A 115,343-nucleotide genomic window follows, 5' to 3' on the forward strand; every position below is an offset into this window, starting at 1 on the left:
TAATTAAGTGAAAACTTTGAAAAACGAAGCCGACGGTGTGACTGCGATAATTATCTAAGGCTTTGTCGGATCCCTTTTTTAGAGATTTTCCATCGACAAAAATATCTCCTTCAAATTGAGAGTCTAAACCACCGATGGTGTTTAGGAGGGTAGTTTTACCACCTCCGGATTCACCTAGGATAGAGACAAATTCACCACGATCAAGTGATAAGTTTATACCTTTAAGAACGGGAAATTTCTTTTTTCCCAGCATAAAAGATTTTTTGACGTCTTTTAGTTCTAGTAAGCTCATTGGCTAACCCCGATTCATAACTATATATTTAGTAAATTGATTATAATAGTAATCCTACTCTAAGTAAATTCTTTTTAATTTTTTGAGTTTTTTTGAATTTATACCTAGTGCTGAATCAAGATAATTCTCAAAACTACCATAATAATGATCGATTGCGCTAAAGACAGAGGTAATACTAGCTAAATCAGCTTTGGTCATATTCATTTTGTTGATATTTTCATTACCCTTTTTGTCGTTTAAAGTACGTGCAATTGTTGCTGTATCGGCGTACATCAAGTTAGTTAATAGATAATCCTTAGTGATTGTCGTATCGTCAACACCAAGTGCTTTGAGAATCAAAATTGCACCCATACCGGTTCGATCCTTTCCGGCGGCACAGTGGAAAAGTAAAGATTCATCGGGTTGATCATTTTCTAGCATCAAATCAAAGAACAATTTATAAGCTCTTTGTCCGTATTCATCCAATAGTACGGATTGATAGATCATTCCTAGATACGACTCTTGTTTGCCAAAAGCGTTCATGAGTTTTTCACCATTACCCTTGAGTGGATAAACGGGATCTGAATAAATTTTATAGAAATTCGTATTTTGATCGGACCATGTATCTTGTTCTCGACCGGATCTAAAATCAACGACATACTTTAGTCCATATTTTTTAAGGTAATTTAAAGCTTGCGGAGTTAAGTTACTTATATCTCCTGAACGAAGGAGTTTATTATATTTAATTTGTTGGCCGCTGGCGGTTTTATATCCCCCCAGCTCACGTAAGTTTATGGCACCTTCGAGATTTAAAATGCGTTTCATAATTTTCCTCCCCGTTAATTCGTTGCGTCTATTAGGTCTTTAGAAGTAAAATGCTATTAAGGTGATTTTATTAATGGCAGAAAATAAACTTTCAATTATTGTATCAGCGTATAATGTCGCTGACTATATTTCAAAAACTATCGATTCAATCGTTGCTCAGACTAATAAGAATTTTAAACTTATTATCGTTGATGATTGTTCGACTGATAACACATTAGATGTTATCAGAAAATATGAAGAAAAGTATAACTGGATCAAAGTTATCTGTCATGCTCAAAATGCAGGTGTTTCGGCAGCTAGAAACTCTGGATTAGAAGCAGTGGATACTGATCTGGTTACTTTTGTTGATGGAGACGACTATGTTGAAACAGACTATGTCGACTTTTTTCTTGGACTTTTTAATAAGTATGATATCGATCTTGCCACTTGTGGATTCTACAATGAAAATGGAAAATTGAAGAATAAAAAGCTAGATCGTCAAAATGGTTTTGTGGATCGTGACGAAGCCATCAAACAAATCATTAAAATTAATGGAACGGTCATGGGTTATACATGGAATAAAGCATATAAAACTTCAATTATCAAAGAAAACAATTTGAGCTTTCAAACTGATCTGGATTTAATGGAAGATGAAGTTTTTAACGTAGAATATGCAACACTAGCTCGTAAATTTTATTTGGATAATTTACCGCTTTATCATTATGTTTCTCGAAAAGATAGTGCTAGTAGAAAAGTAACGATCGAAAATGTCCGAGATGTGGGACTTGCTAATTTGCGAGTGTACAGAACTATCCACGGCTTTAATGATCGACAAGAAATGGATTAAATAATAGGCAGGTTATTAACGTTCTATGCGGAACGATAATGACCTGCCTATTAAATATTATATATAAAATTTATCTCCTTTATAACGAATATGAATTGAGTTAAAATAAGATTGGTATAAATATATTTGTAAATAAAGAATGTTGAAAATGGTGATTGAGGAATCTCTATTTTAAAGGAGGGGGACTCATCGTTATGAAATTTCGTAAAATAATTGTGATCGGTGCGGTCATACTTGGATTAGCGGGAGCTAGTTCATTTGCAGAACCGCTTGTAACTGATGCCGCTAGTACGGATTCAGTTACGATCGATGGTCAATTCTCAGATTGGAAAGATGCCAATTTAGTTGAGGGTTATAACGGCTATACAAGTCTTGTCAGCGACGGACAATATGTTAATGTCTACGTTAAGATGAAATATGCAGCAATTCCAGGACATGGTGATTATATTTTCAAAATTGGTGATAAGAGTTATCATGCTTGGTTCCCAGATGTAAATAATGGTGATACTAAACAGATCACTATTACTGGTGGAGATAATTATGATGGGCATAGTTATGGTACTGTCGGTAGTGGATATATCGGAGAAGAAGATGGAAAGAGCGTCGCAGAATTTAAAATAGATTTAAGCAAATTCGATCTTCCTGATTCAGATGTTGGTAAAAGTATTTCGATGACAAATTCTAATATTGGTAGTGATGCTGCTACTACCACTATCCAATCAGTTGGTGGAAAGGATGCCGTCGGAACTGCAACCGGTAAAGCCGATACGAATGAAAAAGGTACTACACCGACTGATGCTAACGCCAATAATACAAATGATAATTTAAATATCGTTATTGATGGTAAATATCTAGATTGGAAGAACATTCAATTAACTGAAGGATACAATGGATATACAGCAATGGTCAGTGATGGTCATTATGTCTATGTTTATGTCAAAATGAAATATGGAATGGTTCCAGGACAAGGTGATTATCACTTTGATTTTGGCGGTAAGAAGATCTCCGTTTGGACTAAAGAAATGCCGGACAGCTTAGATAAAGATCAAACTAAAGCAGTTAACTTCAAAGCTGGCGATTATGACGGAGGAGACCAATATGGTGTAGTCGGTAATGGTTACGTTACAAATAACGGCGAACATAATGTTGGTGAATTCAGGATCGATATTAGTAAATTGAATATCTCAACTATGGTTGGTCAAACTATAACTATGAATAATCCAAGTATCGGTAATGAAAAAGTTACAACTTCAGGTGGATCAACAGGTCCTATCTTAATTTCTGGTATTGGTGTTTTAATTGCTGGATTTGGATATGTCAAACTTAAAAAAGCCGGATATTTGAAGAATAAGATACATATCTCTGGTAAATAATTTGATTAATTTAGATAAATTTAATAATAGGACTGATGTTAAATGAACGTATACATCCTGCTAGGTATTGTAGTATGGCTGTACATGTTGTCGGTACTAAAGCGAGCCCAGCTATCTGCTTTCTTCTTTATTGTTGGTAGTGCTGGACTTTTCTTTATTCTAATGGCAATAAGTCGACCTTATTGGGTTTGGTTTTTTACGCATGCAGTCATCCACGGAGTGGATATTTTTAATAAGTTGACTGGTTGGACGACTGTAATGTTAAAGACCGGTTTAGTATATATTACTAACGGTCATAATCCAGTTATCATGTCGATTGATTATGAGTGTTCAGGAATTATTGAAACATGTGCGTTTGTTTCATTGGTCGTATTTTTTCCAATGTACGAACGTAGAGAAAAAGTTTTCTATGCTGTCTTTGGATTAGTATTTATATATTTGATCAATGTTTTAAGACTGATCGTAGTTATAACAATCGTGCATTTTATGGGTGGACAATCATTCTTTTTAGCCCATTCTGTTATTGGACGATTAGTATTCTATGTTTTAGTTATTGCATTGTATTACAATGTTTTCACGTACTCTGAACTAGCACGTGGAATTTATCGGCAGTTTTTAGATTGGAGGGGCCATAAGGAGTGATGTATTGGATCAATTTAGCGCTTACTAGAATGGGATTTTGGATCACCTGGGCGCTTATTCCAATTGTGGTAGAAATAATCCCCGCAATTGTTTCGACAATTAAGCTGATGTATATGCACATGCATCAGAAGAAATTACTACCACCCGGCAAATGGCCTTATGTATCGATCATTGTTCCGGTATATAATTCAGAAGATACTTTGTTTGCTTGTATTGAATCGATTAATAATCAAACTTATCCAAAAGATGCAATGCAGATTATTTTAGCTAATAATCAAAGTACTGATGACAGTTTTGGTGCGTATGCTAAAGCTCAAAATACCTTTCCCGAATTGATTCTACGTTACGTTAATACAGATAATGGTAAGGCAAAAGCTTTAAATACGGCTATTTATGAAAGTATTGGTACGTATGTTATTAATATTGATAGTGATGGTCTGCTTGAATCGCATGCCGTAGAAAATATGGTTCTAAGATTTGAAAATGACTTGAGTATCGCCGCTATGACAGGGGCTATTTTACCAAAAGAAGAACTAGTTCAAAATGTAAAAGGATTCTGGCATCGTATTTTAGCCAAAAATGAATATTATGAGTATGCGCAGGCCTTTATGTCAGGTCGGACGATCGAATCCTCAAAAGATCAATTATTTACTATGTCGGGTGCTTTTTCGGCTTTTAGAAGAGAAGTCTTAATGGAGACTTTTTTATACGATATTGATACAGTCGGTGAAGATACCAATATGACTTTTCAAATAAGGACCCGTTTAGGTAAAAAAGTTGTTATTTGTGCGGATGCCATTTTTTATGTTGAACCAATTTCTGGGTTTAAAGAATTGTATACACAGCGTCAACGATGGCAACGTGGTGAAATGGAAGTTACCCATAACTATATGGCGCAATCAGCAGGGTTAAAGAGATTTTTTAATAACTTCTTAGTACGAAGAATGATGATCGACCATACTTTTAGTTTCCCTAGAATGATTTGGACCTTTGCTAGTTTTGTCTTGATAGCTTTTGGCTTTTCAGCCTGGATACTTTTACTATCGTATTTATTGATCTATTCGTTATACGTTCTTGTAGCGGTAGTAAATTATATTAGTGTAAGTATTTTGTTGCGTAAATACCCGAAGGAACAACATTATTATGTTCGTTTATGGTGGGTAACTTTGACTTTGCCGATTTATGTCTTTGTCTGTTCTTGGATCCGTTTGATTGGAATAATTAATGCCATGACTACTAAAGCTTCATGGGGTATGCGTGGGATCAACACTGAAATGGATAGAATAAAATATGTTTTAAAAGATGATATTAAAACGGTTAAAGAAGAACGCCGCAAAAGAAAAGAGGATTAATTCATGGTAAAACAACGATCATATAAAATTAAATCGTATGTTAATGCCAGCCATGCTGTTCGTTGGGAATCAGGTACCGGTAAAAAACATAACCATACTTGGGAAATAACTTGTGAACTGCATGTATTTGAAGGAATGGTTTCTTTTTTTGATATTGAAAAATCGCTACATCGTGCTATTGACGCATTGTCAGGTAAATTTTTAAATGATCTGCCTGAATTTAAAGTTGTCAATCCGACTGTTGAAAATGTAACAGAATACCTTTTTAACGAAATTGATGCAATTTTACGTGCTAATGGTGCTATGCTGATGCGAATTGAAGTTAGTGATTCACCAACACGTGCGTATTGTATTGATGTTACTGAAAGAACTTTACCGACAGAAGAACAGATCGATTCGGAAAATAAATTAAAACAACAGGAAAAACCAGATGCGTAGATTTTATAACTTTAGTAATTCAGTGATAAATATATTTTGGAGAGTCTTATTCTTTTTGACTCTCTTTTTTGCATTGACATCGGTCAATATTATTATTGGTGATAATGCCACTTTTGGAACTAGTACGACTATGGTAACAACCGGACTAGTTATATTTATCGTTGCAATTGTTGTTATGATCTATGCCTATCCTAGTATTAGAAATTGGTTTTACAGTGTTTTTATAACACATCAACTGCGGACCAGTAGTCTGATTTTGTTAGCAGTTATAGCAGGTCAAATATTTTTTGTTTATTTTTGCCACCCCACTAGTGGTTTTGATTCTGGAATGCTGTTACATGCCGCTAGTAACGCTAAAAATGCGGCAGAAGCTGATGTTACGAGTTATTTTAGTCTTAATCAGAATAATTTACCGATCATGTTATTTATGCATTGGTTAGTGACTTTAAGTGGACAAAGTACGTGGCTGTTTTTTGATTATGTGACATTATTTTCAGTGGATTTGTCAATGGCAATTAATTTGCTGAGTATTTGGCTGGTCAAAAAGAAGTTCTTAGGTACAGCCATCTATATGCATTGTGCTTGGCTGATGGTTTTTCCAACGATTATTATGCCCTATACTGACGCATGGTCGCTTCCTTTAGTGTCATTGTATTTGTTTTGCTATCTTGTAATGTATAAAACAGCAAATTGGAAGACGGTCATGGAGCAAGTATCGTTTGTTATAGCAGGATTAGTATTTGGCTTTAGTATGGTTATAGTATATTTTGTTAAACCGTCTGCAATCATTCCGGTCGTTGCGATCGTGATTATTGGATCATTGAATTGGTTGATCAAGAAAAAACATTTTACCATGAAGGGTGTTGTATTAACTTTAGCAACACTGTCACTTATTGGTATTAGTGCGGCGGGTACTTATAAAGTAACGAATGATAAAATTCAAAATCAGACATACATTCAAATTGATAAATCTCGTTCTATCCCAGCCATTCATTTTATGGCGATGGGTGTTTATGGACAAGGTGGTTATGATTGGCATCAAGCCGTTGCAATGACTTTTATCCCAACCGAAAAGCAGAAATCAGATTATTCGATTATGATGCTTAAAAAACGTTTAAAAAAATTGGGAGCTTGGGGTTATTTCAAATTTTTAATTTTGAAGCAACGTAATAACACCGCTGATGGAACTTTTGGCTGGCTAAAGGAAGGTCATTTCTTCCTTGAAAATCAAAAGCCAAGTAATAAAGGTATTACTAATAAATTGAAGAATTATATCTATCTTTATGGAAGACACATTGCAGATTTTCGCTTTGCAGCCCAACTTTGGTGGATAACGTTGTTAGTTATCATTGCTTTAGGATTTGGACCTAGAAATGATTTGATTCAAATCTTGCGGTTGTCTTTAGTAGGTGGATTCTTATTCCTATTGCTATTTGAAGGTGGAAGAAGTCGTTATCTAATTCAGTATTTACCTTGTATTTTATTGTTAGGAGTACTTTCTTTTGATCGTGCAATATCAAATATTAAACGATTATTTGGATGGTATGAAGTTAAAGTTGATGATGCCAAAAAAGCCGATGAATTGAGTAGAGAATAGAAAAATTTAGAGTGTCTGCTTAAAAAAACGATCTCAGTAATCCAAAATTGGATTATTGAGATCGTTTTATGTTACTCGTACGGTAAAATCTTATCTTCAAATACTGGCGCATTCTCGATCGTATCGTGTACGGGACAATGTTTTGTAATAAATTCGACATATTTTTCGATTTCTTCTTTGGTATTATCAGCATCGATGTAAAAAATAGAAGTCAATTTAGAAAAACCTACTTTAGCTTCTGGATTTTTTCCCAAGTACCCGTCTGAATCAAATACGCCCTCTACTTCTACTTTGACATTCTTTAAAAGGATTCCTTGTGACTTAGCAAAGGATTTTGCTACCATGGTTTCGCATGCACCAAGAGCTGACAAAAGTGCTTCGATGGGATTCATTCCTTTATTTGTTCCACCAGATGACAGTGGTTCGTCTAAAGTAAAGTCGAAATCTCTAACGTGACTAGTAACTTCCAGTCCCTCAACTGGTTTTACTGTAGCTTTGTAAATTTTGTTTGCCATAATTATTCCTCCTTTTAGTTCTATAATATAGCTTAAATGATTTAAAGCGCTTACACAACCTAAAACAAAAAACGAACTATATTTGGGTTCAACAAAACATCTTTAATAAAAATCGTTTTGTCATACTCGTTTATAGTTCGTTTTTCTAGGGAGGTATTAAAGTTGGTTTTGAATCTTGATCGTAGAACCTGATAACCAATTCATGACTTTATCATTAACATGAACATTCATTTCCTCGTGACCGTATTCAGGGAGAGTGAACATTTCTTTATCACAAGTTAGCCGATTAAACATGGCGAATTGAGTAGAAGGGAAGCAAATATTGTCATCTAATCCAGTTATGAGTTTGACAGGATTTTGAATTCTGTGAGCCATGTTTTTAACATCAATGTATGATAAAGTATTTAGAATTTCTTTTTCAGTGGTGTGGAAAGGATCTGAGAATTTGAAGTATCTAAATAATTCGTTATAAGGTTCATTTTGATCGCCTAATTCAAGGATACGTTTAAAGTCGGATAAGAAGGGATAGATCACGACTGTTAAACTGATTTTTTTGTTCAATGCGGCGGCGACAAGAGACAACGCACCGCCTTGCGAGGCACCGTAACTATACAGTTTATTTTCATCTACAAATGATTGTTTGGAGATGATTTCAACTATTTGATAAACGTCTAAATAGACATCTTTGAAGAATAAATGGTCGGGTCCATCGATAGCACCACGGATTATTTGTCCTTTGATCGTATTACCGCGGAATTTTGTATTATCTTGTGACTGACCTGATTGACCTCTGACATCCATCATCACAACACCAAGCCCCGCAGCAGGGTATTGTAACAGAACGGACCAATCTAGTGATTGCCCCATGTATCCATGAAAAGTGAATACTACTGGGCAATCTTTTTTATTTTTTGGAAAAATGCATTTGGCATAAATAGTCGAATTATTTGTTCCTTTAAATGTAAGTTCATAACAATCGACATTCGGCAGATTGAAATCTTGAGGAGTTAGTTTATATTCTGGTGAGGAATTTAAATTATTAATTTGATCATCCCAAAATTTATCGAAATTATTTGGAACTTCTTGTCTTCCACGATAGGTTTTCATATCTTCCAATGGCATTGTATCTTGCAAAGTTATTGACTTCCTTTATTAAATATTATTTTTTAACATATTGTTGATTGATAGTACCAACTGTTAAACCAGTAACATCTTTGTTTGATTTTGGAATAAATAAACTGAAGACATAACCAAGAACAAATGATGAAATAAAGGCAACACAAGCAACTAATAGTGATGAGATGTCAAGTGATTGTGCATAGAATGATAGAGCAACACTGGCAATTAGTCCTAATAGTACACCGGTAGAATTTGCACGTTTTGTAAAGATACCAACAGCAAATACACCAGCAATAGGAACACCGAAGATACCAGTAACGGTTAGGAATAGATTCCATGTTTCAGATGCGTTACCTAATAGTAGATAAATGGCAACACTTAGACCTAGCAATCCAGCAATGATGATAATTATACGAGCAAGAGTAACATCGCTCATATTTTTCAGTTTATCACCAAAGAATCTTTGCTTAAAGTCAGTAACGGCACAAGATGATATAGCGTTTAAACTTGAAGCAATTGTTGATTGAGCTGCGGCAAAGATACCAGCAATAACTAATCCGGCAACACCGGCTGGCATTTGTGTAATAACAAAGTAAGGAACAATAGCACTAGTATTGAATCCCTTTGGAAGAGTTCCTGTATGTTGATAGAAACTATAAAGAATTGTACCCATACCAAAGAATAAAGGAATAGTGATCAAAGCGAGGATACCGTTAGTCCAAAGAGATTTGTTAGTTTCCTTAACTGAACCAGTAGTTTGATAACGTTGAACAACATCTTGACTACCAGTGTATTGATATAAACTATTGAAAATTTGTCCGGCAAGAATTAAAGGAATGAATTTAGATAAATCACCGACATTCCAGTCTGCACCAGAGAAGAATTTATGATCAACTGATACATCATTTAAGACTGTACCAAAGCCGCCTTTAACGTAAGCAATACCTAAAATACAAACAAGTAAAGCTCCGCCAAGTAGTAGGAATCCTTGAATAACATCACTCCAGATAACACCTTCGATACCACCTAGGAAGGTATAAATAATACATAAGCCACCAACAAAGACGGCGATTAAAATCGGATTGATATTAGAAACAGAAGTTATAGCAATAATTGGCAAGTAAATAACGATAGCAACACGTCCAATATGATAAAGCATGAAAAGTGCACTACTGATAGCTCTCATAATAGGACTAAAACGTTCTTCAAGATATTCATAAGCAGTAGTAACTTTTAGTTTTCTAAAGAATGGAACATAGTATTTAATTAAAATAGGAATAAGAATCAGAATTGATAGATTACCTACAGCGTAACCCCAATCATTCAAAAATGACTGTTCAGGAGTAGACATAAAAGTGATAGCACTTAGAGTTGTTGCATAAATACTAAATCCAGCTGCCCAAGCAGGGATCTTACCTTCAGCAGTAAAGAAAGCATCAGAGTTTTTACTGGCTTTCTTTGTAAAATAAGCACCAACACCAAGCATAGCAAGTAAGTAAACAACTAAAACGATCCAGTTTATGGCACCAAAACCGGTCTTTGTCATATTTTCACCTCATTTATATTATTTGTTGCAATTTCATTTTCTTTTGTAGCTCGTTGAATAAATATTTTTAAAATTAACGGAGCAATAATAGTTGTAACAACGGTTACTACGATCATTGCTGTGTAATGATTTTGATCTATCAGTTTGGCACCTAGTGCAACATTAGCGACTACTAAAGCCATTTCCCCACGAGAGACCATACCAGCGCCAACAATATTGGATTCGTTCCATGATAGATGGAATAGTTTTGCACCAAGAGCTCCACCGATTTGTTTTCCAATAATAGCGATAATAATTAAAGAAATAATAAAGATAATATCGTTTTGTAATCCCTTGAAACTGATATTTAAACCAATACTTACAAAGAATACCGGGATAAAAATTGCATATCCGATGGGTTCAATTTTTAAGGCCAAAGATTCTTTGAATTTTGTTTCGGATAAAGCTATACCAGCAAAATAAGCACCTAATACATCACTCATACCAAGAGCAACGGCAATAGCCGCAAAACCAAAGCAGAGAATAACGGCACCAGTCGCTTCGTTTTCGCTGGTATTTAATTTACTGAAAAAGGACATGAATTTAGGGACAAACCATTTACCTAGAACTAGCATGACAACAAAGAATAACAATTTAGTGCTGATCATTAACCAAACTGGCTGATCACTGCTACCTGAGGAACCAAAGAAAGCTACACACAATCCCAATAAAATGACACACATAATATCATCAGCAACAGCGGCTCCTAAGATAATAGCTCCTTCACGAGTATTCATTCGTCCCATTTCTTTTAGGACTTGAACGGAAATACTTACCGAAGTTGCACTAAGCACAAGTCCGATAAAGATCGAAGTTGTCCAAGGAAAGTTGAAAACCAAAGCACATAATAAAGCTGCACTTAATGTTGGGAAAATAACTCCCAAGGTTGCCACCGTCATAGCGGGTTTCCAATATTTGATCAGTAGTGAAAGATCACCTTCTAGTCCAGCAATGAACATTAAGACGATGACACCGATTTCTGAAAAATATTGAACGAAGGTCGTACCAGTCAAAATGTTTAATACTGCAGGTCCAGCGATCACACCTACTAATAATTCTCCAATAACGCTAGGAAAACTTAAAATACTAGATAGATGTGCTCCTAATTTGGTCAGGATCAAAATAATAACTAATTGAAGAAGGATACTCATTATTTCTTATCTCGTTTATTTAAAGCATCGTTTACTAGTTTGATTTGTCCAGGTAGTTCTTGTTTTGATGTTTCATATTCAATAAAGACAGGTATGTTGGCTGATAAGTTATTAATAAGTGCTTTCCAATCAGTTGTTCCGTCATTTAACATGACAGTTTCTTTGTCTTTAATATCCTTTAAATGGAAAACAGTGATCGCGTCAGACAAATTCTTAAAAGCATCGATCGGGTCTTCATCGATCCAGTACCAATTTCCTGAATCAAAGGTATAGCCTAATGGAATGTCTAATTCACGTAATTTAATAATTTGTTGAACAACATTCTTTAAAGTTCCGTTATCGTTAGGTTCGTTTTCGATCGTAACTTTGACATTGTACTGACTGAGTAAGTCTTTTAGGTTATTCAATTGTTCAGCTGAAATATCACTTAAATCGCCAAGACTTATCTTTAGGTTGCCGATATGAAATTTCTCAGCCATTTTTAGATGATCTTCAATATTTGGATTAACTTGATCTGTTTTAAATAGTTGTTCAGGAATTGAATAAAAGAATCCCCAATCTTGTTTTTGGCATAACGAATAAATTGAATTTAATTCTTCATCCTTTGTTTCCTTATTGAATAATTCTCCACGCACTTCGATATTGTCGATAGGTGAGTCAGCTAATTCTTCTAAATAAGAAAGTTGGGATCTGCCTGCTTGAATTTCATTTGCGAATACAGCCGTATTGATAGACGCTTGCATTATTTTTCCACCTCTCAAATAAAAAAACCGTCACTAATATCCACCCATATAGGGCGGCATTAGTAGCGGTTATATTAATTGGATAACTATTACGTGAAAAATATAACATGGTTTAAATGGAATGTAAACGTTTTTTTAATAATAGTTATTGTAAAATACATAAGCGGTAATCATTAACGGTATCTCTACTACTTTATAGACAAAACAGTTTATTTTTTTGGTATTTTTGACTAAAAGTGTTTTTAAATTTATTTTATTGTCTAAGAAAGCCTTTACATCAGAATGAATCGGTTCTTATGGTAATGATTATCGTAAAACGTGGTTGAAATATTAATTATCGTATTGTACATTTATGTCAGCGGTTAACGATTGGAAAACTATTACAAACAAAATCTAAATTTAATCGAGGGTAATTATGAAAAAATTATATTCAGCATTGATGACAGCTTTTAATGACGATGGTTCAATTAATGAAGCCGGCACAAGAGAAATGATTCGTTACAATATCGACGTAAACAAAGTTGATGGATTATACGTTGGTGGTAGTACAGGTGAAAACTTCAATATGAGCCACGAACAAAAAGAACAAGTTTTCAAAATTGCGATCGATGAAGCCAAAAATGATGTTGATTTGATTGCACAAGTAGGTTCACTAGATTTAAACGAAGCAAAATATTTAGCTAAGTTTGTTACAGATTTAGGCTACCCACATATTTCTGCAGTTACACCTTTCTATTACAACTACACATTTGAACAAATCAAAGATTACTATAATGAAATTGTTAAAGATGTTGATAATGAACTTATTATTTATTCAATTCCTGCCTTAACAGGTGTTTCATTGTCACTTGACCAATTCGATGAATTATTTGAAAATCCAAAAATCATTGGTATCAAGTATACAAATGCTGACTTCTTCCTATTAGAAAGAGTACGTAACAGATTCCCTGACAAATTGATCCTTTCAGGATTTGATGAAATGTTACTACCAGCACTTGCACTTGGTGTTGACGGAGCTATTGGTTCAACATATAACTTGAATGCAAAACGTGCTAAAGCAGAAATGAATGCTTTTGATGCTGGAGATATTGATAAGGCTCGTCAATTGCAAAAAGACAGCAACGATTTGATTTCAGCACTTATTGCTAATGACATTTATCCATCAATCAAGCTTGTCTTCAAAGAATTGGGTGTTAATGCTGGTGTTACAAAGAAACCTATGGCACAACCAACACCTGAAATGATTGCTGGAGCAAAGAAAATTTATAATGACTACCTAAAAGAAAATTAAGAAGTGATACTTTTATGAAAAATAATTTTTTAGAAACAGTTAAAGGAAAACTAGTAGTTTCTTGCCAAGCTTTATCCAACGAACCTTTGCATAGCTCATTCATTATGTCTAGAATGGCACGTGCAGCTAAACAAGCCGGTTCAGTAGCAATAAGATGCAACTCGGTGGTTGATATTCAAGCTATCCAAGATGAGACAAACTTGCCAATTATTGGTCTTAATAAAGTCGATTATGACGATTCTCCAGTTTATATAACACCAACAATGAAGGAAATGCGTGCTGTCGCCAGCACGGGTGCTGAAGTAGTTGCTTGTGATGTTACTGGACAAAAAAGACCTCATGGAGAGAAGTTGTCTGATATTGTTACTCAAATGCGTCAAGAATTTCCAGATACACTATTGATGGCTGATACGGCAACAATTGACAATGTACATGAAGCCATGGACCTTGGCTTTGATATAATCGGAACTACAATGCACGGTTATACCCCTGATACAGAGGGGATGAATATTGCTGATGATGACTTCAGTTATTTAAAAGAAGTGCTTGAAGTCGCTGATCGTCCAGTAATAGCTGAAGGAAAAGTTGATACACCTGAAAAAGCTCGTTACTGTATTGATTTAGGTTGTCATGCAGTAGTAGTCGGTGGAGCTATTACACGTCCATTAGAAATAGCTACAAAATTTATTAACGCTGTTAATGCATAAAAAAACGAGCCTGAGATTTTTTCCCGGGCTCGTTTTTTATTAATTATTACTGTGAAATTTATTTTCCATAACCAATTCTACAGTATGGCTAAGTCGTTTGCTAAAGGTTTCATTTTCTAGCAGCATAGTTGTAATGATGTCTAAAGCATATGTTATTGCAAATTGCGAATTGATAAAACGAGTATTATCAACGAAGTTGCTGTTTTTTACCAAAATAGGATAATCACTCAATTCATACAGCTTACTTTTTTCAAAACCGGTGATCCCAACCACTTTGGCACCATTCTTTTGTGCGATTACGGCGGCCTTATTTAGGTCAGTTGTGCTACCTGAAGATGAAAGTGCTAAAACTACATCATCTTTGCCGATGATACCAGATGTAATATACATAATATGGCTTTCAGTCATTGAGAAGGCGGCAATTCCCATACGAATAAGTCGCTGGGTCATTTCTTGGGCGGTGTATCCAGAACTTCCAATACCGAAAATATAAATACGATGACAGTTTGAAATAAGATCAACGACTTTTTTTAATTGATCAGTATCTAAACGTTCCCAAGTATCGCTCAAAACATTGCGATAGAAGCTATAAACTTCGTCAGCAATAGAATTTTTAGTAGAAGGCTTTGACTCTTTTTGACGTTCACTAGCCAGTTGCAATTTGAAATCATAAAAATCATGACAGTTCATTTTCTTAACAAAGCGAGTAATTGTCGCATTACTTACACCAACTTTTGAAGCTAGCGTAGTAATACTCATTTTTTGAACGTCACTAGGGTTTTGAATAACTTGAATAGCGACTTTTCGCTCTTGTCTAGAAAGCATTGGTAATTGTTCTTCAACTAGTTTTAAAATATTCATAAAAGTTCCTCCGTGGACTATAACTCAATAATAAATATCAAATTAATAAAAATCAATAATTGTTAACGAATAGAGAGGCATAATCATGGATGATAAACTATTTCTTGCGTTTGATATCGGTGGTACCACTATTAAATATGGAATTGTAGATAAAGAATTGAATGTCAGTGATTTTGGAAAAGTTGATACTAAACATAATAAAGATGGGTATATTTTGACAGCCCTTCAAGAAATCACTGCTGAATTTCAAAAGAAATATAGGTTGAATGGTATAGGTGTCAGCACTGCTGGAATAGTTAAAGATGGCAGTATTTTATTTGCTGGACCAACTATTCCGGGATATCAAGGTACCAAAATCCAAGAGACATTGGAAAAACAAACTGGTTTAGCAGTGTTTGTCGTTAATGACGTAGATGCAGCACTTTTGGGTGAACAACTAGCTGGAGTCGCTCAAAATAGCGATACAACATATTGTGTGGCATTAGGTACTGGTATCGGCGGAGCTTATCTTAAGAATAATCAGCTTTTGAGCGGAACTCATGCTTATGCTAATTCCATTGGTTATATATTATATGATGAAAAAACTAAAACTAATTATGAGCAACGAGCTTCGACTTTGACCTTGGAACATAATTTAGAAAAATACAATACTAGTGTTATCGATGCCTTTGAATTCGCTAAAAGAAAAGAAGGACCTTATTTACAAATAATTGAAGATTGGGCAGATGAAGTGGCACGCGGACTTGCCGAAATAGTCTTATTATATGATCCAGAGATCTTAATTATCGGTGGAGCAGTTTCTAAACAGGGCCAATATCTAATTGATTTATTGCATCGTCATATGGATAGTAAAATTCCAGATGGCTTGTTTAAAACAGAATTAAGAATTGCCAGATTGACCGACAAAGCTCAAATATACGGAGCTATTTCACCATTCATGAATTAAAAATAGCGTGTCATAAGGGGAGACTGATCATAGCTTAGAAAGATATTTGGTTCGTCCTTCTAGCTAAACGGTCTCTGCCTTGTGACACGCATTTTAAAAACGTGAATCTAAATTCTCTTTTTAACGTTATATTGAACAACACCTGTATCGTCTTTGGCATCGGTTTTAGCGTCTTTAGCAAAGTAAACATAGAACTTCTTATTATCTGCCACATCTTCAGCCACTACCAAGGATGATTCATAAGGATCTTTAGCTTTATAAATTTGTGCCCCTCGAACTGCTTCGCCAAAATCTCTTGAATTGGCAATTGCATCACCAGGGTTAAAAAATACCATTTCGTCCATGATCGACACATCCTTTCATTGCTTCTATTATACAATTATGATATTAATTAAGCGAAGAGAAAGAGGGATGTTATGACTAACGTTGAAGATTATATTAAAAAAAATATCTTTGGCAAGCCACAATTAAAGCCAGACGAAAAAAATAAATTTTTAGGTAATTTTGCTGAAAGAGTTGCGATCGCATTAACGGTTGCACAATTAAAAAATGCTAGTAATATCAAGGTAGTAGAGGGTATTATGAAAAAATATCCTGATTATCATCTTTATTTGAATGGAAAAATTGATTCGTACATACTGGATAATTACATTCAATTAAGTGTAAAATTAGGATATAAGTTTACTATTGTTACGCAGGCACCCATGAGAAAGGGTAAACGAATTTTAAACGATTCTGATATGGCCCTGGTAGTTGCGAACGAGAATAAACCCATCGGACGACCCGTACTTTTATAATTTTGGAGGACAAAAATGTCTCAGTCATTAGATAAACTTGCTTTACTTTCTTTGAATGGAAATAAACCTTTAGCAAAGAGAATTTCAGAATATATGGGAATCCCCTTGTTAGATGCGTCAGTTTCTCATTTTAGTGACGGGGAAATCAACATTCAGATCAACGAGAGTATTCGTGGTAAGGATGTTTATATCATCCACTCTGTATCTGATCCCGTTAATGATAACTTTATGGAATTGATGATTGCGGTTGATGCTTTAAGACGTGCCAGCACACATATGATCACTTGTGTTTTGCCATACTTTGCATATACACGTTCTGACAGGAAGTCACGTTCAAGAGAACCTATTTCCGCAAAACTTTTTGCGAACATGCTTGAAATGGGCAAGGTTGATCGTGTAATTGCTCTTGATATGCATGCTGATCAAATTCAAGGATTCTTTGATATTCCTGTTGATCACTTACGTGCTATGCCGATCTTTGCTCGTTATTTTATGGACACAATGGATAATATGGAAAATGTTGTTTTTGTTGCTCCTGACCATAATTCTACTAAACGTGCCCGTGCTTTGGCAGAGGTATTTGGATCACAAATTGCAATTGTTGATCAGAGATCAACTGAAGATGATGATGTTATTTCTGATGTTATTGGAGATGTTGAGGGCAAGGATTGTGTTATTGTTGATGATTTAGTCGATACAGGTACAAGAATGATCAATAGTGCTAAATCATTGATCAATGCAGGTGCATCTGAAGTTTCTGCAGCTGCAACACATCCAATCTTCTCAAAAAATGCTGCTCAAAAATTACAAGATTCTGAATTGAAACAAATTGTGGTTACAGATTCAATCACTATTCCTGATGAATGTAATTTTGATAAGCTAAAAGTATTGTCAGTTACTGGTTTAGTCGGTGATGCAATTCGTATTATTGAATCTGATGATTCAACAGCGTCATTGTTTACCGTTAGAGATAACTATCGAGAAATTAAATAAGGACTCATCTGGGGGTGTCCCAGAAGAATCCTTTTTTGTAACTAATTAAAAAAACAAAAGGTGGTATATATGAAAAAGAAAGGTCCCATATTTTCCTTAACGATTTTAATTATAACTTTATTGGTTGTAAGTGTGATCCTTTACATCGCTGATCAACAAAGAGCAATTTTAACCCTAATGGAAGTCATTGTGATTTCGGCTGTCTATTTAATGGGCATGGAGAAGAATCACAGGGGACACAACAAGAAACGTAAAACAGTTAAGTTTTAGGTTTCAAGCGTTAAAGAAATTAAGTCAGTAATCCGATTTTGGATTGCTGGCTTATTTTTTTTGATTAAAAATTATAGGCAAATTTTAAATAAATTTCCCATTAATGAATGATTAATCCGTTGTAAGGGATTATCATATAGGTGGGAAAATATAATTATTTTTATTATAAATATGAGAGGAAGACAATAAAATGTCAGGGAGAGCAAAGTTATTGTTGAGGATCAATTTTCAAGTTTGCTTATTTTTGCTTGTCTTTTTTAGTTGTAGTATCAAAGCTTCAGCAGATGTAGTAGGTGAGGAGGCTCCTAAGGGATTGGATTATCCATCAATTCAGAATCTATTTAACAATCCAGTTACAATTTGGGGTACAAATAGTGATACTAATAGATATCGGAATGCATTTGTAATGGCCAATAATGGATTTAGCCCAGTAGATCCTTATTCGGCAATCGGTGGAGTTAGTCAGCCTTTGGATTCTTCAGATAGTACAGGATATATGTGGAGCAAGAGCACAAATATGCTGGATATTACTAAAGCTCAAACTTTTGGATTTTGGGTGGCATTATCACCAGGGAGCTCCGGTAAATCCGATGCTAGTTTGGCATTTGTTTTGCAAAATGATCCTAATACGGATAACGCCAGAGCAACCTTAGGAAATGAAGCTTCAGGTAAACCTATCATGACACCTGCCGAGGGTTTAGGAGTTTGGGCTCCTGATACATCTAATCCAGATGGTGCCATCAAAAATAGTTGGGCGTTAGAATTGGACTCTGGTATTAATAATACTAATGTAAGTAACAATGCCTTTGATATTGGTTTACAAACTGCTAAACCACATATCGCAAGTAATTATCCAGATGAGTCCAGTTCGTATCTCAATACAGGGACTAACACCTATCAGCTTATTCATCAGGGAGTAATGTATCACTATCTTGGAGGTAACACTTCGGGATATTATTGGCATCATTTGAAGATTAAATATAGTCCTAATAGTGATGGTAAAACAGCTGACGTTACTTATACGGTTAATGATAAGAATCAAGATGGGACAAAAAATACTAATACAGGAACAGAGACTCTGACAAATCCCATTGAAGAATCAAAAACAGAAACGATTGATTTGAGTAAATTTCATCTTAACGGTGGGACTAAATTGTATTGGGGATTTACAGGATCGACGGGTTCACTTGGTGGTGCTATGGCGTTGGTTCTTGAATCAGTTCCTACGATTGTGGATGGATCAGTTACTTCTCAATTGATTGACAGTACACAGGATAATCGTGTTTTAGACGATCCCGATGGGAATAATTATATAAATTCAGGCGATAATCTGACATACAAATATCAAGTTAAATATAATAGTGGGACGGTGGATTTAAAGAATATTTTGGCAACGATCAATCTTCCATCATTTTCTATATTCAAAAGTGCTACGGTAACGTTTGCTAATGGGAATACCGAGACAATACCGGCAAGTGAAGTTTCAAAAAATGTACTAACCCATACCATCTCATCTTCATCTAATTATTTGAATGATAATAATAAAACCGCAACAGTAGAAATACATGTTGGAACTGTTAATACAATGCTAGGTGCAACAATGCCAAAAACCTACGCCTCATTTAAGGGTGATACGTATACTGGCGATACTTATTTGCCGGGATTTATAATCAGATATACTAGACCTAGTCATACCTTATCATTAACATCTAAGACAAATTCATCTCAAGAGATCCAACAAGATCAAGATGCAACGATCGATGGTAATTTGAAATATTCAGATGGAGCCAACTTCGATACTAATGGGGCTGATATTCACGTCAATATTGATGGCAAAGATCAAGATAGTGTCAACGTTCGCTCATCAAGTTCTTCACCAAGTCTTGATTTTAATCGAATTTTGTCAGGTACAGATTTAAAAGCCGGAACTCATACGATCACAATTTATGCTTCTGATTCTTACTATATAAAATCAAATTCGATGACATTCACCGTTGTGGTAGATGATAAATATTCTAAGATCAATGCTTCTGATGCTTATAGTTTTAGAACTCTAAATGGAGCTAGCGCTAAGATAATAAAACGTCAAGGAGATTGGCCTTTGAGTGTCACATCTAAAAATTCGTCGTGGGAATTAGATGCGCAGGCAACTCCTTTGATGGATGGCAATAAGCAATTTGCCGGTTATATTATTTATGATGATCAAAATACGACACAAGATATGCAAAATAATTTAGTAAAAATAGGCAATTCTAATGGTGTAGAGACCGGCACAATTTCTATTCCGGAATTATGTGGTTGGACTAATGATACTGGAGTTTTATTACAATCTACTTCTGATGTAACCAGTGGAAATTATGCAGGTCAAATTGCTTGGACTTTGGTTGATAGTGTTGAGTAGTTTACATGACAATTGTCGAATTCTATTTTAAAGGCATAAAAAAAGGTACCTTCGAGAGTGCTATATAAAAGTTTCTCGAGGGTACCTTTTATTTCCAATTAATTTTAGAAAATACTCTGCGGCCTAACACTTCACGCATAAACATGAACAAAGGCCAAATGATAACAAAAATTATTAGATAGATGAAAATGTAGCGCCAGTCTAAGATACTTTGAATGCCAAATAGTGACGTTCCAAAGATGAATAGAACTGCGAAGATGGCAAATGAAACACCGATCATGACTTTTTTACGATTGATCAATGGTTTACTGATGGATAATAGTGCACAGTAGCCGATAAGTCCGATAACAAAGACTGATTGGGTTGATGTGATCGTAAATGGGATGTTCATTTTACCGCCAAAGAAAGCAATTCCACAGATCAATAAAATGTTGCAGATAGCGGCCGGCAAAGCTATTTCCATAACGTTTCTCATGAATCTACCAGCTGGTGGAGTGTAGTTTGGTTCTAATGCCAAAATAAAGGTTGGGATACCAACGGTTAAGGCATTGATTGGTGTCAGTTGTGAAGGTTGGAAAGGATAGCCTGTTCCCAGAATTATGAAGATTATCGCCAAAACGACTGAATAAATTGTTTTGATCAAATATAATGACGCCACACGTTCAACGTTATTAATAACTCTTCGGCCTTCGTTGAGCATAAAAATCATTGAATCAAAATTACGATTTAATAATACAAAATCAGCACTAGCTTCAGCCGCATCACTTTCACCAGCAATCGCAATACTACAGTCAGATTGACGCATTGCCAAGACGTCATTGACCCCATCACCAGTCATACCGACAGTTAGTCCATTTTCTTGCATGGCTTTGATCAGAGAAGACTTTTGACTAGGACGAACTCGACCAAAAATTTTATATTTATCTACTAGATCGTTATAGTCGCACTTTTCAGAAACGGTACTCATATCGATGTAGTTATTACTTGAGTCAATACCTGCTTGTTTGGCAACGTTTGCGACTGTTACAGGATTATCTCCTGAAATGATTTTTAAGTCTATACCTTGATTATTTAAATACTTAAATGTTGCTGGAGCTTGTTTTCTAACTTCATCAGAAATTTTTATTAATCCCATCAAAGTATCCTGTTTTAAAACTGCAATGATACGAAATCCCTCTTTAGCCGCTGTTTGGATAGTATTATCAAGTTCATTAGAAGGATTGTTGATGATAAATTCTGGTGCGCCCATAAGGTATTTATTGCCATTTTGGTCAATGAATCCGGAATATTTAGTTTCAGATGAGAATGGGATGACTTTTTTGATTTCAGTTTCCAGTGGACTGCCGTCTAATTTTTTAATTGCTAGAGCGGTGGCGTTTGTTTCTTTTGTCGCTTCAACAATTTTAAGAGCGGCTTGAATGATCGCTTCTTTTGAAAAGTCATTATAACTCAAAATTTCTTTTACATTTAAATTCCCAGTGGTAATAGTTCCAGTTTTATCTAAACAAAGTGTATCAACTCTAGCCAGCGTTTCTATGGCGCTAAGTGAGCGGACTAAAATGTTCTTCTTGGAAAGATTGTAGGCGCCTGTCGCTAGGGCAACCGATGTTAGTAAAACTAGTCCTTCAGGGATCATACCGATAACGGAAGCCGATGTTCCTAGAATTGATGTCGAGATATTTCCATTTTGAAAATACGAACGGAAAAACAAAAGAAGTCCAATTGGAACGATAGTGTATGTTAAAATTTTAATGATGTTATTAATGATCTTCATTAAAACACTGACTGATCGTTTATCTTTACTAACTGCTGATGATAATTGCGAAACAAAACTGTTTAGTCCAACTTGTGTTAGCTGGACTTTAGCTTGACCGGCGACGACAAAACTTCCTGAGTAAACCGGTTCGCCTACTTCTTTTGTGATCGTATCTGATTCACCGGTAATGCTTGATTCGTTAGTCTGCAAACCATTTGTGGAACAAACAATACCGTCAGCTGGGATGGTATCGCCGCGTTTAAGAATGATTATGTCATCTTGAACTAGATCTTCAATCTTGACGTCATTTTTCACACCATTTCTAATAGCTGAAAAATTGTGAGTATTAACAAGACTTATTTTATCAATTGTTAATTTAGAACGAATTTCTTGAAAACTACCGATGATGATATTAGCAATCACTGGTCCTAAAAAGAAGAGATTGCGATATGATCCGGTCCAAAAAATTAAGATGGCGATCGCCAAATTTAAAAGATTAAACAGTGTAAAAAGATTACTTCCGATGATTTGGGGAATCGATCGAGATAGTTTTTTTATTTGGACATTTGTAAGTCCTTGATTTATTTTAGATTGTACAGCTTCACTTGAAAGACCAGAATCTATGTCAGTATATGAAGCAGGTTTCTTAATTTTTACCATAGATTACCTACGACCATTAGTTATTTTATAGCCAATGCTATATAATTTGCTTTACTACTTAAAATTTAACACAAAAGGATGAATATATTTTGAATAACTTATTTTTCGACTTGGATGGGACAATTATTGACTCGGAAAAGGGGATACTTAACGGCCTGAAGTACATGTATAAGGAAGTTTTAGGCTATGTTCCTCACGATGACGATATTTTGAGAACATACATTGGACCAACTATCAGTTATTCGTTTAAAAAATACGATGACTTGGACGGAAATGACCCTGAAGCTCAGCGTCGTGTAGCTATTTTCCATGATTACTATATGGATCAGGGCTGGAAAGAATTGAGTGTTTATGATGGAGTTTATGATATGCTCAAGGATTTAAATGATTCGGGCAAAGAAGTCTTTATTGCAACTTCTAAACCGGAAAGCATTGCTAAGAAGATAGTTGACCAATTAGATATGAAACCATATATTAGACATGTATTTGGAGCTACTGACGATGAAAAGACTCGTTCTCTAAAAGAAGATGTAATTTCATATGGTATAGCTAAAACTTCCGTAGAACTAGATCCAAAGAATTTAGTCATGGTAGGGGATAGAAGTAGTGATATTGTGGGGGCACATAAAAACAATTTAAAAGCAATCGGTGTTACTTACGGATTTGGAAAACGTCAAGAACTAGCTGACGCCAAATCTGAATGGATTGTAAATAAACCATCCGACATCACTAAAATAGCTATGGAGAAGTAATTATGAGTAAGTCATTATCATATAACAGGCACGGTTTTACCTTATTTTTATTATCAATTTGTCTTATGCTGATCGTATTTTTAGGGATAACTCTGACCACAATTTTAAATGGAGACTATGTAAAAAAAGTCATTTCCAGTGATGAAAATGTTTCGTTGATACGTAGCTACTCCAATCAAAAATTAAATAGACTGGTGAATAGTTATTCATCAGTTGCGAGTGTTTCAACTAGTTTAAGTCGAAATGATGTTAAAAAAATAATTGGAACTTCTGTCGATGAAGTTTATGATGATGATTCTAAATTGACTGTCGGTAGTAGTATTTTAGATACTATTGGTGGCAATTTGAAAAAAGCCTCTAAGAAACAAGGCTTGAATATTAATGCGGAAATAAATCAGACGATCAGTGTTAATAAGGATCTAATGAATCAGATGATCGATGATGATCTAGGACCGATAAACAACCTTTCGATAGGTATTACAAAAGTCCGTGGCATAGTAAAAATGGTTATTCTAGCCTTAGCAATTATTTTTGTATTATTAGCGGTCCGTTTACGTGCAAAAGTTGGTTCTAATATGCTATTTTTCCATCATTTGGGCACTGTGGGGATCTGTACTTCAATCCTATTAGCAATTTTATTGGCGTTTATTTACTTCCCGATACAAAATTTAATATCAAGTAATGTTGAATATAATCTTCATGATGTACTTTATAATGTTCTTAATGGCATATTTTTAAGTTATATATCAATAGTCTTTATGGTCTTTATTCTTAGTCTGATCGATTGGGGAAGTACCATGAAGTATAAGTATTGATCTAAAGTCTATTCTTGAGTGCTGGAAATTTTCCGGCACTCTTTTTTTATTGGTCCAATCTTGTATAATAAGGAATGACGTTTAAAATTTTAGAGGAGTTCAATACTATGCAAAGTAGTTCAAAGGATCATCAAAATAAATATCTTAAATATACTTTGTGGACTGTTGCAACGTTAATTGTTTTTGTAATTGCAAGTTTAGCGACAGTCTATTTTACTGAAATTTATCATGGTCAATTTTGGTCATATTTAGGTACTAGTGATAATCGTTTTCATGCGATGAGAATAGAGGGACTATATGAGTCGATCAAGCATCATCAATATTTCCCTTGGATCAATATGTCGTTTATGGGCGGTTTTGGATATATTGTAAATACTTTTTATTCAGATTTAATGATCTATCCAGCAGCCATTTTTAGACTAATGGGATTCTCGATATCTAAGACATTTATTGCCTTTTATTTCTTATTAAATGTTTTAACATTTTCAACATCATTTTTAAGTTATCTAAAAGTAAGCAAAAAATATTGGAATAGTTTAGTATTCAGCTTTGTTTATACTTTATCCACATATCGTTTACATGACTTGTTATTCCGTCATGACGTTGGTGAGTTGATTGTTTTCGTTTTTCTACCAATTGCCTTTTTGGGGATTTATGAAATTTTCTACGGCAAGCGTCAAAATTGGTGGTATTTAACAATTGGGATGACGGCAATCATCTACTCGCATGCTTTATCACCGATTTTGGTGGCAATAGTGATCGTACTGATAGCATTATGCCAATATAAAGAACTAAAGATACATCCTAAACGAATTTTATCTTTAGTATATGCTGCTATTACTTCGTTGTTACTTTCTCTAGCATACTTTTTACCAATGCTGGAACAGATGAAACATACTGATTTCAACTTGGCACATTCTGCAATCAGTCTTTCTGCTGGAGCACTAGAATTGCAGGATTTGATTGATGCCAGTCTTAATAACGTTGTTACACAGCCGGTAATTGGATTATTGATGATGACTTTGGCAGTTATTATTTTTGCCAGTTATAAGAAAATAGATAATCCAGCAGTTAAGCATTTTTCACTATTAGGTGCTGGACTATTAGTTATGAGTACGAGAATTTTTCCTTGGGGAATATTGGACAAAACGCCATTAAAAGCTTTGCAGTATCCTTGGCGTTTAGATATTGTTATTTCAATCATGATAGCTATTTTCATTGCCTATGATCCACTTCATATTCTTAAAGGCAGATTAGGCAAGATGGGGATGATATTGGTAGTTATGCTGCTGACAGTTTCTGCAAGTAGCAGACTTGGTCATACAGCTGACGCGATCAATACTTATGCTCAATATAATAAATTAGAAACATATAGTATCGGAGCTGGACAAGAGTATCTGCCTGTTGGAACTTCTCCGGCCGCATTGAAGGAAAGAGGCCATAAGCCTGAAGTGAGGTCTGGTAAGGTCAAAATAAGTGATTTCAAACAAGATTGGTCAACTTTGACACTTGATTATAAGAACGCTAAAAATGCTAAAGTGGACCTTCCAATAATTGGTTATTATGGTTATCAAGCAACGACTAAGGGAAATACATCTGCTGTAACAATGGACAAGAATAATCAAAACTTAGCTCAAGTTAATTTGAATGGCAGTGGTAAATTGACCGTTTCCTACGTTCAAACTAATGTTCAAAAGTATAGCCGAATCTTTTCGGTATTGAGTCTTATTGTAATGATAGTTTGGTTTGTTGCAGATAAGTTTGGCTTTAAATTCAAAAAAATAAGTCATAAATAAAAAAACTGTTACAAGCATTATCGCATTCATAAAGTGCTTCATAATTGTTAGACAAAAATCTAACAGTTATGGGGCACTTTTTATGTGTTTCAGTTCAAAGCAAAAAACAAAAGGCATGACTCCCTGTGGATACAGAGAACATGCCTTAGAGGTTTAACCTTTGTAGTTGCATTTTACTATTCCTTCAAATCATCAACATCGGTTAGGGATGCTAAATTATCTTGCTTAGTCACAGCTTTTTTATCAACTGTAACTTTAAACCAGTTTACGAACCCGTGATCAAATTCAGCAACCTTGAAATGGAAATTTAGCATATTGAATTCAAAGTCCTGGTCGATGTTTGGATATTGTTCGATCATAAAACCACCGACAGTAATGATATCTGACTCCTGAAATTCAGGAATATCGGTTTTGAAATAACGTTCAAAGTCATATAGAGTGGTTTTACCAGAAACGTTATAACTGCCATCATCATTTTTAACGATATATTCATCGGAAACATCATCAATTTCATCTTTAACAGTACCAAATAATTCTTCGTAAATATCTTTATCAGTTACGATACCACTTGTACCACCGTATTCGTCGACAACGACTACAATAGGAGTTTGCTTTTTGATCATCTTAGATAGGATATCTTGGATAGGCATAGTTTCAGGAACAGTGTTAACTGATCTTAAAACACGGCTGATCCCAATGTCACCATCAACTTGATTTTGGCGGACGATATCATAAGCATAAACGTAACCTAAAACTTTATCTTTATCATTATCAGCAACAACAGGGAATCTCGAGAATCCTTGTTGCAAGTAATCTTTTAGAACGTCTTTAACTTTATCAGTAATATCTACTACATAAAGGCTAGTCCTATCTACCATAATATCTTTAGCAACTTTATCATTAAGTTCAAAAGCTCTTTGCATAAAGACAACATCATTTTGATCCATATCACCACCATGGATCGATGATTTCGACAATCTTAAAATTTCGGACTGTGAGAAAATTTCGTTTTCAGAATCGGCGGGTTTAAGTCCCATCAACTTGATGATTCCAGTAGCAGAAATATTTAGTAGCCAAACGAATGGATAAACTGCTAAATGGAAGACCCTCATTGGTGTAACAACGATCATTAACATACGCATTGGCATATCAATAGAAACATTTTTTGGAACGATTTCGGTTAAAACAACTTCTAAGTATGTTAGTAATAAAACACCAACAACAGAACCGACAATGTGTAGACCACCATTGCTGCCAGAAAGATGAATTAATCCAAATAAATCGATCAACAAGTATTCGATCGTACTTTCACCGATCCAACCTAAGATGATACCGGCGATACTTGTACCAACTTGTGTTGTTGATAAGTATTCGTTAAGGTTATTGACCATCATTAAAGCACGTTTTAATTTTGTTTGATTACCTTCACCTTTAGAAATGGCATCTTCTAGTTGACTAGGTCTGGTTTGTACTAGGGCAAACTCGGCGGCAACGAAGAAGAAAGCGAAGATAAATGTTATTAGAATAATAATTAAGTTAGCTGTAATTGCAGAACTTGACAATATTTAATTTCCCCTTTTTTCCTATGTAAGATGGATTATAACACTATAACATCAATAAAAGCCGACATTGTCGGCTTTTATTGATTAGCGTAACCATATCCCAATCCATTAGCTGTTTCTGAGAAAGTCTTGAAAGTATAACTATAACTAGGAACGCTTTCAGAATTTAAATTATTAATGGTAACGCGATAAGTTGAATGATTGTTGATCGTAATACTTCTTGGAGGCATGTACGCAATAACATCACTCAAGTAGGCGTAGGATCTGTCCGTTAAAGGAGTAGTCGTCCCAACTGTTCCATCAGTCAAGTTTTCCACCGTGATCGATGTTTGATCAGTAACCATATTTTTATTTTGGTCAGCAAACGTTATTGACCAAGGGATCAGAGCTCCATATTTATTAGTCAATTCCTCAACTGGGAATAGATTATAAGGATATGTGACAACTGATTTTTCAGCTTGATTATAAATATCAGTTGGATTATTAACAAAAATAGTTTCATATTGACGTCCATTATTGGCAATAGAAATACCAACTCCGACCGTTGAAAGTTTAGGTGACAATAACCAAGCACGGTGTCCAGTATCGGAACCTTCAATATCAGTATCATCAAAGATCAATTCCCGAATAGGTTCACCGATCGTTTTAGGATATCCAAAATACAAATTACCGTATCCGGTACCATAAACTGCTTGATACCAATAACGATCAGGAATAAAACTAGATCTAGGCGTATTTACTAGGAAATGTTGATTAATATAAGGACTGGAATTTGAAACTGCCATTACTGAAGAAGCAATTTGAGATGTATTATTAGAAGCTTCTTTAGAAGAGATAGGACTCAAGCCTGACAGTGAACGATAATAATTTATCCAGCTAATCGTGCCATTAAGTGCGTTTCCACTAAGAACACCGGGATCAAATGTTCCATCTGTTGTTAGTTTTGGAGCCGTAGTAAATAAGTTGCTCTTATTGTAAAGATCGTTATCTAAACTTTGATAAGTTTGTTGAAATTGTTTTATTTGAGCGATTTCGCTCGGACTGTAATAAGTTCTATAAAAATCAGAAATGTTAGTCGTTACATTACTGGTTGCTTGTACCGTTGTAGGAGCCGCAACGGAAAAGAATAACAGTAAGGACGCGCAACTGATAAGTAACCGTGACCTCTTCATTTTCATAACCCCATTTGCAAAGTATTTACTACCCACATTATACCCAATTCTAATAATAAAATGTAGTTTGAAGGAAATGGATCTCCAATTAAGTTGATGTTATGTGATATTAGTGGTTGAACTCCGAAATGATTATTTTTATAATGAAAGAATGAATTAATCTGGGGGAAATACTTTTGAGTAATGTAAAGAATGAAAACTTTTTAACGCCTGCACAAGCTGCAAAAGAATTGGGGATCAGTGTTGCAACGCTACGCAAGTATTCTTTGATCGTAGAACATACCACTGATAATGCCAATTATTTTGAACGTAACAGTCAGAATAATCGTTTGTATACTTCTGAAAATTTGGAAGATTTCAAAAAAATGGTTGAGTTAGGTCATGAACCAAAAATGACTTTAGATTTAGCCGCACAAAAAATTTATCCAACAGAATCAACAAAAAAGGATAATAACAATGACTTAGAGAAAGTCGTTGCAGATTTAAAAGCTAAAAATAAGCTACAAGCACAAAAGATTGAAGAATTAGAAGTTAAAATATCTGATTTAACATCAGCTAATGAAGAACTAGCTAAAAAGGATGAAGCTCTTCAAACTGAAGTAGTAAAATCTGAAGAAAAATCAACTGAATTGAAAGAACGCGTCAATGAACAAGTAAAAGATGATAAGAAAGATCATTGGTGGAATAGATTTATGAAATAAGTAGGCTAGGCAAATTGTCATGCCTGCTTTTTTTGCGTATAATTATTGATTGGTAAAAACTTAGGAGGATTCGCTTTGAAACTAGCAATGATCGGACTCGGTAAGATGGGGATCAACTTAACCGAAAATTTAATCAGAAACAATAATGAAGTAGTAGCATTTGATTTAAATGAAGATGCTAAAAAAGATGCACAAAAATTAGGTGCTCAAGTCGCCAGTGATCTACAAGATGTTGTGGACAAATTGCCACAACCTAAAATTGTTTGGGTTATGTTGCCAGCGGGTAAACCTGCAAATATGACAATTGATACTTTGAGTAATATTTTGTCTAAGGATGATATCGTTATTGATGGTGGTAATTCATTTTATGAAGACTCATTAAAACATAATGAGATCCTAAAGGAAAAAGGAATTATTTTCTTTGATGCCGGTACATCTGGTGGTATGTCCGGTGCTAATCATGATGGTAACTTCATGATTGGTGGAGACAACAAAGAAGCTTTCAAAATCATTGAACCTATTTTTGAGGGAATTGCTCAAAAAGATGGTTACTTGTACACAGGAAAAGCCGGAAGCGGTCACTATTTAAAGATGGTCCATAACGGAATCGAATACGGTATGATGCAATCGATTGCCGAAGGATTCGATGTTTTGGAACATAGTAAATTCGATTATGATAACGAAGCAGTTGCTAAAGTATGGTCAAACGGTTCTGTTATTCGAGGCTGGTTGATGGAATTAGCTGAGTCAGCATTCTCCAAAGATCCTAAATTAAATGAAATTCGAGGCGTTATGCACTCATCTGGTGAAGGTAAGTGGACTTTAGAAGAAGCACTCAAGTTGCAAGTCCCAACACCAGTTATTGCAGCTTCACTAATGATGCGTTATCGTTCTCTTGAAAATGATACAGTCACAGGTAAAGTTGTCGCCGCTTTGCGTAATGAGTTCGGCGGTCATGATGTTGATAAAAAGTAAATAAGATAGTTTGATGAAGTTATGAGCTCAGTGATCTGATTTTTGATTACTGGGCTTGTATTGTTTTAAGCATGAAAAAGGATATTCTGATATTATTTATTGAAACGCGTGACATAAGGCAGAGACCTTCTAGGCTATGCTCAGTCTCTAACCGCCTTATGTCAAGCTCTGGGGAAGTGGGAACATCAAACAATTTAAAATATTTGTAATTATATTTGTTGGAGCATTTATTGGTAGTAATCTCCGCTATGTTGAAGGACTACTGTTTACGGCTAATAATGGCTTTCCGTGGGGGACGGTTATTGCTAATCTTTCAGGAGCGCTATTCTTACCGTTTTTGATCCATTATTTACAAGACCGTTATAAGTTGTCATCACAAGTGATTTTATCGCTTAGTACTGGATTATTAGGCTCTTATACGACCTTTTCAACTTTTACGGCTGACGCATATAAATTATTTCAGACGGGTAATTGGAATTACTTGATTTTATATTTACTATTGACCATTATTGGGGGATTTTTATGTGCGTTGATAGGTAATTACTGGGCAGCTTCTCGGGCCTTTTTGGATTTTGCAAGGAGGCAATCATGATTATTAATTCACTACTAGTTGGATTTGGAGCTGCTTTTGGCGCATACATTAGAAATTTTTTGACATTGATTTCTCGTAAAGTGAAAATAGATTTTCCATTCATGACCATGCTGATCAATATAAGCGGATCGTTTGTTTTAGGATATTTGACAGCTTCGGTAACTGATAAAAAAATGTTATTATTTTTAGGTACCGGAATATGTGGTGGTTTTACTACTTTTGGCACATTTAACATGGAATTAAGTCAACTTTGGTTTCAAAGACGCTTTATTAGTTGTCTTATTTATTTTAGTTTGACCTACATTTTTGGTATATTAGGTTTTATTATCGGAATTCACATATAGGAAGTAATTTTAAATGAATGAATCAATTTGGAATGAAAGTACTAAGCCCAATATTTTAAACTCGACTAGATTATATTTTCAAGATATGTTTGTTGGCGCAAAGAGAATGGGACGCGCCGATTTTTGGTGGGGTCTGTTAGGTATGACTTTACTGACAGTCGTTTTAATGACGGTATTCGGATTTCTTATGAACGTTTTGTCGTTGAGAAGTTTCTATTGGAGCGCCGTTATGGGAGTGGCATTCGCCATGACCTTTGGTTATTATTGGATAGCAGTTTTCACCGCTACGATCAGAAGACTTCATGATCGTAATATGCGTGGCTGGTGGACTTTGCTATATGTTATCCCGATCATCGGAGAATTATTATTAGTTATTTTTACAGTCCTACCACAAAAAAATAGTTCTAAATGGCCTAGATTTATAGATTGAAATGTTAAAAGACCTTATTTTCAGCTCGGTTATTTGTTGAAGATAAGGTCTTTTTTTCTTGTAATTATTTTTGAAAAAATATTTTACGATAAATGATACTTTTCTACATTTTTAATTTTATATAATGGAGGTAATGATATTTACAAATAAATCATAAAAAAATAAGTAAGGAATTAATATTTACTGAGGAGTGAATGTTTATGAAAAGAGGATACCAAAAGTCACTTTTTCTGTCCCTTTTCTTTGCTGTTTTTATGTTTTTAAGCGTATTTTCAGGAGCTGAAAATGTTCAAGCGGCTACTATTACAGGGAAAGAAATTGATGATGGGATAACGGATTGGACTAGTCAAGGAAACTCGGTGGTTGGGAGTAAGACCATCAATAGTAAGTTATCGCTTGGTTACACCTTTGGATTAGCTAACGATTCTAGTGGTAATGTAACTAACGGTAATGATACAAGTGTGGTAAATCCAAGTACAGCTAATGGATATAACAATATCAGTTATTCAAAAATGAATGTCTTTTTAAACGATACAGGAAATTATGTGGGATCAGTCTTTCAATCAGGTAGTACTAACAGTACCAATATTAAACCTGAAAATGTTTCATTGACGTCTCCTGATTTTGGAATAGTATTTTCTAAATCAGATAAGGGAACTAATGGTATAAATTCTAAAGATTACTCTGTTTTAATGAATATGACCGGTAAAAAATATTTTACCGGAACGGATGCTAACGGAAATAAGGCTTCAAAAATAGTTGGTAACTATAGTAAAACAGATAGTTATGGAACTCATAATTTTGTGATTGAAATACTTCTTCGAGTCTCGCCAGGTAATGCGGCTTTAGTGCAAAGAGAAATGTATGTAAAAAATACCAGTACATCAGCTCAATCCTTTGGTGTTTTCTTTGGTGAAGATACGAAACTAGGAAAATTTGATACCGTCCGTGTAAAAGATCTTGGAAATAAACATGGTGTATATATTGAAGATGGTTCTTACAAATTAATGGTCAGTAACAGTGTCCCTGATGGATTCACTAAGTATACTGGACAAGATTATACTTCTGCTAGTTCCATGAATTGGTTAGGAAAATTTAGTGATAAAACAATTGCTGGTACTGGTGATGAGTCGTCTAACAATAACTATGGACAAAACTTGTCGACAGGATCTGACAGTGCTTATACGTTAGCTTGGCCTTACGTTACAGATCTGCAAGTAGGAGAAACCGCTCATTTTGGCTCAGGTATGGGCGTTACGGAATCTCCATATTCAGTTCCTACACCCAAAAAGAGTTTTACTAATGAAACTAGCACTGATGGTAAAAATCGTGTTGGAGATAAATTGAAATTTACTTTAGGCATAGGTAATTTTGGATATCAAAGTCAATGGAATTTATCTAATATCAAGGATAAAATCCCTGCTGGTCTACAAATAGATCCTAGCTCTATCAAGAAAATAGATGCTAATGGAACAACTACTTCAATCGATAGTTCAGCTTATGATGCAACGACTAAGACATTAAATGCACCTGTTAATACAGCTTTGACTGATGGTCAAGAAGCAGCAATTACATTTGAAGCTACTATAACTTCGGATGCTGATGGAGCTACTATTAATAATACAGGTGACTTTTTAGGAACTGATCCTAATGAGGATAACGGCGTTATAAAGACATATTCTGCATCAGTTAATATCCCCGTTGAAGGAAATCCATATAAGGATTCATTTACACAAGAGATAAAAAACTCTAAAGATACAAATTGGGGTACAAGTGCCAAAGGTACAAAAGGTGACACTGTCGATTTTAAAAATACCTACACAGTTCTATCTAACAGTACAGATTCATTTCAAGGAAGGACCGCTACATTTAAACCAGATATACCTGCTGGATTAACTGCAAGTGGAGATGCAACCTTTACATTTAGCGATGGTAGTCAGTCATATACTTCTTCTGCCAATGCGGGTACGATCATAATGTACGAACTCAAACCAGGTGATTCAGTCACGGTAACGTATTCCGCAACTATAACGGGAGATGCGGGGTCAACATTATATAACGATGCTACATTATCTAATGGTAAAACTAGTTCAGGTACTAGTTTAGGTACTTTGACGACTAATCAAACAACGGTCAATATTGAAAACTTAATTGGATTCACTTCAATTCCAACCAAAATAGATTTTGGAACTGTCCATATGGCTGGAAAAGAGAAGACTTTATCTAATATAAGTACTGAAGGTCAATTGATCGTCAATAATTCTAGTGAAAAACCATACGATGTTACGGTAAGTTATGATAATAATGATCAAAATACACAACTAAAAGATCCTCTTACTGGTACAGTGTTAGCACCTTCAACAGATTCTGGATTATTGTTCCTCAAACAAAGAACAAGTTCAGATACAGATTCTGGAACTTGGCAATCTGTTGATACAACAGGGACTAAAATTAGAAATGATGCTTTCACTGGAAATCAGGATTTGACTAATTATATTGGAGTTGGAGATTGGCGGCTTAAACTCGCTCCGACTACTAATCCTGGTGGTTATAGCGGTAAAATAACTTGGAATATTTCTGATAGTATTTAACTCCGGATAAAAATAAAAAAAGCCTGCTGTGGGACCGCCTTGAGCCTTGTCTCAAGGCTCGATTTTAAGCTTTGCATAGTACGCAAATCTTAAAATTCGTCCTGATCTGTAAGCGACAAGTCGCTAACAGTTCTTTCACTGCTGGCTTTTTTGATTTTTATCCTCCGATATGTATAAATTTGATTACTAAAAAGGGACCTTACAATCTAAGATTGCAGGATCTCTTTTTTAGTCTACATAAGGAACATTGTCTGGTTCGACGTTTTCGCTATTTAGTAGAATGATATTTTCACCACGTTTTTTGCGGAGTGCAATGTCATGTTCACCCCAAAGGCATAGTGCTTCAAGAATGCGATTTAGGCTTTCTCCATAATCAGTTAATGAATATTCAACTTTTGGTGGAACTTGACTATAAATTTTACGACTTACAATTCCGTCGTCTTCAAGTTCACGTAATTGTTGCGTCAGCATTTTTTGAGTAATATTGGGGATCGCACGTCTTAATTGTCCGGTACGCATGGTTTGATGTTTTAGATGACAGAGAATAATAGGTTTCCACTTTCCACCAATAATATTCATAGTAGCTTCAACGCCAATATTATAAACTGCTTGTTTCATCTATTTCACCGTTCCTTTACTTGAGTAAGGATAATCTTACCATTATTATTTTGTTTGGCAATTTGATTGTAACTTGAGATCTTCACTAGAAACAATATTTTTGTTTCCTAATTTCATTAAGACTACTGTTAGAACAACACTTATTAAAATCATACCAATTCCGATCCAGGGGGTATTAATTAATTGACCGGCACTAACTGCTTGTCCTCCTAGTGTTGATCCAAAAGTAATACCAACGTTAAATGCGGAAATATTTAGAGCAGATGCTAAAGAAATTTCATTTGGAGTAAATTTCTCTGCTAATTGAACGATGTAAAGTTGTAGTCCGGGAACATTCATGAAAGCAAATAACCCCATAACTAATACAGCGACTAATCCCAAGAAGTGCATATTCATTGTAAGTTCCATTAAAATCAATGCGACGCCTAAACCAATGAACATTTTTAAAAGTGCACTTAAAGGATTGCTGTTGGCAAATCTTCCACCAAGAGTATTACCTACGGCAACGGCTAAACCGTAAAATACTAGGATAATAACGATTGCTGCTTGTGACCATTGCATTTGTTTATTCAAAATAGTTGTTAGGTATGTGTAAACTGGGAAAGTAGCACCATATCCTAATGCTGTAATGATCAAGATCAAAAGTAATTGTGGTTGCTTGAGGATCTTCCAGATACCTTTAACACTAGTTGGCCTTGGTAATGGCAAGTCATTTGGTACGAGCATAAAGTTAGTAATTAAGCCGATGAATCCTAAGATAACTAGGAATAGAAATGAAGCGCGCCAACCTAAATTTTGGCCGATAAAAGTTCCTAGCGGAACACCTGTGACTGTGGCAACGGTCAATCCTGTAAACATAATAGCAATTGCTGAAGCACGTTTATTCGGTGCGACAACATCTGCGGCAATCAATGAAGCAATTGCCATAAAGATTCCATGTGACAAGGCTGTGATCACACGTCCTGCTAACAAGATCCAAAAAGTTGGTGCTAGTGCGGCGATTAAATTTCCGAGTACAAAACTGATCATGATACCTACTAATAATTTTTTTCGATTCCATCTATTAGTTAGTAAAGTTAAAATTGGGGCACCAAACATGATCCCCATGGCGTAAATTGAGACGGTCAAGCCTCCGGTTGCTAGTGAAACATTAAAAGTTCTAGTTAAGAGCGGCATAATACCGACACTGATAAATTCGGTTGATCCAATGGCAAATGCGCTGATAGCAAGTGACATTAAAATCCAATTTGATGATACTTTGTTATTCATATTTGATAACTCCTTTGCGTTGAAATATAAGCATGAGTATCATTATATGGGGTTAGGATAAATAAACAATTACGTACTTTAAAGTGCAATAGGTACTAAAAAGTACCTGTAAAATACAAAAAAATTAAATTATTTCAAAACCTTATTCTGATAGTAATTTGAAGCACTTTATATATTAGAAATTTACTCATATTATTAGATTATTTGTTGACAGGTTAATCTGATAATGTTTTACTAGGAAACATAATAAAACAGACATGAAAGGAAGAGGCAATTAATTATGATAGAAAATCAACTTAAACATTTAAATAGTCAATTTGCCTTTAGCTTTTTCTTTAGATAGCGTTTGTATTCAATCTCTTGGATACGGACGCACACGCAGCGTTCGTATCTATTGATTGGCTAAAGTTATTAATCATGTCGCTAAGCCAGATAGATGCGAGTTGAATCTATCTGGAAATAATATTCGGGCCCGATATTAAACCAGATGGATTCTACTAATCTATCTGGTTTTTTATTTTCTCTGGAGGGATAAGAATATGAAAAAATATTTAATGGGATTAGTAACATTAATAATGGCAGTATTAGTTTTGGCAGGTTGTTCTTCAAATGCCAGTTCGGATAAAAAGACTTTAAACGTTGGAATTTTACAAATTGTTCAGCATGGTTCACTTGATGCAGCAAGGGATGGTTTCAAATCGGGATTGAATCAAGAAATTAAGTCACATGATAAAGATATTAAAGTTAAATACGATTATATGAATGCTCAAGGAGATCAATCTAATTTGAACTCAATGAGCCAACAATTAACACAAAAAAAGCATGACCTATTACTAGGAATTGCTACACCAGCAGCTCAAGCGTTAAGTAAGAAAACTAAAGATACACCAATTTTAGTTACAGCCGTTACTGATCCTAAATCAGCTGGATTAGTTAAATCAAACGACAAACCAAAGACAAATGTTTCGGGAACAAGAGATTTAGGACCAGTTACAAAGCAGATCAAATTACTGACAACTTTGACAAAATCAGATAAGCCATTAGGTGTTTTATATAATTCATCTGAAGAGAATTCAGTTTTACAAGTAAAAATGGCAAAGAAATATGCTAAGAAAAACAATATTAAATTAAACGTAGTCAGTGTTACAAGCACAAATGATGTTGCCAGTGCCGTTGACGGTTTGAAAGATAAAGTAGCAGGAATATATCTTCCAACAGATAATTTGATGGCAAGTTCTATGAAAACAATTGGTAAAAAAGCCAAAGAAGCTAAGTTGCCAGTAGTTACTGGATCGATCGAAATGGCTCAAGATGGTGGAACAGCTACTTATGGATTAAACTATCGTGATCTTGGTAAACAAACAGGTAAGATGGCTTATAAAGTTTTAGTTGAAAATAAGAAAATTGAAGATATGCCAGTAGAAAAATCTAAAACATTACACTTGTACATCAACAAAGCTAATGCCAAAGAAATTGGTTTAGATCCAACAAAGATTGAAAAACCTTAAAAAGGAGTGCTAAACAATATGCTAATATCCAGTTTAGGACAAGGATTATTATGGGCACCACTAGTAATTGGTGTGTTTATTACCTTTAGAATTTTAGATATTCCAGATTTAACAACTGAAGGAAGTTTTCCTTTTGGTGCAGCAATGACAATTAGTCTAATGCTAAATGGTCAATCAGCTTTTACAGCAACATTGATGGGATTCTTAGCCGGTTGTTTAGGCGGATTTGTAACGGGGATTCTTGATACTAAGTTACATATTCCATCACTATTAGCCGGAATTTTAACAATGACCGGACTTTATTCAGTCAATATGCACGTCATGGGTAAATCCAATGTACCGTTGTTAACGCAAAAAGTTTTAACAGATTATTTACCTAGTTGGGCAACGGAGATCCAGACAATTGTCCTAGGTGTAATTATTGTTGGATTAGTAATCTTGGTTCTCTATTTATTATTCAAAACTCGTTTAGGATTGTCTTTGATGGCAACGGGAAATAATAAAAATATGAGTGCCGCAAATGGGATCAATACTGATGGGATGATTATTTTTGGCTATACAATTTCCAATGGATTGATTGCTTTGTCAGGTTCGTTGATTGCTCAAAGTAATGGTTATGCCGATATTGGTATGGGAATTGGAACGATCGTTATTGGATTAGCATCTGTTTTAGTAGGTGAAATTTTCCTTCGTGGCAGAAATATTCTAGTTAGACTTTCAGCTATGGTAATAGGTGCGATCTTATACCGTTTCTTACTAACAGTTGCGATGGGATTAGGCTTCCCACCAGATGATCTAAAGATTTTATCAGCGATTATTTTAGTTATCGTTATATGTGTACCAATCGTCAGAAATAAACTTAAAACACGTAAACAATTAAAAATATATCTATCTCAGTTAACGGAAGGTGAACAAGATGAGCAAATCACAAGTGTTAAGCGTACAAAATTTACAAAAGGTGTTCTTTCCGGGGACAGAGAATGAGCGTCATATTTTAAAAAACGTTAGTTTAAAAGTTTATGATGGTGATTTTATTTCAGTGATCGGAAATAATGGTGCTGGTAAGTCTACTTTATTAAATACAATTGCTGGGACTTTATCAGCTGACGCCGGTTCAATTAATTTAGAAAATAAAAATGTTATAAAAAAATCAGTATCGTATCGTTCTCGTTGGATGTCTCGAGTTTTCCAAGATCCTAAAATGGGAACGGCTGGAGAATTAAGTGTGGCTGAAAATTTAGTTTTAGCCCAAAGTCACGTTCGTACAACCAGCCTCAAATGGTATCGTAAAAAGGGACAGTGGGAGACATTCCAAGAGTTGTTGAAACCACTTGATATGGGATTAGAAGATCGTTTAAAGACACAAGTTAAATATCTTTCCGGTGGTCAAAGACAGGCATTATCCTTGTTGATGGCAACTTTAAGTAAGCCCAAGTTATTGCTTTTGGACGAACATACAGCGGCACTTGATCCTAAAACTAGTCGAGATGTAATGAATTTGACTGATGAGATCGTTAATCGGGAGAAATTGACTACTATGATGATCACGCACAAAATGTCTGATGCTTTGAAGTATGGCAATCGTTTGATCATGGTCCAAGATGGTCAGATCACGCTTGATGTTAGTGGAAAAGACAAGCAGGAGCTTGATTCTGAAGAACTTGTTGGGATGTTTGATAATTAATGGTTTGTTGGTTTTCTTCTTCCGATTACGAGTAATTCCACCCGTTGAGCGACCGACTTCAGCCGAGGTCTGAAGTCTCGATTCCAAGCTTTGCTTACGCAAATCTTAGAATCGTCGGTGGAGTAAGAACGGAAAACCGCCGTTCAACTCCACTTTCTCAACGGGTTCCATTACTCGTAATCTCCAGATGTTTTATATCAATATATTGGAATTCATTTTTACTAAGGTTAATTTGATTTATTATTCGTGGCTGTTTATAATAACTTATGAACGAAAAGAACCGAAGGGGGTGCGACCTCTCCGGTTCAACATAAGTATTGATGTTGACTGCAAGACTATCTGTTATGGATAGTCTTTTTTATTTTCCTTATAAAAAATGCTGTTTCCAGCAATGTAGTCTCCTTACTATCAATAATTTCATGTTACTTCACCTCCATAAGTATTTTTGAACGAAGGGCGTGTAACATCTTTAGCTTACTAAATTTACTTAAGTGTAGACAATACGCCAATGAAAAGATATTAAAAAAGCATGATTCCAACAGAACAGCGAAATCATGCTTCTCAATTCATAATCAATTAATAAAACAAGCGGAGGTAAAGAGATGGCACCAGCAGTGATTGGTAGTGTTGGGAGTCGGTTTTACGACCTTACACTACCGGACGTGTTTTGAGATTTACGTACTTTGTAAAGCTCAAAACCGAGGTTCAAGACCGTGACTTGAACCGGTCCCACAGCAGGTGCTATCTCTTTACCGGAGCGTCAAACTACCACCACAATTTTACTAATGCCTGCGTACCATCATTTCCTAAATCTTTTTCGTCTACTAATTTTTCATATAATTCTTTAGCCTGCTTAGTTGCAGGTAAGTTTAGTTTCATCTTTTCGCTTTCATCTATGGCAATTCTTAAGTCTTTCAAGAAATGTTTTGAAAAGAATCCGGGTTTGAAATCGCCGTCTAAAACTCTAGGCGCATAATTTTCCAAACTCCAATTATCGCCAGAGCCACCACTAACTGTCTTTATAATAGAAGGAAGATCCAAACCGGCTGCTTTGGCATAGACTAGCATCTCTGTCATTCCGGTCATAGTACCGGCAATCATGATTTGATTTGCCATTTTGGCATTTTGTCCGGCACCGTATGATCCGAAGTAATGATTTGATTTGCCCATAACTTCAAAGATTGGCTGCAATTGATCAAAGGCTTCTTTTGAGCCACCGACCATGATAGTTAATTTACCATCACGGGCACCAACGTCTCCACCAGAAACAGGGGCGTCCAATGCCAAAGCACCGATTTCTTCAGCTTTTGCTCCGATTTTCTTTGCCAAAGTAGGGGTGCTTGTCGTCATATCAACGATTATTTGACCAGATTTTAGATCTTTGAAGACGCCTTTTTCGGAATTAAAATAAACATCTTCAACATCTTTTGGAAAGCCTACCATTGAGAAAATAATATCAGTATTTTCAACAACATCTTTGGGAGAATTGAACCACTTAGCACCTTTTTTAATTAAGGGTTCAGCCTTAGATTCTGTTCTAGTGTAGATATACACTTGATACTTTTCCTTCAACAGGTTGTTTATGATTCCACTGCCCATGACACCGGTTCCAATAAATCCAATTTTTTGCATTTTTCTACCTCCTGATAATTTGTTTATATATAAAATATAATCTATTTGATTCAAAATTTAAAATATTTGGTGATAATTCAAAAGTATATTGTTTTTTAGAAATTCCTAGGATATAGTGTGTGAGGCTAGCAAAAAAATAGGAGGTGATTTCAAAATGAAATTCAATAATTATCCAAGAGACATCTTTGCAGCAATATTCTTTGGAATAACTTCTGCTATGGGGATTCAATTACTTTTACAACCAGCTAAAATTTATACTGCTGGGGTCATGGGTGCAGGTCAGCTTATATCAAACCTGTTCGCTGAATTTGCTAAAATCAACAGCCCAGTTTATTTGTGGTATTTTATTATAAACGTACCGATTATTTTAATTGCCTGGTTTAAATTGGGCAAAAGATTCACTATTCTATCACTAATTGCCGTTGCATCATCCACTATATTTATTAAATTTATACCGTTAAATCCAATTACAAATGATCCAATGCTAGCTTCCGTTTTCGGTGGGGTCATGGTTGGTGTTGGTACCGGATATTGTTTCCGTTGCGGTTTTTCAACCGGTGGAACTGATATCATCGCTCTTTTAGTTCAGAAGAGTACTGGAAAAAGTGTTGGTGAAATAGGCTTTTATGTTAATGCTATTATTCTTTCTATTGCCGGAGTCGTATTCGGTTGGCAGTTGGCTTTATACAGTATAGTGTCTATTTATGTTACTTACTTATTAGTCGACAAAATGTATATCCAGCAACAGAAAATTACTGTTACAGTTTATTCGCACCATATCGATGATATTGCACAAGAACTTTTGAAAACAGTTCATCGCGGAGTCACACTCGATCACCATTTGGAAGGTGGCTATTCAGGCGAACAAATTGGTTCAGCAACAATGGTCCTAACTAGATATCAATTATTCTTTGTTAGAGATGCAGTTGCTAAAATCGATTCCGATGCCTTCATAAATATTCAACCAACCATGTCTATCATGGGAAACTTTTTTGATAATTAATATATTTGTAGCAAAAAGGGGACGTAATCCAATTTTGGATTGCAGCCCCCTTTTTTAATTTAAACAAATATGTCTGTTTTTACTACTTTATTACATCAGAAATCAATTCGTCACCACTGGCAATATTGTATTCTTTCTTTATTGTAGAAGGATTTTGCAGTATCTCGACTAATGATTTGGCAACATCGATTCTTGGAATACTTCCAGATTCATTTTCACCAAGTGATTTGATCTTACCAGTTGATTCATCATTAGTAAGAGCACCAGGATGGATAATTGTGTAGTCAAGATCTGTCCCACGCAAATGAACGTCAGCATAATGTTTAGCAATCATGTATGGTTTAATACCAGATGCGTCCCATTTATCACGATTGTCGCTAAAGATCGAGCTGACCATGATATAACGTTTTATACCAAGTGCCTCAGCAACCATCATAGTCTTAATAGCACCATCGAGATCGATTTGAATCGTTAAATCATATCCAGCGCCACCAGCTCCAGCAGAGAATAGGAGAACATCAGCTCCAGATTCTTTGACAGATTTAGTAATATCGTCTAAAGATGCTGTTAAATCTAAAAATTGAGTAGGGATGTTATTATCCTGATAGGCCTTGATTTGTTCTTTACTTCTTAAACCAGCTACAAAATCAATGTTTTTTGACTGTAATTCACCAATTAATAAATGCCCAACTTTACCATGAGCCCCGATTATTAATACTTTCATGTGCGATCCTCCTTATTACTCTTACCTTATCAGCAAAAGATTCTTTTTACCAATGAAATGAATTTCATTATAATAGAAGAAAAGGGAGGGGTTATATGAAAGTTCTTGGCATTTTGGCATCTCATCAAGAGCATGGATTAAACGCGCAAATGCTTGATGAGGTCTTAAAGAACGTTGATGAGGGTGTAGAAACTGAAACGATCTATTTAGAAAATTATCAGATCACTCCGCATAAATACCACGAGAAAAACCTTGTATTGGACGAATTGTCCGAAAAGTTGATGGCAAGTGATGTTTGGGTTTTTGCCGCACCAACATATTGGCGTGAATTATCTGGAGTTCTAAAAAACTTTTTTGACTGTATGCGTCCTAAGTTCGTTTATTTTAAAGAAAATGGCGATACTATTCCGGGAAAATTTAAAGATAAGCATTATTTGAGCATTACATCTTGTTATGTAAGTCCGTTAGAAAATTTTGTGACAGGTGTTACTGACGAAAGTTTAAAGACGATCGATCGAGTAATGTCAGCGGCAGGTGTAATTAAAACAGGTGAGATCGTCTTACCCGGTACATTTGGAATGAAAGAAATTCCCGAAGGTAAGAAACGTTTAGCCGCTAAATACGGACACAAAATATCTCTTAAGAAGAGAAAGGATGACTCAACTTTGAAAAGATATATTCAGCTATTTTTCATGATCGCTATTATGGCTTTAATTACTATGGGTATCCAAGTTCCCTTGCAATACGTAATGCCAATTAATAATTTTTGGATCAACTATATAAGTTTTACCGTGATTTTCTTTGTACTATTAGCCTGCATTTTGCATTTTGTTACCTTTGTAAAGCATCGCAGACGTTAAAAATAAAAAGGCAGTAATCCGATTTTTTGGATTACTGCCTTTCTTCTATAAAAATCTAGTTCATTTGATCTAATTGGTCCAATACTTTGTCATAGCTTGGTTCGTTTGTTTGAACTTTTAGTATTTCTGAGTAAAGGATTTGTTTATTCTTGTCGACTACCCAAACTGAACGTGCCAATATGTCTCTGTCCTCGATCCATAATTTACTCTTTTTACCAAAATCATGATTAACGTCAGAAATCATTTGCATGTTTTTAACGCCTTCAGCCGCACACCAATCTGATTGTTGTTCAATTGTGTTTGTTGAAATGGTAATGAAGTTGATCTCTGAATGACCATCGACTTCAGTATTGAAATGTTTCGTTTGAATACTGCATACACGAGTATTAATGTCAGGTACGACACTGATCAAAAGCGGTTTGTCCAAGAAGTCGCTTAATTGAACCGTCTTTCCATCTTTATCCAATACTTTGAAATCTGGGAAGTTTTCACCAACTAGTGGAGGTTGCCCCAAGGTTGTTACTGTTTCTCCTTTGAAATCTAAATCCATACTGTCCACACCTTTCCTATTACAAACGTTATAATCTAATTATAGATGATAATTTTTTAAAAACCTAGGAATTAGGCTGTGCGAAAAGAATAAATGATGTGAAGGAATAAAAATGTATCTAATAGGAAGAAAAGTGATCATTCGAAACTTTATTGAAGAAGATTTCGATGAATTTTATCGCTTAGTAAAAGATCAAAACAATCACCAAAAGGCTGGATTGGAGTACACCGATAATGAAAATTTAGCTAAAACGCTGTTTAAGAAGTATCAGGAGTTACCAAATAGTTATGTAATTGCACTTGAAAATAATTCAATGGTAGGGATAATTGAATTAAATGAGCGGGGAATAACTGCTGATTTAAGGGAAACTAGAGAAATTGGGTTTATTATCGGTCAGGAATATAGAAGAAAAGGACTCGGTAGTGAGGCAATTTCACTATTAATTGACTATGGTTTTAAAGAATTAGGACTACGTGAACTGTGGGCAGCAGTCAAAACTGACAATTTACCCACAAAAAATCTATTAAACAAGCTAAAATTCAAATTTATTTATCAAGTAAATCAGAATTCTCTCTTAACCGACGATGAAGTGCCGTTAGACTTTTATCTAATAAAGCCGTAATTTCCCACTTTTGGAAAAGATTTCTTAAGTAAAACGGAATTTAAAGTAATAGCTTACATGTTAAACTTAATCTTGGTAAGGAGATAATAGACTGATTTTTGATGAGAGGTTTTTGATATGAAAAGAAAAAGAAGATCAAATAAAAATCTTACATTCAAAAAGCGAATGATCGGTTTATTTGCGATTGCCGTTATTGTCTTTGGAGTCGTTGGTGCCTTTGGGGTAAATCAAGTCATCGCCGACTCTGCCAATAATTCTACTGGAAGCTCCGTTGATAGTGCTCAACCAGTTGTCGCTGAAGACAGTGATGACGGCGGAGGACCTTCAAACGCCCACGTACTAGTAACAAGTGATAACACAGGGGATAACACAGACGGGGATTCAAGTAAAACTCAGTCATCAGATAACGTGCCATCAGTAAACATCAATAACTTATCATCATATCCACAAACAGGGGATGCTGATGAAACAGGACTAGTTATTGTCGGTTTATCTATGTTGGTTGGTCTATTCGCTTTTTACATGAAGAGAATTAAACAAGCTTTAAAGAATTAATGGTTACAAAAAAATACCATTTTTAATAAATTTCATTTACAAAAGGTGAAGTTTACAGAAGCAGTTTTATTGGTATTATCAATATGTAATCAAGTTACATCAAAAAAGTAATTCGTATATCAGGGAGGAAACAAACATGAAATTATCAAGAAACGTACTCGTAGGCTAATTAGCAACAGCAGGTATCGTATTAGGAGCATTTGCACCATCACTAACAGCACAAGCTGCTACAACATCAGCAACAGTTAACGAAGATGGTACTATTGCACCAACAGGTACTGAGAATAAAACTGTTAACCCATTGAACGACAAAGACAATCCTGGATTAGCCATTGCTTATGATGATGGTACAGGTACACAAGCTAATATGAAGACAGCAACTGCAGAATCAGATGCAAATGTTAAAATCATCAGTGGTATTTTAACCTTAGACAAGGTTCCTGACTTTGGATTCGGTACAGCCGCAGCTGGATCAACAGTTGATCTTCAAGACAACAGTTCAGTTATCGACAATGATGGTAACCAATCAGGTATCCTTCAAGTAACAGACTCACGTGCAAACGGTACTACTGCTGGCAGTACAGCCGGATTTGATGTTACTGCACAATTAGGTGCATTTACTGATGGAACTAAAAATGCAGACGGTACTGATAAAGCTGTTGAGGGTGCATTTACACTTGCATTGCAACCAGTACAATTGACAACTTCAACAAATTCTAAAGATGTTATTCAAGGTCAAAAATCATTGGCAGCAAGTATGACATCTGGTGGTACTGGATCAGCCAGTGATACAGCACCAGTTCTTAACTTAGCAAAAGATTCATATTCAAATGGTGCTATTATTGCTCAATTTGCAGCACAAACAGGTTCACCTAACGCAGATGCACAATTAACTGTTCCTGGTGAAGCAGCTAATGCAACAAATGCTTCAGTTAAGTCAGTACACTCAATTATTACATGGACATTAACACCAAAAGCTATGGATAAAACAGCAGCTTCAGGTGAATAGAGATTAGTTGTATAAATTAATAATCAATTTAGTAGTTAACAACAATTGATTTAAATAAAACCACTACTATACTTATAGTAGTGGTTTTTGTATGATGTAAGAGAAGTTATATTTAAGATTCTGTGGGAGGAATTTATTATGAAAAGAGTATCTAAACGATCTCTATTCGTTTTTTTTGCAATATTTGGTTTAATAGTTTCAAGTTTTGCAATGATTCAAACTGCACAAGCTGCTTCTGGTGATTATTCAATCAAGCCTGAAGCTAGTGCGGACGAAGTTAATATTGATAATGGTACTTACGTTATTGAGGGTGACCCTGGGCAACAAGTTCAAGTTAAAATAGGTGTTATTAACAAGTCTAATAAGACACGTAAATTTGTCATCAACGCTAATACTGCCTATACAAATAATAGTGGACAGCCAGGCTATGATAAAACTAAAGTCCATGACCCAAGTTTAAAGATTCAAACACGTGATGCCATTACACCTAACAATATCATTGCGACTGTTAAAGGTGGAAAAGAAATGATTATCCCTGTTACTTTAACTATTCCAAAGAAGAGTTTTAAGGGTTATATCATGGGTGGATTTAATGTAAAACCTTATAAAGAAAAAGCTAAGGGAACTGTTAGTGCTAATGGTACTTTGATCAAGAATAAGTTTAGTTATTCTTTACCTATTCAAATTCATCAAAAATCTAGTGCTAATCAAGATCCAAAATATTCAATTAATACTGTAAAACCAGGTTTGGTATCTGATGCAGCTCATCAAAGAGCTGGTGTGAATGCTAACGTTCACAATTCTGCTAATGGTTTTGTTACAGAATTGAGTTCTAAAGCTACTGTCACTAAAAAGGATGATAAAAGTTTTAAAATCACGAAGTCACAAACTGGACAAGCCATTGCTCCAACATCAAATTATGATTACTCAATCTCATGGGGTAAGAAACCTATGAAAGCTGGTAACTATCATTTGAAATTAGTTTATAAGACTAATAATGGTATTAAGAGCTGGACTTTGAACAAAGACTTTACAATTACTAACGCACAAGCTGCTAAGTACAACAAGTTAGCTGGAATCAAGCCTAATTACATGTGGCTATATATTCTTCTTGGTATTCTATTACTTGCTATTATTCTTGGACTAGGTATCTATCTAGGTAGAAGAAATAAGAATAATAATGGAAATAATAATAATGGTAATACACCAAATAAACCAACTAGAAGACGTCGTCGTTAATTTTAAAAAAAAGAAGCTGTTCCAAGACTTGGAGCGGCTTTTTTAGTATTATCATAGGTGTAGAGATTAAAGAATATGGGGCACAATAATGACTAAGAAATTGAAATATATTTTACTATTTCTCACCTGCTTTATTCTGGGGATAATTGTCACTCCCACAACAGTATCCGCGGATATTAAGGGTATAGCTGTAACGCCATTAGTTAATGATTCTGATATTACTGATCGTTTTCAAATCATTAGCAAAGGTGGAGAAACTAGAGACTTAAAAATTTCCATCAGTAATTTTAACAGTGGCTCTATTGATTTAGTTGTGGCGCCAACTAACGCAACTACTTCAGACGATGGTAAATTAGTATTTACTGATGTTGTAAAAAAAGGCGATTATGGATTACAAGATTCTTTCGCCAGTATGACTAAAATGAAAAAAGTTCATATTAAGTCAAATCAAACTAAAGATGTAACCTTCAAGGTTAAATTACCAGATCATAAGATTAATGGTTTAATGATCGGTGGTTTCAATGTTTATGAGAGTACTAGCAATTACAGCGGTAGCGCCAACGTACCAGTCTGGATCACCGGTGATAACAAAGCTGTCGGTGGAATTTTAAAAGCCTACAACTTAACACTGGGTGTTCAAAACTATCAGCCGCACATGTATGTTAACCTACAAAATGATCAACCGGGATTAATGAAGAATGTTGTTGTTCATATGACGGTCAAACGTCAAAGTTGGTTAGACCGCTTTAATTTAGGTCCAAAGAAGATGGTGGCTGATCTTCGTTATCCAAAGATTGCGCCAAATTCCAAAGTGCCAATTGATTTTAATCAAAATCAGACACCTATTGCACCGGGTACTTACAAGATGAAGGGTGTAGCAAGAAGTGGGAAGACTGTTTGGAATTTCCACAAAACTTATAAAATTTCTCAAAGTGATGCTAATAAGATCAACTCAAAATCACGTAATCTGATTTACGATAAGACTTTGACATATATCTTGATTAGTGGTGTTCTAGTAACATTAATAGTCTTCATTTTTTGGGGAATTTGGTATCAGAACAGGAGTTAAACATGAAAAAACTCATAGTATTTTTATCAATGTTCATTTTTGCGATTCCTTTGTTTAATCAGACGACAAAGGTTGAAGCAGCGGGTGACAAGTCATATTCGATCCAATCAGTTTTACCTGATAATCAGATTGACAAAGATGAATCTTATTTTGACTTAAAAGTGGAACCAAATAAGGATCAGACTTTAAAGATAATTATCTTTAACACTGGTAGTAAGAGTATTAAAGTCACTGCTGAAGTAAATAATGCTTATACAGCTGATTCGGCTACGATCGGTTACGACAAATACAATAAATCGACGTATAAGAGTGATTTGCCAGAACTTAGCTCATTAGTCGAAGGTTCTCGTAAACAGACTGTAAACTTAAAAGCAGGCGAATCTAAGGAAGTTAGTTTCAAAGTAAAATCACCTAATAAAGAATATAAAGGGATTATTTTAGGTGGTGTAACGACAATTGCTAATGTTTCGCCAACTAAATCAAAGAACTTAAATATTCAAAATCAAGTCCGCTATGTTAAAGGTGTCGTACTCCGTTCTAAAGATGACGCAGTAAACCCTGATATGCATTTGACCGATGCTTTCCCTAAGGCAGTTTCTGGTAGTAAAGGTATCGCCTTTACAATGGACAATACCGCACCGATCAACATCAATAATGTGAAATTAAAATCTAGGATAAAACATGGTTCAAAAACTTTAAATTATCATGCTAAAAATCTACAAATAGCACCTAATTCCAAGTTCAATTACTTTATACCAATTGATGATTTTACAGCCGGAACTTATAAAGCCAAAATTACTTTAACTGGTAAGAATGGCTTTAAACAGACTTTTACTAAAACGATCAGTGTTTCTAAAACTGATGTAAAAGAAGTTCAAAAACAAACTGAACCAGTTAGACAAAATAATCATCAATGGATCATTATTTTGGTAGGAATTATTATCCTGGTTATCGTTGCAGTTTGGATGTACCTCTATTACTCACAAAGAAATAGTGATTCTAAGCACGGAAAATCAACTCGTCGCAGAAAGTAAATTATGAGAAAAACAAGGAATTCAAATATAGAGTTACTAAGAATAATTAGTATGCTCTTTATCACGTTGCATCATTTTAGTCTTTGGGCGCAGGGTGGAAGAAGTGACTATTTGATCGCTCACAATCATTTGTGGTCGGCATTTTGGTCACTTTTTTATTTACCGCTGGGAGATATTGGGGTGTATATTTTTGTAATGATCTCAGGCTTTTACTTGGGGATAAAAAATATTTCTATTAAACAATCAGTCAAGAAAACGTTGAAAGTATACGCAGAAGTGTATTTTTACAGTATATTATTCTTGATCTTGGCACTTAATTGGCAAAGCCCTGTAAAAACTAATAAATTATGGCAGTCCGTAATGCCAATAACCTTTAATCAATATTGGTTTGTGAGCGGCTATGTAGTTTTGATGCTGTTAGTACCCTTTATTAATCAAGCAGTTAATAAACTAACAAAACGGCAGTTTGCATATTTACTAACAGTTTTGGTAGTAATCTGTGGCATTTTCCCACTTATCAACAATACGATTGCTTCTCAAACAGTTGGCTTAGGAATATTAATAACAGCTTATTTGTTTGGAACGTTCATTGCTAAGTTTATCCACAGAAATAATTGGAATTATCTGATAGGCCTATCGTTATTTGTCGTTAATACAATAATTATCTACATAATTATGTATTATCAAATAATTTTAACTAAAGATCGATTCACAAATATTTACACAGGAATTTTTGCACTGTTGTCAGCATGGGGACTTTTTCTAATTTTTATAAATCTGAAGCCAGTCTTCCATGTCATATTTAATCAAGTAGCAAGACACATGTTTGCAGTATATTTAATAACTCAAAACATATTCGTTTTAAAGCAATTGTGGAGTAATTTTCATTTTAAACAGATCCATGATTTAACAAAATTAAATTTGTATGGTCTAGGAACAGTATTGTTGATCATGCTAGGATGTTACCTGATCGATATTGTAAGATCGGCCATTTTCAAATTAATCAGTTTAATAGCAAAAAAATCAGAAAATCCATAAATTAGAATTTTCTGATTTTTATATTGAATTATACTAGTCGGAGGACAAAAAAATAAAAGTCAGCTGTGGCAGTGCCGTTAGCGATTCATCGCTTACAGCACAGGACGTATTTTTAGATTCACAAAGTGAAGCTAAAAATCGAGTCTTGAGACCGAGGCTCAAGACGTTCCCACAGCAGGCTTTTATTTTTTTGTCCGGAGACGGAAAAGGTAACTATTTAGCCGTCTTACGTTTCTTCTTCATTTTATCGACTTTATTTTTAAGTTTAGCTACATATATCTTATTGAGACGAATCATCAGATAAATATAATCAGATCTAGTAGACGAAATATCCCAAGGCATAACAACCAGATCTTCAGGATATTTCTTTAATTCTTCTTTAGTAGGAAAAACATCCAAAGTCGTAATTAATACATCGACATTCTCGTATTTGGTGATCGGAACAATTTCCGCAAAGTCTAAAGATTTAATATTTCTTGAAATAACTGCCTCGATCGGATTACCCGGATCAGCCAATAATTTAACATGAATAATGTCGCTTTCTTTAATAGTTGAAATATAGCTAGGTAAAACTTTGAACAAGTCTCTAGCAATATTTTCAGCGGCGTTATATACTCCAGGATATTTTTCTGAATCCACATTGTTAAAGAATTCATAGACATCTTGGTAAAGTGACGTGTATTCTTTAGTATCTTCAGGCGAATCATCATAGTGGCTCCATCGAATCACTGAATCTGGCGCCATGATGTAGTAGAAGACAATTTCACGTGTAACGAAGGTCATAATATTAGTTAGGATCCTCTGATTACGATAAACACTCATATCATCGTTATAACGTTCCTTCAAAAAATCAACGAATCGATAGACGATTCCGTAGAATTTAGAATTGATTTTGAAGTCTAGGTTAACCGGTTTATCACTGTCGGTTTCTCCAGCCTCAAAGACTACTCCTTTGAAGAGATTAATAAATTTATTTTCTTCATCCAAAGCATTTATGGGAACGAGTGTGTAAGCTTCTGGATTCAAAATTGGATCGCCAATATCAGCATCTTCAAACACTTCGTTAAATTTACCCATATTTTTAATGTAGCAACGTTTAGTTATTCTAATTTGTGAAATTGCAATTAAATATTCCAGCTGAAGAGTGGCGATAGGATTATCAAAATGAATATTCGCATCGTCAATTATTTTTTTAATATTTTTTTGCTGGATGAATGAAAAAGGCCATTCCAAACCGTGATAGACTTGCCAATAAACGAAATAAGCCATCCAACGAATATTTTTCTCATCACCCTTTATCTCTAGAGTTGAATTAGAAACCTTTAGACCGAAGTTTTTAAGAAAAATACGGAAGTTGGACATTTTACGGTTCAAAGTGGATTTACTAGTGAAGTGATCGTTGCTAAAAGCCTCTAAAGAGGGATTAGGGCTAGTTAAGCCATAGTTAAAAGCTTGAAAGACAATGGCGTTTTTAACTAAGTGCAGACGATATTTATCCACTGAAAGTTTATCGAAATCAATTGATTCAATCTTAGTTACTTTAGGATCTAAGTCTGGAACCAATTCGAGTAAGTCGTTCAGCAAGGCTTGAAAAATGTTGTAAGTCTTTTGATATGAAAATTCCATTCGATTACCAATATTGCTTAAGTTCAGTTCTTGAGGAGGCAATGATTTGATTACGGTAAACATGTTATACTTTTCAACTTCTTGCCTCACTAAAAATACTTGTTCCAACATAATCCGATTCTCCCAAATAAAATGAAGTTAAAACACATGAATTTAATAACCTACTTGATACTATGTTAACATTTATTTATAATGTTTTGTAATCAGATAGAGGTGCATTTTTAATTAGTCACATTTTTCGAGTACATTAGGGTACTTTGACAAAGATGAAAAAGGTAAAAATGCCGAAACGAACTCACCCCTAATGGTGTGTTTTGTTGGGACGTTACTTAATAAGTGGCGGACTGTCGCAGTGAAATGCGTTGAGCTATTGATCATTTGGATACGAAAGTCCTTATTGTCAGTAGTTTCTTCTGGTAATAGGGGCTTTTTTTGGTCCAAAAAGGGGAAACGAATTATATGGAAAACACAGATGTCAACCGGTCGTTGAAGACTCGTCATTTGTCAATGATCGCTTTAGGAGGTTCAATCGGTACTGGATTATTTGTTGCTAGTGGTTCATCTATCTCAACAGCCGGTCCTGGGGGAGCTTTAATAGCCTATGTGGCTATTGGTATTATGGTTTACTTTTTAATGACTAGTCTTGGCGAAATGGCTACTTATATGCCAGTTTCTGGTTCATTTGCAACATATGCTACAAAATTTATCGATCCAGCTATGGGTTTTGCTTTAGGCTGGAATTATTGGTTTAACTGGGCTATTACTTTGGCGGTTGACCTTTCAACAATTTCATTGGTTATCAAGTATTGGTTCCCAAGCTGGTCTTCTTGGAAAATCAGTTTGACGTTCTTAGTTGTTTTATTGGTGATCAATTTAATATCTGTTGGTTCATTTGGTGAAACTGAATATTGGTTATCATCAATTAAAGTTACTGCTGTTATTGTCTTCTTGATCGTTGGTGCTTTAACGATTTTTGGTATTTTAGGTCAAAATGGTGCAGTTGGTTTATCAAATTATACTTATAAAAAAGCTCCAATCGTTGGTGGGATACCGGCAGTATTGAGCGTTTTCGTTGTTGCTGGTTTCTCATTCCAGGGTACTGAATTGATCGGTATTACAGCTGGTGAATCAGCTACACCTGAAAAGAGTATTCCAAAGGCTATCAAGCAAGTTTTCTGGAGAATTCTTTTATTCTACATTTTATCTATCGCTGTTATTGGTGCTTTGATCCCTTATACAAGTCCTAACTTGTTAGGTTCAGAGGCTGGTGATATTGCTATCAGTCCATTTACTATCGTCTTCAAACGTGTTGGTATTCCACTTGCTGCCGGTATTATGAATGCTGTTATCTTAACGTCAGTTATTTCTGCTGCAAATTCCGGTTTGTATGCTGCCAGTCGTATGCTTTGGTCAATGAGTAAACAAGGTATGGCACCAAAGACTTTTGAGAGAACAAATAATCATGGTGTGCCAGTATTTTCATTATTATTGACTGCTCTTGTTGGTGGTGCAGCATTATTTACTAGTTTATACGGTGACTCTTTCTATGAATTACTAGTGGCTGCTAGTGGTTTGACAGGATTTATCGCTTGGCTAGGAATTGCCTTTTCACATTATAGATTTAGAAGAGCTTATCTAAATAAAGGATATAGCTTAGACGATTTGAAATATAAAGCTAAATGGTTCCCATTTGGACCCATTTTGGCGATCGTATTAGGAATTATCATTATTATTGGTCAAGATATTAGATCTCTAGTCAACTTCAATATGGGACGTCTGTTGATCAGTTACAGTGGTCTAATCATTCTCTTTATCTGCTGGTTATATTACAAGCTAAGATATAAGACTAAATTTGTTAAACTTGACGATATTGATGTCGCTGAAACAAAAAAGAATCATCACTTTTAAAATCTAAGAGTTGAAAATAAAATTATTTTCAATTATGATATATTTAAATATTAAAGCTAATAGGATACCTACTCATGAATCTTTCAGAGAAACGATGGTTGGTGTGAATCGTTAAGATTTCTATTCCAGTATCCTGGTGGCGGGTAATTCCGTCCGGATTGATCCGATAAAATCTGAAAGTGCAACGTGAAAACGTTGAAACTGGGTGGTACCGCGAATGGTCGATTCGTCCCTTTATAGGGATGATTCGGCCATTTTTTTGTAGGAGGAAAAATATGTTAGATATTAAGTTGATCAGACAAAACCCAGAATGGGCCAAAGAAAAGTTAGCTGCTCGTAGTATTCCTAATGAGGAAGTTGATGAGTTGTTAGACTTAGATAAGAACCGTCGTGATTTATTAGTACAAACAGAAACTTTGAAGGAAAAACGTAATACTGTTTCTCAAAGTATTGCTCAAAAGAAACGTAACAAGGAAAATGCCGATCAAGAAATTGCCGACATGCAACAAGTTGGTGCTGATATTAAATCATTAGATGCACAACTTGAAGAAGTCGATAAGAAAATGAGATACATTTTAGTTCGTCTCCCTAATTTCCCAGATGATTCAGTTCCAGTTGGACCTGATGAAAGTTACAACAAGGAAATTCGTAAATGGGGTAAAATTCCAGAAGAAGGATTCAAACCAAGACATCACTGGGATATTGGTGAAGACTTAGGAATCCTTGATTTTGACCAAGCTGCTAAAGTTTCAGGTAGCCGTTTTGTTTACTACATTGGTATGGGTGCTAGATTGGAACGTGCTGTTTATAATTTTATGCTCGACCAACATCACGAAGAAGGCTATACAGAAGTTATTCCTCCATACTTGGTAAATAACGAAGCAATGTTTGGTACAAGTCAATTCCCTAAATTTACAGAAGATGTTTATACAGTTATGGTTGATGAAAATCCGCTAACATTGATCCCAACTGCTGAAGTACCATTAACAAACTATTTCGCTGGCAAGATCATTGATGGTAAGGAATTACCTGAAAAGGTTACAGCCTTGTCACCAAGTTTCCGTTCAGAAGCAGGTAGTGCCGGACGTGATACTCGTGGATTGATCAGAATGCACCAATTTAATAAGGTTGAAATGGTTAAAGTTACTGACCAAGAAAGTTCATTTGATGAATTGGAAAGCATGACAGCTAATGCCGAAAATATTCTTAAGAAATTGAACCTTCCATATCATGTGATCGTCCTTTCAAGTGGTGATGCAAGTTTCAGTTCAACTAAGACTTATGACCTTGAAGTTTGGTTACCAGCACAAGATAAGTATCGTGAAGTTTCAAGTTGCTCAAACTGTCTTGATTTCCAAGCTCGTCGTGCCCAAATTCGTTACCGTGATGAAAATGGTAAGACAAAATTAGCTCACACATTAAACGGATCAGGTTTAGCATGTGGTAGAACAGTTGCCGCCATTTTGGAGAATTACCAAAACGAAGACGGTTCAGTTACAATTCCTGATGTTTTAGTACCATATATGGGTGGAGTTACTAAAATTACTAAGGAAAATGCCAAATAGATATTGACCTTTATTTGACAGATTGATAAAATTTAATAGTTGTTGAAAAACAATTATTGAATTATTCCGGATTAGCTCAGTTGGTAGAGCATCTGACTGTTAATCAGGGTGTCGTCAGTTCGAGTCTGACATCCGGAGTATAAAAACTTAGGATCTGCCTAGGTGATAAGATTACATCTAGTAGGTGTAGTCTTTTTATTTTGCCAGTTTAGCTCAGTTGGTAGAGCATCGGTATCGTAAACCGGCGGTCACAGGTTCAAATCCTGCAACTGGCATTTTTAAGACCGGATAGAACAGAGGTTCGCAAATTATGAAATAGGAAAGCTGATATATAGGCTTCCCTATTTTTTTGTTTCTATATCAAACGGATGGGGTAGGAAAGTCCTTTGCACAAAATTTTGCACTTTAGTTAAAAGACAATTTGAAAATAAAAAAAGTGCAAAAAATTTGCACAACGTTTTGCACTTGAGTGCTAAAAATCATCTAGTAAGCCTTCTAGGCGGGCGTCTTCGTCCTGCTGAACGGCACGCATGATGTGGGCATAGATTCTTAACGTTACTTGTGGGTTGGCATGACCAACTCGCTGAGAAACATACAGTAGACTGAAATTATGGGCAAACAAGTAAGATACGTGCGTATGTCTTAACCCGTGAGGTGTTATTACATCTTTTACGCCTGCCTCCTTAAGAAGATCTTTCAACATATCGCTTACGGCTTTATTACTAGGGTTTTCTCTTTTTTTATTTCTAAATACAAAATCGTTATCGTTCGTTATCCCTTTAGCTTTGTAATAATTTTCTTGGTTAGTTTTATGCTTTTTTAAAAGATCCATAGTTTTAGGATTTATAGCGATTGTTCTAGTTGAAGTCGGGTTTTTTGTTTCCTTAATCGTGTTTCCTCCGGAGGGTATCGCGTGTTTGATCGTTACAGTATTATTTTCAAAATGAACATTATTCCAACTCAATGCGTGAGCCTCCTCAAATCTAGCACCAGAATTACCAATAAATATTATTTCAAGAGCTGATGTATTAGACAGGTCATATCTTAATTCAGCTTGATGTAGCAATTTAGCAAAATCATCTAGCTGCAAATATTTATCTTCCGCATTAACGGCTGCCACTCCAAACACTAATTTTACGTTCCTAGTGAAGTTTCGGCGCATGATACCTTCGTCTATCGCCTCGTCACACATTGCCTTCACATACGAATTTAGGCGGCTAACGGTAGATTTTGATCGCTTTGCACCGTATTTATTAATAAATTCTTGATATTCACTTTTTGAAACATCTATAAGTCTTTCATCGCCAAAATATTCCTTTAATTTTTTCCCATAATTCTCATACCGTTTCATACCACCCTGGTTAACGCCAGGAAGGCGGTAAAGTTCAGTCCATTTAGTATAGTAATCTGTAAATGATATGTTGATCTTACTAAAGTCCATTTGCTTTTTATCTAACTGCATTTCTCTTTCAAAATCTATCGCAGCTGACTTACGATCAAAAGTATTACTTTTAGTATGATACTTCCCGTGATTATCCTTATACGAAATTCTAGCTTCCCATTTTCCATTCCTTTTATTAACCGACATTTATCAATTTCTCACTTTCATAAACTAAACTTCGGTTTAGTTCTATTTTTTTGCCGTTTTTTCAACAGAAAATTTACAAATCAAGGGGGTTTAATTAACTAATAGGGGCACGTATGTTCTTTTGACGATAAAAATAAAAAGCCAATTAAGGCTTAATATTTAATTTGCTAGATTAACCGTTATGTCATAAGTTTTATAAGCACTATCGTCCTCGACATCATCGGTATCATAATTAGCGTCCCATTTTAATCTGATGTTCTTGATGTCCTTGGGATTATTTAGTGTTGTTAAAGTATATAGAACATTACCTGATTTTTTTGCATTTTTAGCTATGTCACCGTCAAAATCATCACTAGAATACATATTTGCGTCCACTTGTTGGCCATCACTTGTAACCAGTGTTCCTTGGCTAGGGTAAAAATTAATATCCCTAGAGGCTTCGACGTTAAAATGAACAAGTATAATTCCCTTATAAACGTGGTTATCTTCTTCTTTATCTTTAAATGGTTTAATTTTGGCAACCTTTACGCGATCAATATTGACCTTAGTTCCGGCCCATGATTCGTCGTTATATTTAGGATTGTAACTTATTTCCTTAAGCACGGTAGCTTCATCATTATCGAGTTCTATTGTTTTACTATTATTCTTTGCCGTATTTGAATCGTCAGTATCTTTACTTGTATTAGTTGTTTTTGCGTCTTTAACATCAGAACTATCCGAGCTATCGTTACCAGATCCGCCGATCATTGCCGGTACAATAAAAATAAGAACGATAGCGACGATTAACCAGAACCACCATTTTTTATAAAACGGCTTTTTCTCTTTAACGGAGTATTCCTTTCCGTCTTTCCCCACTATTTTTTTAGACATAATAAACCCCCTAAATTTTCAGCTTTTAAAGTCGTCAGTTTCTGGACGTAATATTACCTAATTTTTTTCATGTTGAAGCCACCGTTTAAATTGAAGCAATATCCTTTATAATCAAATTTTTCTCCGTATTTAAGGCGATAAGCGTCAATAGCCTTCCAAATGTAAGAGACGCTACACTCGAAAAAGTCCGCAAGTTCCCAAGGAGTTTTTATCTCGTTTTTATAGCAAGCTATTAGACTATCTAGGTCAACAAGTAGCATATAACCGTACCTACGCGCCTGTAATTCTTGTCTTCTTTCATTTAAACCGTCTTGACCGGAAATGTCCCCAACGGTTGTTTCGTAATGTCCAATTTCTTCTGCGACATCTTGGAGATTTTGTTGATAAGATCTATTTTCATTAATGTAAACGTGGTCGTTATATATAGTCGCTCCTTGGAAGTCTGCCATACGTCCCGTATAAACAAATTTTAATTCAGAATATTTACTCATTAAATATTCAAGTCTATTCATTAAACATCAGTCCTAATTTTCTTCATTTTGATCTCTAAGAAACTTTATAAAGTTTTTTACTTGTTTTTTTTGATCGTCTGATAGGTCTTTATAATTGATATCCAAATGGTTTGCTAGCAATTCGGGTTCTTCATTATTACCCAGTAAATAGTCAGTCGATACTTTAAAATATTTAGATAATTTTTTTAAATCGTCATTGCTTACATTTCTTCTATTGGATTCCCACATCGCGACTGTACTTTGACTAACATGAAGTATATCCGCCAGTTGTGGTTGTGATAAATTTTTACGCACTCGCAGTTTAGCTATTCTTTGTCCGGTGGTCATAGGATTCAGCTCCTTTAGTAATAAACTATCACATTATGTGATAGTTAGGGTAAAAAATAGGATAATATTACAAATAGTGTTTACAATTACAATTAGTAATAGTATAGTTATCACATAAAGTAATAAGGAGGTGATTTGATGAATAAATTAAAAGAGTATAGGAATATTTTGGGGGAAACACAGCAAGAATCAGCGGAACGCCTTAATATATCTATCTCTAAGTATCAAAAGGCGGAGCAAGGAATCCAAGGTGTGTCAGATTCACTTAAAATTAAAATGGCAAATCACTTTAATACCAGCGTGGGGGTTCTTTTTTTTGGAGAAAACATCACATATAGTGATAAGAAAGTGACTAATTAAAATACACTTAAATTGTATTAACTATTAGGTTTATGACTCTACCAAAAAAGTGCAACTAAAAGGAGGTGATTACATGAATGATGTAAACATATTTCAAGAGTTTCTTAATTTGGAGATCAGGTCAAATATAAAAGATCCAGATATTGCGGCGGCTACCGGAGTTACAGCGGCAGCAGTTGGTAAGTGGATGAAAAAGCGAAAGGTCAAAGACGAATACCTTTGGCCAATAGCTGACAGTTTAGGAGATAACAGATTTAAGTTAGCAGTTTTCTGTTACCAAAATAATCTTCCAACGATAATGTTGGAACTTACTAGTAGGTATAGAAATGATGATCTATCCATGGTAGTCGGAAGTCAGACAGAAGATATGGACAGCGACGAGGCTTTAGAAAAGCTAAAAGTTGAGTTGAGTAAGCCTAACCCGGATATACGTATTATTGAACCCCGCTTAATAGAAATGCTTGAGACAGGCATACAAATGACTTTAGCGACATTCAATATTGCTAAAGATTACGGCGTACCTATTCAAAAAGCCTTGATAGAAAGGAGTTATCATCATGCAAGAAGCTAAATCATTCGAGTTTGAACCGATTGCCGAGAAAAATAATTTAGTGCTTGGCTGGATTGATAAGCGGACCTTAGAAGATCTGCAAAATCCATATGTCGAAGAAAACCGATTAGAAAATTTCAAGTGGGCTATGAAGATTTCAAAACTTTCTGATAAAACACTTAGATCAATATTAGATAAGCCTTTTATCAGAAAACAGCTAGATATAGAGAACGGTGGTTGTGTTTATTATTCAGATGGTCATAGCCATTGGAAGTTTATAGCTCCGGAGTTTGGGAAGTTCGTAATAGATCACCCGCAATATTTTATTAAAGGAGGAATTTAAGAATGTATATATCAGATCCGGAACTGTTTGCGGATTACTTAAACAAAACTGAAAAAATTGGAAAAGAAAAAGCTAAAAGTAGAAAACTTTTAACTGATCTGCAAGAGCAAATTAGCATAGCAAAATTTAATCAAATGAGTAGTATTCAAAAAAGCTATGTAGAACCAATTCCAAACGATGTACTTCAATTTTTGAAAAAAGCAGGAATATCAATCGAGTGTAATTCATATAACCGCAGTTTAACTAATGTCACTAACCAATATATTTTCAGTTTCTAGGAGGTAATAAATATGTTTTGGATATTATTTTTTAGTAGCGTCGCTTTTCTAGTTGGATATTTTTCAAGTGAAGAAGGCGGATTTCTAAATATGTTTGATTTTGATGAAGGGTGGATAAAGAAGCAAAATGAACGTTTTAAAAAAGTTTTTGATTTATTTTTCAAATAAAAGCTATGTTATCGATACATATACAGACAGAACTCCTGATGTAATAAAAAAAGACCTGCTATCCACAAAATAGCAAGTCTCTCAGCAAAATAAAATTTTCAATACACATATTTTACCACAAAAGAGGTAAGTAAAATGAAACAAATCGATTTAGATAACTCGTATCTATATGACGAGGAACGATATAGAGCAGTTAATTCTTACGGATCTGCTCCAACGTTAAATGAAGATTACTTCACAGTCGATGGCGAGATTATTCGGGATTATAAAAATGAAACGCTTGACCCATATAGCAGTGTTCAAGAATTTGATGGCTATTATTTTGACTACGGCGACACAGATAGCTTTATTAGTTGGTTGCTGGATAAACATATATATGGTGTCACAGAACTATTTAACGCTATGACACGACAAGGGCAACACGAATTCTTATTAAATGGATTCAAGCAAGTATCAAATGATTTCGATGACATGCTCCAATTTGAAGATGTCGAAAGAAGCTAGGAGGAATAATTATGGCTAATGAAGTAGCAAAAGATGATAAAGAGTTAATGGCGACCGACTTTGATGTTAATGGTCAAAGCGTAAAACTAACAGCCAATACGGTTAAAAACTTTCTAGTTAATGGTAACGGAAAGATTACTGATCAAGAGGCTTTGATGTTTATCAGTTTATGTAAGTATCAACATTTAAACCCGTTTTTAAATGAAGCGTACTTAATTAAGTTTGGTGACAGTCCAGCTCAAATCATTGTTTCAAAAGATGCGTTTATGAAACGTGCCGAACAAAGTAAAAATTACAATGGTATCAAAGCTGGCTGCATCGTCGTACGTGATAAAGAAGTGATTTACACCGACGGAGCATTTACGTTACCGACAGATGAACTTGTTGGAGGCTGGGCTAACGTATTCAGAGATGATAGAAAAGCACCTATCTATATTGAAATTAGTTATTCAGAGTTTGTAAAAACTAAATATGGGAAACCTACTGCAACTTGGGCGGCTATGCCTGCTAATATGATTCGCAAAACTGCAATAGTAAATGCTTTACGTGAGGCGTTCCCACAAGATTTAGGAGCTATGTACACGGAGGAAGACGCTAATACTCAAGATAGTACCAGCGATGTTAATAAAGCCCCACACAGCCAGCCTAAAAAGAATCTTGATGATCTAGTAGGCGATGTACCAGATAAACCGGAAACGGATAATAAGCCGGTTAAAGATGTAACGCCTGAACCAGTTACTGAAGAAACTGATAACTCAATGAGTGATGAAGAAGCAAAACGAGCTTACGAAGAAATTAAGAATGGGGGTATTGATGAAGATGTTGAGCCAGAAGGAGAATCAAACCCAGAGCCGGACGGGCAAACGGATCTCTTTAAATAGTGAGAACTATTACGATTTAACGACAGATAAGCAATATCAATCACCGACATTCTTTAAGAAGTTCCTAGCTTGCGAAGCGGCGGCCATGGCTGAAATTAATGGCAAATATAAACCTGATTTTAAGAAAGCTTTACTAGTTGGTAATTACTTGCATTCATATTTTGAAAGTCCTGAAGCACATCAGAAATTTATTGATAAGAATCAAGATGAACTTCTTTCTAAGAGAAAGCCTCACGGATTACTTAAAGAATATAAAGATGCTGATAAGATAATTGATACGTTAAAAGATGATGATGGTTTCACTAAATTGTATCAAGGAAGTAAAGAAGTGATTGTTACTGGTCAAATCGATGGGGTCGATTGGAAAGGTAAAGTTGATTGTTTAAATCTTGAAAAAGGATATTTCATTGATTTAAAGACAACCCAGGATATTTTGAAAGTGTACTGGAATTCCGAGACGCGAACTAAAGAATCGTTTGTTGCTAAATGGAACTATCAACTTCAAATGTATGTTTATAAAGAATTGATATATCAAACATTTGGTGTTTGGTGTGATCCTTATATAGCTGCTGTTTCTAAGCAAGACATTCCTGATAAGGCCATTATATCGATTCCTGATGAGCGGTTATATGAAGCGGAGGCACTTATAGATGAGAAACAATCTCATATTGAAGATGTTAAAAATGGAATTGTTGAACCAGAACGTTGTGAGCGATGTGAGTATTGCATATTAACTAAAAAGTTAAATGAAATTGTATCAATGGACGACATAATTAACTAGAAAGGACGGGTAGCGATGGCGAGACCGATAAAATCTGGGCTTGACTACTTTCCCTTCGATGTTGATTTTATAAATAACGAAAAAGTAGAAGCACTAATGGGCGAGTTTGGTAGTAAAGGTGTTCTCATGTTGGTTTATCTGCTGTCTGCGGTGTACAAGAAAGGTTACTACTTGCAGTGGAATAAATTGAGTGAGATGCAGTTGGTCAATAAGATTGATGGTCTTTCATCAACCATGGCTGATCAAATCGTTACCCGCTTAATTGATTACGGAACCTTTGATAAGGAACTGTTCAATTCGGTTAGGGTTTTAACGAGCCAGCGAATCCAAGAAACCTATTTAGATGCTACAAAGCGAAGAAAGCAACAAAAACCCACCTTGTATTGGATTAATGTAGCCAATAACTCTGATTCAAAAGGAGTTAATGTAAACATTAATACACAAAGTAAAGTAAATAAAAGTAAAGTAAATAAAAGTAATAAAGATAGTCACGACTCGAAACCCGCAAAGAGTGTTTACGACCCGGACGATATTAATTTGAAACTAGCCAATTACTTGCTAACTAAGATACGTGAACGTAACTCTAGCATCTATCCGACTGATTCCAAGAACCCACCTGATACACAGAAATGGGCTAATGACATCAGACTAATGCACGAACGTGATGCACGTTCTTACGACGATATCAAACGAATTATTGAATGGTGTCAACAAGACAGTTTTTGGCAGAACAATATCTTATCTGCTTCAAAACTTAGAAAGCAGTTTGGCAAGTTGATAGATAAAGCAGACGCACCAAATAATTTTAATGGCAACAAGGGTGGTAGAAAACCACTCTATGACTTGCCGTACTAGGGGGTAGCTATGGAATCAATGTTTGGATTGGATAAAGTTTCCCGTGAAATAGCCTTAAAACACGGTGTTGACTATTCAGGAATTGACTTCAAAAAAGTTATTTCTGAGCGTGATAAACGAGAACAGCAACGATCTATCGAATTCACTAAAAAAAATATTCAAGTTAAGCGTGAGGGAATATTTAGAAGCTCTTTAGTGAGTGATTTCAGCGACCTACAATACAATTTTGCAGATTTTAGAACTGATACGCCTGAACAAGCAAGTGAGCTTAAACAGGCTAAGAATATTGCTAATAGGATCTATGTCGGTGAAACAGGTAACTTTCTTTTTACTGGTGAGCCAGGACTTGGTAAATCTATGTTGGCTGTTAGCATTTTGAACGGTTTGAATAGCCAAGATACCATATTATCATGCTACTTCTTGAGTTTTGCGATGTTCGTTAATAACTCACAAATGGCGTTTAAAGATCAGTTCTTACAACAAGACAACTACAAGGTTGAAGAGTGTGTTAAGAACTGTGACGTGCTTGTCATTGACGATCTGGGCAGTGAATCATCGTTAAGATCCGAAATGAATGAAGCAACTAACTATGCTCAACGAATCTTATTTCGCTTTGCAGATTATCGAAAAAATAAAACAAATATCATCACCACAAACAATACAGGGCGTGAGCTACAACAGCTTTACGATCCAAAAATTATTAGTCGCTTAATGACAAAAAAAGCCGCTAACACAATTAAATTTAGCGGTAGCGACATGAGAAATAATTAGGAGAAATTAAAATGCTAAAACAAAAAAATATGGAATTAACACCAGAACTAAAAATGCTTCTACTTCCTACAAGTCGAAGCTATTCACGTGACAGCATCGATAACTTGAATCAAACATTGATTGTTGCCAGTGATGTTGCTGAATCAGCTTATAGCCAATTATATGGCACTCTTGAGAATCTAACAGCCTTAGACGATGAATGCTCAATTTATCAAGGTAATATAGAAATTAATAACGATATCATTTTAGCTGCTTCGTTGATTAATCATATTCAAAGACGTATTGATAAAAAACTTGTTGATGCTAATCCACATATTTTGGACGTGCAACTTGACTAATCAACTGAAATTAGTAATTGACGGTGAACCAGTACCCGCCTCACGTCCTCGTTTTAGCTCACTAGGTGGCAAGAAGCGGGGATATACAGACAAAAAATATCGGATTTACAAAAACGGAATCAAAACGCTGTACTGGGATAAGTATCATAACAAACAGCTTTTCAAAAAAGGTGTTCCTCTGGTTGCACATATTCGATTTTACAGAAGAATCCAAAAAGGATTATCCAAAGCAGAGCATAAGAGGCGTGCTAATCATGAGGTAAAGCCGACTGTGAAGCCCGACTTGGACAACTATGAAAAAGCTATTTTTGATGGCTTAGCAAAGGCTTGGTTCGATGATGGGCAAATTTGGAAACACGACACTGAAAAGAATTACGACGAGCACCCACGTACTGAAATTCTGATTGAGGAGTGGACAAAATGAACGATTTAGTAATTATGAAAGATCAACAAGCAGTAACTAGCAGCTTACAAGTAGCAGAAACATTTAATAAAAACCATCGAGATGTATTAAGAGCAGTTGATGATTTAAAAGAGGGGGTTGCGCAAAATTGGGCAGACCTATTTTACGAAGATACATATACTCATCCTCAAAATAAACAGCAATATCGAATTATTTATATGAATCGTGATGGGTTTACGTTATTGGCTATGGGGTTCACCGGCAAAAAAGCAATGAAATTTAAGCTTAAATACATTGAAGCCTTCAACAAAATGGAAAGTCACATTAAAACTGGCGGTTTCAAAGTTCCATCAACAATGGCAGAAGCTTTACGTCTAGCTGCGGATCAGCAAGAACAAATTGAAGCTATGAAACCCAAAGTTAATTACTTTGATCAAATCATGGCTAGTAAATCATTAATCATTACTACGACAATCGCAAAGGATTATGGAATGAGTGCCAAAGCATTTAATGACCTACTTAAAAAGCTTAAGATTCAATACAAATTGGGTGGCATTTGGTATTTATATTCTGAATATCAAGATAACGGTTGGGTTAGCTCATCAACACGAATGATTGATGGCAAGCCACGTACCTTAACCAAATGGACACAAAAAGGTCGTGTAGGACTATACAACCTATTAAAAGCTCACGATATTGTTCCTATGATTGAGAAGCTAGATATTAAGACGGTAACTATTGGAGGTCAACAATGAAGAATAATGATAAAAAAAATGCCAATTCAATTAAGAATTGGCAGAATATAGTGATTGTAAATAATGATTCAGAGCCAATTGCCGTAATTTCAGACAATCAGATAATATTGAAAAATGGTTATAAATATGAGATTGATGTTGGATTAGACAATTAGCCCAAATTATTATTTTTGGATGAGTCGGGTTTAGAAACTGGAGTTGGCTTGTTACCTATATTTTTAACAGTATAGTTGTTATAATTTCCAGCTTTAATCTCATCAACAAATTGAGTTCTAGTCATGTTTTTTCCAGTGTGATTATCATGAAATGCTGTGTTTCTTCCAGATTTAGTTTGCGATGTTACCTTAATTCTTGCCATTATTTTGGCTCCTTACAAAGTTTATTTTGAATAACACGATTAAGAAGTAATCCTGGGGAGGATAAGCAAAACGTGTATTCAATACCGATATTCTAGTGAAAAAATTACAGCATGTCAATATATTGTGCAGAACAAAAGTTCTTATACAAGATGGAGTGTAAAATGTACAAAAATAACTTAAAAAAAATACTCAAATCTAAAAATATTAATCAAAGTGAGTTATCAAGAATTGCCAATGTGCCGCGGACAAATATAGTTTCTATTATTAACGGTAAAATAAAGAATCCAACTATTGGATTGATGATTAAGATTGCTGATGCACTTAACATTAGTTTAGATGAATTTAGAGGTGATAATACAAATGATAAATAGAGTAGTTCTAGTAGGACGACTAACAAAGGATGCCGAGTTGAGATACACACAGTCAGGTACGGCAGTTGCCAGCTTCACATTAGCAGTAAACAGGCAATTTACTAACGCTGAAGGTGAACGAGAAGCCGATTTTATCAACTGTGTTATCTGGAGAAAGGCTGCGGAAAATTTTGCCAATTTCACACACAAAGGCTCGCTCGTTGGGATTGATGGACGTATTCAAACACGTAACTACGAAAATCAACAAGGACAAAAAGTTTATGTCACAGAAATTGTTGTAGAAAATTTCTCATTACTAGAATCGAGATCTGAAAGCGAAGCGTCTAATGACATTTCCACAAAACGGCCAAAAACGCAAATGTCAGGCCAAAATCAAGGTGACATTTCCACAAAACAGCAAAATAATCAAATGTCAGGTCAAAACACGCGACCTATTTCGCCAAATGGCCAAAATAATCAAATGGGAGATCCTTTTGCGGATAACAGTAAACCGATAGATATTAGTGATTCAGACTTACCTTTCTAATTAAGGAGAAGACTAATGGAAGTATTCAAGCCAATACCAGAATATAAAGGAATTTACGAAGTAAGTAATAAAGGAACTATAAAAACGGACAAGGATAAAACTACATACACAAAAGGTGTAGGTGTTAGGCATTGGAAGCAAAGAATTATGAAACTCAAAACTGATAAAGGTGGCTATAAGCGAGTAACTCTTTGGAAAGATGGAAAAAGTAAAGATTTCTTAGTACATAGATTAGTGGCTGCGGCATTTATTCCAAATCCTAAGGGATATGAACTTATTAATCATCGTGACGGCAATCCTTCAAACAATAATGTATCTAACCTTGAATGGACTGATTATTATGGAAATTTAATGCACGCTTATAATCATGATCTTAATAAAGAAGCTCAACCAATTGTTTTGGTTAATAGTAAAACAAAAGAAAGCCATTATTTACGTATTTACACATCACAATAAGCTACCTATGACGTTCACTAACGCAAGAAGAGAGATAACCGATTCTGATAAAAATGATGTGATAAGAGACATTTGTTATCCATTCTAAGGAGGTAAAGAAATGAAGTTTTTAGACTTATTCGCCGGAATCGGTGGTTTCAGACTAGGACTTGAACAAGCAGGACACACTTGTGTTGGATTCGTTGAAATAGACAAATTCGCAAGAAAAAGTTATGAAGCAATTTTTGATACAGAAGGAGAATATACGGAACATGACATTAACAAAGTTAACACAAAAGAATTACCCGAAGCAGACATCTGGTGTTTCGGCTTCCCCTGTCAAGATATTTCTGTCGCAGGAAAACAAAAAGGTTTTGAAGGAAATCGCTCCTCACTATTCTTTGCCGTTACAAGAAAACTTCATGAACTCGAAGACAAAAAGAAACCTTCATATTTACTCATTGAAAATGTTAAAAACTTACTTTCAATTAATTCAGGATGGGACTTTGCAAGCCTCCAAATTGAGTTGGACTCACTCGGGTATGACATCGAGTGGGACGTTCTTAACTCAAAAGAAGTCGTGCCTCAAAACAGGGAAAGAGTATTCATTATTGGACATCTTAGAGGACGACGTACCCAGCAAATATTTCCTATCATCAGACAAAACGGAGAAGCTAATAACACGGTTAAACAAGTAGGAAATCTAACTCCTGATGGATCATTCAGTGGTAATCCACAGGTTGGGCGAGTATACGGCACCGATGGAATTTCACCAACATTAAGCACAATGCAAGGTGGTGGGCAAGAGCCAAAGGTTACTATCCGTGAAGCCACCAAGATCGGGTATGACGTTGCTCAATTGGGAGACAGCATTAACTTTTCTCAGCCTAATAGCAAGACAAGACGCGGACGGGTTGGCCATGGTGTTGCGAACACCTTAACGACGGGTATTGAGCAGGCTACGTTGACTGGTAATTTACGCATTCGCAAGCTGACTCCGTTAGAAACGTGGCGCCTACAAGGATTCCCTGATTGGGCATTTAATTTAGCACGCGAAGCTGGGCTAAGTGATAGTCAACTATACAAGCAGGCTGGAAATAGTGTGACGGTGCCAGTTATTAAGGCAATCGCGGATAGAATGGACTACAACAATCGAGAAAGAAGAGGTGACTGACGATGAGCAATGAGCAAGAGTTCGACGGTGAAGGTTTCGATTGGTTAATTGGACGCCATATTATGAGGGTTGAAGATGCAGTTGCACCAGATGACGCACATATGAATACAGATGGCTACTTGTTGACTTGTGATGATGGTACACAACTGCTGACATATGAGAACGAAGGATGTGGGGGATGTGGAAATGGATGGAGTGATTTGCCAGATTTGTCACTGTTAGCCAACCACGACAACGCAATCACCAACGTTGAAGCAGTGTATGACGAAGATGACACATTTCGCTTGTTTGTCTACTACCATGATGAGCGCTTCGATGTGGGAAGTGGCGATGATGGTTATGGCAATGGGTACTACGGCGGTGGTTTCTACCTACGCGTGATAAAGCCTATTAAGGAGACACACGATGAACAATGAAACGAAACGTGACGTGTTTGAAGTAGCGTTGAGGGAACAGAGAAAGTAAATAGTAATTCACAACTTTATAAATAGGCCGGCAATTCTGTGACAGTCCCAGTTATTTATGAAATTGCTAAAAGAATGAATTGGTTCAAAAATTAGTCAAATACGTTAAAAAAGAAAAGAAATATCAAGGAGTGGAAAATATGAGAGTTCTAAAAGGATATAGCAAGAATCAACAAAAGGAATTAGAATATGCTAGAAAAAATATTAGTTGTAATGACTTTTTACATAACATAACTTATTTTACAGCATACGCCGAATGTGACTCCATCAAGGATAAATACGATAAGGCTAATACAGACGAACGAATTTCCATTATTAGGGATATTTTAGACTTCTATACTGATAAAGCTAAGTTTCCAGATCCTAAAAAATATTATGTGCAACTGATTAAAAATAATGATGGTAGTTACCTCAATAGAAGTAAGTTAAACAATTCCTATATGACAAACAGTTGCCAGTCAGATGACGTTTTTCAAACTGAATTTACTGAACAAGAAATCAAAGATATTGACCCAAGATATATGGCTTTCGCTGTGCCAGTGGAGGATGACGATGAATAAAACAAAAGTAATGCAAATAATAAATTCTATTGATTTAGGATTGAATATTATTGAAGAAGGTAAGCAATTAGATACACAAGCTCTCACAGAGTCTGTTCGTATAGATGTTGAAGATTTAAAAGAAGAACTTAATTCAAAGCCTGTTATGCCCAAAGTGTTTGATGAGTTTGCTAACCAATTTGATTTAACTAAACAGCAAGATGAACAGGGGTTAGATGAAGCGTTAGAAGAGATGTACATGATGTATATGCATGGTGGCAGTAAGTTTGATGATTTAGAAGAATATATGAGAAAACATGGAGATGAAGAATTTTACTTAAAATGTATTGACGCAGTTAAATACGGTTACGAGGTGGAGAAATGAAGGTTAAAGATTTAATTCATGAATTAGAAAAGTTTGATTAGGAAAGTGACGTCGCTATTTACAACAGAAGAATGGGTAATGTATCGATAATTCCTGACTACGAGCCAGAAAATACGATTGCTATGGATCCTGAATTTGCGGAAGAGAATGAAATGGATTCTAGTACTATTTTTATTACGGGAAAGTAGGGAAAAGAGTAGTGGAGGTAGTTTAATGGTAAATAACGGCAATAAAAAAGCCACTCAACGAATGAGTGGTTTCTGTGGTTAGTTAACTTAGCAAACTAATTATATCACAGAGGGGATTGTTTTAAGGTGAGTTTATTTCCAGAAATTGACGAAACAGAAACAATTAATAATGTCGTTGAATATTTTGAGCGTGATTTTCCTAGGCTGATCGCTCAATCACATTTAAATTTATCTTATATCCAATCGCCGAAATTTGATGTAATCGGGGGAGGTGGTGGCACACGGAACAGCCAAGAAGATAAATTAGTAGATCATATCAGTGCGCCAGAGTATGTTAAAGCGACTATGAGACTGATCAACAATTGTCCTGATACATATAGAACGATTCTAAAGTACAAATATGTATATGGTAGGTCATCACTAGAAGTCACTGACATGGTGGGATACGGTCAAACTAGGTACAACGAATTACGAAAGCAAGCACTATTATATTTTGCCGACGCTTTCATGGATTTTGAGGATTTACATATTTATTTAAGCTCAAAAGCGACGTATTAGCGGTGAGGTAGCGATGTTTTAGCGATAATATGGCGACGAAAGAGCGATGGCAAGGCGATGTCAATACGGGTTATATTGGTATCGTTGGAAATTCAAAAAAAGAAAAGAGTTGAAAAGCTCAATCTTTATGGAATAGACAGCCCAAGTTACTCTACTTAAAAAGGAGCACACAATATACGACAAGGAATAAGTCACAAAAACCAGATCAAACGTCTAAAGACAATCAACCGTGAATAAACACGTAAAAATTAGTTTTAACGCTACAAAAGTAAGCTTATTGACCTTACTTTAATTAGTCGCTTATGATAACGGCGACTATCCTGCGGTTACTGGCGTGATATTAGCAGAATACTTAATTAAATTTCCATTAATATCCCCCTTCTACTACTTAAATTCATTCAACAAATGAGCTAATTAGATCGGGTTCGATTCCCGTTAACCGCTTTAAAATTTAATATTATTGCCGTGAAACTTGATCGAACTATTATCGTAAGTTCGGTGGATATTGTGACGATGAGGGGGCAGACGTGCTACCGCCAAGGCAATAAATTATAGATCACTCATTGGGTGGTCTTTTTTTATTGGAGGGGAAATATGAAAAATAAAGTTACACAAAAGCAAATTGATAATATCATTAAACACTCAAGAATTGACGTTAAAACGGTTTTCAACAAAGTAACGTTAGTTACATGTAAATTGCCAAACGGTTTCGTATTAGTCGAATCTAGTGGAGCAGTGGACAAATCCAATTACGATGTGGAAATCGGTAAAGAAACTTGTATGACACGAATAACTAATAAGATTTGGGAACTTGAAGGCTATTCACTAGCAAATCAATTAATCAAAAAAGTTAATTAACAGTCTGATGGCAGAAGACTGATTATAGATTGGAGTGAATTAAGTGGGTAAACTTGGAAGAGATGAGTTTTACAAAATTGCTGGTGTGAAGCAGCATGCAGAGTTTGAACGATATTTAAGAGATATTTTATTTAAACCCAAAAAGCGAGAAGAATTTTATCAAAAGCTGTTAGAAATCGATTCTGATGTTTACGTTGACACTTTTCGACAATATTTTGAAGAATATGCTGCCGAAAGGAAATCGAATCAGCAAGATTATACTCCTGATTCCATATCTCATTTACTATCGAAATTAACACAGTGTGATCCTCAACCGAATTCTATGTGGACTGCATACGATCCGACAGCTGGGACGGGCTCATTACTAATTCAAAATTGGAAGAATGACCAACTACAAGAAAATATTTTCTCATATCAACCACATAACTATATTTATCGGGCTGATGAGCTTGCAGACAATTCAATACCTTACTTGCTTCACAATTTAGCCATTCGTGGAATGAACTGTGTTGTTGTACATGGTGATACGTTAGAAAGGACTGCCAAACAGGTGTATTTTGTTCAAAATGCTAAAGATGATTTCATGAGCTATTCGAGTGTAAATGTGATGCCGCATACGGACGAGATACTTAACTATTTAGGATTAAGCAAATGGGAAGAACCTGCGATAGATCATATTGAAGATGAAATTAGTGATGTGCACTTTAAACCCGCAATTTTACCAATGCAGAAAAGAGCACTTCCGCTTAATAAAGATTATCAAGATGATATAGAACCGTATGAAAGCGAAGAAGACAGATTACAGTTGAAAGATATTGCAACAGTCGAACGTGCGAAAGCAAAAAAAGTATATCCCCGAGGAACAATAGTGATTCAGATATCAGCGACTCGGGGGCAAATAGGCCTGCTGAAATCCAGTGGGCTAGTAGGTAGTCAATATGCTTGTATCGATTCAAAAATCGATTCAGGCTTTTTATTTTATCTAATTCAGACCAAGGCCCCACGTCATTTTAATAGAGTGCAGCAAGGCTTAAATCTAACTATTGAAGATATTGAAACAATACCGGTTGCGATTACTTTTGCTACTAGACCAGAAAAATATGAACAGACGCAATTAAATATTTAAATTATTGGAGGAAACCAGTGGAAGAAATAGAAATTTATTTTAAAAAAGATGATTCGTTAATGATTAAGACCATTTATATCAATCCTAACAGCGTTGAAATAATCGGAATGTATGACGATGGAGAATTTGAAGGCATGTACAGCGTTTCTACTAATTCTGGAGATGAATATATGGTTAATGAAAAAACAGCCATGAAACTTGTTGGAATTTTGTATGATACGCACTAAATTCGGCTATATGACAGCTATGGAAGCCAATTTGATTGGTCAAATTGATAAGGAATTAGCAATTAAGAAGCGAAAGGAGCAAAAAATTGAAAAAAGAACCAATCGCAAAGAAACTTTTAAAAAAGTTAAATCTGCATATAAGTGATGATTTAAAAAATGTAAATACGTCGAATTTCAATTTTAATTACTTAGATGGTCGTTTAAACTATCAAGAACAAAAACAAGATTACTTAGGTAGCAGATTGATAGATCAGCAAATGGATATTAGTAAAATGCAGCGTGAACAAAATTCGCTTAAAAATAAAATTAAAAAATTGAAATCAGAAAACAAGGAGCTTAAACGACGTTTTACAACACAATCAATAATTCTTGGGATTTGGTTGATGTTGATAATTGTAGAGATTATTTCCAAATACTTATTTTAATTAGAGAGTCTAGTCAGTAAAACGGATATGCTATCAAACGATTGGCGATATTGCTAAGGGCAAATTAAAAGACATCTAAAAAAGGTGTCTTAAATAAATAACTATTCTATTTTAAACTTTGTACCGTCATCCAATTCAATAGAGCCATTATTAAGAAAATTTCTTGTATTGATAGAAGTCCCAACGGGTAATTCTTTTATATTAGATTGATCTATACGAAACTCAGTTGGTGCGATTTTACTGAGAGTTAGATTGTGGCCGTTGCATGAGATACTTTGTTTTTTTAGTAAAGTATTTAAAACGTTGCTCATATTAAAAGCTCCCCTTTTCATAATTGATGGTTTTACCGTAGCATAGGACTATTTTATATACAACATTAAAGCTTATTTGTCAAGATATATTTAAAAATAATTAGGAGGTGATTAAGTTGGCTAAGTCAAGCATTGATAAGTGGACAACTCCAGAAGGACTATTAGAAATCGAAGGTTGGGCACGAGACGGCTTAACCGATGAGCAAATCGCACACAACATTGGGATTGTTCCATCTACATTGTATGAGTGGAAAAAGAAGAAATCGGAGATATCGGAGTCCCTAAAAAAGGGAAAATCTGTTGTTGATCGCGAAGTTGAAAATGCATTATTTAAACGTGCTATCGGTTTTAAATCAATGGAAGAACAATATAGAGTTGTCCCTATTGAAGATGAAATAGTTGAGGTAAGACGACGTGACTATGCTAACAAATGGAAACTGAAACACCCAGACGCATCTAGTCAAGAGATTCAAGACGCTGCGGTTAAAGGTGTTAAAACTTCTAAGCGTGTCAAGTTGGGTATTATTGAAAAGGACGTTCCACCAGATACAACGGCAGCTATTTTTTGGTTAAAGAATCGTAAGCCGGACGATTGGCGAGATAAACATGAGACTGAATTATCAGGCGGGTTAAACGTTCACAATCCTTACGCAAATCTGACTGATGAAGAATTGAAGAAATTGGCTAATGAACAGAAGTGACCTAATTGAACGTGGTGCAAAGATTGAATTAGCTAGACGTCACTTTTTTGACTTTTGTCATTTAAGAATGCCAGATTTCTATAAAGCTGATCGTAAATATTTAGTTGATTTATGTAATGATTTAGAAGAGTTTTTATCCAGTGATGACCAGGTGTTAGTTGTTAATGAGCCTCCAAGACATGGTAAGTCATTAACTGCTACTAACTTTGTTGAATGGATATTGGGACGAAATAACTCGTATAGGATTATGACAGGATCATATAATGAAACTTTATCAACGGTATTCAGTAAGTCAGTTAGAAATACAATTCAAGAAGTTAAGGCTGATGAAAATATCTTAGTTTATAACGACATGTTTCCTGATACTCACATTAAATATGGTGATGCTGCTATGAACATGTGGAGTCTTGAAGGTAATCCCGTTAATAATTATCTCGCTACTTCTCCAAGCGGTACAGCTACTGGTTTCGGTGCAGATTTAATTATTATTGATGATGTTATTAAATCAGCTCAAGAGGCCAACAATGCTAATAGACTAGATGATATCTATAAATGGTACGTCGATACAATGCTTTCACGTCTCGAAAAAGGTGGCAAAGTATTAATTATTATGACCCGTTGGGCGTCTGGCGATTTAGCTGGTCGAGTTTTAGAAGAAATGCCGAAAGCTGGTTATAAGGTTAAACATATCAACATGAAAGCTCTACAAGATGATGGCACTATGCTTTGTGATGATGTCCTTTCATATAAGGAATATAAACAGAAAATTTCTGTCATGTCTGCCGAGATAGCAGCAGCCAATTACCAACAGGAACCGATTGATCTAAAGGGTGCTTTGTATCAACGATTTAATACCTATGAAAAAATTCCACAGCAATTTAGTGGTATATATGCGTACTGTGATACTGCTGACGAAGGCTCTGACTATTTAGTTTCTATTGTCTATGGTATTTATCAGAATGAGCCTTATTTAATAGACGTAGTAATGACACAAGAACCGATGGAAGCGACTGAAGTTTTAGTATCTCAAAGCTATTATCGAAACAAGGTCAATCAAGCGCGAATCGAATCCAACAATGGTGGTCGTGGATTTGCTAGACAAATTCAAAGTCGACTTCAAAAAGAATATAGAACTAATAGAACCGTTATTAATTGGTTTCATAATTCGCAAAACAAAGATGCCCGAATTCTATCAAACTCAAGTTGGATAGAAGAACATATGCACTACCCACAAGATTGGAAAGAACGTTTTCCAGTCTTTTTTAATGCGATAAAAAAATATCAGCGTGCTGGAAAAAATAAGCATGATGATGCTTCTGACGCGTTAACTGGTGTTGCTGAATCAGTAATCATGCAGCAGTCGACGAATAATGCTCCAAGTCACGAAGAACAATCAAGTTATTTAGACAGCTTAGGATTTTAGATTAAGAAAGGAGTGAGTTAATGGCTATTGAAGATAATCAAATGGGATATTATTCAAGTGTTCCATACCCAAATAAATATTCAGTACCGATGTTAACTGGTAGGCGATTCAGTTTAGATTCAAACAAACAATATAAAATGCCTAAAGAATTATTTGATGTGGTAAAGCCTGATCCTGATAAGTTAGGCAAGGTAGCGTCCGATTTCATTAGGCAACATCAGCAGTTTCAGGTCCCTAGATTGATGACTCTATATAGATATTATATTGGTGACAATGATATTCATTACTGGGCGAGTGATAAGTCGCCCAATAGAGCCGATAACCGAATAACTAGTAACTTTGGCCACGTTATTACTTCAATTAAAACCGGTTATCGCTTTGGCAATCCTATAAAGTTTCAATATTCGGATAGATCCGACGAAAACGAGAACGATCAGGACGAATTAAACAATATGATTTCAAGTTTTAATTCCAAAAATGATGAATCATATCATGAAAAGATTATGGGTAAGAATCTATCTATCATGGGTAGAGCGTATGAACTTCTATATATTCGCGAGAATACCAACGAAATAGCTTTAAAGCCGGTTGACCCCGTTAATTGTTTCGTTGTTTATGATAATACGATTGAACAGCACTCACTGTTTGCAGTTTACTATTACAATATCAATTACAATCAGCAGGATTATTGGTACACCGTTATTTATACCGATGACACTATTTATTATTACAAGTCATCATCAAGTTACGATTCGACACTTATATTAGATACAAAGGTCAGCCATGATTTTGGAGCGGTTCCAATTACTGAATACATCAATAACGATGAGCGTATGGGAGACTGGGAGTTTAAACTTGATACGATCGATGCGATAGACAAATCTAAGTCCGAAATGGCTAACTCACAGGAAGACTTTAGTAACGCAATCCTATTAATTACTGGAGATTTTGACGTCCCTAAGAAAGTGATGGTTGATAGTGATGGCAACCCGATTCTTGACGAGAACGGACAACCAATCATTAAACAGGAAAGCCCAGATATTAGTACCAAAAAGAATAAGCTATGGTTAAAACCGGCAATTTTAAACGGTGGATTGAATGGTTCACCGACAGCAGTACAACCGGACGCCAGGTACTTAACTAAAGAGTTAAACGCTCAGGGCTGGAAGATATATGTTGACGGTCTTGAAAAGGAAATCCACAAGGACACTAACACGCCAGATACTAGTGATGAGAATTTTGCTTCTAACACGTCCGGCGTTGCTATGACATACAAACTTTGGGGCAACGATCAAGAACGTGCGAATCAAGAATCACTATATACAAGAGGTATTATGCGTCGTTTAAGATTAATGGGTAATTATTGGTTTAAGCTCAATAAGATTAAAGACGTGGACATGATGGAGAATATAACACCTATCTACACACCTAATCTGCCTAAAAATGATAGTGAGATTGTTCAAATTGCCACTGGATTAAAGAATACTGGAGACTTTAGCTCTGAAACTATTAGAAGTTTGGCTGAATCTATTACCGGTGTAGAGCCCGATTCAGAAAAAGAGCGCATTGATCAGGAGAATTCTGAGACTAAAGAAGGAGATCCATTACAAAAAATGTTTAGTAGGAAATCTGATGAACTGGAAGAAGATATTTCTGATGATAAACGGCCTGATGATAGTAAGGTAGATCCTAATGAAACTGACTAGACGAGAAGCTATCAAACTAGCTCAATTAATCTATGGCAAACAAGACGAACGGGTTAAGGAGATAGAACAAGCATATAAGCAACTTCAAACAGATACAATCGACACTATCAACTCTTATATTTCAGATGGTAAGAATTGGAACACTAAGGCTCCTATTGATGATATTAGACAGCTTCTTATTGACGTTAAAAGTCTTTATGATGATTTAGATGATGATGGACAAAATCTAGTTAGAATGGCATTTGAGGATAATAAACTTAGATCAAATGGCGACCTTCTGATTGCTAAACTAACGGCCAATATCGTTGCCGTTTCAATATTTCAACAACGCCATTTAATTGCCTCGACTGGTGACATTTCAAAGGTAGTAAAGTCACATAGTTTTAAAGACGCTAAGAATTTGATTGATAGAATGCCTGATTTTAAAGGTGGTAGACGTCTTAATCACCTATCCGGTGATATTGATGTGATCATGCAGAAAATGGCTAGAAATGCGGTATTAGATCGCCATATTGATATTAATATTGTGGATTCGATTAATAAACAGACACTTGATGTCATTAGAAAGGTTAGATCAATCGCTGAAATTGCTGCTAAAAGTCCAAAAGACTCGCTCAACTGGAAGCACGATGTTGCTAATGTTTTAACCGGCGGTAACAAATCGACCGATGGACAAATGGGACGTGCGGCAGGAATGATTAGGACAGCAACCGCCCAGTCATTAAATAGATCTATGTTAGAAGATTATCAAAAGCGCGGTGTTAAACGGTATAAGTTCATGTCTTTGGAAGCCGTAACTACGTGTCAGCAATGTAATAACCTTGACGGTAGAATATTTAAGGTTAAGGACGCTAAAGAGGGAGTTAATTATCCACTTATACACATAAACTGCCAGTGTTTTACTTGTGAGGTTAACGAATCAGACGATTGGGACACATCGAATCACGATATTACAGATAAATTTAAGGAGTTGACGACCTAACGGCCGTCTTTTTTATGCCTTCAAACGTGTGTCAGGCGTTAAAGAGCCATGGTTATTAGTCGACGGACTTAAAACGGTTGAATAAGTCGACGGACGTTAAACGGGAGGATATTTTATGCACGATGACGATAAGTTAAAGGAAAATATGCAAGCAGATCCAACAACCGAACCAAAAGATGATATTTCTTTTGATGAAAAACAACAATCTAAGGTCGATGAGTTGGTTATTTCAGCCAAAAACAAGGAAAAAGCTAAAGCTAAAATTGAAATCGATAAGTTACGTTCCAAAATTGACGAAATGCCTGACCTCATTAATGCAGCTATTCAAAAGCACGATAAAGAAGAGAACATGACGGATAAGGAAAAAGCGGACGCTGAGAAGGAAGAACTAAAGAAACAAGTGGCTGATCTAACCGCAGAAAAGGCTAAACGTACACGTTTAGAGACCGCTAGACACGCTGCTGATGAAAAGGGTCTACCTCAATCGTTCGCAGAATTATTCGTTGGTTCGACCGATGAAGAAACCCAACTAAATCTCGACAAAGTTAAGAATACTTTTGACAAGGCTGTACAAGATGCGGTTGAAAAACGTCTATCTGGCAAGAAAACACCTCAAGCACCATCAGGAACATCAGTTAACACTAATAAAGCCATTGATGATATGAGCTTAGAAGAGTTAAGTAAGTTAGCTTTAACAAATCCAGACGCGGTCAAAGGCTACCTAGGATAAAAGAAGAAAGAAGGATAATTAAATGCCACAATTTGAAGGTTCAACATTTTTAGGACAATTAGTAGTCCCAGAAATTTGGGCAAAATATATTAATAACGATTCAACTAAAACAAACCGACTTCTAACAAGCGGAGCTATTACTAATGATGATGTAATGGGTTCACATTTAGCAGAGGCCGGAAGACTTATGAATATTCCAGTTCTTAATGATTTGGACGGTGATCCACAAGATTGGAATGATAAAGACGATATTAAAGTTAACGCTGTGGATAGCTCACAACACAATGCTATTAAGTTCTTCCAGGCACAGGCATTCGGGCAATCCGACTTTGGCCAACAAGTTTCAGGTGCGAATGTTCAAGGAAGAATTACATCAAGATTTTCTAGTTACTGGAATAGACAAGATGAACGATTAATTTTAGCTTTGCTAAATAACGCGTACTTAGTACCCGATATGTTGGAAGCTAAATCATTTGGATTTGCTACACCTAAAGACTTATCAGCAGGCGACTTTTTAGCAGCATTAGCACGTATGGGCGATGTTACTAATCCATCATTAACACGTTTGGTAGTCAATTCAGCAACCGTTATGGCTATGCGTGAACAAAACTTAATTAGTGAGGTCCAACCAAGTGTAGCTGGCCTTGACATTCAAACATATAACAACATTCCTATCGTTCAAGATGACGATATTGAACTGGCTGATGACGGTACAACAACAATGTATATCATGTCAGATGGTGCGGTTAGATATTCAACAGCCCCAGCAAGTTTCAATGGTGTTGAGGTTACTCGTGACGCGCTTGGTCATGGTGGTCAATCAGCTATTATCAACCGTCGTATCGTATCAATGCATGTCAATGGATTAGGATATGACGTTACAAAACCATACGAAGGGTTAACGGTTAATAATTTGGAAGCTGCTACTGATCCTTATTACAAATTAGTAACAGATCCACGTAACATTGGAACTGTTGCATACAAATTTAAGGTAGATCCTAAATATGTAGTTCCAAAGATTAATTCTAAGAAGAAAGCCACAGCAGCGTCAGGCTCAACAAGTTCTTCTACAAAATAGATTCTTAAATTAGTTAAGGGGGTGACGGAATGGCAACTAATGACGCTGAAATCACTCAGCAAGTTTTAGATAATATCAAAATTATTAGCAATTTAAAAGATGATGACCCAAGGATTAAAAGTATTAACGTCTATATTCAAAATGCTATTGATGAGATTGAATTATATTTAAATATTGATTCATTAGATAAGAAATTATCCGTTATCGTTCAGAAAATGGCACAAAATGCCGTGATTCAAGAATCGTTTGAGGGTACTAAGTCTGTTAGTGAAGAAGGCTTATCATTAACATTCAACGATACCGACTTAGACCCGTACTTAGATATTTTGAACAGCTATTTAGACGGTCTTAGATCTAATTCGCATAGAGGGGCGGCGCTGTCGTTTGATTAAACCGATTATTTATTTGATTAGTAAATCAAGGCAGAACAACCCTGACCCGCTAAATCACACTGCTAAATTATCTGCGGTTAAATATTATGGTGCAAGAGTTACAGAATTGAACGGTGCACAGGCTCAAAATAATGCCTTTGGTGAACAATATGACAAATCGTGGGTAATTAGGTGCGACGGTACGATTAACGCTGATTACGTAGGATTTGAGAACGAATTTAACGAAAAGACTATGGCACCTAAATATCAAATAAACCAAATCAGGCGTCATATTAACCGGACCACCTTATACGTAGTTAGGACGGTAGCGAAATGAGTTGGAATAATGATCATACGCCAACGGTCAGAATTAAGGCCGATACCGGTTATCAGAATGATATGGAATATATGGCACGGAAGCTGGCTAATAGTGGATTTGATGACTTGGCGGGGGATATTCTACAAGATAAGTCAAGAATGGACGTCAATATAAAAATTGCTGTTAAGAAAGCAGCCAAAGATGAAGTTGAAAGTGCTAAAGATCTAGTCCGTAAGCGTCAGTATCATTCAAAAAGTGGATATGTCGGACATGGTAATTTAGTTAATACCATAAAGGATAGTTATTCAAAGGGTGGCTTAACCGCTGATATAGCACCACACGCCGAATCGAAGGATGGGTATGAGTACGGACAGGCTTTTGAATTCGGTTTAAAGAGCAAAAATTATCCCGCTCAGCACCCAATGCGTGATAGCGGCAGAAGTTTAGATGTTAATAAATACGCCGATGAGGCATTAAAGAATTCAATTAAAAAGTAGGTGATTAATATTATTTCACCACCAAGAGACCTGTTAACCAGCGCTATCAATTCAATGGCTGGTTTAGAGGTCCCAATATTCGATAGTGAATCCAGCGATAGTGAAAGCTACCCACAGATCATTATTTATGTTGAGAACTCAAGCGATAATAACCGGGCCAAGAACGAGGTTAGATCGTCGTACACACTCAATATTGATTATTATGATATTAAGGATAATAACAACAGTGTCATGATTGATAATTGTTATTTCATTCGTAGATTAATGAAGTATTTGAAATTATCAAGTTATTCATGTACATGTGTTGGATATGACGAAAGAACCTTAACAGACAATTCAACGGCTCAAACATTAAGGCGACAAAATATGTCGTTCGATTATGAAATTACGGAAAAGACTCTCTTTTGAGGGTCTATTTTTTTACCCAAAAAAAGTGAAAAGAGGAACATTTAATGACAACAGCAACAAATATCGGCAATGCATTAAAGAAAACTGTTAAAGGCCGTGACGCTGATAAAATCTTATATTTTTATAAGCGCATCGAACACGAGCCAAAAACTAATAAAATTCATCCACTAGGACTACAAGGTGCTACGTCAGGAACTAACACAAGAACAATTCAGTCGACCGCCACAAAGGGAGCAAACATTAAGGGTGTAGGTTCAATCACACAACAACGTACGGTTGATACTATTTTCAGTGATCCTTCAAATAATTCAAAGGATTTATATTGGGACTTATATCAAGCATGGCAAAACGGTGAGCTATTCGGAATTTGGCGTGTTGATTTTAATACCGTTCATGGAAAAGCACCAGCGAGAAAAGTACAAGCACAATTCTCTCAATGCTATTTAGGCAACTTGCCTAATACGGAAGCACTCGGAGGTACTCAAACATCTAACCTTCAATTTGAGGTCAACGGTTCAGAACGTGCCATCAATTCGGAAGGCAACGCGTTTGAATTAGACGAGGCTGACTTTGAAGAAGGTACATTTGACCAGGTTACTAAATTCTATAATTTCTCACACGGTAATGATATTGGCGTTGATGAAAATGGTGAGTTTATCGACGGTACAACAGACGATGAAACCATCCTGGTTCAAGATACTAATACTGGTGAAGATGTATATGGTCCGGCTTATAAAGAGGTAACAGCACCAGCGTCTGATCAGGGGTCCACAACACCGAGCGGACAAACAGACGACAAGACGGGAACTGAATCAGCGTCTAAATAGCTTTAATTAAGAGCATACTCACTCAAATTTGAGCGGTGGTGGCTGGATAAACAATTAAGGGAGATTTTAAAATGACAGTATTAACAATTAAAGGCAAAGACGTAGAACCAGTTTACGACTTCATTTTATACAGAAACATTGTTGGCAAAGATAAGGATATGCAAAACAGTAATTTTAGTGAATTTGTTCAATCACTTTGCGACGATGACCCCGACGTATTAATTGAATTTTATAGAAACGTGTCAGGTCGAGCATTAAGTGAAGAGGCTGTCGCAAAACAATTAGCTGATCAGGGTGTATTTGATGATGTACCTGCTGCTTGCGATGAAATCATTAAAGGAATGCTCGAATCTGGTTTTTTAGCAGCGAAGGTAAAAGCGTTCTTAAGTTCAGAAGAAAAGTCCGTAAAGAGAATGAAAATTGGATTAGAAGTGAAATCAATCGACGAAGAAAGCAAAATGCAAATCGAAATGGAAATGAAACTGAAGGAAGCAGTCAACAAGGAGAACAGCAAGAGACTAAGCATCTAAAACCAATATTTGATTTAGACGAGCTTTTAACAGAGGCACGCCGAACAATAGGAATTGTTAATATTGACGATTTTTATAAATTATCCCCTCAAGAATTTTTAGATTTAAAACAGGGTGCTGATCTAGCTCGCTACGATTCGCTGGTTGATTATCGAATTAAGTCATCAATGATTAAACCAATAGCGTTAGTTGAAGACGTTGAAGGCCAAGACAACACTATTAAACAGATCATTGAAGAGATTAAGAAGTCTATTGATAAGAGTGGCGAAGGTGATCCACACCCTAAAGTTGATATGAAGAAATTTTACTATACGTTCCTGAATAAGGATAAAGAGGAGGGAGGTAAACAATAATTGAGTGATATAGTCGTTAATAAAACAGTTCGTTTCAGTGCTGATGATCAGTTAACGCCTACCGCTATGCGGTTGAAACAAATGATTGACGGTGTGGACAAGAACCATAAAACCAAGTTTGACGCTGATACTTCTGATAAGCAAAAGGTTAAGGAATTTAGTAATTTAGTTGACGCTATGCCCAAAGAAGCCAAAGCTGAGTTAAAGGCGATGGCTCGTGAGGACGGTTTTAGAGATTTTAAACAATATTTCCGTTCAATGCCAAAGGAACTTCAAGCTAAACTAGAGGCCGACGTTAAAAAAGTTGGATTCCAAACCTTTAAAGATGATATGAAGGCTTTACCAACAAGCAAGAAAGCTGAACTTAGGGCAATTGCCAAGGCAGAAGGATTTAAAAACTTTTATGACATGTATAAAAAGGTCCCTAAAGAGGCTAGAACTAAACTAGACGCTATAACCGATAAGCACGAAGTTTCCGAATATATAAACAAAATAAATTCAGTTCCTAAAAATCATAAAACTACCTTGACGGCTGAGAACAAAACTCAGGGTGGCTTCTCTGGTCTATTCGGTAATTTGCATAAAGCCCAAGATGAAACTAAGAAAACGCATAGCCTATTTGGTACAGTGTTCGGTGCTTCAATTATTTCGTCGGCGGCATTAAGCGGATTCGGCGCGTTAAAGAGTGGAATATCGGAAGCCAAAGCGGCAACCGTTGAATACGCTCACGAACAGCAAACCATGAACGCAACTTGGTTAACACTAACTGGTAACGCTGGCAAGGGTAAGAAGATGGTTGACATCACTAACCAAATGGCTAGTGCTGCTAATAACTCTACTAAAATGGTTGATCAACTTAATCAGAAGTTCTATTCGGTTACTGATAATATTGGTTTAACTAAAAATCTAACTAAATCAGTTTTAACGTTGCAAGACGCCTTTGGCTCTACCGATGACGCTGTTATGAATTTCGGTACACAGTGGTCACAAATGCAGGCGAACGGTAAGGTTTCAGCTCAAGATATGATGTCATTCGTGAACGTATTCCCTAAGCTGAGAACCGAACTATTGAAGACTGAACAGAAGATGACCGGCAATAAAGACTTAACCATGAAACAGCTTAACGATATGATTTCGGCTGGTAAGGTTAGTTCAGATACAATGGATAAAGTTCTTGAAGGAATGTCGAACCATTATAAAGACGCTACCAAGAACTTTGGTGCGACCATTGACGGCATGTCTAGAACCATTAAGACACAAGTTCCTTTATTAATGAGTTCATTTTCTGAACCATTCGTTAATGCAGAAAGTCCAGTTTATGACGCTGTTTCAAGTTGGGTCGGAGACCCAAAAACTAAGTCTAAGTTTTCAGAATTAGGTGACACAATTTCTAGTGGAATGTCTAAAGTGATGAAGGCATTTTCTGGGAATGCAAGTTCTAAAGACATATTTAACGGCTTAAATTCCGCAGTTGATAATCTCAACAAGGGCTTTAAGTCGTTTTTTGATTATATTGCAGATCATGCAAAAGATATTAAATCAATTGGTGGAAGCATTGGTAGCATTGCTAAAACTATTGGTAGTGCTGTATTCAAAACTGCTGGGGCTATATTCGGCACATTAGCTAAATCATTAGGTTTAATGAGCGGAAATGCAAAGAGTTCAAAAGACCCATTAAAAGTAATTTCTGATGTTTTAGGCAATATTGCAAAGCATAAGACTGCTATTACAACTATTGTTTCGTCTTTAATTGCTTTAAAGGGTTTTAAGCTGGCTAAAGACGCCTTTAGTCCTGTAATGGCACTTGCCGGATTCGGCAATGCTGAAAAAGGCGGCTTACTGACTAGAGTTCTTGGAAAAGGTGACGGTAAGCAAAAGGTATTTAGATTTGGTATTAAATCATTTAGAGATACTAAAGATAAACTACTAGATGTTATTGACGGCACTAAGACTAAATTTAGTCCTGTTTTTGAAGTCATTGGTAAAGCTGGATCTAGTGTTAAAAAGCTATTTGGCAAGGCTAGTGGTGGTGCAATGAAGTATGTCATAAAGCCGGTAGTGCAAAAGTCTAAAGACCTTGCTTCACTTCTAAAAATTGGTGCTGGTAAGGCTGCCAAATATACGGTTGAAGCTGTTGCTAAGGGTGCAAGCAAAATCAAGGCTCTAGCACTTGCCGGTAAGGATCTAGCTGTTGCATTCGGTATTAAGACAATTGGTGCATTGAAGACTTTCGGTACAACAATGTCCGCACTTGGTAAGACAGCACTTGCTAATCCTTACGTTGATATAGCATTGGCCGTTATTGCTTTAGGGGTCGCATTCTATGAAGCGTATAAGCATATCAAACCATTTAGAGACGCCGTTAACAAAGCCGTTGATGTCTTAAAAGACTTTGGTGGGTCAGTAATTGATAAGGCTAAGCAAGGCGTTAAAGGCTTAGGTAAACTGTTTACCGGCAAATTAGGTTGGGAAAAGTCAATTTCTAAGGAAATGGGCAAAATTAGCAAGAGCGTACAAGGCGGTATGAAAGACTCCACCAAGTGGGTTAAGTCACACAAAGCTGAAATTGTTGCCGGAATTACTAATCCTTTTGCGGCAGCTTCTACTTGGTTCATTAAAGACACTAAGACCGGCAAGAACATGCAAAAATGGTTTAAAGGCATGGAAGACTCGGTTAAGAAAAATACCAAGAATAAAAAGGGAATTGGCAATCAATTAACCGGAATGTTCAAAGGTGTTGGAGACTGGTTCTTAAAAGACAAGTCAAGTAAAAAAGGCTTTGATAAGTGGATGAAAGGACTTACTACGGAAGTTTCTAAATCCACTAAAGGCAAAAAAGGTTTGATGAGCCAGCTTACTGGTACTTTTGAGGGTGTCGGCAAGTGGTTTAAGAAAGATAAAACTACTAAAAAAGCTATGCAAGCGTGGACTAAAACACTTAGTGGTGTATTTGGTGGTAAAAAAGGCTTTGCTGCAAGTTTCAAAAAAGAATTAGACAGCATGGCTACTTCTTTAAAGAAGTCTAAATTTGGTAAGTCTTGGGACAACTTCTGGGACGGAACTAAGAAGACTACGGATAAATGGGATAAGAATTTCGGCAAGTGGTGGTCCAGCTTTTCTAAATCATTTAGTAAGAACTGGTCAAGCACTTGGAAGTCTCGTAAAGAGGACTTTTCAGACGCTTGGGACAATATGTCAGACGCTTATCATGATTTTAATTCCGGCATTTCTAAATGGTGGTCCGGATTCTCTAAAGACTTTAGCAAAACTTGGTCAAACGGCTGGGAAAATGCTAAAACTTCCATGCACGACAAGTGGAGCGGTATGCACACTGCTTACGATAACTTTGCAAGTGGCATGAACAGTTGGTGGTCACAATTCAGTTCTAACTTTAAATCAGGTTGGAAAAACATGTGGCAAGGCGTTTCAGATTTCTTTAAGAAGATTTTTGACGGATTAAAAGGAATCGCAAAAACCGCTTGGAACGGAATTATTGGCGTTATTAATGGTGGTATTGGTGCCATTAATGGTGTTATTAAAATATTCGGTGGTAAAGGATTAGGAACCGTTAAGCAATTACAAGGTGGATCTAATTACCACCCTGGCGGATTAGCTGTCGTCAATGACGCTAAATCTTCCGTTTACCGTGAAATTATCAAAGAGCCGAGTGGTCGTATGTATTCGCCAATGGGGCGCAATGTCGTACTTCCATTAAAACCTGGGTCATCAGTTCTACCAGCTCAACAGGCACGTCCTTATGTAGAATCTGGAATGTTACCAGCTTATGAAGATGGTATCGGTGATACTCTTTCTAACTTTTTTGATAGTGCTAAAGGTGGCTTTGCTGATTCATTAGGTAACGTAGGTTCTTGGGTTAAATCTAAGATCTCTGGAATTGCTGGAGATATTGAGAAAGGTATTAACTTCGCTAAAGAATTTATTTCTGATCCTGTCGGAAATCTAAATAAGGCTTTCGAGTCTATGACTGATGGAAAATGGGGAAAGGAAGAGTTCTCCGCGAAAATGGGACCGGCTACCGGAAAAGGCTTAGTTAAAGGCATAGCCGATAAGGTTAAGCAAATGGCTTCCAGTTTTAAGAAGTCGCTTGAAAGCACTATGAGCGGTAATTATAGTCCTGAAATGATTAGGGCTGCGGCCTCAATGATGAAGGTTAACCCTAGCGATGCGTTTATTAAAATGCTACAAGGCGTAATTCAGTCTGAATCTGGTGGACGTAACATAATCCAACAAATTCATGATATGAATAGCGGTGGTAATGAGGCTCGTGGTATTTTGCAATATACACCACAAACCTTTAAGTATTTTGCCGTTCCTGGACACGGAAACATCATGAATCCGTTTGATCAATTGCTTGCGTTCTTTAACAACAGTGATTGGCAAAATTCAATTGGTGCAACAACAATTTGGGGCACACACAAAATGGACTGGCTACACTCAGGACCACAAGGGCGTCCACGCTTTGCAAATGGTGCGCATGTTTATGGTCCAACTCAAGCGATATTCGGTGAAGATGGCGACGAGTTCGCTATCAATCCAAGCAAGGCAAGTGCCATTCCATTAACAGCTTCATTAATGAGCCGTTTGGGTGACTTCCACCCAGAATTTAAGACTTCAAACAGTCTAAATTCCAACTTAACATCTGATCTAAGCAACAAATTAACAACAGTAATCAACCTATTAGGTTCAATTAATAATAAGGATTTCCAACCTCAATTAAGTTTGAGTACGGCAAATAATAATATTAATCAGCAAAATAGACGTGATACTGATATATACGCGTATCAACAAGGAAGGAGACAATAATATTGACTAACCGAGTCTTTAAAAGTGAAATGGAGTACCCGAAACCGCACGCTTACGGATTTTCTAATGGTCATGATAATGTTTCGAGGCTTGCTTTGGATCCAATCGAGGTGGCGATAAGTGAAGACGGTGTAGACTGGCTATCATATTACGATTATTCAGGATTGCAAGACACGTATTGTTACGACTGGGATTCGGCAATGACTAACCCAATTGAGCAATTTCAAAAGATTAATACTCAAGACGGTCAATATATGACGTCAAGTTCTTTTGATTCTCGAGACATTTCAACGACCTGGTATATCGACGGTAAGTCTGAAGCAGAAATGTTAATGTCGTTACGCCGACTACAAAGCTTCTTTATGTCGCGTAACGGTCTGTGGGTCGTATTCGGTAATGAGCCTTCATATAAATACCGCGTTAAGACTAGGGTGTTCACCCCAACTTATGGTAGTGAGCGTTCGTGCTCGGTGAATATCGTGTTTAATAACTACACGGGTGTTCGTGAGAGCGTCGCTAAGACTACGGAACTCTACGACATGGATAAAGAATTTATATCCCGCGGTATGGGCATTCCTAGGGATAGGCGTGTACCTTGGGAGTTTAATACGAACACGTTTACCGTCTACAATCCTTCCGACGTTGATATTGATCCGCTAGCACAAAAACACTATTTGAAGATTCATATTCGGGGGTCAGGAAACTTGACCCTTACAAATAAAACAACTGGTGAAGTATTCACGTATAGCCGTCCGTTAAAAGACGGTGACGAGTTAATTATTGATGGCGTTGATCCTATATTGAACGGACGACCTGACGGGATTAATTCCAACCACGGAATAATTTCATTAAAAAAAGGCGATAACGAATTTGCTATTTCTGGTTTAACAAATATCGACATCACCTTTGAGTTTTATTTCGTCTATTTCTAATATGGCTGATTTAAATGGTCATAAAATATATGTACGTAGCCAAAATAATCAGAGTGAAGAGTGGCTAACGTGCATAAACGAAGACACCTTTCAAATCGACAAGCAAGTCAGTGATAGCTTTCAAATTAGTTTCACGGCTTGGTTAAGCGACTATGACGGGGTGTCTTTTGATATGCTCAAAAATGACGCCTATATCGTGTTTGACGGTCAATATTATGTTATTAAACAATCATCTCCAAAATATATTGATGATCTAGTAACCAAAGATATAACGGCAACCCACATAGCTTTTGAGGTCCAAAATTTCAGGCAATTCGATATTAATGCGGGTCTACAAAGCTATTCAATTAGTCAGATGTTAGATTACGTTTTTAAAAGCAAATATAATACCGAAGGATTTACTTACAAAGTTAACGGAAGTTTTCCAACAGTTGATATAACTGATTGGGGCAATTGTTCAGGGTTGGACGCTGTTCAAAAGGCTGTGGACAGCTATAATGCTCGTTGGATTCCGGATAATAAGGTCATTCAAATTTACGATGAAAGTAGCTACAAACATACCACTAGCAAGCAATTTATCTGGGCTCACAACACTAACGATATTGAGCTGTCTGTTGATTCTACTTCTATCCAGAATGCTGCGATGCTGTACGGCGCTACGTTGGACGAAGACCATAGTGCCACTAGCGATAATGGTTCAGTTGATGGCTCCGGAGATTCAGACGGTTCAGCAACTTCAACCGGTAATGCTGTTGGGACTATCAATACAATGGAAACCGGTGGCGCACCGGTTATCAATTCGCCGGTTAGTCAAACGCCGACCGGTAGAAAGCTACCTAACGGATCTAAATGGTTGGTAGATAAGCAAATATCTATTGATGGCACGATCTACTTTCATTTAGGCACAAACGAATGGCTGAACGAAAAATATATCGTATTCGATAAGAATGGCGACGTTAAGCCCGAAAGCCACGTTATCGAGAAGGTTATCGGTCAAGGAACGATTAAGGCTGCCGAGCCTGATACAGATAGTAGTTCAGATGATTCAGGCACCGATACGCCAGCACCAACAGAGGCAAATGTATTCGATTCGCCCTGGACACCGCAAAATGTCACTAGGACACTTCCGAATGGTACTCAATGGATAATCGACGGTGAGGTTTCTGACGGAGCAAAAGAGAAGTCTTGGTATCGAGTTTCAACGAGTGAGTGGGTGTGCGCTGATGATTTCGATTTTACGGGCGATACAGACGTTACGCCCCAAACTGATGATGGTGTGGCAGACGGAAATACCACGACCGATGACGATTCGGTTAAGTACGTGTTTGATCCTTTCTTCTATTACAATGCCTCAGCAGTAAATGCTGACGGTGGCAAGATGAGGATTGGTGAGGATATAACTAATGACCAAATCAAAGATGTGGAATCCATGAAGAAGTACGCCGATTCAGTTATGCAGGTAGATCCTATCGTAGAATTAACCGTTAATCTGAACCAACAGGACGATGAGTTAAACATCGGCGATACTATGTTTCTAAATGCTGAACCGCTTGGCTTAAAGCTAATGGTTACGCTCAACGGGATTAGTGGCAATCCGTTAAATAATGACACGCCAATGACGATAAGTTTGGATAATTCAAAGTTGTCACGAAAGAATATTAACTTTGAAAATTCAGATAAACTCCGGTTGGCCAATCGTAATATTGAACTATTAACTAAGACAGTGAGACGTCAAAACGCTAAACTTAGCGATTTAAATAAAAAGCAAAAGGATTTAATAGACCAAATAAATAAAGACAAGGAGGAGTCAAATGGTACAACCTCAAATTAAATTTGTGTCTGGCAACTCAACGCTAGACGGAATTAACAAAACCGTTGATACTGGCAAGTCGATTTTTGATGAAGATAGCAAAATGGCGCTCAAAATTTTGGGTAGAGATCCAGACGGTAATGTTATAGCCAAAAAATATAAGCTAATCGACACTGACCAAACTACGCAATTAAAAGTGCCTGAACTACAAGACATTGAAGGTTTTGACGGTTTAACCGTTAAATTAGATCGTATTACGTCTGAATTATACGGTTCGTCAATGTTCCATTCAGAGAATTTTAATATTGAAAAAATAGAAAAAGCGTTAAATCTAATTTTGAGAGATATGGCAATTATCACCAGCAATCAAAAGTCGATTAACGCTTATTTTAGTGCTTTCGGTAATTCAACTGGTGAAGCATTAGTTTCATCATTATCTGAAATGATAGCCGATGAAGTCAGCGATGAAGTAGGTAAAGAGACAAGTAACTTATCTCAAAGGCTTTCTAATATTGAAAGTCGACTCCGTGATAGTCCAATTTCAAACGGCGTGCATGCTCCTAGTTATACCGGAAACGGTCAACAGTATTCTGACGACGATCTAGAAGTTGACCGTAAGTTAGCTGAAATGAATTCAGAATTAAATAAAGGTGGTGATATTTAATGTCAGATGTACAAATGAAGATGAATATTCCAGCGATAGAACCGCTATTTTTCTGTGTGGATTTAGCAGAAGGATTCCATCTACCAGCGCAGTATACGCAAGACGAGCATGAGCATTTAGGACCAAACGGAATTGAAAACATTCTATTAAATAGTCGAGAGTTTCAACATGCTTGGTTAATTCAAGGTACTTCGAGCGGTAATACATTTGAAATTAATTTCTTAAAATCAAATAAGAACTGGGGTGGGGTATCTTTATATGATCTATCCAACTTTGATATGGACGATAGTACCCTAATTAATAAGTTAATCAGTTTTGAGGGTACCGATTCAACGGGATCTTATGTCAGATCTGATGAAGGATTTGACGGCACACAGGCTTCACTTGGCGTATTAAGTTGGCAACCGGAAGCGGCTATCACTCAAAATGCTGGGCATTATCAATCGGCACACTTCCTTATTGAAAATCCGGAGCGTACTAAAGTAATTCAAACTTTGGATTTCGATTTAGAAATTATCAATAATGACGTGGTTATCCCAGAAAAACACGCTAGCTACATTTCAGAATTAAATAGATTATTAGTTAATTTTGATGAATCAATTAAATCTGGTCAAAAGCAATTAGCGTTCTATCAATCCCTATACGTCGGTATTATGCAGAACAATATTGCTAGTTTGAACGATACCGCCGATAAAGCTATTAAGGATATGAACGATAAAGCGGACGCTGCTGTTAAGGCTAATCAGGACAAGCTAGACGCCGATACCAAAGATAGCCAAGCTAAAATCGATAAGTTGGTTGCCGATAGCAACGCACGTAAAACTGAAATTGATAAGTCACTAGATGATCTTGAAACCAGACAAAATCAGAACGATACCGATATAGCAGCCAACAAAAAAGCGATTGCTGATAATGCAACCGCTGCAGCTTCAAATAAAGTAGTAACACAAGACAACGTTAAAACTGTTATTCAAGATGTTATTGATAATGGTGATTTAATGATCGGTGATAGTGATGCAGAAACTGATTCTAAATTAGATCAAATGGATAAAATGCTGAAGGGAGAAATGTAAATGTCAACAATTAGAGATGCGTGGTTAAGAGACTTTGCAACGCAATTGCCACTTGGAATTGATATTAAAGACGATGACGGAAATGTAATCCATTCGTCAATTGGAGATCGAAAAACACATAAGATTACCTTATATTCCGCCTGGCTCGGTAAGAGTTCAGGCGGTTCAACCGGTGGAAATACCGGCGGTAATACTGGAGATGACGGTGGCGACACCGGCGGAACTACAACCAATCCCGGTCACGAAACTGTTGGAGACGATGTATACCCTGGTGACGTTAACAAGGGCGAAGTTACTAAGCGTTTTAAACTTTGGCAAGGTCCATCTAATACAAACGCCGATACTACCGTTACTTTCAACCAAGATTTAGGTGAGAACCTTGACGGGTTGGGAGATGGGCTTCAAGCCCGATTAAGTATGGTTGAAACACCTTATTTTGATGGTAAGGCAACTAAATCTAAAAAAATTCAAATTACGAATGGTGAATCAGGATTAAATAAATTCTCTACAACTGCTCCTATTCCCATTTCATTAAAAAAGGGAAGACTTGCATCTAAGGACACTTTAAAAGTTGATCTAAACGGTGACGGTTCAAAAGAAACCGTATTTGCTGGTCCCGTATATGACATTCCAAATTTTATTTCTAGAGAAGATGTTTCAGGAAAAAAAATAACACATTATAATTTTGGAAGCGGATTTCAAAATCCACCATCAACTATTTCCACCTCAGTTATAACAAGTAATAGTTTTATAATCGAAAGAAACCAAATAACGGACGAAACCGCCGATCGTACAGGTACGAGATTAGTTGTTTATAAAGACGGTGAAAAGTACGCTGTTGGTCCTATGGATATTAGTATTGTTCAAGTTGAGGGTCTTACACCAGCTACTGTATATAAATCTGGTCAATTTACCGTACAATACGAGGATATTAATGGTAATCCAACATCTAACTCGCTGAGCGTTAAACAGTTTACAACAAAACCAATTGATGATATCGTTCTAAATCCGACTGCACTGCCAACATTCCAAAATACTTCAATTGCTAATTGGACAAATCCGGGTATATTTCCAGCACAATACTATCCAAGTTATGGCAAAAATATAGCTATGATTGGCAGCAAAAGCATAGTTATAAATGCTTTATTTTCTGGTTCAGGATATTCCTTGGCCTTATTAGATGCTGATAACCAGATTGTTGCACTTGGAAATCCAGGAGTTAACTACCTTATTTATGATGGAATACAGCCCAATCATACATACACAGATTTTAAACTTACTCTTATATTTACTCGTAAAGTTTTAGCTGATGATACTAGAATTAACCCTTCAGTTAGTTTTAAATATAACGATGACGGAACCATGAATGTTAACACAACTCAGGGATCAATAAAGGATAAGGATGATAATTTAATATCAACATTTGACTTAACAGTAGATTATGTTAACTCCTACACAAGTCAGAAAGAAGTTTCACAATTAACCGTCGGGAGTTATTTATTTGTTGGTGATTCAACTAGTGCTTCGCTTGTTGGAGTATCAAAAGACTTCAATAATATTGGAGACGGGTTGGAAATACATTTTGTAGATCCGGCTACTTCAACGGATAGTGTTTATAGAACGAGATTGGCATATATGGGTCTACCAAGCGTAGTTAGAATTCCTAAGCAGTACATTCTTAACGGAATTTCTAATTATAGCCTTTTGGATAGTCCCTTAAAGACATATCTTGGTGTGAATGACGTTGAAACTTATTATCAAGGGACATGGAAAAATTATAAAGCGGCTTACCCAAATGGTAGTCTATACTATTACGTCGGATGTACATCGCTTTCATTTTCATTTAGTAATGGGACTGTTGAAGTCGAAGGTAATCTGGCTGCTGGTAAAGGTAGTAGCAGTTTAAACACAGTTGATGAGATTATCGCAGCTATTCCTAAATCGTTGCCACATATAGCATACGTAACTAACTATAAGGAGGGAGAATAATGGTTAAAGTAGCTTTTAAACAAGATGATGATGGAAATATTACTGATATTGCAGAATATCCCTCATCACTTTATCAGGATAAAAACAAAGGTTGGATTGTCGTAGAAGATGACCCAACCTTTTCTATTTCAGAGAAATTCAATTGGACTATTCGCCCCACTGATAATGCTTTGGTTCATAAATCAACAAATATGACACCAGACGAAGAATACAACGATGTATTAACTAAGTTAACTCTTCAAAATTTGCAACTAACTAAAATTATCGAAGATTTGAAGACAGCTTTAACAACAAGTACCAAGCAGAATTTGAGCTTGATGGCTGATAACGCTGATCAAAAGAATATTAGTGATGAACTTCAATCAGCAGTTACACAATTGACTAAAGAAGTCATTGGAATTAAGGCGGCACAAGAACCAGATACGACAAGTGCTGATACAGATACATCAACTGCAACAGAAAATGGAGGAAATTAATATGATAGGATTACTTAAAATGGAATTCGGCTGGGGAACACTAAAAAAGGAAGATATTATCGGGTATGTTCCATTAATTATCTCAAAAGATGACTTCAAGGATATTACAGGCGAAGAATATACAAGTGATGCAGGATAGCCGAGAGGCTATCTTTTTTTGTATAAAAAGAGGGTGATTTAATTGGGTAATCCAAAAGCAAAATTAAAAAGAACAAAGTGGCTTTACTTTAGGCTTAACCGAGCTTGGTTTATCAACGGGCTAGAGACTTTAGCATTAGGAATTACCATGATTTTATCCAATAATTTTATTGATCGTCCGCCAGATTTTGTAATGCACATTGATGAACCAATATTTTCGATTCCGGTTGTAACTGTGGGGTTGTATGTAATTATTTCTTCCTTCCATTATTTACGAGGACTTAATCAAAAGTTAGTTACATTTCTACCACTTTTCATTTGGGCGTTCTATTTTTTAATGTTTCTATTCCATGACATAGCTATGATGCAAGTTATTGGAATCGTTCATTTTAGTCCTAATTTCACTACCATGATTTCGCTTATTATCATTATTAAGATTTTGCTAGAAGCCTTATGGAGTAATCCAGATTGGTAGATAATTTTAAATTTGTTATATCTGCAATTGGTGGTGCATTTGTAACGGGATTCTTTGGATTATGGCTTCAAAAAATGAAAAATAGTGGTGATCATTACATTGAAAATGTAGATAAAATCAATGCTTTGGTTAGTGAACGTTCAGACTTAATAAAAAATAATACAGCGTTGGAAATTAAATTGAAGCACGTTCAAGATGATTTAAGAACTCAAAGGAAAGTAACTGACGGGTTGACGAAGCAAATTGGTGAACTAAAGAGAGAAATGAACCAGGAGGAAAAATAAGTGGATATAATTCAAAATTTAAATTTGATAAATGCAAGTGAGCTATTGTTAATCGCAATATGCTGCTACGTTTTAACTAGTGGTATTAAAAAAACAAGAATTAAAAATGCCTACATGCCGTTTATTTCAATGGCAGTAGGTATTTTAATTGGAGTTATTGTTGCGCTTGCATATCACGATGTAAATATCGTAAAGGCTGGTATTGCAGGTTTCTTAGTCGGTGGTTGGACATCAGGTCTATTCACCGGTATTAAAGGGGCCTTCGGAGGTTATGAAGTAGATAACAAAACGTCTAATTCTAAATCATCTGGACCGGTCGAAGTCTCAACACCTAAATACGATACTAAAATCAACACGAGGAGGAACTAAAATGGCTAAATATTTTGCTGATATCTCTAGTTATCAACGTTCAGATTTACAATTTTTTCAAAACTTTGTAAGTCATGGAGTAGGTAGTGTTTTCATTAAAACTACGCAAGGTAGTGCAGACGGATCTAACTATTTGAATCCAAAAGCCAGAACTCAAGCTAAAAATGCTTTAGCAGCTGGAATGAATGTAGGTTTTTACCATTACTTTTTAGCTACTGGGATTTCGGATGCAATTAAAGAAGCTAAATTCTTTGATCAGTCAGTGGCTAACTTAGGATTTGGCAAAAATACGCCGCTATGCGTAGACGTTGAGGATCCAAGTTTAAATAAATCTAACGTATCTGGTTACGTCGATACGTTTATTAATTACTTGAAAGAACACGGATATACTAATATCGTTCAATATGCTATGGCTAGTTGGTTCTGGGGAAACAATCCCGTGTTAAACGCTTCTAAGCACCCTACCTGGGTAGCGAATTACGGAGTTAACGCGGTGGGAGTTTCCGGAAACGTAATTGGTTGGCAGTATACCTCAAGTTGGAGCAGTGGTGGTCAAGACATGTCATATGATTGGGGTATCTTTGATAAAGAAATTGATATTGATCCTCCTGAAGTGGCAACTGCACCACCTAAGCCAAAAGTTGAAAATGTAATTAAGTTAATTGAAGACGTCCACCCAGTCGATTCATTGGGATCTACACGACCTATTGAATATAAGAAAGATTCAATGTGGGAGAGTGATCAAATTAAATTAATTAACGATGAACCACATTATCGAATTTCAACTAATGTGTATATTCCTATTAGTAAGACAGAATTTAGTAATGTAGTAATTGTTAATTATTTGGAAGGTCAACCAGCGCCATTATTTAATAAAGACGGCAAGCGGGTTGTTAACGATGGCGTAACTATCGGTAAGGCGTTCAAATACGATCAAATCAATATAATAAATGGGATACCTATGGCCAGAGTATCAACTAATGAATATTTACCGTTTGAATATACTTCTGGTTCAGATTTTGTATAAAGGTGAGTGATCACTTTAGACACTTTTGCAAAACTGACGATATCTATTTAAGAGACAATTAGATATAATTAAGGAGTTCAGCAGGCATGTTGAACCGTAGTTATTAAAAATGAAAAATCGTTTAATTTTGATATGCTGCTCCGCTATCAAATTATTAAAGCCCTCTACCTAATATAGGCAGGGGGCTTTTTTTCGTGTCCGTATTATTTTAAATTTAGTTCCTGCTTTCTGTTGGCCAGCAACTTAGTTAGTTCTTCAATATCGTCTGCGGTAGCCTTGTTTTTAATGAAGCCTCGTGCAGCGGATCTGCTATTTAAATATCTTTTACGTTCTCTATTTTCGTCGTCCCATTTCTTGTTTGCCTTGATTCTTGCAGCACTTAATTTTTCTGTCATAGTAAGAGCTCCTTATTTATAAGATACATGTAAATTATCATTTAAATAATATGGTTAACTTTAATATTATTGATATTAGCAATACGACTATGAGAATCGTTAGAAGTACAATAAGTGTCTTTTTCATAATATTTGAAATGAAAGGTATGATATAATTTAGTGTACACAAAGCAAGAGGTCTCGCCCCTTACTTTGTACCTTTATATAAGTCTTGATATTAAATCAAGTATGTGGTCGATTAAGTCTAAGATTGCTGTTACCAATCCTAAGATGACTAATACTTTGTTAATGTCAGGCTTTTTTTGATGCTTACCTTTCATCATTTACCTCCCTTCTTTTCTTTTGTTCCTCCTCTCTACATCTATTATATTACACTCTCGAGCGTACAAAGTCAACACAATTAGCAAATAAAGATAGAAAAAAACACCGCTAAGTTTGCAGTGTCAAATTTAAAACTTTATTTATCTACACAATAGATTTTGTGGAAACCGTCCATATATTTTGAAGTCTTTTGATTAGCTGCGTCAGCGAGTACTGATCTGATGTGAGTTTTCTCTCGATAATCTTTAACATGAGCCAGGGAAATAACAATCCCACAAATTGACATGTGACGCATACCTTTTTTGGTAAATAGAGGGTTTAACATTTTAAACTCTTTTACATTGTTGCGTTCGTATTCAAATTGTTCATCAGTAATCATAGTTGATCCTCCTAATTTAGCGAGATGAATTTCTAGCCTTTCAAATCGCTATGAATTAAATTACGAGATTACCAGAGGATATTTCTTTTAATTTCAAAACGATCTAAAGTTGGTGATATAATATAGAAGAAATAGGACAAATAATCGCTTAAAAAGTTGGTCAAAAAACTAAATATTATTTATAAAAAAAAGATAATTTAAAACAGTTTGCACGTATTTCCCACCGACATGCTATAAACGTTGTCATATCAAGCATGGTAAATCCTGCAACTGGCATAGAGAGTGGAGTTTTAATATTTTTTAGATGTAGTAGTTATAAATAAAACCGAGGTAAAACAGTGTCGGTAGATTAAGATCATACTAGAAGTGCATCGTAAGATGTGCTTCTTTTTTATTTGAATCTTTATGAAGAAATGATTTAAGCTCCTAAAATTTATAGTGGCTTTTTCCTAACTGCTTTATTCTTATGTTAGTACCTCGAATAGTTAGAGAATATATATCTTATACTAGTTTCAATGTACTTCAGATTCAATTTAGGAGTGGTAATATTCATAGCAGATCATTGGAATGGTAATCTATGATGGTTGGTCTTATTCTTTAACACTTATGTGTTTTGGAAATTACGTTTTATAAAATGCAAATCTTGTATCAAGAAGTTTAGACTATATTTTTTTAATATGTATTTTGAACCGATTAAATTTGTTAAAGGCTACAAAAATAAAACTACCTATTCCGTTGTGATTTTTATTAACTATATATATAAATTCTGATTAATATTTAACTATTAATTTTGAAATTACACTGTTTTATAACAAGTACATTTTTAGTTTAAAAACGTATATATATTTAGAGCCAGGTCTATATAAATTTTATACAGAGTTGTGCTAAAATACGTTTAACTGTAAAAGGAGTATGATGCCTAAATGAAAACTACGAGGGACTTAATAAATAAGTACGATATTACACGGCAAACACTAAATAATTGGATAAAAAAAGAAAAAATACCTGCTCCTAAAAGTAAAATAGGGCATCAAAATGTCTGGACAGATGATCAAGCCGTATTAATTGATAAAAATTTGGTCGAACAAAGTGTAGAGCAATTATCATTATTTTCGAATGATGAATCTACATTACATATAAAAAATAGGAGATATCTTGGTAGTAAGCAGAGGATGCTAGATTTTATTTATAAAATTGTTGATGAAAATACCACAAGTATTAACACCGTCGCAGATATATTTGGAGGTACAGGGGTAGTAGCTGACTTATTTAGAGAGAAAGGGAAAAGAATTATAGTCAATGATATTTTGACATCTAATTATATTTCTTATCAAACATGGTTTGGTAATGAAAAAGTAAATAAAACTAAAATTTCAAATATATTAAAGAAATTAAATAATATAAATGGAATTAATGGATATGTCACTAAAAATTTTGGTAATAAATACTTTTCACTTGAGAATGCAAAAAAAATTGATGCAATACGTGAAAAAATTGAATTGCTTAATAATGTTAATAAAAGAGAAAAATCGTTTCTTTTAACATCTCTTCTATATGCCATGGATAAAGTAGCAAATACAGTAGGACATTTCGATGCTTATAGAAAACACATGGACAGTTTTAAATCTATTTATCTAAAAATGCCAGATGTGAATAATAATACTTGTAATGAAATTTACAATATGGATGCAAATAAATTAGTTAGAAAAATAAAATCCGATTTGGTTTATATAGATACTCCATATAATTCGAGAGGATATGAAAGCGCATATCATGTATTAGAGAACGTCATGGAATGGAAAAAGCCAGAGGTAGAGGGTGTCGCCATGAAGGCCGTGAATAGGAAAGAAAAATCATCTGATTATACGAAATCTAAAGCACCTATTGCATTTGATGACTTAATTATGCACATTAATGCTAAGTATATACTGGTTTCCTATAGTAATATGGCTAAGAAGGGAAATTCACGTTCAAATGCAAAGATATCAAATGATGAAATACTTTTTAGCTTAAAGAAAAGAGGGAATGTAAGGGTATTTGAAACAGATTTTAACGCATTTACAACAGGACAATCTAATATTAATAATCATAAAGAACTGCTATATTTATGTGAAGTTAAAAAAAAATACATAGAAAAAAATGATATAATCCAATCTGCATTAAACTATACTGGATCAAAATACAAGCTATTGCCTCAAATAAAACCATTGTTTCCTAATGATTATAAAAATTTTATTGATTTGTTTGCAGGTGGTGGTAGCGTTACTGTAAATTTGATACACGATAATATAGCCAATTCATACTTGATGAATGATATTGAATATCATGTGATTGATTTATTTGAATTTTTATCTACTAATTCCATTGAAGATACTATTTGTAAAATAGAGGACAAAATAGAAGCTTATGGACTATCCAATACTAGTAAAAATGGATATAGTTTTTATGGATGCAATAGTATGAAAGGATTAGGAAATTATAATAAAGAAAAGTTTTTAAAACTTCGTAAGGATTACAATGAATCCCCAAATCCTATTTTATTTTATTTGTTAATAGTATTTGGATTTAATAACCAAATTAGATTTAACTCTAAGGGACAGTATAATCTTCCGGTGGGAAAAAGAGATTTCAATAACAAAATGAAGTCAAAATTAGTGGAATTTTCACAGATTATTTCAAATTATAAAATAAGATTTAGTTCCAAAGATTATAAAGAAGTATCCTTTCAAAAAGGTGACTTTTTATATGCAGATCCTCCTTATTTGATTTCTACTGCTTCCTACAATGAAAATGGAATGTGGACTAAGAAAAATGAATACGAACTATATAAATACTTGGATGAGGTTGACAAATGTGGGGCAAAGTTTGCATTATCTAATGTAATTTTGCATAAAGGTCAGGAAAATGAGATATTAAAGGAGTGGTCAAATAAATATAATCTACATGTACTAAACTATCAGTATAATAATAGTAATTATCATTCCCAAGCTAAACAGAATGAGACGATAGAGGTACTTGTAACAAATTACTATTAGGAGATTAAAAATGCAGTTAACAAAATCTTCAAAAACATTTAATCTGGGAGATACAAGTTTTCGTCGTAAAATATTAATAGATGATTACAAAACTCTACTACCTTACTTAATGGAAACAAATGATAAATTTGAGTCTTGGAATAAGAAATCACAGGCAGATTTTTACTCTAGAGTTTTGTCAAAGTCGGATTTGTTTTCGAGAAATAATACAGAAGACTTTGCAAAACGTGGTAGAACTTTAACCAGTGCTCTTGTAAAGATTGGATTAGTAAACGATAAAAGGGAATTATCTGAAGTATCTAGAAATTGGATCAATAATAAATTAAAGTCAGCTGACAAAATTGAAAGATTGCTAGGTATTGATTTAAATAATATTTTGTTTCTAAGGCAGTTGCTGAAATTAAGAGTTTATTCCCATGATGGCAAAAATTTCTTTTATCCTTTTCGTGTGGCTTTGAGACTTTTATCTGAATATAAAAATGTACCTCAAGTAGACTTTTTAACATTAATTCATCTTATTAAGCCAGAAACAAAAAATTCTAAAGTTGAGTCTATAATCAGTGACTACGCGGAAGTTTCAAATAATAATAAAGTATTTGCTGAGTTTGTCGAGGAGAAATTTCCAGACAAGATAATAGATTACGATATTAATGATTTGTTTTCTGGTGAATCTATTGATGAAGAAAAGTTTAATGAAATATTTGTAAACAGGAAATCATCAAATACTCAAGGATTATACTATAAATTTGTAACTGATTTGCTAAAATTTAAAAATGAACCAGATGATAGTAATTTATCAAATTTATTAGATTATGTATCTAATGATAAGATTAAAAAAGCTTTTGCTTTTGGAAAATCAGTTTTTAATAAAAAAAGTAACGTAGAAGAATTTTTGGAAGCTAACGAAGATAATTTGTTGTTATCTGACGATAATATAGATATTTATAGGCAATTTGTTTTGTCCAAAAAAGAGTATATAGTTGACGAATATCGTGACATGACAAAGCGTACATTTAATTTAACAGGAATTATTGATTTTTCAAATGGATTGGTCAATGTAACTAATCAACAACTGATTAAAGAAATTTTTTATAATATAAAAATATCTGGTGAAGATTTATATGAAAATTATGAATCTAACTTAACGTTTTCATTTTATAGGGATATAAATACTGAAGAAATATTAAGCATCTCTGAAGATGATTTATTAAGTAAAATTAAAAAGATATTTGATTCTACGGATATTACTGACTTAGAAGACACTGTTATTAATAAAAGAGAAATGGATTTTAGAAAATTTATTAAAAAAGAGTTTCCTAAAAAAAAGATTATTTCATTGTTACCATTATTCTCTGTTCGTGATGATGTTGAAATAAAAAAACAGGTTTCTGAGTCAGCAACTGTTCCAACCATTTATGAATATATTATGGCCATTGCATGGTACTATATATCAGATGCAAAGTTTTATATAACAAAAAGTATGAACTTGACATTAGATGGTAATATGCTTCCCTTATCACATGCAGCTGGTGGAGCTGGAGACATTGTAATCGATTACGATAATCTTACTTTAATGCTTGAAGTTACATTGATGAACAGTCAAGCTCAAAAACGTGGTGAATGGGAGCCAGTACTACGACACGCAACTAATTTAACAATTGAAAAATCACCTAAGAATGTTATTACTTTATTCATTGCAAATGAAATGGATGAAAATACTATTAATATTTGGAGAGCAATTGCTGGAGTACCCTTAAAAGATTCTAATATGGATGCTTATACTGATTTAGTGAAAATATTTCCTTTAATGAATGAAGAAGTTATTTTTCTTCTTGAAAATAAACAGAATGACTTTAAATTGTTGCAATCTATTAATGATTCGTATAACAAAATTAATAATAATTTTAATCTTGGATGGAGACAGGAAATTCTGGAAAAATTGAATTTTAAATAATGATCAACAATATGTACTTAATGTGATCGTTTTTAGTTTCCATCACATTGCTTGTTTAAACGTTTTATGTTAAGCTACCCCAATATGTCAATTAAAAAATAAGCTGAAATCAACGTCGCCGTTTCCTTGACACGTTGTTTTTTTATGCGGAAAAAGGTGGTATTGTTCATGTTAACCGTCAATAATGTCAGTATGCAATTTTCAGATAGAAAGCTATACGATGACGTCAATCTTAAATTTACTCCGGGAAATTGTTACGGAATTATCGGAGCTAATGGTGCTGGTAAATCAACGTTTTTAAAAATAATCGAAGGTAATCTTCAACCAACAACAGGTACTGTTTCGATGGGACCTAACGAGCGTATGTCCAGTTTGAATCAGGACCATTTTGCGTTTGAAGATAATTTAGTGATGGATACAGTGATCCGTGGTCACGAAAAACTCTACGAGATCATGACTGAAAAAAATGCCATCTATTTAAAACCAGATTTTAGTGATGCTGATGGTATTCGTGCCGCTGAATTAGAAACAGAATTTGGTGAGATGGGCGGATGGGAAGCAGAAGCAGAAGCTAGCCAAATGTTGCAAGCACTAGGTATTGATGAATCACTTCACCAAGTTCCTATGAGTGAGTTGACTGAACCCCAAAAAGTTAAGGTGTTATTAGGTCAAGCCTTGTTTGGCAAACCTGACGTATTGCTACTAGATGAGCCAACTAATGGTCTTGATGTTAAGTCGATCAGTTGGCTAGAAAACTTCTTAGCTGATTACGAAAATACAGTCATTGTCGTATCCCACGATAGACATTTCTTAAACCAAGTTTGTACACATATGTGTGATGTTGACCGTGGAAAGATCACTCTATTTGTTGGTAACTATGATTTTTGGATGGAATCAAGTGAATTAGCCGCTCAACTACAAGCAAACGCTAATGCTAAAAAAGCTGATCAAATTAAACAATTGCAAGAGTTCGTTGCTCGATTTAGTGCTAATGCTTCAAAATCAAAACAAGCTACTTCTCGTAAAAAACAATTAGAGAAAATTACTTTAGATGATATTAAGCCATCTTCTCGTAAATATCCGTTCATTAAATTCAATCCAGAACGTGAATTAGGTAAAGATCTAGTTCAATTAAAAGGTGTATCAAAATCAATTGATGGTGTAAAAATTCTCGATGATATTAATTTGACACTTCGTCCAGACGAAAAAGTCGCCTTTATTAGTAGAAACGATTTAACAACTACTGTTTTAATGCAAGTTATTTCTGGTGAATTAGAACCCGATAGCGGCGAAGTAATTTGGGGACAAACAGCCAGCACGACTTATTTACCAAAGAACGTCAATGATTACTTCGCAGAAAATAAGATGTCAGTAATTGACTGGTTACGTCAATTTGCCTCAAAAGAAGAAAATGATAATACTTTCTTACGTGGATTTTTAGGTAAGATGCTATTCTCAGGTGATGATGTTAATCGTGAAGTTGACGTTATGTCTGGTGGGGAAAAAGTTCGTGCCATGCTATCTAAGATGATGTTGAGTAAAGCCAATGTCCTCTTACTAGATGATCCAACAAATCATTTGGATCTGGAATCTATCACGGCTCTAAATGATAGTTTAGTCGGATTTAAAGGTAGTATTTTATTCACATCCCATGATCATGAGTTTATTCAAACGATTGCCAATCGAATCATAGAAGTTAGTCCTAAAGGTATCGTTGACCGTGCGGATACAACTTATGATGAATTTCTGGCACATGAAACTGTTCAAGAACAAGTTGCAAAATTATACGAATAAGATTTTTAAAACAAATGAAGCCAGCAGTCCAAATCGGATTGCTGGCTTCATTTATTTTATTTAAAATTTAAGGTTCGATCAATTCAATTAAACGATTGACTAAATCGGTAATTCTTCTGGTATCCATGGCAATATTTTCGCTAGAACGACCATTGATCATTGTATGGTTAACTTGTAACAGGCTGACAGAATCAGTTTGATCACTAAAACTGGCAATTGGTAAAACAAGTTGGTGATCATACATCGGAACTTCTCCAGCGGTTACTTTAATAATTTTTTTACCCTCAGGCATACTTAAAATATATGTTTTGATCCGCTTTAAACTAAATTTATCTTGATAGAAATCATAAATGATCCCAAGCTCATCTGTAATATACTTAATTTCATTATTCATTTGTCCTTACCACCTCTTGAAACACTTACCTAATTGTATCATTAGAGGCCAAAAATAATCGAAGGCAAAAAAATAAACCCATTTCTTGGGATAATGGGTTTATTCGGCGTATTACCAGTAGTGTCCAGGACAAGTGTGTGAGTGTATGTGAGGTTTCCATGTGTCAAAATAGAGAGGGATTTTATTAATGAATGAAAGCATTCTATTAATAAACTTTGGAATGGGAAATGGGAACTGACAAAATCTTTTACATTAATAGGAAAATTGTTTGAGGGGGGCAATTTTCTGTTTATGGTGATTGAGAAATATTTAATGATATTGAGGATGATATCATTGATATTCTTTTTTAATAAAAGGAAGGAATTGCATTGACACTCACTGTCTTATCCCTTTCACAAATACAGTATATAACATTTGTTTAAACAATTACAGTCATTTTTGATAAAAATATTTATTTGTTTTTAAAATCACAAATGAGACTTTTTATAGCATAATATAACTAGGTCTGACTTAAAAATTATAACAATTATATTAATCCTGAAAACAATAATTTTACAAATAAATTTATTTAATCTAAAGAAGAGAATGCTGTTATATCAGTGTTCTCTTCTTTATGTTTCATTGGAATAAAAAATATAACTTTTTTAGGTATTCCCCTTGTAAAGCGCTTTCTAATGAGGTAGACTTTTTATTAATCAATTAGTTAATATTGTCACAAAGGATGGTAGATAAACATGAAAGTAAGTATTATTGGTTGTACACACGCAGGGACATTTTCAGCAATGAATATTTTAAAGGATCACCCAGACTGGGAAGTATCAGTTTTTGAACGTAATGATAATTTATCTTTCCTATCTTGCGGTATCGCACTTTGGGTAAGTGACCGTGTTTCAGATCCTAACAAGATGTTTTATTCAAGCCCAGACGATTTAGCTAAATTGGGTGCACATATGAATATGAAACATGATGTAACTAATATTGATTTTGATAATAAGAAACTAGCCGTTAAGAATCTTGAATCTGGTGAAACATTTGAACAAGATTACGACAAACTAGTTATTACAACGGGATCTGCTCCAATTGTTCCAAATATTCCTGGAATTGATTCAGATAAGGTTAAACTATGTAAGAACTGGACTAATGCTAACGAACTTAAAGAAAATGCCAGTGATATTAAGAGTGCTATTGTTATTGGTGCTGGATACATTGGTGCCGAACTTGCAGAAGGATATGCAACTCTTGGCAAAGAGACAACTTTGATCGATGCACTTCCAGACGTTTTGGCTAAAAACTTAGATCCAAACATGTCTAAAGTTGCTGAACAAGATTACAAAGATAACAACGTAACTTTAGGATTAAGTGAAAAGGTTCAGTCATTTGAAGATACTGCAGATGGTGTGATCGTTAAAACTGACAAGAACGAATATAAAGCTGACATTGCTGTTATGTGTGTAGGTTTCCGTCCTAACACTGATATGTTCAAAGATGAATTTGAAACACTTCCAAATGGTGCTTTGATCGTTGACGAATATATGCACACAAGTAAACCAGATGTATTCTCAGCCGGAGATGCTGCATCTGTACATTACAACCCAACAAATGATAATCAATATATTCCTTTAGCAACTAATTCAGTACGTCAAGGTATTTTAGTAGGTGCTAATATTGAAAAAGACACTGCTAAATATATGGGTACACAAGCTAGTTCAGCTGTTGAATTGTTTGGTAGAACATATGCTGCTAGTGGTTTGACAGCAGTTCATGCTAAAGCTTTAGGTAAAGAAGTTGAATCAGTAAGCCTTGAAGATAATTATCGTCCTGAATTTATGCTTACAACAACTCCTGTATTAATGAACCTAGTTTGGGACCCAGAAACACGTGTTGTTTTAGGTGGAGCTTTGACAAGTATGTATGATGTTTCTCAATCAGCTAACTTACTTTCATTAGCTATTCAAAAAGAAGTTACAATTGATGAATTATCAATGGTCGACTTCTTGTTCCAACCAAACTTCGACAAACCTGTTAACTATGTAAGTGCATTAGCCGGTGCCGCTGTTGCTAAAGCAGATAGTAAAGTTAGTGAATAAAGAAAAATCTCGCCTAGAGGCGGGATTTTTTTCTTCAAACTTTTTTCAAACTTTCCAACTTTTTCTTTCATACATTGGCGCTAATATGTATACATAGTCAATTGAGGCTATTGAGGAAGAGGTGATGTTGCTTATGAAAAAACATCCGATTTTAGTTCTTACCAGTTTATCGGCGGTCGCAGCTGTTTGCGGTAAGATGATTAAATCTCATAACGACAAAAAATTATTCAATTAAAATAAAAAAGTAAATTAAAAGAGGTAGTTAATATGAAAAAAATTATGTTTGGTGGCTTGCGTATGCAAGCCTTTTTTTGTTGAGAGTGTGACGAAGCATGTTCAGCTTTCGATCGGAAAAAGCTATGCTTTGTCACACGTTTATGCCATATATCAATAAAACATAAAATTCCAAGAGACTGTTATCAGCCTCTTTTTTTGTTGCCTTTATTTACATTTTTCCCTATGATTTGGAGGGGCAATTCACTAGGAGAGTTTTTTTATGAGAAAACACAATGTTCTATATTATTTAATGGCTTTTTTTATTAATTTGATCATAATATCAGGAATTTTTTATTACGTTGGTTTAGTTCCCTTTGGGGATGGCAATTTTTTAACTAGTGATTTAGGTACACAATATATTGCTTTTTTGACTGAATTACGTCGGCAATTAGTTACTGGAAATATTCACTTGTACTTATTCAGTCAATCATTGGGAGATAATTTCTTTCCAATAATAAGCTACTATTTATTGTCACCGTTTAATTTGTTGTTAGTGTTATTTACTAGTTCGACAGTCCCTATTGCGGCGGATGTCATAATTATGTTAAAAATATCTGCTATGGGCTTAACGATGGCCTACTTTTTGGCCAAGTATTTTAAAAATACTCGCTATTCTAATTATTTATTTACAGTTGCGTATTCATTTTGTGGATTTGTGGCGTCATATTTTTATGACTTAATGTGGTTGGATGCTTTGATCATGCTGCCATTAGTGGCGTGTGGATTATTGAAATTGATCGACCATAATAAAGTTGTCCTCTATTATATTTCGCTATTTTTAGCAATCGTATTTAATTACTATTTAGGATACATGCTCTGTATTTTTTCAGTTTGCTTTTTTATTTATTTAGCATTAGAAAAAAATCTCCTCAAGCAAAAAAATCGTTTTGTAATTATTCGTAATTTTATTATATCTTCGGTATTAGCCGGAATGAGTGCTGCGTTTGTTTTAATTCCAACATTTTCCGGGATGATGAAGACGGCCAAAACTTCGTTTGATATTTTTAATTATTTACCGTCGGCTAGATTTGGTTTTGAAGCTTTCACACAATTGGGTATTGGTGGTAATACTTTTGCTCAGAGATTGCATCATGGACCATCAGTTTTCATGACCTCAACAGCTTTGATCCTATTATTAGGGTATTTCTTTAGTAAACGTGTAACTAAGCAGGATAAAGAACATGCTTTCTTTTTGATTGGTGTTTTGTTATTGAGCATGTTTGTGACGACTTTTAATACTGTTTGGCACATGTTCCAAAATCCAGCAGGATTTCCTTTTAGAAATAGTTTTATTTTTTCATTTATTTGTATTTTTATTGCTCACAAAGCGTTTTCTGCAGGAGTATTTAAGGATGCTAATACTGTTATCTCGGCTAGTTGTACAGCAGGGATTTTAATTTGTATCGGTTATTTAACAGAATGGATGATACCAAAACTTATCCAACAGATGGGATTTGGAACACCTTACAACGAGTATAATATTTATTATTTTGCACTGACGTTATTATGTATAACGATTACGGGAATATTTATTTATCTTTATGGTAGAAACAAGTATTTCGGAATCGTTTTGATGTTAATGGTTATTTTTGAAGTTGGTGCCAATTTTGTTTCTGTTATAGATACGGCCGGATTTGGTAGTCAGAGTATTTATCAAAAGCAGTATAAATTGGAATCTGAAGTTTTAACCGATGTCAAAAAAGAAAGTGAGATCGGTCATCGTATTATTGTTTCAAAATCGGGACTAAATAAGGCGTTTCCAGAGCAGTATAATAACTATAATGATCCTATTTTGTTCAATATTAATGGATTGAGTTTATATAGTTCTACGTTGAGTCAAGATACTTTGGAAACTATGAATAAATTAGGTTATTTTAGCCGCAACGTACGACGGATCAGTTATATTGGCGGAACTTCTTTAACCAATACTTTGTTTGGAGTTGACTATGATATTGGTCAATGGAATCATTCATATGAAGTGGAAGCTGATTATAATTCGCCTAGTTTGGGATTCTTAGCCAGTCCTGATATTTATGATTTTCAAATGATGTCGAATCGAGCTTTGGATAATCAAAATCGACTTTGGCAAGCGATTAATGGCGACAATAAGCAGTATTTTAAGAATGCTAAGATAGACGATTGGACGAAAACTAAGTTAGGCAAAAAGAACCTTTATGAATATAAATTGACGACCACTGCTAATGGAGAACTTTATTTGTACACGGCACCGATAAATTATGTTCGTTCAAAAGTTTATATTAATGGTAAAAAAGTAAAAATGCCGAGCTTGATCAATAGTTCGATTGTAATTGATCTAGGCGATTACGATGCTGGAGAAAAGTTAAGTGTTGGCATAAAGACAAGAAAACCACTTGAATACGATCCAGGGTATTTTAAGACTTTAGATTCAGCTGAATTTAACCAATCAAAGAATACTATTAGGCAAAATTCCTTAAATATCACATCTCGATTGAACCACGATACAGTACGAGGCAAGATCAATGTTAAAAAAGCTTCGCCAATGCTATTTACCATTCCTTATGATAAAGGTTGGAAGGCTTTTGATAATGGTAAAGAAGTTAAGACATATAAGGTAGTAAACAATTTAACGGCCATTGATTTGGATAAGGGATATCACAAGATAATATTGAAATATGAAGTTCCCGGCTTGAAAATTGGCTGGATCATATCAATTATTTCGGTAGTATTATTTGGAGTATTTTTGATTGTTAAAAGAAAAATCGATCCAAAAGAGGAAAGTTAATCATATAATTTTGTAAAATTCATAAAATGTTATAATATTTTGTTATGAAACGCTTACAATAATAATTCGAGGTAGATTGATGACAGATTACATTATGGCGATAGATGAAGGAACAACTAGTACGAGGGCAATTATTTTTGATAAGAAAGGCTCAAAAGTTGCCGATGCACAACGGGAGTTTACACAACATTTCCCAGAACCAGGTTGGGTAGAGCATGATGCTAATGAAATTTGGAATGCCGTTCAGTCAACAATAGCTAACGTTTTTATTGAATCAGGTATTAAACCTCATCAAATATCTGGTATTGGGATCACTAATCAACGTGAAACTACTGTTATTTGGGATAAAAATACAGGTTTGCCGATATATAACGCAATTGTTTGGCAAAGTCGTCAAACTACAAGTATTGCTGACAAACTAAAATCAGATGGTTATGATCAAATGATCCACGAAAAAACAGGTCTTTTGATCGACTCATATTTTTCAGCTACAAAAATTCGTTGGATATTAGATCATGTTGATGGTGCCCAAGAACGTGCTGAAAAGGGTGAACTATTATTTGGTACGATCGATAGCTGGTTATTATGGAAGCTATCAGGTGGAAATGCGCATGTAACTGACTACTCTAATGCCAGTCGAACAATGTTATTTAATATCCATGAATTAAAGTGGGATGACGAAATATTAAAGGTTTTAAATATCCCTAAAGCAATGCTTCCAGAGGTTCGTCCTAATTCTGAAGTTTACGCAAAAACAAAGGACTATCATTTTTATGGTTCAGAAGTTCCCATTTCAGGTATGGTTGGGGACCAGCAAGCAGCATTATTTGGACAAATGGCTTTTGAACCCGGTATGGTTAAAAATACCTATGGTACAGGTGCCTTTATTGTGATGAATACTGGTGAAAAACCACAAATTTCTGATAATAATTTATTAACGACTATTGGATATGGAATTAATGGTAAGGTTTATTATGCCCTAGAGGGTAGTATTTTCGTAGCCGGATCGGCAATTCAATGGTTACGTGATGCTATGAAATTAGTAGATTCAGCACCTGATTCTGAAGATGCGGCAATGTCTTCAAATGATGATGACGAAGTTTATGTTGTACCAGCATTTACAGGTCTTGGTGCACCTTATTGGGATTCAAATGCTCGAGGCGCTGTTTTTGGTTTAACTAGAGGTACAAGCAGAGAAGATTTTATTAAAGCAACCTTGCAATCACTTGCATATCAATCTCGTGATGTTATTGATACGATGAAAAAAGATACAGGAATTGATATTCCAACCTTGAAAGTTGATGGCGGAGCAGCTAATAATAAATATTTAATGCAATTTCAAGCTGATGTTTTACAGACACCCGTTCAAAGAGCTAAAGATCTTGAAACAACAGCTCTAGGGGCAGCCTTTTTAGCTGGTTTAGCCGTAGGATATTGGAAAGATATTGACGAAATTAAAAAAGAATATGCAACTGGTGCTACTTTCAAACCGGAAATGAAAAAAGAACGTGCTGATTATTTATACGAAGGTTGGCAAGAAGCAGTTAGTGCTACAAGAAAATTTAAGCATAAGCCAATGTAGCTGATGGTTATTTGGAGGGAATCATGATGGACGAACAGTATATTTTAGCAATTGATGAGGGGACAACTACAACTAGAGCTATGATTTTTGATCATAGTGGAAAAAAGGTTGCAGCGGCACGTCATCCGATTCGCCAAATTTTACCCAATCCCGGTTGGGTAGAACATGATGCTTCTGAAATTTGGAATGCAGTTCAGACGACTATTGCGACTGTCTTGATCGAGTCAGGAATTAAACCTAGACAAATTAAATCTATTGGAATTGCCAGTCAGCGTGAAACTACAGTAGTTTGGGATAAAAATACGGGATTGCCGATTCATAACGCTATTGTTTGGCAGTCTAGACAGACGGTTAACTTGGCTAATAAAATAATTGATGAAGGTCATAAAGATGAAATTCATCAAAAAACAGGTTTGATCGTTAGTCCATATTTTTCAGCTACCAAAGTTCGCTGGATCTTGGATCATGTTAAGGGTGCCCAGGAACGTGCTGAAAAAGGCGAATTATTGTTTGGAACGATCAATACTTGGTTGTTGTGGCAATTAACTGATGGAGAAAGTTTCTTAACTGATTACGCTAATGCTAGTCGAACAATGCTGTTCAACATCAATGATCTTAAATGGGATGATGATTTATTAGAGTTGTTCAATATCCCTAAAGTTATGCTTCCTGAAGTTAAATCAAACGCTGAATTATTTGGAGTAACTAAGAGCTATCATTTTTATGGATCAGAAATTCCGATTACAGGAATGACGGGTTCACAACAAGCTTCGTTGATCGGACAAATGGCTTTTGATAAAGGTATGGTAAAAAATACTTACGGAACAGGCGCTTTTGTTGTTATGAATACAGGAGAAGTTCCCGCTTTATCAGATAATAACTTGCTGACAACGATAGCTTATGGTATAAATGGTAAAATAAATTACGCTCTTGAAGGTAGTGTCTTTGTTGCGGGTGCCGCTTTGCAGTGGTTGCGAGATGATTTGAGAATAATCAAAAGAACCCCAGATACACAACAAGCTGCCATGAGGTCGACTAGTCGTGATGAAGTTTATGTAGTGCCGGCATTTTCTGGACTTGGCGCACCTTATTGGGATGATAAAGCCCATGGGACCGTCTTTGGTCTGACTCGTGGTACTAATAAAGATGATTTTATCAAGGCAACATTACAGGCAATTGCTTATCAAACTAAAGATATTGTCGAAACTATGAGTTCTGATTCAAAAACTCCGATCAATATTTTAAAAGTTGATGGAGCAGCTACTGCGAATGAATATTTGATGCAATTTCAAGCTGACATTTTAAATATTCCATTGCAGCGAGCAGCAGAATTAGAAACAACTTCACTTGGAGCTGCATTTTTATCTGGATTAGGGTCAGGTTACTGGAAAGATATTGATGATATTAAGAAAAATTATCAATCTGGTAATACCTATAAACCGAAAATGGATAATGAAATGCGTGAGAATCTTTATGACGGTTGGAAAGAAGCTGTAAATGCAACAATGGCTTTTAAACATAGAAAATAATTAACAAAATAAGAGTCGCAAGTTAGAAGACTCTTATTTTTTTTTGCCTTTATATAGGCAATTTAAAGGAATATATTAAAAAACTTTTGACATTAAACAAAGTTGGGTTTAATATTTAGTACATCATTGTTGTAATGTAAGGAGAATTTCTAATGGAAGAAAAGAAGAATCGAGGTTTCTTCGGACAACCTCTTGGCTTGAGAACGCTATTCCTTACTGAATTTTGGGAGAGATTCAGTTACTACGGTATGCGTG

General features: G+C 35.3%; 124 protein-coding genes, 2 tRNA genes and 1 riboswitch (2 of these 127 cut by a window edge). Of the genes, 97 read left to right on the forward strand and 29 right to left on the reverse strand.

Features of this window, described 5'->3' with window-relative positions:
- Together EKM77_RS05050 and EKM77_RS05055 are read right to left on the reverse strand one after the other, a co-directional pair.
- Positions 1 to 292 carry the 5' portion of an ABC transporter ATP-binding protein/permease gene (locus EKM77_RS05050; protein WP_125592965.1) on the reverse strand. It extends 1,655 nt beyond the left edge of the window, so the window shows 292 of its 1,947 coding nt (coding positions 1-292); it begins with the start codon at positions 290 to 292; its stop codon lies off the left edge, out of view.
- Positions 293 to 346: 54 nt separating this feature from the next.
- Positions 347 to 1,096, reverse strand: a complete 750-nt coding sequence (locus EKM77_RS05055) for a tyrosine-protein phosphatase (protein ID WP_125592966.1) — start codon at positions 1,094 to 1,096, stop codon at positions 347 to 349.
- Positions 1,097 to 1,169: 73 nt separating this feature from the next.
- Here EKM77_RS05055 and EKM77_RS05060 point away from each other — a divergent pair, with 73 nt between their 5' ends.
- From EKM77_RS05060 to EKM77_RS05085, 6 genes are all read left to right on the forward strand, one after another.
- Positions 1,170 to 1,922 carry a glycosyltransferase family 2 protein gene (locus tag EKM77_RS05060; protein ID WP_125592967.1) on the forward strand — a complete coding sequence of 251 codons (753 nt, stop codon included), beginning with the start codon at positions 1,170 to 1,172 and terminating at the stop codon, positions 1,920 to 1,922.
- A 194-nt stretch (positions 1,923 to 2,116) separates the two neighbouring features.
- Positions 2,117 to 3,295: a Firmicu-CTERM sorting domain-containing protein gene (locus EKM77_RS05065; protein WP_125592968.1), complete on the forward strand. Its 1,179-nt coding sequence runs from the start codon at positions 2,117 to 2,119 to the stop codon at positions 3,293 to 3,295.
- Positions 3,296 to 3,337: 42 nt separating this feature from the next.
- Positions 3,338 to 3,937: an exosortase family protein XrtG gene (gene xrtG / locus EKM77_RS05070; protein WP_125592969.1), complete on the forward strand. Its 600-nt coding sequence runs from the start codon at positions 3,338 to 3,340 to the stop codon at positions 3,935 to 3,937.
- The gene (locus EKM77_RS05075; protein ID WP_125593086.1) at positions 3,937 to 5,289 is read left to right on the forward strand and encodes a TIGR03111 family XrtG-associated glycosyltransferase; all 1,353 of its coding nucleotides are present in this window, start codon (positions 3,937 to 3,939) and stop codon (positions 5,287 to 5,289) included. Before xrtG ends, EKM77_RS05075 begins: the two co-directional genes overlap by 1 nt.
- 3 nt (positions 5,290 to 5,292) lie before the next feature.
- Positions 5,293 to 5,727, forward strand: coding sequence for a 6-carboxytetrahydropterin synthase (locus EKM77_RS05080; RefSeq protein ID WP_125592970.1), 435 nt, complete (start codon positions 5,293 to 5,295; stop codon positions 5,725 to 5,727).
- Positions 5,720 to 7,324 (forward strand): TIGR03766 family XrtG-associated glycosyltransferase, encoded by a 1,605-nt coding sequence (locus tag EKM77_RS05085; RefSeq protein ID WP_125592971.1) that lies wholly within the window; start codon positions 5,720 to 5,722, stop codon positions 7,322 to 7,324. The genes EKM77_RS05080 and EKM77_RS05085 overlap by 8 nt, the downstream gene beginning before the upstream one ends.
- A 71-nt stretch (positions 7,325 to 7,395) precedes the next feature.
- Here EKM77_RS05085 and EKM77_RS05090 read toward each other — a convergent pair whose 3' ends face one another.
- From EKM77_RS05090 to EKM77_RS05110, 5 genes are all read right to left on the reverse strand, one after another.
- On the reverse strand, positions 7,396 to 7,839 hold the full coding sequence (locus EKM77_RS05090) for an OsmC family protein (protein WP_125592972.1): 444 nt from the start codon (positions 7,837 to 7,839) through the stop codon (positions 7,396 to 7,398).
- 156 nt (positions 7,840 to 7,995) lie between these two features.
- On the reverse strand, positions 7,996 to 8,973 hold the full coding sequence (locus EKM77_RS05095; protein ID WP_125592973.1) for an acetylxylan esterase: 978 nt from the start codon (positions 8,971 to 8,973) through the stop codon (positions 7,996 to 7,998).
- 25 nt (positions 8,974 to 8,998) lie between these two features.
- The gene (locus EKM77_RS05100; protein WP_125592974.1) at positions 8,999 to 10,504 is read right to left on the reverse strand and encodes a sodium:solute symporter; all 1,506 of its coding nucleotides are present in this window, start codon (positions 10,502 to 10,504) and stop codon (positions 8,999 to 9,001) included.
- Positions 10,501 to 11,694: a cation:proton antiporter gene (locus tag EKM77_RS05105; protein WP_125592975.1), complete on the reverse strand. Its 1,194-nt coding sequence runs from the start codon at positions 11,692 to 11,694 to the stop codon at positions 10,501 to 10,503. Before EKM77_RS05105 ends, EKM77_RS05100 begins: the two co-directional genes overlap by 4 nt.
- Complete coding sequence (locus EKM77_RS05110) at positions 11,694 to 12,437, reverse strand: sugar phosphate isomerase/epimerase family protein (protein WP_125592976.1); 744 nt, start codon at positions 12,435 to 12,437, stop codon at positions 11,694 to 11,696. Before EKM77_RS05110 ends, EKM77_RS05105 begins: the two co-directional genes overlap by 1 nt.
- Positions 12,438 to 12,852: 415 nt before the next feature.
- Between EKM77_RS05110 and EKM77_RS05115 the strand changes: the two genes are divergently transcribed.
- A complete protein-coding gene (locus EKM77_RS05115; protein ID WP_125592977.1) occupies positions 12,853 to 13,728 on the forward strand; it encodes an N-acetylneuraminate lyase in 876 nt (291 codons plus the stop codon).
- A 14-nt stretch (positions 13,729 to 13,742) separates the two neighbouring features.
- Positions 13,743 to 14,435 carry an N-acetylmannosamine-6-phosphate 2-epimerase gene (locus EKM77_RS05120; protein ID WP_125592978.1) on the forward strand — a complete coding sequence of 231 codons (693 nt, stop codon included), beginning with the start codon at positions 13,743 to 13,745 and terminating at the stop codon, positions 14,433 to 14,435.
- Between the two features lie 39 nt (positions 14,436 to 14,474).
- On the opposite strand, the gene EKM77_RS05125 is transcribed toward EKM77_RS05120, so the two are convergent.
- Positions 14,475 to 15,296, reverse strand: coding sequence for a MurR/RpiR family transcriptional regulator (locus EKM77_RS05125; RefSeq protein WP_125592979.1), 822 nt, complete (start codon positions 15,294 to 15,296; stop codon positions 14,475 to 14,477).
- 85 nt (positions 15,297 to 15,381) lie between these two features.
- On the opposite strand from EKM77_RS05125, the gene EKM77_RS05130 reads away from it, so the two are divergent.
- Positions 15,382 to 16,242, forward strand: coding sequence for an ROK family protein (locus EKM77_RS05130; RefSeq protein ID WP_125592980.1), 861 nt, complete (start codon positions 15,382 to 15,384; stop codon positions 16,240 to 16,242).
- Between the two features lie 107 nt (positions 16,243 to 16,349).
- On the opposite strand, the gene EKM77_RS05135 is transcribed toward EKM77_RS05130, so the two are convergent.
- On the reverse strand, positions 16,350 to 16,586 hold the full coding sequence (locus EKM77_RS05135; RefSeq protein WP_125592981.1) for a hypothetical protein: 237 nt from the start codon (positions 16,584 to 16,586) through the stop codon (positions 16,350 to 16,352).
- Positions 16,587 to 16,658: 72 nt separating this feature from the next.
- Here EKM77_RS05135 and EKM77_RS05140 point away from each other — a divergent pair, with 72 nt between their 5' ends.
- The 4 genes from EKM77_RS05140 to EKM77_RS05155 all read left to right on the forward strand — a co-directional run bounded on the left by EKM77_RS05140 (position 16,659) and on the right by EKM77_RS05155 (position 20,703).
- On the forward strand, positions 16,659 to 17,039 hold the full coding sequence (locus EKM77_RS05140) for a YueI family protein (RefSeq protein WP_125592982.1): 381 nt from the start codon (positions 16,659 to 16,661) through the stop codon (positions 17,037 to 17,039).
- Between the two features lie 15 nt (positions 17,040 to 17,054).
- Positions 17,055 to 18,032: a ribose-phosphate diphosphokinase gene (locus tag EKM77_RS05145; RefSeq protein WP_125592983.1), complete on the forward strand. Its 978-nt coding sequence runs from the start codon at positions 17,055 to 17,057 to the stop codon at positions 18,030 to 18,032.
- 69 nt (positions 18,033 to 18,101) lie between these two features.
- Positions 18,102 to 18,302, forward strand: a complete 201-nt coding sequence (locus EKM77_RS05150; RefSeq protein ID WP_125592984.1) for a hypothetical protein — start codon at positions 18,102 to 18,104, stop codon at positions 18,300 to 18,302.
- Positions 18,303 to 18,492: 190 nt separating this feature from the next.
- Positions 18,493 to 20,703: an L-type lectin family protein gene (locus tag EKM77_RS05155; RefSeq protein ID WP_125592985.1), complete on the forward strand. Its 2,211-nt coding sequence runs from the start codon at positions 18,493 to 18,495 to the stop codon at positions 20,701 to 20,703.
- 88 nt (positions 20,704 to 20,791) lie between these two features.
- Here the strand turns inward: EKM77_RS05155 and EKM77_RS05160 are convergent, their stop codons facing one another.
- A complete protein-coding gene (locus tag EKM77_RS05160; RefSeq protein WP_125592986.1) occupies positions 20,792 to 23,119 on the reverse strand; it encodes an HAD-IC family P-type ATPase in 2,328 nt (775 codons plus the stop codon).
- A gap of 89 nt (positions 23,120 to 23,208) precedes the next feature.
- On the opposite strand from EKM77_RS05160, the gene EKM77_RS05165 reads away from it, so the two are divergent.
- The 3 genes from EKM77_RS05165 to EKM77_RS05175 all read left to right on the forward strand — a co-directional run bounded on the left by EKM77_RS05165 (position 23,209) and on the right by EKM77_RS05175 (position 26,482).
- Complete coding sequence (locus EKM77_RS05165; RefSeq protein WP_125592987.1) at positions 23,209 to 23,871, forward strand: HAD hydrolase-like protein; 663 nt, start codon at positions 23,209 to 23,211, stop codon at positions 23,869 to 23,871.
- A 2-nt stretch (positions 23,872 to 23,873) separates the two neighbouring features.
- On the forward strand, positions 23,874 to 24,686 hold the full coding sequence (locus tag EKM77_RS05170) for a hypothetical protein (protein WP_125592988.1): 813 nt from the start codon (positions 23,874 to 23,876) through the stop codon (positions 24,684 to 24,686).
- A gap of 107 nt (positions 24,687 to 24,793) precedes the next feature.
- Positions 24,794 to 26,482: a glycosyltransferase family protein gene (locus tag EKM77_RS05175; RefSeq protein WP_125592989.1), complete on the forward strand. Its 1,689-nt coding sequence runs from the start codon at positions 24,794 to 24,796 to the stop codon at positions 26,480 to 26,482.
- A gap of 176 nt (positions 26,483 to 26,658) precedes the next feature.
- On the opposite strand, the gene EKM77_RS05180 is transcribed toward EKM77_RS05175, so the two are convergent.
- Positions 26,659 to 28,044: a hemolysin family protein gene (locus tag EKM77_RS05180; RefSeq protein ID WP_125592990.1), complete on the reverse strand. Its 1,386-nt coding sequence runs from the start codon at positions 28,042 to 28,044 to the stop codon at positions 26,659 to 26,661.
- A gap of 77 nt (positions 28,045 to 28,121) precedes the next feature.
- Entirely contained in the window at positions 28,122 to 29,216 is a 1,095-nt protein-coding gene (locus EKM77_RS05185; RefSeq protein ID WP_125592991.1) for a CAP domain-containing protein, read from the reverse strand.
- Positions 29,217 to 29,392: 176 nt separating this feature from the next.
- Between EKM77_RS05185 and EKM77_RS05190 the strand changes: the two genes are divergently transcribed.
- The 6 genes from EKM77_RS05190 (at position 29,393) to EKM77_RS05215 (ending at position 34,849) form a co-directional block, all read left to right on the forward strand.
- Positions 29,393 to 29,917 carry a MerR family transcriptional regulator gene (locus EKM77_RS05190; RefSeq protein ID WP_125592992.1) on the forward strand — a complete coding sequence of 175 codons (525 nt, stop codon included), beginning with the start codon at positions 29,393 to 29,395 and terminating at the stop codon, positions 29,915 to 29,917.
- 75 nt (positions 29,918 to 29,992) lie between these two features.
- Positions 29,993 to 30,892, forward strand: a complete 900-nt coding sequence (gene gnd / locus EKM77_RS05195) for a phosphogluconate dehydrogenase (NAD(+)-dependent, decarboxylating) (protein WP_125592993.1) — start codon at positions 29,993 to 29,995, stop codon at positions 30,890 to 30,892.
- A 211-nt stretch (positions 30,893 to 31,103) separates the two neighbouring features.
- Positions 31,104 to 31,484 (forward strand): fluoride efflux transporter FluC, encoded by a 381-nt coding sequence (locus tag EKM77_RS05200; protein ID WP_225425197.1) that lies wholly within the window; start codon positions 31,104 to 31,106, stop codon positions 31,482 to 31,484.
- Positions 31,481 to 31,828: a fluoride efflux transporter FluC gene (locus EKM77_RS05205; RefSeq protein ID WP_225425190.1), complete on the forward strand. Its 348-nt coding sequence runs from the start codon at positions 31,481 to 31,483 to the stop codon at positions 31,826 to 31,828. Before EKM77_RS05200 ends, EKM77_RS05205 begins: the two co-directional genes overlap by 4 nt.
- Before the next feature lie 13 nt (positions 31,829 to 31,841).
- Entirely contained in the window at positions 31,842 to 32,258 is a 417-nt protein-coding gene (locus tag EKM77_RS05210; protein WP_125592994.1) for a DUF805 domain-containing protein, read from the forward strand.
- Positions 32,259 to 32,458: 200 nt separating this feature from the next.
- Positions 32,459 to 34,849: an isopeptide-forming domain-containing fimbrial protein gene (locus tag EKM77_RS05215; RefSeq protein WP_164507719.1), complete on the forward strand. Its 2,391-nt coding sequence runs from the start codon at positions 32,459 to 32,461 to the stop codon at positions 34,847 to 34,849.
- A gap of 228 nt (positions 34,850 to 35,077) precedes the next feature.
- Here the strand turns inward: EKM77_RS05215 and EKM77_RS05220 are convergent, their stop codons facing one another.
- Positions 35,078 to 35,467 carry a winged helix-turn-helix transcriptional regulator gene (locus EKM77_RS05220; RefSeq protein ID WP_125592996.1) on the reverse strand — a complete coding sequence of 130 codons (390 nt, stop codon included), beginning with the start codon at positions 35,465 to 35,467 and terminating at the stop codon, positions 35,078 to 35,080.
- Positions 35,468 to 35,512: 45 nt separating this feature from the next.
- Positions 35,513 to 36,736: an MFS transporter gene (locus tag EKM77_RS05225; RefSeq protein ID WP_125592997.1), complete on the reverse strand. Its 1,224-nt coding sequence runs from the start codon at positions 36,734 to 36,736 to the stop codon at positions 35,513 to 35,515.
- Between the two features lie 539 nt (positions 36,737 to 37,275).
- On the opposite strand from EKM77_RS05225, the gene EKM77_RS05230 reads away from it, so the two are divergent.
- From EKM77_RS05230 to EKM77_RS05240, 3 genes are read left to right on the forward strand one after another with little or no spacing between them, the layout of a single operon-like run.
- Positions 37,276 to 38,244 (forward strand): ABC transporter substrate-binding protein, encoded by a 969-nt coding sequence (locus EKM77_RS05230; RefSeq protein ID WP_125592998.1) that lies wholly within the window; start codon positions 37,276 to 37,278, stop codon positions 38,242 to 38,244.
- 18 nt (positions 38,245 to 38,262) lie between these two features.
- Positions 38,263 to 39,228, forward strand: coding sequence for an ABC transporter permease (locus EKM77_RS05235; protein WP_125592999.1), 966 nt, complete (start codon positions 38,263 to 38,265; stop codon positions 39,226 to 39,228).
- Positions 39,161 to 39,928, forward strand: a complete 768-nt coding sequence (locus EKM77_RS05240; protein ID WP_125593000.1) for an ABC transporter ATP-binding protein — start codon at positions 39,161 to 39,163, stop codon at positions 39,926 to 39,928. Before EKM77_RS05235 ends, EKM77_RS05240 begins: the two co-directional genes overlap by 68 nt.
- Before the next feature lie 765 nt (positions 39,929 to 40,693).
- Here the strand turns inward: EKM77_RS05240 and EKM77_RS05245 are convergent.
- Complete coding sequence (locus EKM77_RS05245) at positions 40,694 to 41,560, reverse strand: NAD(P)-dependent oxidoreductase (RefSeq protein WP_125593001.1); 867 nt, start codon at positions 41,558 to 41,560, stop codon at positions 40,694 to 40,696.
- Positions 41,561 to 41,714: 154 nt separating this feature from the next.
- On the opposite strand from EKM77_RS05245, the gene EKM77_RS05250 reads away from it, so the two are divergent.
- A complete protein-coding gene (locus EKM77_RS05250) occupies positions 41,715 to 42,563 on the forward strand; it encodes a YitT family protein (protein ID WP_125593002.1) in 849 nt (282 codons plus the stop codon).
- 82 nt (positions 42,564 to 42,645) lie between these two features.
- Here EKM77_RS05250 and EKM77_RS05255 read toward each other — a convergent pair whose 3' ends face one another.
- Positions 42,646 to 43,287, reverse strand: a complete 642-nt coding sequence (locus tag EKM77_RS05255) for an SDR family oxidoreductase (protein ID WP_125593003.1) — start codon at positions 43,285 to 43,287, stop codon at positions 42,646 to 42,648.
- Between the two features lie 95 nt (positions 43,288 to 43,382).
- On the opposite strand from EKM77_RS05255, the gene EKM77_RS05260 reads away from it, so the two are divergent.
- Complete coding sequence (locus tag EKM77_RS05260; RefSeq protein ID WP_125593004.1) at positions 43,383 to 44,147, forward strand: flavodoxin family protein; 765 nt, start codon at positions 43,383 to 43,385, stop codon at positions 44,145 to 44,147.
- Positions 44,148 to 44,202: 55 nt separating this feature from the next.
- On the opposite strand, the gene tpx is transcribed toward EKM77_RS05260, so the two are convergent.
- On the reverse strand, positions 44,203 to 44,697 hold the full coding sequence (gene tpx / locus EKM77_RS05265) for a thiol peroxidase (protein WP_125593005.1): 495 nt from the start codon (positions 44,695 to 44,697) through the stop codon (positions 44,203 to 44,205).
- A gap of 112 nt (positions 44,698 to 44,809) precedes the next feature.
- On the opposite strand from tpx, the gene EKM77_RS05270 reads away from it, so the two are divergent.
- Together EKM77_RS05270 and EKM77_RS05275 are read left to right on the forward strand one after the other, a co-directional pair.
- On the forward strand, positions 44,810 to 45,319 hold the full coding sequence (locus tag EKM77_RS05270; RefSeq protein WP_125593006.1) for a GNAT family N-acetyltransferase: 510 nt from the start codon (positions 44,810 to 44,812) through the stop codon (positions 45,317 to 45,319).
- 117 nt (positions 45,320 to 45,436) lie between these two features.
- The gene (locus EKM77_RS05275; RefSeq protein WP_125593007.1) at positions 45,437 to 45,874 is read left to right on the forward strand and encodes an LPXTG cell wall anchor domain-containing protein; all 438 of its coding nucleotides are present in this window, start codon (positions 45,437 to 45,439) and stop codon (positions 45,872 to 45,874) included.
- Between the two features lie 165 nt (positions 45,875 to 46,039).
- Here the strand turns inward: EKM77_RS05275 and EKM77_RS11055 are convergent, their stop codons facing one another.
- Complete coding sequence (locus tag EKM77_RS11055; protein WP_225425191.1) at positions 46,040 to 46,186, reverse strand: hypothetical protein; 147 nt, start codon at positions 46,184 to 46,186, stop codon at positions 46,040 to 46,042.
- Between EKM77_RS11055 and EKM77_RS05280 the strand changes: the two genes are divergently transcribed.
- The 5 genes from EKM77_RS05280 (at position 46,176) to EKM77_RS05300 (ending at position 51,263) form a co-directional block, all read left to right on the forward strand.
- Positions 46,176 to 46,883 carry a WxL domain-containing protein gene (locus EKM77_RS05280; RefSeq protein ID WP_225425192.1) on the forward strand — a complete coding sequence of 236 codons (708 nt, stop codon included), beginning with the start codon at positions 46,176 to 46,178 and terminating at the stop codon, positions 46,881 to 46,883. The two genes, EKM77_RS11055 and EKM77_RS05280, sit on opposite strands and share 11 nt — an antisense overlap.
- 138 nt (positions 46,884 to 47,021) lie before the next feature.
- Entirely contained in the window at positions 47,022 to 48,122 is a 1,101-nt protein-coding gene (locus tag EKM77_RS05285) for a DUF3324 domain-containing protein (RefSeq protein WP_125593009.1), read from the forward strand.
- Positions 48,123 to 48,210: 88 nt separating this feature from the next.
- Positions 48,211 to 49,191: a WxL protein host-binding domain-containing protein gene (locus EKM77_RS05290; protein ID WP_125593010.1), complete on the forward strand. Its 981-nt coding sequence runs from the start codon at positions 48,211 to 48,213 to the stop codon at positions 49,189 to 49,191.
- Positions 49,192 to 49,193: 2 nt separating this feature from the next.
- The gene (locus EKM77_RS05295) at positions 49,194 to 50,225 is read left to right on the forward strand and encodes a DUF916 and DUF3324 domain-containing protein (protein ID WP_125593011.1); all 1,032 of its coding nucleotides are present in this window, start codon (positions 49,194 to 49,196) and stop codon (positions 50,223 to 50,225) included.
- Between the two features lie 3 nt (positions 50,226 to 50,228).
- Positions 50,229 to 51,263, forward strand: coding sequence for an acyltransferase family protein (locus tag EKM77_RS05300; protein WP_125593012.1), 1,035 nt, complete (start codon positions 50,229 to 50,231; stop codon positions 51,261 to 51,263).
- A gap of 213 nt (positions 51,264 to 51,476) precedes the next feature.
- Here EKM77_RS05300 and EKM77_RS05305 read toward each other — a convergent pair whose 3' ends face one another.
- On the reverse strand, positions 51,477 to 53,000 hold the full coding sequence (locus EKM77_RS05305; protein ID WP_125593013.1) for a helix-turn-helix domain-containing protein: 1,524 nt from the start codon (positions 52,998 to 53,000) through the stop codon (positions 51,477 to 51,479).
- Positions 53,001 to 53,089: 89 nt separating this feature from the next.
- Positions 53,090 to 53,267, forward strand: a riboswitch (Lysine riboswitch).
- Between the two features lie 81 nt (positions 53,268 to 53,348).
- Between EKM77_RS05305 and EKM77_RS05310 the strand changes: the two genes are divergently transcribed.
- The 4 genes from EKM77_RS05310 to EKM77_RS05325 all read left to right on the forward strand — a co-directional run bounded on the left by EKM77_RS05310 (position 53,349) and on the right by EKM77_RS05325 (position 56,637).
- On the forward strand, positions 53,349 to 54,797 hold the full coding sequence (locus tag EKM77_RS05310) for an amino acid permease (RefSeq protein ID WP_125593014.1): 1,449 nt from the start codon (positions 53,349 to 53,351) through the stop codon (positions 54,795 to 54,797).
- A 275-nt stretch (positions 54,798 to 55,072) separates the two neighbouring features.
- On the forward strand, positions 55,073 to 56,362 hold the full coding sequence (gene serS / locus EKM77_RS05315; RefSeq protein WP_125593015.1) for a serine--tRNA ligase: 1,290 nt from the start codon (positions 55,073 to 55,075) through the stop codon (positions 56,360 to 56,362).
- A gap of 65 nt (positions 56,363 to 56,427) precedes the next feature.
- Positions 56,428 to 56,500 (forward strand) — tRNA-Asn (locus EKM77_RS05320).
- A gap of 64 nt (positions 56,501 to 56,564) precedes the next feature.
- Positions 56,565 to 56,637, forward strand: a tRNA-Thr gene (locus tag EKM77_RS05325).
- Positions 56,638 to 56,834: 197 nt separating this feature from the next.
- Here EKM77_RS05325 and EKM77_RS05330 read toward each other — a convergent pair.
- The 4 genes from EKM77_RS05330 to EKM77_RS05345 form a co-directional block, all read right to left on the reverse strand.
- Positions 56,835 to 57,950, reverse strand: a complete 1,116-nt coding sequence (locus tag EKM77_RS05330; RefSeq protein ID WP_125593016.1) for a tyrosine-type recombinase/integrase — start codon at positions 57,948 to 57,950, stop codon at positions 56,835 to 56,837.
- 159 nt (positions 57,951 to 58,109) lie between these two features.
- Positions 58,110 to 58,820, reverse strand: a complete 711-nt coding sequence (locus EKM77_RS05335) for a hypothetical protein (RefSeq protein WP_125593017.1) — start codon at positions 58,818 to 58,820, stop codon at positions 58,110 to 58,112.
- Positions 58,821 to 58,873: 53 nt separating this feature from the next.
- On the reverse strand, positions 58,874 to 59,332 hold the full coding sequence (locus tag EKM77_RS05340; RefSeq protein ID WP_125593018.1) for an ImmA/IrrE family metallo-endopeptidase: 459 nt from the start codon (positions 59,330 to 59,332) through the stop codon (positions 58,874 to 58,876).
- A 12-nt stretch (positions 59,333 to 59,344) separates the two neighbouring features.
- Positions 59,345 to 59,659 carry a helix-turn-helix domain-containing protein gene (locus EKM77_RS05345; RefSeq protein ID WP_125593019.1) on the reverse strand — a complete coding sequence of 105 codons (315 nt, stop codon included), beginning with the start codon at positions 59,657 to 59,659 and terminating at the stop codon, positions 59,345 to 59,347.
- Between the two features lie 138 nt (positions 59,660 to 59,797).
- Here EKM77_RS05345 and EKM77_RS05350 point away from each other — a divergent pair, with 138 nt between their 5' ends.
- The 14 genes from EKM77_RS05350 to EKM77_RS10950 all read left to right on the forward strand — a co-directional run bounded on the left by EKM77_RS05350 (position 59,798) and on the right by EKM77_RS10950 (position 66,801).
- Entirely contained in the window at positions 59,798 to 60,019 is a 222-nt protein-coding gene (locus EKM77_RS05350; protein ID WP_125593020.1) for a helix-turn-helix transcriptional regulator, read from the forward strand.
- A gap of 73 nt (positions 60,020 to 60,092) precedes the next feature.
- Positions 60,093 to 60,590: a hypothetical protein gene (locus EKM77_RS05355; RefSeq protein WP_125593021.1), complete on the forward strand. Its 498-nt coding sequence runs from the start codon at positions 60,093 to 60,095 to the stop codon at positions 60,588 to 60,590.
- The gene (locus tag EKM77_RS05360; RefSeq protein WP_125593022.1) at positions 60,577 to 60,912 is read left to right on the forward strand and encodes a DUF771 domain-containing protein; all 336 of its coding nucleotides are present in this window, start codon (positions 60,577 to 60,579) and stop codon (positions 60,910 to 60,912) included. Before EKM77_RS05355 ends, EKM77_RS05360 begins: the two co-directional genes overlap by 14 nt.
- A gap of 2 nt (positions 60,913 to 60,914) precedes the next feature.
- Complete coding sequence (locus EKM77_RS05365) at positions 60,915 to 61,190, forward strand: hypothetical protein (protein WP_125593023.1); 276 nt, start codon at positions 60,915 to 60,917, stop codon at positions 61,188 to 61,190.
- 12 nt (positions 61,191 to 61,202) lie between these two features.
- Positions 61,203 to 61,358, forward strand: coding sequence for a hypothetical protein (locus tag EKM77_RS10945; protein ID WP_164507720.1), 156 nt, complete (start codon positions 61,203 to 61,205; stop codon positions 61,356 to 61,358).
- 135 nt (positions 61,359 to 61,493) lie between these two features.
- The gene (locus tag EKM77_RS05370) at positions 61,494 to 61,862 is read left to right on the forward strand and encodes a hypothetical protein (RefSeq protein WP_125593024.1); all 369 of its coding nucleotides are present in this window, start codon (positions 61,494 to 61,496) and stop codon (positions 61,860 to 61,862) included.
- An 11-nt stretch (positions 61,863 to 61,873) separates the two neighbouring features.
- On the forward strand, positions 61,874 to 62,743 hold the full coding sequence (gene bet / locus EKM77_RS05375; protein ID WP_125593025.1) for a phage recombination protein Bet: 870 nt from the start codon (positions 61,874 to 61,876) through the stop codon (positions 62,741 to 62,743).
- Positions 62,682 to 63,524, forward strand: coding sequence for a PD-(D/E)XK nuclease-like domain-containing protein (locus EKM77_RS05380; RefSeq protein WP_164507721.1), 843 nt, complete (start codon positions 62,682 to 62,684; stop codon positions 63,522 to 63,524). The genes bet and EKM77_RS05380 overlap by 62 nt, the downstream gene beginning before the upstream one ends.
- A gap of 15 nt (positions 63,525 to 63,539) precedes the next feature.
- On the forward strand, positions 63,540 to 64,379 hold the full coding sequence (locus tag EKM77_RS11060; protein ID WP_225425193.1) for a DUF4373 domain-containing protein: 840 nt from the start codon (positions 63,540 to 63,542) through the stop codon (positions 64,377 to 64,379).
- Positions 64,380 to 64,388: 9 nt separating this feature from the next.
- Entirely contained in the window at positions 64,389 to 65,150 is a 762-nt protein-coding gene (locus tag EKM77_RS05390) for an AAA family ATPase (protein ID WP_125593026.1), read from the forward strand.
- Between the two features lie 11 nt (positions 65,151 to 65,161).
- Complete coding sequence (locus EKM77_RS05395) at positions 65,162 to 65,488, forward strand: hypothetical protein (RefSeq protein WP_125593027.1); 327 nt, start codon at positions 65,162 to 65,164, stop codon at positions 65,486 to 65,488.
- The gene (locus EKM77_RS05400; protein WP_057813749.1) at positions 65,481 to 65,912 is read left to right on the forward strand and encodes a RusA family crossover junction endodeoxyribonuclease; all 432 of its coding nucleotides are present in this window, start codon (positions 65,481 to 65,483) and stop codon (positions 65,910 to 65,912) included. The genes EKM77_RS05395 and EKM77_RS05400 overlap by 8 nt, the downstream gene beginning before the upstream one ends.
- Positions 65,909 to 66,646, forward strand: coding sequence for a Rha family transcriptional regulator (locus EKM77_RS05405; protein WP_125593028.1), 738 nt, complete (start codon positions 65,909 to 65,911; stop codon positions 66,644 to 66,646). The genes EKM77_RS05400 and EKM77_RS05405 overlap by 4 nt, the downstream gene beginning before the upstream one ends.
- Complete coding sequence (locus tag EKM77_RS10950; RefSeq protein ID WP_164507722.1) at positions 66,643 to 66,801, forward strand: hypothetical protein; 159 nt, start codon at positions 66,643 to 66,645, stop codon at positions 66,799 to 66,801. The genes EKM77_RS05405 and EKM77_RS10950 overlap by 4 nt, the downstream gene beginning before the upstream one ends.
- Here the strand turns inward: EKM77_RS10950 and EKM77_RS05410 are convergent.
- Positions 66,798 to 67,004, reverse strand: a complete 207-nt coding sequence (locus EKM77_RS05410; protein WP_125593029.1) for a hypothetical protein — start codon at positions 67,002 to 67,004, stop codon at positions 66,798 to 66,800. The two genes, EKM77_RS10950 and EKM77_RS05410, sit on opposite strands and share 4 nt — an antisense overlap.
- 162 nt (positions 67,005 to 67,166) lie before the next feature.
- On the opposite strand from EKM77_RS05410, the gene EKM77_RS05415 reads away from it, so the two are divergent.
- From EKM77_RS05415 to EKM77_RS05470, 12 genes are all read left to right on the forward strand, one after another.
- Complete coding sequence (locus EKM77_RS05415) at positions 67,167 to 67,376, forward strand: helix-turn-helix transcriptional regulator (RefSeq protein ID WP_010019121.1); 210 nt, start codon at positions 67,167 to 67,169, stop codon at positions 67,374 to 67,376.
- The gene (gene ssb, locus EKM77_RS05420; RefSeq protein WP_125593030.1) at positions 67,366 to 67,902 is read left to right on the forward strand and encodes a single-stranded DNA-binding protein; all 537 of its coding nucleotides are present in this window, start codon (positions 67,366 to 67,368) and stop codon (positions 67,900 to 67,902) included. Before EKM77_RS05415 ends, ssb begins: the two co-directional genes overlap by 11 nt.
- Before the next feature lie 15 nt (positions 67,903 to 67,917).
- Positions 67,918 to 68,358, forward strand: coding sequence for an NUMOD4 domain-containing protein (locus EKM77_RS05425; RefSeq protein ID WP_125593031.1), 441 nt, complete (start codon positions 67,918 to 67,920; stop codon positions 68,356 to 68,358).
- 100 nt (positions 68,359 to 68,458) lie between these two features.
- On the forward strand, positions 68,459 to 69,511 hold the full coding sequence (locus EKM77_RS05430) for a DNA cytosine methyltransferase (RefSeq protein ID WP_125593032.1): 1,053 nt from the start codon (positions 68,459 to 68,461) through the stop codon (positions 69,509 to 69,511).
- A 2-nt stretch (positions 69,512 to 69,513) separates the two neighbouring features.
- Positions 69,514 to 69,927, forward strand: coding sequence for a DUF7448 domain-containing protein (locus EKM77_RS05435; protein ID WP_125593033.1), 414 nt, complete (start codon positions 69,514 to 69,516; stop codon positions 69,925 to 69,927).
- Between the two features lie 188 nt (positions 69,928 to 70,115).
- A complete protein-coding gene (locus EKM77_RS05440) occupies positions 70,116 to 70,535 on the forward strand; it encodes a DUF1642 domain-containing protein (protein WP_125593034.1) in 420 nt (139 codons plus the stop codon).
- Positions 70,528 to 70,899: a hypothetical protein gene (locus EKM77_RS05445; RefSeq protein ID WP_125593035.1), complete on the forward strand. Its 372-nt coding sequence runs from the start codon at positions 70,528 to 70,530 to the stop codon at positions 70,897 to 70,899. The genes EKM77_RS05440 and EKM77_RS05445 overlap by 8 nt, the downstream gene beginning before the upstream one ends.
- 314 nt (positions 70,900 to 71,213) lie before the next feature.
- Complete coding sequence (locus EKM77_RS05450; protein ID WP_125593036.1) at positions 71,214 to 71,645, forward strand: ArpU family phage packaging/lysis transcriptional regulator; 432 nt, start codon at positions 71,214 to 71,216, stop codon at positions 71,643 to 71,645.
- Positions 71,646 to 72,239: 594 nt separating this feature from the next.
- Entirely contained in the window at positions 72,240 to 72,503 is a 264-nt protein-coding gene (locus tag EKM77_RS05455; RefSeq protein WP_125593037.1) for a Gp49 family protein, read from the forward strand.
- 43 nt (positions 72,504 to 72,546) lie between these two features.
- The gene (locus EKM77_RS05460) at positions 72,547 to 73,629 is read left to right on the forward strand and encodes an N-6 DNA methylase (RefSeq protein ID WP_125593038.1); all 1,083 of its coding nucleotides are present in this window, start codon (positions 72,547 to 72,549) and stop codon (positions 73,627 to 73,629) included.
- A 17-nt stretch (positions 73,630 to 73,646) separates the two neighbouring features.
- Positions 73,647 to 73,856: a hypothetical protein gene (locus EKM77_RS05465; RefSeq protein ID WP_125593039.1), complete on the forward strand. Its 210-nt coding sequence runs from the start codon at positions 73,647 to 73,649 to the stop codon at positions 73,854 to 73,856.
- A gap of 86 nt (positions 73,857 to 73,942) precedes the next feature.
- The gene (locus tag EKM77_RS05470; RefSeq protein ID WP_125593040.1) at positions 73,943 to 74,281 is read left to right on the forward strand and encodes a hypothetical protein; all 339 of its coding nucleotides are present in this window, start codon (positions 73,943 to 73,945) and stop codon (positions 74,279 to 74,281) included.
- Between the two features lie 101 nt (positions 74,282 to 74,382).
- Here EKM77_RS05470 and EKM77_RS05475 read toward each other — a convergent pair whose 3' ends face one another.
- Positions 74,383 to 74,592 carry a hypothetical protein gene (locus EKM77_RS05475; RefSeq protein WP_125593041.1) on the reverse strand — a complete coding sequence of 70 codons (210 nt, stop codon included), beginning with the start codon at positions 74,590 to 74,592 and terminating at the stop codon, positions 74,383 to 74,385.
- 116 nt (positions 74,593 to 74,708) lie between these two features.
- On the opposite strand from EKM77_RS05475, the gene EKM77_RS05480 reads away from it, so the two are divergent.
- From EKM77_RS05480 to EKM77_RS05600, 25 genes are all read left to right on the forward strand, one after another.
- Positions 74,709 to 75,293: a helix-turn-helix domain-containing protein gene (locus EKM77_RS05480; RefSeq protein ID WP_125593042.1), complete on the forward strand. Its 585-nt coding sequence runs from the start codon at positions 74,709 to 74,711 to the stop codon at positions 75,291 to 75,293.
- The gene (gene terL, locus EKM77_RS05485; RefSeq protein ID WP_125593043.1) at positions 75,280 to 76,716 is read left to right on the forward strand and encodes a phage terminase large subunit; all 1,437 of its coding nucleotides are present in this window, start codon (positions 75,280 to 75,282) and stop codon (positions 76,714 to 76,716) included. The genes EKM77_RS05480 and terL overlap by 14 nt, the downstream gene beginning before the upstream one ends.
- 20 nt (positions 76,717 to 76,736) lie before the next feature.
- Positions 76,737 to 78,422, forward strand: a complete 1,686-nt coding sequence (locus EKM77_RS05490; RefSeq protein WP_125593044.1) for a phage portal protein — start codon at positions 76,737 to 76,739, stop codon at positions 78,420 to 78,422.
- Positions 78,409 to 79,404 (forward strand): minor capsid protein, encoded by a 996-nt coding sequence (locus EKM77_RS05495; protein ID WP_125593045.1) that lies wholly within the window; start codon positions 78,409 to 78,411, stop codon positions 79,402 to 79,404. The genes EKM77_RS05490 and EKM77_RS05495 overlap by 14 nt, the downstream gene beginning before the upstream one ends.
- Before the next feature lie 115 nt (positions 79,405 to 79,519).
- Complete coding sequence (locus tag EKM77_RS05500; protein WP_125593046.1) at positions 79,520 to 80,134, forward strand: DUF4355 domain-containing protein; 615 nt, start codon at positions 79,520 to 79,522, stop codon at positions 80,132 to 80,134.
- A 22-nt stretch (positions 80,135 to 80,156) separates the two neighbouring features.
- Positions 80,157 to 81,212 carry a capsid protein gene (locus EKM77_RS05505; protein ID WP_125593047.1) on the forward strand — a complete coding sequence of 352 codons (1,056 nt, stop codon included), beginning with the start codon at positions 80,157 to 80,159 and terminating at the stop codon, positions 81,210 to 81,212.
- 29 nt (positions 81,213 to 81,241) lie between these two features.
- Positions 81,242 to 81,604: a phage head-tail connector protein gene (locus EKM77_RS05510; RefSeq protein WP_125593048.1), complete on the forward strand. Its 363-nt coding sequence runs from the start codon at positions 81,242 to 81,244 to the stop codon at positions 81,602 to 81,604.
- Positions 81,597 to 81,920 carry a hypothetical protein gene (locus EKM77_RS05515; protein WP_125593049.1) on the forward strand — a complete coding sequence of 108 codons (324 nt, stop codon included), beginning with the start codon at positions 81,597 to 81,599 and terminating at the stop codon, positions 81,918 to 81,920. Before EKM77_RS05510 ends, EKM77_RS05515 begins: the two co-directional genes overlap by 8 nt.
- Complete coding sequence (locus EKM77_RS05520; protein WP_125593050.1) at positions 81,917 to 82,399, forward strand: hypothetical protein; 483 nt, start codon at positions 81,917 to 81,919, stop codon at positions 82,397 to 82,399. The genes EKM77_RS05515 and EKM77_RS05520 overlap by 4 nt, the downstream gene beginning before the upstream one ends.
- 54 nt (positions 82,400 to 82,453) lie before the next feature.
- A complete protein-coding gene (locus EKM77_RS05525) occupies positions 82,454 to 82,807 on the forward strand; it encodes a hypothetical protein (protein WP_125593051.1) in 354 nt (117 codons plus the stop codon).
- 44 nt (positions 82,808 to 82,851) lie between these two features.
- Positions 82,852 to 83,634 (forward strand): phage tail protein, encoded by a 783-nt coding sequence (locus EKM77_RS05530; protein WP_125593052.1) that lies wholly within the window; start codon positions 82,852 to 82,854, stop codon positions 83,632 to 83,634.
- Between the two features lie 71 nt (positions 83,635 to 83,705).
- Positions 83,706 to 84,164, forward strand: coding sequence for a hypothetical protein (locus EKM77_RS05535; RefSeq protein WP_125593053.1), 459 nt, complete (start codon positions 83,706 to 83,708; stop codon positions 84,162 to 84,164).
- A gap of 167 nt (positions 84,165 to 84,331) precedes the next feature.
- Entirely contained in the window at positions 84,332 to 84,517 is a 186-nt protein-coding gene (locus EKM77_RS05540; protein ID WP_125593054.1) for a hypothetical protein, read from the forward strand.
- Positions 84,518 to 89,341, forward strand: coding sequence for a tape measure protein (locus tag EKM77_RS05545; RefSeq protein WP_125593055.1), 4,824 nt, complete (start codon positions 84,518 to 84,520; stop codon positions 89,339 to 89,341).
- Between the two features lie 2 nt (positions 89,342 to 89,343).
- Positions 89,344 to 90,273, forward strand: coding sequence for a phage tail domain-containing protein (locus EKM77_RS05550; RefSeq protein WP_125593056.1), 930 nt, complete (start codon positions 89,344 to 89,346; stop codon positions 90,271 to 90,273).
- On the forward strand, positions 90,248 to 92,104 hold the full coding sequence (locus tag EKM77_RS05555) for a prophage endopeptidase tail family protein (protein WP_164507723.1): 1,857 nt from the start codon (positions 90,248 to 90,250) through the stop codon (positions 92,102 to 92,104). Before EKM77_RS05550 ends, EKM77_RS05555 begins: the two co-directional genes overlap by 26 nt.
- Positions 92,085 to 92,747, forward strand: coding sequence for a hypothetical protein (locus EKM77_RS05560; protein WP_125593058.1), 663 nt, complete (start codon positions 92,085 to 92,087; stop codon positions 92,745 to 92,747). Before EKM77_RS05555 ends, EKM77_RS05560 begins: the two co-directional genes overlap by 20 nt.
- Positions 92,747 to 93,820 carry a hypothetical protein gene (locus EKM77_RS05565; RefSeq protein WP_125593059.1) on the forward strand — a complete coding sequence of 358 codons (1,074 nt, stop codon included), beginning with the start codon at positions 92,747 to 92,749 and terminating at the stop codon, positions 93,818 to 93,820. The genes EKM77_RS05560 and EKM77_RS05565 overlap by 1 nt, the downstream gene beginning before the upstream one ends.
- A complete protein-coding gene (locus EKM77_RS05570) occupies positions 93,821 to 95,809 on the forward strand; it encodes a hypothetical protein (RefSeq protein WP_125593060.1) in 1,989 nt (662 codons plus the stop codon).
- Positions 95,809 to 96,285, forward strand: coding sequence for a hypothetical protein (locus EKM77_RS05575; RefSeq protein WP_125593061.1), 477 nt, complete (start codon positions 95,809 to 95,811; stop codon positions 96,283 to 96,285). The genes EKM77_RS05570 and EKM77_RS05575 overlap by 1 nt, the downstream gene beginning before the upstream one ends.
- Position 96,286: 1 nt before the next feature.
- On the forward strand, positions 96,287 to 96,424 hold the full coding sequence (locus tag EKM77_RS05580; RefSeq protein ID WP_164507724.1) for an XkdX family protein: 138 nt from the start codon (positions 96,287 to 96,289) through the stop codon (positions 96,422 to 96,424).
- 42 nt (positions 96,425 to 96,466) lie between these two features.
- Positions 96,467 to 96,898: a hypothetical protein gene (locus EKM77_RS05585; protein ID WP_125593063.1), complete on the forward strand. Its 432-nt coding sequence runs from the start codon at positions 96,467 to 96,469 to the stop codon at positions 96,896 to 96,898.
- Entirely contained in the window at positions 96,892 to 97,182 is a 291-nt protein-coding gene (locus tag EKM77_RS05590) for a hypothetical protein (RefSeq protein WP_125593064.1), read from the forward strand. Before EKM77_RS05585 ends, EKM77_RS05590 begins: the two co-directional genes overlap by 7 nt.
- Complete coding sequence (locus tag EKM77_RS05595) at positions 97,183 to 97,551, forward strand: phage holin family protein (protein WP_125593065.1); 369 nt, start codon at positions 97,183 to 97,185, stop codon at positions 97,549 to 97,551.
- A gap of 1 nt (position 97,552) precedes the next feature.
- Positions 97,553 to 98,578: a GH25 family lysozyme gene (locus EKM77_RS05600; protein WP_125593066.1), complete on the forward strand. Its 1,026-nt coding sequence runs from the start codon at positions 97,553 to 97,555 to the stop codon at positions 98,576 to 98,578.
- Between the two features lie 203 nt (positions 98,579 to 98,781).
- Here the strand turns inward: EKM77_RS05600 and EKM77_RS05605 are convergent, their stop codons facing one another.
- From EKM77_RS05605 to EKM77_RS05610, 3 genes are all read right to left on the reverse strand, one after another.
- Entirely contained in the window at positions 98,782 to 98,973 is a 192-nt protein-coding gene (locus tag EKM77_RS05605; protein WP_125593067.1) for a hypothetical protein, read from the reverse strand.
- A 200-nt stretch (positions 98,974 to 99,173) separates the two neighbouring features.
- Positions 99,174 to 99,296, reverse strand: coding sequence for a hypothetical protein (locus tag EKM77_RS11145; protein WP_263852895.1), 123 nt, complete (start codon positions 99,294 to 99,296; stop codon positions 99,174 to 99,176).
- 134 nt (positions 99,297 to 99,430) lie between these two features.
- On the reverse strand, positions 99,431 to 99,673 hold the full coding sequence (locus EKM77_RS05610; RefSeq protein WP_125593068.1) for a hypothetical protein: 243 nt from the start codon (positions 99,671 to 99,673) through the stop codon (positions 99,431 to 99,433).
- A 923-nt stretch (positions 99,674 to 100,596) separates the two neighbouring features.
- Between EKM77_RS05610 and EKM77_RS05615 the strand changes: the two genes are divergently transcribed.
- The 3 genes from EKM77_RS05615 (at position 100,597) to EKM77_RS05625 (ending at position 106,456) form a co-directional block, all read left to right on the forward strand.
- On the forward strand, positions 100,597 to 102,708 hold the full coding sequence (locus EKM77_RS05615; protein ID WP_125593069.1) for a Dam family site-specific DNA-(adenine-N6)-methyltransferase: 2,112 nt from the start codon (positions 100,597 to 100,599) through the stop codon (positions 102,706 to 102,708).
- Positions 102,709 to 102,718: 10 nt separating this feature from the next.
- Positions 102,719 to 104,662, forward strand: coding sequence for an AlwI family type II restriction endonuclease (locus EKM77_RS05620; RefSeq protein WP_125593070.1), 1,944 nt, complete (start codon positions 102,719 to 102,721; stop codon positions 104,660 to 104,662).
- Positions 104,663 to 104,830: 168 nt separating this feature from the next.
- The gene (locus EKM77_RS05625; RefSeq protein WP_125593090.1) at positions 104,831 to 106,456 is read left to right on the forward strand and encodes an ABC-F family ATP-binding cassette domain-containing protein; all 1,626 of its coding nucleotides are present in this window, start codon (positions 104,831 to 104,833) and stop codon (positions 106,454 to 106,456) included.
- Between the two features lie 67 nt (positions 106,457 to 106,523).
- Here the strand turns inward: EKM77_RS05625 and EKM77_RS05630 are convergent, their stop codons facing one another.
- On the reverse strand, positions 106,524 to 106,850 hold the full coding sequence (locus tag EKM77_RS05630) for a hypothetical protein (RefSeq protein WP_125593071.1): 327 nt from the start codon (positions 106,848 to 106,850) through the stop codon (positions 106,524 to 106,526).
- Between the two features lie 734 nt (positions 106,851 to 107,584).
- Between EKM77_RS05630 and EKM77_RS05635 the strand changes: the two genes are divergently transcribed.
- The 5 genes from EKM77_RS05635 to EKM77_RS05655 all read left to right on the forward strand — a co-directional run.
- Entirely contained in the window at positions 107,585 to 108,937 is a 1,353-nt protein-coding gene (locus EKM77_RS05635) for an FAD-dependent oxidoreductase (RefSeq protein WP_125593072.1), read from the forward strand.
- Positions 108,938 to 109,433: 496 nt separating this feature from the next.
- The gene (locus EKM77_RS05640; RefSeq protein ID WP_125593073.1) at positions 109,434 to 111,977 is read left to right on the forward strand and encodes a YfhO family protein; all 2,544 of its coding nucleotides are present in this window, start codon (positions 109,434 to 109,436) and stop codon (positions 111,975 to 111,977) included.
- A 79-nt stretch (positions 111,978 to 112,056) separates the two neighbouring features.
- On the forward strand, positions 112,057 to 113,559 hold the full coding sequence (glpK, locus tag EKM77_RS05645) for a glycerol kinase GlpK (RefSeq protein WP_125593074.1): 1,503 nt from the start codon (positions 112,057 to 112,059) through the stop codon (positions 113,557 to 113,559).
- Between the two features lie 26 nt (positions 113,560 to 113,585).
- Complete coding sequence (glpK, locus tag EKM77_RS05650) at positions 113,586 to 115,088, forward strand: glycerol kinase GlpK (RefSeq protein WP_125593091.1); 1,503 nt, start codon at positions 113,586 to 113,588, stop codon at positions 115,086 to 115,088.
- Positions 115,089 to 115,240: 152 nt separating this feature from the next.
- Positions 115,241 to 115,343, forward strand: partial view of a peptide MFS transporter gene (locus tag EKM77_RS05655; protein ID WP_125593075.1) — the 5' end (the start) only. It continues 1,373 nt past the right edge of the window; the window shows 103 of its 1,476 coding nt (coding positions 1-103); it begins with the start codon at positions 115,241 to 115,243; its stop codon lies off the right edge, out of view.

Origin of the sequence: Companilactobacillus baiquanensis (assembly GCF_003946605.1) — a bacterium.
In the GTDB taxonomy this organism is placed as follows: domain Bacteria; phylum Bacillota; class Bacilli; order Lactobacillales; family Lactobacillaceae; genus Companilactobacillus; species Companilactobacillus baiquanensis.

What these genes read in the sequence shown, in the direction of transcription:
- EKM77_RS05615 (WP_125593069.1), top strand. Translation starts at nt 100,597, where the DNA reads ATGAAAACTACGAGGGACTTAATAAATAAGTACGATATTACACGGCAA.
- EKM77_RS05110 (WP_125592976.1), bottom strand. Translation starts at nt 12,437, where the DNA reads ATGCAAGCGTCTATCAATACGGCTGTATTCGCAAATGAAATTCAAGCA.
- glpK (WP_125593091.1), top strand. Translation starts at nt 113,586, where the DNA reads ATGGACGAACAGTATATTTTAGCAATTGATGAGGGGACAACTACAACT.
- EKM77_RS05495 (WP_125593045.1), top strand. Translation starts at nt 78,409, where the DNA reads ATGAAACTGACTAGACGAGAAGCTATCAAACTAGCTCAATTAATCTAT.
- EKM77_RS05410 (WP_125593029.1), bottom strand. Translation starts at nt 67,004, where the DNA reads ATGGCAAGAATTAAGGTAACATCGCAAACTAAATCTGGAAGAAACACA.
- EKM77_RS05365 (WP_125593023.1), top strand. Translation starts at nt 60,915, where the DNA reads ATGTATATATCAGATCCGGAACTGTTTGCGGATTACTTAAACAAAACT.
- EKM77_RS10950 (WP_164507722.1), top strand. Translation starts at nt 66,643, where the DNA reads ATGAAGAATAATGATAAAAAAAATGCCAATTCAATTAAGAATTGGCAG.
- EKM77_RS05425 (WP_125593031.1), top strand. Translation starts at nt 67,918, where the DNA reads ATGGAAGTATTCAAGCCAATACCAGAATATAAAGGAATTTACGAAGTA.
- EKM77_RS05505 (WP_125593047.1), top strand. Translation starts at nt 80,157, where the DNA reads ATGCCACAATTTGAAGGTTCAACATTTTTAGGACAATTAGTAGTCCCA.
- EKM77_RS05345 (WP_125593019.1), bottom strand. Translation starts at nt 59,659, where the DNA reads ATGACCACCGGACAAAGAATAGCTAAACTGCGAGTGCGTAAAAATTTA.
- EKM77_RS05395 (WP_125593027.1), top strand. Translation starts at nt 65,162, where the DNA reads ATGCTAAAACAAAAAAATATGGAATTAACACCAGAACTAAAAATGCTT.
- EKM77_RS05535 (WP_125593053.1), top strand. Translation starts at nt 83,706, where the DNA reads ATGACAGTATTAACAATTAAAGGCAAAGACGTAGAACCAGTTTACGAC.
- EKM77_RS05340 (WP_125593018.1), bottom strand. Translation starts at nt 59,332, where the DNA reads ATGAATAGACTTGAATATTTAATGAGTAAATATTCTGAATTAAAATTT.
- EKM77_RS05230 (WP_125592998.1), top strand. Translation starts at nt 37,276, where the DNA reads ATGAAAAAATATTTAATGGGATTAGTAACATTAATAATGGCAGTATTA.
- EKM77_RS05115 (WP_125592977.1), top strand. Translation starts at nt 12,853, where the DNA reads ATGAAAAAATTATATTCAGCATTGATGACAGCTTTTAATGACGATGGT.
- terL (WP_125593043.1), top strand. Translation starts at nt 75,280, where the DNA reads ATGAACAGAAGTGACCTAATTGAACGTGGTGCAAAGATTGAATTAGCT.
- EKM77_RS05405 (WP_125593028.1), top strand. Translation starts at nt 65,909, where the DNA reads ATGAACGATTTAGTAATTATGAAAGATCAACAAGCAGTAACTAGCAGC.
- EKM77_RS05055 (WP_125592966.1), bottom strand. Translation starts at nt 1,096, where the DNA reads ATGAAACGCATTTTAAATCTCGAAGGTGCCATAAACTTACGTGAGCTG.
- EKM77_RS05240 (WP_125593000.1), top strand. Translation starts at nt 39,161, where the DNA reads ATGAGCAAATCACAAGTGTTAAGCGTACAAAATTTACAAAAGGTGTTC.
- EKM77_RS05065 (WP_125592968.1), top strand. Translation starts at nt 2,117, where the DNA reads ATGAAATTTCGTAAAATAATTGTGATCGGTGCGGTCATACTTGGATTA.
- EKM77_RS05085 (WP_125592971.1), top strand. Translation starts at nt 5,720, where the DNA reads ATGCGTAGATTTTATAACTTTAGTAATTCAGTGATAAATATATTTTGG.
- EKM77_RS05175 (WP_125592989.1), top strand. Translation starts at nt 24,794, where the DNA reads ATGCAAAGTAGTTCAAAGGATCATCAAAATAAATATCTTAAATATACT.
- EKM77_RS05390 (WP_125593026.1), top strand. Translation starts at nt 64,389, where the DNA reads ATGGAATCAATGTTTGGATTGGATAAAGTTTCCCGTGAAATAGCCTTA.
- EKM77_RS05335 (WP_125593017.1), bottom strand. Translation starts at nt 58,820, where the DNA reads ATGTCTAAAAAAATAGTGGGGAAAGACGGAAAGGAATACTCCGTTAAA.
- EKM77_RS05510 (WP_125593048.1), top strand. Translation starts at nt 81,242, where the DNA reads ATGGCAACTAATGACGCTGAAATCACTCAGCAAGTTTTAGATAATATC.
- EKM77_RS05610 (WP_125593068.1), bottom strand. Translation starts at nt 99,673, where the DNA reads ATGATTACTGATGAACAATTTGAATACGAACGCAACAATGTAAAAGAG.
- EKM77_RS05155 (WP_125592985.1), top strand. Translation starts at nt 18,493, where the DNA reads ATGTCAGGGAGAGCAAAGTTATTGTTGAGGATCAATTTTCAAGTTTGC.
- EKM77_RS05245 (WP_125593001.1), bottom strand. Translation starts at nt 41,560, where the DNA reads ATGCAAAAAATTGGATTTATTGGAACCGGTGTCATGGGCAGTGGAATC.
- EKM77_RS05570 (WP_125593060.1), top strand. Translation starts at nt 93,821, where the DNA reads ATGTCAACAATTAGAGATGCGTGGTTAAGAGACTTTGCAACGCAATTG.
- EKM77_RS05540 (WP_125593054.1), top strand. Translation starts at nt 84,332, where the DNA reads ATGATTAAACCAATAGCGTTAGTTGAAGACGTTGAAGGCCAAGACAAC.
- EKM77_RS05170 (WP_125592988.1), top strand. Translation starts at nt 23,874, where the DNA reads ATGAGTAAGTCATTATCATATAACAGGCACGGTTTTACCTTATTTTTA.
- EKM77_RS05360 (WP_125593022.1), top strand. Translation starts at nt 60,577, where the DNA reads ATGCAAGAAGCTAAATCATTCGAGTTTGAACCGATTGCCGAGAAAAAT.
- EKM77_RS05430 (WP_125593032.1), top strand. Translation starts at nt 68,459, where the DNA reads ATGAAGTTTTTAGACTTATTCGCCGGAATCGGTGGTTTCAGACTAGGA.
- EKM77_RS05605 (WP_125593067.1), bottom strand. Translation starts at nt 98,973, where the DNA reads ATGACAGAAAAATTAAGTGCTGCAAGAATCAAGGCAAACAAGAAATGG.
- EKM77_RS05525 (WP_125593051.1), top strand. Translation starts at nt 82,454, where the DNA reads ATGGCTGGTTTAGAGGTCCCAATATTCGATAGTGAATCCAGCGATAGT.
- EKM77_RS05445 (WP_125593035.1), top strand. Translation starts at nt 70,528, where the DNA reads ATGAATAAAACAAAAGTAATGCAAATAATAAATTCTATTGATTTAGGA.
- EKM77_RS05455 (WP_125593037.1), top strand. Translation starts at nt 72,240, where the DNA reads ATGAAAAATAAAGTTACACAAAAGCAAATTGATAATATCATTAAACAC.
- EKM77_RS05160 (WP_125592986.1), bottom strand. Translation starts at nt 23,119, where the DNA reads ATGGTAAAAATTAAGAAACCTGCTTCATATACTGACATAGATTCTGGT.
- EKM77_RS05120 (WP_125592978.1), top strand. Translation starts at nt 13,743, where the DNA reads ATGAAAAATAATTTTTTAGAAACAGTTAAAGGAAAACTAGTAGTTTCT.
- tpx (WP_125593005.1), bottom strand. Translation starts at nt 44,697, where the DNA reads ATGGATTTAGATTTCAAAGGAGAAACAGTAACAACCTTGGGGCAACCT.
- EKM77_RS11060 (WP_225425193.1), top strand. Translation starts at nt 63,540, where the DNA reads ATGGCGAGACCGATAAAATCTGGGCTTGACTACTTTCCCTTCGATGTT.
- EKM77_RS05565 (WP_125593059.1), top strand. Translation starts at nt 92,747, where the DNA reads ATGTCAGATGTACAAATGAAGATGAATATTCCAGCGATAGAACCGCTA.
- EKM77_RS05145 (WP_125592983.1), top strand. Translation starts at nt 17,055, where the DNA reads ATGTCTCAGTCATTAGATAAACTTGCTTTACTTTCTTTGAATGGAAAT.
- EKM77_RS05255 (WP_125593003.1), bottom strand. Translation starts at nt 43,287, where the DNA reads ATGAAAGTATTAATAATCGGGGCTCATGGTAAAGTTGGGCATTTATTA.
- EKM77_RS05640 (WP_125593073.1), top strand. Translation starts at nt 109,434, where the DNA reads ATGAGAAAACACAATGTTCTATATTATTTAATGGCTTTTTTTATTAAT.
- serS (WP_125593015.1), top strand. Translation starts at nt 55,073, where the DNA reads ATGTTAGATATTAAGTTGATCAGACAAAACCCAGAATGGGCCAAAGAA.
- EKM77_RS05435 (WP_125593033.1), top strand. Translation starts at nt 69,514, where the DNA reads ATGAGCAATGAGCAAGAGTTCGACGGTGAAGGTTTCGATTGGTTAATT.
- EKM77_RS05285 (WP_125593009.1), top strand. Translation starts at nt 47,022, where the DNA reads ATGAAAAGAGTATCTAAACGATCTCTATTCGTTTTTTTTGCAATATTT.
- EKM77_RS05520 (WP_125593050.1), top strand. Translation starts at nt 81,917, where the DNA reads ATGAGTTGGAATAATGATCATACGCCAACGGTCAGAATTAAGGCCGAT.
- EKM77_RS05100 (WP_125592974.1), bottom strand. Translation starts at nt 10,504, where the DNA reads ATGACAAAGACCGGTTTTGGTGCCATAAACTGGATCGTTTTAGTTGTT.
- EKM77_RS05305 (WP_125593013.1), bottom strand. Translation starts at nt 53,000, where the DNA reads ATGTTGGAACAAGTATTTTTAGTGAGGCAAGAAGTTGAAAAGTATAAC.
- EKM77_RS05440 (WP_125593034.1), top strand. Translation starts at nt 70,116, where the DNA reads ATGAGAGTTCTAAAAGGATATAGCAAGAATCAACAAAAGGAATTAGAA.
- xrtG (WP_125592969.1), top strand. Translation starts at nt 3,338, where the DNA reads ATGAACGTATACATCCTGCTAGGTATTGTAGTATGGCTGTACATGTTG.
- EKM77_RS05140 (WP_125592982.1), top strand. Translation starts at nt 16,659, where the DNA reads ATGACTAACGTTGAAGATTATATTAAAAAAAATATCTTTGGCAAGCCA.
- EKM77_RS05130 (WP_125592980.1), top strand. Translation starts at nt 15,382, where the DNA reads ATGGATGATAAACTATTTCTTGCGTTTGATATCGGTGGTACCACTATT.
- EKM77_RS05560 (WP_125593058.1), top strand. Translation starts at nt 92,085, where the DNA reads ATGGTACAACCTCAAATTAAATTTGTGTCTGGCAACTCAACGCTAGAC.
- EKM77_RS05575 (WP_125593061.1), top strand. Translation starts at nt 95,809, where the DNA reads ATGGTTAAAGTAGCTTTTAAACAAGATGATGATGGAAATATTACTGAT.
- EKM77_RS05600 (WP_125593066.1), top strand. Translation starts at nt 97,553, where the DNA reads ATGGCTAAATATTTTGCTGATATCTCTAGTTATCAACGTTCAGATTTA.
- EKM77_RS05135 (WP_125592981.1), bottom strand. Translation starts at nt 16,586, where the DNA reads ATGGACGAAATGGTATTTTTTAACCCTGGTGATGCAATTGCCAATTCA.
- EKM77_RS05295 (WP_125593011.1), top strand. Translation starts at nt 49,194, where the DNA reads ATGAAAAAACTCATAGTATTTTTATCAATGTTCATTTTTGCGATTCCT.
- EKM77_RS05500 (WP_125593046.1), top strand. Translation starts at nt 79,520, where the DNA reads ATGCACGATGACGATAAGTTAAAGGAAAATATGCAAGCAGATCCAACA.
- EKM77_RS10945 (WP_164507720.1), top strand. Translation starts at nt 61,203, where the DNA reads ATGTTTTGGATATTATTTTTTAGTAGCGTCGCTTTTCTAGTTGGATAT.
- EKM77_RS05185 (WP_125592991.1), bottom strand. Translation starts at nt 29,216, where the DNA reads ATGAAGAGGTCACGGTTACTTATCAGTTGCGCGTCCTTACTGTTATTC.
- EKM77_RS05635 (WP_125593072.1), top strand. Translation starts at nt 107,585, where the DNA reads ATGAAAGTAAGTATTATTGGTTGTACACACGCAGGGACATTTTCAGCA.
- EKM77_RS05290 (WP_125593010.1), top strand. Translation starts at nt 48,211, where the DNA reads ATGACTAAGAAATTGAAATATATTTTACTATTTCTCACCTGCTTTATT.
- EKM77_RS05270 (WP_125593006.1), top strand. Translation starts at nt 44,810, where the DNA reads ATGTATCTAATAGGAAGAAAAGTGATCATTCGAAACTTTATTGAAGAA.
- bet (WP_125593025.1), top strand. Translation starts at nt 61,874, where the DNA reads ATGGCTAATGAAGTAGCAAAAGATGATAAAGAGTTAATGGCGACCGAC.
- EKM77_RS05260 (WP_125593004.1), top strand. Translation starts at nt 43,383, where the DNA reads ATGAAAGTTCTTGGCATTTTGGCATCTCATCAAGAGCATGGATTAAAC.
- EKM77_RS05620 (WP_125593070.1), top strand. Translation starts at nt 102,719, where the DNA reads ATGCAGTTAACAAAATCTTCAAAAACATTTAATCTGGGAGATACAAGT.
- EKM77_RS05330 (WP_125593016.1), bottom strand. Translation starts at nt 57,950, where the DNA reads ATGTCGGTTAATAAAAGGAATGGAAAATGGGAAGCTAGAATTTCGTAT.
- EKM77_RS05580 (WP_164507724.1), top strand. Translation starts at nt 96,287, where the DNA reads ATGATAGGATTACTTAAAATGGAATTCGGCTGGGGAACACTAAAAAAG.
- glpK (WP_125593074.1), top strand. Translation starts at nt 112,057, where the DNA reads ATGACAGATTACATTATGGCGATAGATGAAGGAACAACTAGTACGAGG.
- EKM77_RS05125 (WP_125592979.1), bottom strand. Translation starts at nt 15,296, where the DNA reads ATGAATATTTTAAAACTAGTTGAAGAACAATTACCAATGCTTTCTAGA.
- EKM77_RS05075 (WP_125593086.1), top strand. Translation starts at nt 3,937, where the DNA reads ATGTATTGGATCAATTTAGCGCTTACTAGAATGGGATTTTGGATCACC.
- EKM77_RS05220 (WP_125592996.1), bottom strand. Translation starts at nt 35,467, where the DNA reads ATGAAACAAGCAGTTTATAATATTGGCGTTGAAGCTACTATGAATATT.
- EKM77_RS05250 (WP_125593002.1), top strand. Translation starts at nt 41,715, where the DNA reads ATGAAATTCAATAATTATCCAAGAGACATCTTTGCAGCAATATTCTTT.
- EKM77_RS05625 (WP_125593090.1), top strand. Translation starts at nt 104,831, where the DNA reads ATGTTAACCGTCAATAATGTCAGTATGCAATTTTCAGATAGAAAGCTA.
- EKM77_RS05210 (WP_125592994.1), top strand. Translation starts at nt 31,842, where the DNA reads ATGAATGAATCAATTTGGAATGAAAGTACTAAGCCCAATATTTTAAAC.
- EKM77_RS05475 (WP_125593041.1), bottom strand. Translation starts at nt 74,592, where the DNA reads ATGAGCAACGTTTTAAATACTTTACTAAAAAAACAAAGTATCTCATGC.
- EKM77_RS05300 (WP_125593012.1), top strand. Translation starts at nt 50,229, where the DNA reads ATGAGAAAAACAAGGAATTCAAATATAGAGTTACTAAGAATAATTAGT.
- EKM77_RS05490 (WP_125593044.1), top strand. Translation starts at nt 76,737, where the DNA reads ATGGCTATTGAAGATAATCAAATGGGATATTATTCAAGTGTTCCATAC.
- ssb (WP_125593030.1), top strand. Translation starts at nt 67,366, where the DNA reads ATGATAAATAGAGTAGTTCTAGTAGGACGACTAACAAAGGATGCCGAG.
- EKM77_RS05415 (WP_010019121.1), top strand. Translation starts at nt 67,167, where the DNA reads ATGTACAAAAATAACTTAAAAAAAATACTCAAATCTAAAAATATTAAT.
- EKM77_RS05275 (WP_125593007.1), top strand. Translation starts at nt 45,437, where the DNA reads ATGAAAAGAAAAAGAAGATCAAATAAAAATCTTACATTCAAAAAGCGA.
- EKM77_RS05350 (WP_125593020.1), top strand. Translation starts at nt 59,798, where the DNA reads ATGAATAAATTAAAAGAGTATAGGAATATTTTGGGGGAAACACAGCAA.
- EKM77_RS05060 (WP_125592967.1), top strand. Translation starts at nt 1,170, where the DNA reads ATGGCAGAAAATAAACTTTCAATTATTGTATCAGCGTATAATGTCGCT.
- EKM77_RS05630 (WP_125593071.1), bottom strand. Translation starts at nt 106,850, where the DNA reads ATGAATAATGAAATTAAGTATATTACAGATGAGCTTGGGATCATTTAT.
- EKM77_RS05080 (WP_125592970.1), top strand. Translation starts at nt 5,293, where the DNA reads ATGGTAAAACAACGATCATATAAAATTAAATCGTATGTTAATGCCAGC.
- EKM77_RS05090 (WP_125592972.1), bottom strand. Translation starts at nt 7,839, where the DNA reads ATGGCAAACAAAATTTACAAAGCTACAGTAAAACCAGTTGAGGGACTG.
- EKM77_RS05105 (WP_125592975.1), bottom strand. Translation starts at nt 11,694, where the DNA reads ATGAGTATCCTTCTTCAATTAGTTATTATTTTGATCCTGACCAAATTA.
- EKM77_RS05150 (WP_125592984.1), top strand. Translation starts at nt 18,102, where the DNA reads ATGAAAAAGAAAGGTCCCATATTTTCCTTAACGATTTTAATTATAACT.
- EKM77_RS05215 (WP_164507719.1), top strand. Translation starts at nt 32,459, where the DNA reads ATGAAAAGAGGATACCAAAAGTCACTTTTTCTGTCCCTTTTCTTTGCT.
- EKM77_RS05235 (WP_125592999.1), top strand. Translation starts at nt 38,263, where the DNA reads ATGCTAATATCCAGTTTAGGACAAGGATTATTATGGGCACCACTAGTA.
- EKM77_RS11145 (WP_263852895.1), bottom strand. Translation starts at nt 99,296, where the DNA reads ATGATGAAAGGTAAGCATCAAAAAAAGCCTGACATTAACAAAGTATTA.
- EKM77_RS05355 (WP_125593021.1), top strand. Translation starts at nt 60,093, where the DNA reads ATGAATGATGTAAACATATTTCAAGAGTTTCTTAATTTGGAGATCAGG.
- EKM77_RS05310 (WP_125593014.1), top strand. Translation starts at nt 53,349, where the DNA reads ATGGAAAACACAGATGTCAACCGGTCGTTGAAGACTCGTCATTTGTCA.
- EKM77_RS05370 (WP_125593024.1), top strand. Translation starts at nt 61,494, where the DNA reads ATGAAACAAATCGATTTAGATAACTCGTATCTATATGACGAGGAACGA.
- EKM77_RS05380 (WP_164507721.1), top strand. Translation starts at nt 62,682, where the DNA reads ATGTTGAGCCAGAAGGAGAATCAAACCCAGAGCCGGACGGGCAAACGG.
- EKM77_RS05205 (WP_225425190.1), top strand. Translation starts at nt 31,481, where the DNA reads ATGATTATTAATTCACTACTAGTTGGATTTGGAGCTGCTTTTGGCGCA.
- EKM77_RS05530 (WP_125593052.1), top strand. Translation starts at nt 82,852, where the DNA reads ATGACAACAGCAACAAATATCGGCAATGCATTAAAGAAAACTGTTAAA.
- EKM77_RS05225 (WP_125592997.1), bottom strand. Translation starts at nt 36,736, where the DNA reads ATGAATAACAAAGTATCATCAAATTGGATTTTAATGTCACTTGCTATC.